The following is a 112,684-nucleotide window of genomic DNA, read 5'->3' as shown; positions in this document are numbered from 1 at the left end:
TGCGATATGACGCGCTTCTGGTGCCTGTGCATGCCATCCGCCAGCCCGATGGTCTAAGCTTTCAGGTCCACGTGGGCGATCCAATCCCGCACAGTGAACCACAGGAAATGATGCAGGCGCTGAACGACGATCTGGAAATGCTGGTCCGCCGCCACATGGGACAATGGTTCTGGGTCCACAGGCGGTGGAAGTAGATGACCCAATGAAAAAGGGCGGCGCGGGTTTCCCCGGCCGCCCTTTTCGCTATATCCGGCCCAATCAGATCGCGCGGGCGTTTTGAATCTGCGCAGTCGCTTCACGGCGATCACGCAGCTCCTCGGCCACCAGGAAGGCCAGTTCCAGCGACTGGCTTGCGTTCAGGCGAGGATCGCAGGCAGTGTGGTAACGGTCCGACAGATCCTCATCCGTCACGGCACGAACGCCGCCTGTGCATTCGGTCACGTCCTGACCGGTCATCTCGAAATGCACGCCGCCGGGGATGGTGCCTTCAGCGCGATGGATATCGAAGAATTCGCGCACTTCGCGCAGAACCGATTCGAACGGACGGGTTTTATAGCCGGAAGCCGCCTTGATCGTGTTGCCGTGCATCGGATCACAGGACCAGACGACATTCGCACCCTCTTCCTGAACCGCCTTGATCAGACGCGGCAGGTTGTCACCCACCTTGCCCGCGCCAAAGCGTGCGATCAGCGTCAGTCGGCCCGATTCATTTTCGGGGTTCAGCTTCTGCATCAAGACCTTCAGGTCGTCCGGTGTGGTCGATGGCCCTGTCTTCAGACCAATCGGGTTCTGCACGCCACGTGCAAATTCGACATGCGCGCCGTCAGGCTGACGGGTGCGGTCGCCGATCCAGATCATGTGACCCGAACCTGCAACCGGCAGACCACTGGTCGTATCGACACGGGCCAAAGCCTCTTCATATTCCAGCAACAAGGCTTCGTGGCTGGTGTAAAAATCGACCTTGGACAGTTGATGCGCGGTATCCGAATTCACCCCGGCGGCCTGCATGAATGCCATCGCGTCGCGAATGCGGTCGGCAATGTCGCGATACTTCGCCGCTTCCGGGCCGCCCACGAAATCGGCGATCCAGCTTTGCACGCGGTGCATGTCGGCATAGCCACCGGTCGAGAATGCGCGCAGCAGGTTCAGCGAGGCAGCCGACTGCGTGTAGGCCGACAGCATTCGCTGCGGATCGGGCACGCGGGCATCAGCCGTGAAATCAAACCCGTTGACAATGTCACCACGGTAGCTGGGCAGTTCGACCCCGCCGACCGTTTCCGTCGGGGCGCTGCGTGGCTTGGCGAATTGCCCGGCCATACGACCCACCTTGACCACGGGCAATTGCGCGCCCCAGGTCAGGACAACAGCCATCTGCAAGATCACCTTGAAGGTGTCGCGGATATTGTCGGCACTGAATTCGCTGAAGCTTTCGGCGCAATCGCCGCCCTGCAACAGGAATGCACGACCAGCCGCAACATCGGCCAGCTGTGCCTTCAGACGGCGTGCCTCACCCGCGAAAACCAGCGGCGGATAACGGCGCAGCTGTTCTTCAACCGCCTCCAGTGCCGCCTGATCGGTATAGTCGGGCATCTGGACGCGCGGATAGTTACGCCAACCGGCCTTGTCCCAGGTTGGGGTGGCGGTCTTGCGGATCTCCTGCGTCATGGCTTGCGCTCCTTTGAAAACTGAAACCCATATAGGCACAATGACAGACAAGCGAAAGTCCGCTTTGTCATACGTTATCAGCACGCCGCTATGACGATGGTTGCCCCTTGCGGCGGCGGAAAATCCCTGTTGATGTGTGAACACCACCGACTTGTGAAGACAGCACCAATGCCATCCACCAAGCCACGCCGATTTACGTTCCTGTTGCTGGATCGTTTCACGATGCTGCCCTTTACGGCGGCAATCGAGCCTTTGCGGCTGGCCAACAGGTCCGCCAATTGCAACCTGTTCAGCTGGCGGCTGGTCGGCCCGGGCGGCGAATCTGCCACATGCTCGAATGGGACACGGATCCTGCTGGACGGCGGACTGGATTCGGAAAGCCCGGTTGAGCATGGCGATGTGGTCATCGTATGTGGCGGGACCGATATTTCCAAAGAAGCCCACAAACCTGTTCTGAACTGGCTGCGCCGGCAGTCGCGTGGCGGCGCGATGATGGGCGCCGTCTGCACGGGTGCATGGATCCTGGCCGAAGCCGGGTTGCTGGACGGCCGCAAGGCGACGATACATTGGGAAAACCACGATGGCTTCGCCGAAGCCTTCAGTGAAATTGATCTTTATCGCTCTGTCTTCGTGCATGACGGCAACCGCCTGACGGCGGCGGGCGGCACATCGTCGATTGATCTGATGTTGCATCTGATCGCCGAAACGCATGGCGATGCCCTTGCCGCCGAGGTTGCCGATCAGATGTTGCACACGACGATCCGCACGGATCAGGATCGTCAGCGCCTGTCGATCCCGACGCGGATTGGTGTGCGCCACCCGCGTCTTGCCACCGTGATCGCGCGGATGGAGGCCAATCTGGAAGAGCCTATCAGCCCCGCACAACTTGCATCGGATGCGGGCATGTCGACCCGCCAGTTAGAGCGTTTGTTCCGCCGCTATCTGAACCGCAGCCCAAAGCGTTATTACATGGAAACCCGGCTTGCGCGCGCGCGCAATCTGCTGATGCAGACAGAAATGTCGATCATCGAGGTCGCGCTCGCCTCGGGCTTTTCCAGCCCATCGCATTTTTCAAAATGCTATCGTGCGCAATATGGCGGCACGCCCTATCGCGAGCGTGGAACAGGTGCCGCGGCTTCTGCCGGACGTTGAAGCACGATATTCTGGAATGCGGAACGCGATCAACTGGAATGACCGGCTGTCATTACGCCCCCGGACGCTCCGCCGAAATCGACGTTGTGAAACCGTCGCCAGACGGTTCGTGGGTGGCCGTCTTGATCGACCAGACGCCACTCACGCCGTCACCTCCTGACGCTTTACCGATCGTGCGTCCTGCCACGCTGCGGTCGCGGATTTATAGGCTTCACGGGTGGTCAGGGTCCAGCTGGTCGTGTCGCGCGACAGGATCAGACGCGGCGGGATGGGCAGGCCACTGACCGTGCGGCCCCGCCCCTTGCCCATGGATAGCAGCGCACCGCCCTTGACGCTGACCAATGCATCATTGTCGCGACCCACTCGGTCCAGAAAGCCAATGTCGTGTATCTGGGTTTATCGCTGGACAAATAAACAAATAGGGCCGCAATGCAGCGGCCCTTTTCCGATGTTGTCGCGCTTATTCAACGACAGTGATGCGCCCGTCCATTTCAGGTGCATAGCTGCCTTCATAGCTGGACAGATAATCCGCGAGGACCTCGGCAAGATCAGGCCCGAAATCATAGGCGTTCTGCGCATTGCTGGCAAAGATGGCATAGCCATCCCCGCCACCGCGCATGTAGTTATTTGAAACAACGCCATAGGTCGCCTCGGGGTCGATGGGCACCCATTCCTCACCGTTCTTGACCAGCACATCGCTGATCCGCGCCCCCGCTGGTGCAGCCGGGGTGACTGTGTATTTCAGACCAGCCACCTGCGAGAAACGACCAGCACCTTCCTCATACTGGCTTGCCCCGTTTTCAAGCGCAGTAACCACATCCGCGCCTTTCAACTGAAATGTCGCAAGCGTGTTCTGGAACGGCAGCACGGTATAAATCTCGCCCATCGTGACCGGGCCTGCGTCGATCGAGGCCCGCAGCCCCCCGCCATTCGCAATTGCAATCGTAACGCCCTGATCTGCCACGCGCTGCAGCATCGCGTCGGCAACCAGATCGCCCATCTCGCATTCACGGGCGCGACAGTTCACGCGGTCCCCGTCGATAGGCGCCGTTGTTTCCGCGACGACCTTATCCCGCAATTCATTGATGGGGGCCGCCATTTCCTTGACCCGGGCCACGATAGCTTCGTCTTCGGGGACCGAGCTATCCAGCAGGATCGGCTGTCCTTCAACTTTCGTCAGCTTTCCATCGTCATCAAAGGTCAGCGTCAGATGGCCAAGATATTTGGAATAGGCATAGGCCGTGGCCACAGGGATTTCGGCACCATCCACGCCCGCCACCATCGTGGGATAAGGCCCTTGCGCCCCCTCCATATCGCCTAGCAAGGTATGCGAATGCCCCCCGATAATCGCATCCAGGCCTGGAACAACCTTGGCATATTCCTGATCACGCAAGTATCCCACATGGGTCAGGGCGATGATCTTGTTTACGCCTGCATCGGTCAGTTCCTGAACGTCCGCTTTCAGGCTTTCCACGTCGTCGGTGAAAATCACATTCGGACCCGGCGATGCCGTTTCCGGCGTGTCCATCGCCAGGGTCGATACGATGCCGATTTTCTCACCTCCAACGTCCAACGTCAGCGTATCGCCAACCTTGTCTTTCAGCAGATTCGACTGCGACAGGTCCAGATTACCAGAGACTACCGGAAACTCGACGCCGTCCGTCAGAACGGCCAGACCTTCGGGACCGTCATCGAATTCATGGTTGCCGACCGCCATCGCGTCATAGCCGATGGCGGTCATGAATTCTGCCACGTCCTTACCCTTGTAGGTCGTATAGAACAACGAACCCTGATATTGGTCGCCCGCGTCCAGCACCAGCACGTTGCCACCATCCGCTGTGATCTGGTCACGCAGCTCTTTCACCTTTGCTGCAACACGCGCAACACCACCAAAGCATTCACCCGCAGCCAGTGTTTCTTCGTCGCAAGTGCTGTCATATTTGTTGATCGGCTCGATCCGGCTGTGCAGATCATTGGTATGCAGGATATGCAGCACCATCTCGGCCTGTGCCGAACCCGCGCAAAGCGCCGCGACAGAGGCTGCGGTCAAAAAGCGAAACGCCATCATGATTCCCTTCATGTGCGAATGAATTTCCACGATCAGGTTGGCCTGATGCATCGCATGCGTCAAACAGAACAGTAGCCTCTTGACCAAACGGAAGCGGACAAGGCAAATGCTGCCATGATGGCTTTCAAGATATTCCGCCCCGATGAATGGGCGCAAATGCAGCGCGACGGTCAAACCGATGGCGCACCGATCGACCTGATCGATGGCTATGTGCATTTATCAACCGCCGAGCAATTGGCAGGCACCCTGCACAAGCATTTCGCAGACGACCATGATTTGCATCTTCTGGCATGCGAACTGGATCGCATGAAGGATGACATTCGTTGGGAGACATCCCGTGGCGGGGCGCTGTTCCCCCATCTTTATCGTCCATTGCGCATGTCGGACATCAGCTGGACACGCCTTTTGACACGCGGCCCCAATGGGCACGAAACCGGACCCCTGGAATGAGCCTGCTGGAAAAAATTGGCTTGCGTGCCCTGCATTGTCTGGACCCGGAACACGCACATGATTTGTCGATCAAGGCACTGTCCTGTGGGGTGGTGCCGCTTCCCGGCTATCCGATGACATCGGACAGGTTGCGGACGAATATCGCAGGTCTCGACTTGCCCAATCCGGTTGGCCTCGCGGCGGGATACGACAAGAACGCGCGCGCCGTTGCACCGCTGATGCACGCTGGTTTTGGATTTATCGAGCTTGGCGCGGCAACCCCCAGACCTCAGCCTGGCAACCCCAAACCACGTCTGTTTCGGCTCAGCGCTGATCGCGCAATCATCAACCGCTTTGGCTTCAATAACGAAGGGGCCGCCGCCATAGCAGCCCGCCTGGCAAAGCGCCCACCGGGAATCCCGGTCGGTCTGAACATCGGTGCGAATAAAGACAGTGCTGATCGCGCTGCCGATTTCGCCGAGGTTGTCAGGATAGCGGGTGCATTTGCCGATTTCCTGACGGTCAACGTCTCATCCCCAAACACGGAAAAACTTCGCGACCTGCAAGGCGCAAACGCCCTTGCTGCGTTGCTGGACGGCGTCATGGACGCACGCGGCCGCCTCCCTCAAGCGCGACCGGTTTTCGTCAAGATTGCGCCCGATCTGGAAATCGCGGACATCGCGGATATCGCCGCAGTGGCGAGGGAGGCGAAAGTCGACGCGATCATCGCAACCAATACGACACTGTCGCGCGACGGCATTGCGGACGGCCAGGCCAGTCAGACGGGCGGTCTGTCCGGCGCACCACTGTTCAAACGCTCGACCCAAATTCTTGCGCGTCTGTATCGGGAAACAAATGGCGAAATTCCCTTGATCGGTGTCGGCGGCATATCATCGGCTGACGACGCATGGACAAAGCTACAAGCCGGAGCCAGCGCCGTTCAGCTATATTCGGCGCTGATCTATCAGGGGTTTTCGCTAGCAGCAAAGATCGCAACCGATCTGGATGCGCGGCTGCAAAACCAGAAGCTTAGCTTACAGGAATTGACCGGCAGCAAAAACGGCGACTGGCTTTAAACTTCGTCGTCCGTTTCCAGAAGTTGGTTCATGCTCAGCGATGGATCGGAACAACCCGCATCTCCCACGATACGCGCCGGAACACCAGCCACGGTCTTGCATGGCGGAACATCATGCAAGACGACCGAGCCTGACGCGATCCGTGAATGATGGCCAACGCGAATATTGCCCAAAACCTTCGCGCCCGCCCCGATCAGTACGCCTTCTTCGATCTTGGGATGCCGGTCTCCGTCGGCTTTGCCCGTGCCGCCCAGCGTTACGGAATGCAGCATGGACACATGATTGCCGACCTGAGCGGTCTCACCGATCACGATGGAATGTGCATGGTCGATCATAACACCAATGCCAATCGTCGCCGCCGGGTGGATATCGACGCCAAAGCATTCCGAACAGCGCATCTGCACGAAATATGCCATATCCCGCCGCCCCTGCTGCCACAGCCAATGCGCCATCCGGTAGGCCTGCAAGGCCTGAAATCCTTTGAAAAACAGCACCGGCTGTAACAGACGATGCGTCGCCGGGTCGCGCTGATAAACCGCCATCAGATCGGCACGCGCGGCATCGCCCAGTTCGGGCGTGGTGCGATAGGCCTGATCTGCGATCTCACGCAAAATCTGCTCGCTCATCTCACCACTCGCCAGTTTCAGCGAGAAGCGATAGGCTAACGCCGCTTCAAAATTGTGATGATGCAAAAGCCCGGCATGGATCAGCGAACCCAGCAAGGGCTCATCCTGAACGGCTTCTTTCGCTTCATCACACAACTGAGCCCAGATCGCGTCACGATCCATTGTCAGTATTTTTTCGTCGCCGATTTGCATGTTCATATTGGCTAACCCGCGCTTGCGTGAACCTTTGTCTTAACTGATATGTAGGTCCGGGGAAAGCGCAGGCCAGAGGTAAAGAGAAATTTACGGAACACGCAGTTCCAGCCAATGTACCGCCAGTCGCACCTTTCCACCCGAAAAGTTCCCGCCAACGCCGGTCATAATCAGGTTGGCAGACGCATAATATGTCATTGGCGAACCAAGCATACCGCGCGCATATGATCCGGCGGATTTCCCCAACCCTTTACCAAAGCGATCGATGGCCCCGGTCGTGCCCAAGGCCCAACTGCTCAGCGTGCCAGTCAAGTTGTTCAGAACCTTGGCGGTGGCGCCGATAACCATGGCATTTGCCGGGATCGTCACGCCGGTATCCATGTTCCCACCGGCAGTGACATTAACATCGGCCTCGACCATGCCGGTGGTCAGTGCTGATCCCAAGCGACCAAGGCTGAGCACCCCCTCAACCCAGACTGCGCCATCGTGAACTGCTTCGACACCGCGGTCGACGATAAAGCCCCGCATCCCCAACATCGCGGGGACGAATATCCAACCGCCGTTAGAACCGACCGCAATGGTGCCGGTCTTTCCGCTCCACGCACCAGCAGCGCCGGCCGGCACGCCCCAGCATTGCCCGTCCGTGACGGTCGCGGGCGGCGCAGTATTTGATACGCTTTGCAGCACCAGGTTGACGACGCCATCCAGACGCATCAACGCCTCGTTCACCGTTATATGCTTCTGCGCCTGTGCCGCCTGCAGCAGCGACAGTCCCAGACGTGTGGTTTCACTTGCCATTGAATTCTCTCCTGACGAATGGACCCGGACCGAACTGGTCCGAAAGTTGTGCGACGGCGACCGTGCAAGGCCCTGCATTGATGGCGCTGGCCCAAATCTCCGCCGGAACGCTGTATCGAGGGTGGTCGATATCGACCTGATGCAAGACCACGCCATTTTTAATGATGCGCAGGCGATAGCCTTCCCGGCTTTCGCCCAGCGGGACATCTGCCCCGTCCCAGCCATCACCATCGATACGTGTGCGCCGAACCCACGTGATCAGATTGCCGCTGGCCCGAAGATGGCATGGCGCATAGGGCCGCAGGCCTATCCCGCGTGCCTCGGTGGTTCGCGACCGATAGCTGCTGTCGTCCATGGACCGGCTTGCCGCGCCAATTCGCCAAAAACGCTCTTGCCCGCGTGCGGCGGGTGTAAGCTTGACCTGTTGGGGACCGCCATCCAGCAAAACGACGTATGATCCGGCTGGCCAGACGTCGGGCATGATGCCATCCGTTCCCGCCTGACCACGTAGCAAATCGCTGATCTGCCAGATATTTTTATCGACCGGTTCGGCTTTGGAAAACTGGATGATCTCCCAGTTCTCCAACGAACCGTCACCAATGGCCAAAGCATTGGCCCCCGCCAACAAAGCCCTCCACGTGACCGATTGCAGAGAGCCGCCCTTCAGACGGATACGAAGCGCATTCCCCCTGTCTACAATGTTTGGATCGGCCCGAGACAAGACCGATTCAGTTTTTCCGATGAAAGATCGCCGTGTCAGCAGCAGGTTCAGGTCATATCCGCCTTCCGCGTCAAGCGACGAATAGGCCGCCACAGATCCCGGCCATGGCTTCGCCGTAACGGCCAGATAGGGCGCATGAGGTCGCTCATCCCCCCGCAGCAACGGCAAGTCCATGAAAACCGGCATGACAGGCGCGGGCGGCAGATAGCGTCGCGCTGACCTTTCCTGCGGGGTGGTCAACACGGGGCTGTAGACACCTGGCTCAACCCGTATCGCATCAACAGTCATCACACCTGCCCGCTCCACCCGGTCGATCCGCCATCGTTTCGGCTGGGCAGAACCGTGCCGCATTCGGATCACGTCCCCCGGCCCCAAATCGTGCAACGAGGGCGGCAGGGCAAAGCGTGCCGTATCACGCGATACTGCAGCTTCGGCCAACCAGCGTTCGGCAATCGCGCGTCCTTCGGCGCGTGTCAGCGCCATTGCGAATTCACTGTCCGTAACCGTTTCTTGACCTGCGTCGGGCAAACTGGTTTCGGCGGTAGCAGCGGCATAATCACCACCGGCCTCGACATGCGTCAGGCGCAGATGACCCGTCATCTCGGGCTCGGCCGCGCGGGCTGTTGCAAAATCTGAAACCTCTTCCGCAATCGCCAGATGCTCTGATCCGAGTTCAGCTTTGACCCGTCCGGCACGAGGGATGAACTGCAGAACCCCGTCACGCTCGGCCGCGTCAAAACCATAGGCCAGCATCAGCGGTTGCAGGGCTGCACGCGCAGTATCGCCGCCACGGATATGATAGCCACGCACGACGCCAGAAAGGCGTGCGGTATCAAAGGCCACCACACCAGCTTCGCGGCAAATATCACTGACGACGGCCGACAGTCGCACAGCACCCGCGCGACCGTTCAGCCAATGTCCCCGCTCCCATGCCGGCCCGTCGGACCACAGATCACTGCGCCCCGGAAACGCAGGAAACGGTCGCGCGTCCCAACACCAAATATGGGCACGCGACATGTCAACCATGCGACCGCCCCCATCCATCGCTGGATTGTGCCCCGGATTTGCCCAATAGGACGTAACAGCGTGCACATAGGCTGACTGGATCGCATCATCGCGCTGTGCATTGGAATACCACGGCAAGGTGCTTTCCGAACTCATCGCGTCCAAAAACTTGTTCGGCTGGTTCGTCGCCTTATCAAGCGCGGCGCAGCCATATTCTGTGAACCAGAATGGCTTTGACCCCGGCACCCAATCAGTCGCCTGTGACGACCGCACGCCATTCGGACGATTGTAATGCAGATTTTCCCACCAGCTTTTCAGGTCTTTGTAACGCCAGACCCAAGCTTCGTCATAGGCACCATCCGTGATCGGGCTGCGTCGCTGGGCGTCACGATCGGCGCTGCCGGCGTAATACCAATCAAAGCCTTCGCCGCCGCAAACATTGGATTGAAGATACTCGGGATTCCCGATCCATCCCCAATGCGCGTCCTGATGATCCTCTCCCTCGCGCCAATCCGACAAGGGCATATAATTGTCGATACCAATGAAATTGATATCGTGATGGGCCCATAATGGATCCAGATGGAAAAACAGCTTCCCGTCACCGGGATGATGGCCAAAATATTCCGACCAGTCGGCGGCATAGCTGATTTTCACATCCGGTCCTAAAATCGCGCGAACGTCACGGGCCAGACGGATCAGCTCGGCAACCGCAGGATAGCTGTTATTCAGCCCACGGATCTGGGTCATGCCGATCATCTCGGACCCGATCAGAAACGCATCGACACCCCCTGCCGCCTTGCACAGATGCGCGTAATGCAGAATGAAACGACGATAAGACCATTCCTCCGGACCCTGATAACTGACGGTGTCGCCCTCTGTCGTAAAGTTGCCAATCTGCGCGCGCCCAAAAAAGGCAAGCACCTCATCGGCGGCGGCGGCTGTCTGATCAGGCGTTCCCGTCAGGCCTGGCGCGACAGATGTCGTAATCCGTCCACGCCAAGGCATGACCGGCTGGCCAATACCGCCATAGGGGTTGGGCAGATCATTCGCTGGCAACTGTTCCATCAGGATGAAGGGATAGAACACCGCTTTCTTGCCCGATGCCGCAATGGCCCGCACAGCCTCGATCACCGATTGATCCGATGGCGTGCCACCATAGACTGGACGATCATCCTTTTGCGCCACCCGATCCGCACCGGCACGGTCTATGCCACCTGCGCGCCAAGGCATTTCGTCGCCATCGCCATCACGATTCTCGACCTTCGGCTTCAGCGAGCAGTGGTTAATCCGCAGATCGTCTCCGAACCATGACACCACCAGCGATACCGATCCCACATTTGGCAATTCGCGGTCCAGCGTCGCCATCGAGGCTGTGAAATCCGTGCCTCCTATGGGCGTATTGACGTTGATCGAACGAACCTCTCCAAGGCCCAGATCCTGCGTCACCTGCGTCGTCGCAAGCGAATATTCCCCCGTTCCCGGAATCAGTGCCACTGCCTGAACTTCACGACAAAGGCCCGAGCCATCTTGCGCCGGCGACGTCACCTCGAATGTCAGCTGAGGCATCCGGTTGCCCCATGGTTCCAGGTTCAGATCCTCAAGCACGACATAGGCCAGCCCGCGATATGCAGGCGCATTCCCTTCTTCATGCGCGGCTATGGCGGGATCGGGCATTTGCTGTTCATCGCCGGAATAGACCCGCATGTTCAAATCAGATGCCGCAATCTCCTCGCCATCCGCCCAAACCCGTCCGACACCCAGAATGTGTCCCTCGCACAGCGCCAGCGCGACCGACAGACGATAGCTGATTTGGGTGACGCGTGTTTTGGGCGATCCTTTGCCACCGCCGGCATCCTCGGATCGTGCGATTTCCTCCAGCGGCGATGCCCAGATCACATGCCCGGGAACGCGCATCTGACCCCAGATGCGTGGAATGGCTGCCCCTTCACCAGCGGTCTGCAGACGAAGTCGGTCGATCCGCCCTGTCTCGACGGCCTTTGATCCGCCGCCCAACAACCGCTGGTCAATCGCACGACCGATTGTCGCGCCGACTGCGCGCCCGATGACGGCGCCCGACAGACCCAGAAACGCACCGCCGAAGCCGCCGCCGACGGAAGCCCCTACTGCGGACAGAACGATTGTGGCCATCGCAGCCTCCTTATTTCAACATGTCAGGGAAAGCAGAACCGGGCAGCAATCCGGTTCTGCCAGGGGATCGTCAGCGGACTGTCGATCACGCCATGTCCGTTATAGGCGTGGATGAACCGTGGCTGTTCGCCCGATTGCGACAGTATCCCTAGGTGCTTGGCAATCGCATCCTGTCGCATCCGGAACAGCAGCACCTGCCCCTCGCACAGATCGGTTTCGCGGTTGACGGGCAACAAATGCCGCAATGCTGCCTGCATCAGAACCTCGGTCCGCCCAACCTCGCCCCAATCGGCGGAATAGGCTGGCGCTGGTTCCGGCTCGGCACCATACAGCTCTTGCCAGATGCCACGGATCAATCCCAGACAGTCCGAGGCGACGCCCTTAGTGCTCGTCTGATGCTGATACGGCGTGCCAATCCAATCCTGTGCCAGTTCGACAACACGATCAGTCATTTCTTGAACCTACTTGCGGGGCCAGCAACCAATCTTCACTTGGCAAATGAGGGAATCCCCGAAAGTTCAGCAAGTTGGAAAATTTCTGGCTGCAGGTCGCGGCACGCTTGTCGCAGCCTGCGGTCAGCCGCACCCGATCGCCCGTCTGTGCGGTCAGCCCAAGCGATTGCCACAATTCGATTTCACGCCCACCGCCCGGCAGGCTGATATCATTCTTGATCGCTCCGTGAAGCCCGGCTGCCTCGCCGTCAAGAATACGCAAAACGCCACGCTCGAACCATCGCGCATTGAATGCCGGAAACTCAGAAAAACGGAAAATGCGCCCGTCGTCCAACCCCTCTATCTCTAACTCGGTTTGAAACGCCGTGCCTGAAAGAACCATTTTGCACCCGGCATCGCCAAGCCTTGCCGAACAGCGCGGATGAAACACCCGCCCACGCGCATTATTCAATGGCTCGGCAAGGCCGCGCAGCTCTGCCTTGAACTCTCCGTTTGATCGTGACACTTCGCCCATCGACCCGGCAAATGTCAGGCGACGTCGGCCTACATCCGACCAATCCACCTCCCACATCTTCAGCTCTGCCGCGTCCCATCGGCCCGCCAGAATATCGCGCTCGCTGATCGCGTCGTCTGACAGCGCCCCGGCAGCCTCTGAATTATCGACCGACAGACCCGATCCCTGAACCAAGGCACGCGCCGCCATTCCATGATCCGGGCGGAAACGAACACCGTCGAAACTGAGTGCGACGTCATGATCGGTGAATCCCAAAGTCAGCCCGTCCTTGCGCCGGATCATCCAGGCACGGGCGATTGTCGTGGTGGTCATAGGCGCACCTCAATCACAGGTATCTGAGGCACTTCTCCCGCCTGAAACGAAGCGACGGACACCGCGATCCTGTCCGTGTCAAACCGGACGGGAACGTCAAACTCGAAACCAACGGTGATTTCTGCTCCGACAGGAACCGGCCTGGTAAAGGTGATGATGCCCGTCCGGTTGTTCACCTCGAAATCGGTGCCAAGGAAAACCTCTACGCCACCAATGCCCGCACGCACCGAGTCCTTGACGATCTTCGCAATTGGTCGGGCATAGCTGAACGCACCGGACACATAATTCTTCACGATCTGAAACTGGGTCATTTGCCCGTCGCCCCTGGCAATTTCCTGATCGTGAAACGCAGGGGACTGGGATGGAACACAGCTTTTGTGGTCCGACCAATCCTTCCAACGAAACCCGTGCAACTGTCCTGCCCGAGCCTCGAAGAACGAAATCAGCGCCGATAGATCATTCAACGAACGCAGTCCCATGCCCGCGTCATAGCGACGCCGCGCATGCGCCCAGGGTGTGTTCCGTTCCTCATAGCCACTGGCCAGCGCCACGATCTCGGTGCGTCGTTCCGGGCCACCAATTGCGCCGAATGACAGATTTGTCGGAAATCGAACCTCATGAAATGCCATCTTCGCCTCCACTCAGCTATTTCTGTCGCCACGCGCCAGAACGCGACCCAACTGCGCCGCGATCTGTGATTGACTGCGCTGAAACCCCGCGACATCCGGGGTCGTGACATTCACCGTCACATTGACTGCGCGACCGCCGCCCCCGGCCGAGGCGACGCCCAGCCGACCATCCGCACCGCGCCGCAATGGCATGATCGCTTCTGGTCCTGCTTCCCCCATCAGGCCGGTCGCACCTCGCATCGGGAAATGCGTGGGCTGGCTGACAACGCCGCCCTTTGCAAAGGGCATCACGCGCCCCTGCACAAAGGCACCTCCGTTGGCAAAGGGCAAAGCGCCCGACAACATTCCCGCCAGCCCGTTTCCAATCGTGCCCGCCAGGGCATTTTCGACCGGCTTCATGGCAATCGAATAAACGGTGTCCGCGATGGATCGCCCGATTCCCTTCAGCGCGTCCGACAGTTTTGCGCCATCGAAGATCAAATCATCGAAGGCGCGCCGAAGCCCGGATTCAATACCCCGATTCAGCGTACCGACCTCGCGTGCGGTATTGGTCATCGACTGGCGCAGCCGAGCCAGCTCGGCCTCGAATTCCGCAGTCATCCGGCTGGTTTGGCCGAATCCTTCATCCAACTGGTCCAGCGTTCCGCCGAACCCGTCCTTGTTCGCCATAATGATAGCCCCTGTTCAGATAATCTCGTCGTTGTCCTGCGCGGCTCGGTCGGGAAAGCGGGCGGCCAGATCGGCCAGCCGACGGCGTGTCATCGCACCGGCCCCTCCCGCCTCGATCCCCAGCATCAGCGCCAGTTCGGCTGGCGTCAGCCCCCAGAACTGCTCTGGCGTCAGGCGAAGTCCGCGGATGCCAGCACGCATCAGACCGGGCCAATCCAGCCCGTCTGCCCTGTTCATGCGTCGATCCGAAAAGCACGGGCCAGCAATTCGGCGGCCAACCGCCCGGCGGCGACCGGACCGCCCCCGATCTCGACACTCAGCAGATCGCCGATCCGGCCACGCCAGCCGCCGCCGCGAAGTCCGGCAACCAAGACGGCCAGAACATCGCGGCTGCGAAAGCCACCTGCCTCGAACCGTTCGGCAAGTCCAATCAGGCTGTCAGCGCCCAGATCATGCTCCAATTCGGCCAGCGCGCCCAACGTCAACCGCGCGACATGGGCGGTGCCATCCAGCACAATCTCGACCTCGCCACGCATCGGGTTGATCATCACAATGCCACGAATGTCAGCGCCCCGGCCGAGGCCATGGTCATTTCATAGGTCGCCTCGCCGTTATAGCTGCCGGCATATTCCAGCGCTGTCACCAGAAACGATCCCTCAACCGTGCCAAAATCAGGGATGATCACCTGAAAGCGCGGCACCTCGGCATCAAAGAAAATCTGCCTTGCACGACTGTCGGTATCGGCGTCACGAAACACCCCCGAACCCGAGATCGAGGCACTGCGCACGCCCGCGCCGCCCAACAGCTCGCGCCAGCCGCCCTCACTTTCCAGATTGGTGACATCCACAGTCTCGGCATTGAAAGAAAGCCGTGTCGCGCGAAGTCCGGCGATGGTTTCAAATGCACCATCCCCGGTCATATCCATCTTGATCAGCAGATCACGCCCATTTTGTGCAGCCATTGCCTTTTACTCCTTAGCCCAGATCGACGCGTGCGCGGAATGTCAGATCAATCCGCCGCGCCGCCCCATTTTCCACCCGACGCGCCTTGGCGCGCAGGAACCACATTCCGCAAAGATGTCCTCGCAACAGGGTCAGATCGCGCCGTTCCAGCGCATCGGCAACGGCAACAGCCGCTGCCTTGACCGCAGCAAAACCAACGCTTTCATCCGTTCCCGACAGGACCGAGACGACAAAATCGTGCTGCGCACCCGCAGCGGTCATGTCACCCGCATCCCGAACCTCTTCCGGACCAAGCGAGACATAGACACCACTGGGCGCATCCACCGGCATGGCATCAAAAATCGCGTCGCCAACCAGCCCGGACAGCGCCGCATCTGCCCGCAATTGCTGATAAACAGCCCCTTGCAGTGCAAGACCTGCAGCATAGCTCATGCCATCTCCTCTTCTCTTGCGCGGCAGATCAGCCAGCGGCCATGCGGATCACACTCGGCAACCGCCTCAATTCGGAACAGACGTTCACCTAGCCGAAACCGTTGCCCAGCAGCCGGGCGTCGCGGATTGCCAGCCGGTGCCGCACGCACGGTGATTTGCCAGGACACGATGCTTTCTGCGCCCACCTCGCCAAAATTCTCGCGCCCCTGGCCTGCCTTCATCCCGGCCCAAAGCGCGCCAAGCGGACGCCAGACCACGCGATAACCGCCAACGCCATCGCCTTCACGCTGCGCCGCCTCAAGCGTCAACGAGACATTCAATCGTGGAACCGCCATCAGCGCGCCTCTCGATTGCCGCGCCCGGCCAATGTGCGCACCTGCCGCCAACGCTCGATCAGGGCGCTGACGCCAAAGGGCATCGCAGACCTGCTGCCCTCTAAGCTGCGATCCTCGTAATAGCGCGCGGCCAGCATCAAAACCGCCTGCGCCAAATCTGCTGGCACCTGATCCCAGCTTTCGCCAAACCCTGCGGTAAAGGTTATCGTCACCATCCCCCTGCGCGGCACATGCGGCAAGATGATCCCGGTCGGCAGAAGCATCGGCCGCTGGCCGTCCGGCAAAAGCCGCCAGCCTTCAGGCGACAGTGTCGTGACCGTCCCGCGCCCATCATCGATGCGAATATCATTCACCACCTGAACCGGCGCCAGCGGCAATGTCTGGCCCAGCCGGTCGCGCCAGTCGTCCAATTGCATCCGAAATCTGCGCGTCAACAGCACTTTGCCGGTGCGAGCCTCGATCGCAGCAATCGCGGCACGCAGAAAACCCGACAGCGCCATCGTTTCCGCACTGTCCTCGCCAATCTGAAACCCCGATCCAAGTTGCAAATGCTCTCGCAATAGCGCGACCGGCAGCGCCCCTGCTGCGGGCGCCGTTTCCTCTATCAGCATCATATTGCGGACCTCCCGTCCTGCCGTGCACATGATCACATCCAGGCAGACCCCGACCGGGGCCGCCCTTTGCCTGCAGTGAAAAGGATCGCGCCGCCGCGGGCCATCAGCGCGCGCGGACAGTTGCTAAAGCCAGAATGGCCAGCCAAGCGCGATCCTTTCCTTCGCCCTATCCCCGATGGATCAGGCGAATTTCAGCAGCTTGACCGCGCGGAAATCGGTGACGCCGCCGCCAACACGCTTGGTTGCATAGAACAGGACATGCGGCTTGGCGCTGAAGGGATCACGCAGCACACGCAGATCGGGACGCTCGACAATGGTATAGGCCGCGCGAAAATCACCGAACGCGACGGACAACGACTCGATGTCCATATCCGGCATGTCCTCGCTGATCAGCACCGGGTAGCCCAGCAACTGAGGCGTTTGCCCTGCTGCCAGCGCATCGGTCCACAGAAAGCGACCATCGGCATCCTTCATCTTGCGAATATTCGCCGCAGTTTTCGAGTTCATGACAAAGCTGGCATTCGCGCGATACTCCGCCGACAGCGCATAGATCAGATCAATCAGCGCATCCGCAGGGGTAGCCGCATCGAACTCGCCCAGTTCGCCGGTCATCACGCAGCCGATCTGCCCTTCGGTGGCCGTAGCGCTTGGCGCGACAGGATAGGACAGAATGCCACGCGGCTTCGACACGCCATCGCCCTTGATGAACGCGGCGGCTTCCGAACGAGCAAACTTGTCGGCGATCCGCTCGGCCAGCCAGGCCTCGACATCGAACGCCGCATCGTCCAGCAGCCGCTGGCTTGCCTTGGGCATCGCCGACAGCTCATGCACCGGGATCGAAATCCGCTCGATACCGCCCGGCGCAGTTTCAGCGGCACCGGCTTCATCCGCCCAGCCCGCGCCCATATCGCCTTTGTCGACCAGAACTTCGTAGGCCGAGGACTCGACGGCGACGACATTGGCCAGCTTGCGCAGCGATGCGCCCGTGCTCAGAACGGTCTGCACCGTCTCTGCCACCTGGGGCGCCGCCAGAAAGCCACCATCGCTGGCGACAGTCAGGCCCTTTTCCTCGATGACCAGACCACGCAGCCCGTCATCATCGCCGCTGCGCAGATAGGCGTTGAACGCCTTCTGATGCGGCACCTCGACCTCTGCAACGGTCGACAGCGGGGTGCGGCCACGAATGGCAGTTTTGCGATCAATCATGTTCATGCGCTCTTCCTGTGATTGCATTTTCTTCTGAATATCGTCCCGGAAACCTTTGAGCTCACTGACAAACCCCATCATGGCCCCCTTCAGGTCGGCAGGCATGTCGCCGCCGCCCGCGGCTTTTACCTCGGTCATGGTCTTCTCCTCATCGCGATGATCGGGGCCGACCCGCCCCAGCTTTTCAGATCACCCTGTTGGCGATCCGAACCCGTCGGGTGCGTGCCTGGACGCACCGAATGTCTTACTCGCCCCGCAGCGCCTGAGCCGCAGCGTTGAACACCGCCGCCATTTCACGCACATCGTCGGCGTCTTTTCGTCCCACCTTGGCCTCGGGCAGCATCGGAAATGTCACCAGCGACACCTCCCACAGCTCGACCTCGGTCAGGATACGACGCCCTGCCTGATCCTTCTCGGCGCGCAAAGTGCGGTACCCGATCGACAGCCCGTCAATCGCCCCCGCCTGAATCAGCGCGGCCGCCTCTCTGGCTTGCGCCACATCCGGCAGCAGGCGCCCCTTGACCCACAGGCCCTTCTCATCTTCGCGGATATCATCCCAAACGCCGATGGGCTTGGCCGCGTCGTGCTGCCACAGCATCCGCACCTTGTCGCCCTTGGCCGCCAGTCGCGCCAGACTTGCGGCGAAAGCCCCGGGCCTGACGGCATCGCCCCCCTGATCGGTCAGCCCGAACAGACTGGCATAACCCTCCATCACATGCCCGTCCGTCAGAAGCGGCGCCCCGCCTGCAAATTTCACTTCCAATCCCGGAACCATCTTGTCAGCCTCCCTTCGGCGCGAATTCCATAATTCCCTGCACCGCCTGCGTCAGGATGACGGCAACCACGCCGTAAACCGTCATCCACAACCGCCGCTCCAATCCTTCGATCAGCGTTTCGATCCGCTCCAACCGCTTCTCCATGGTGCCAAATTGCAGCGCCATGATCCGCTCCTGAGCTTCAAATCGCTGATCGTGCCAGCCAAAGCTATCCTTGACGAAGCGTGATCCCTCCATCCGCTCAGCCCTCATCCACAGGAGGCAGGCCCAACAACGCGCGTTTTTCAGCGTCGGTCAGGAACAGCGCCTCACCGATCCGCTTCCATTGCTGATCGCGCTCTTCCGCCAGCGCAGGAATACGGTCCGGATCGGGCCGCAGGTCGATCTCGGCCCCCAGATGCTCGGACAACCACCACGCGACCGAGGCCGCCACACGCGTCACCAACGGCAGCACCGTCAGGCGATAAAGGGCCCGGTGCGCCTCGGCATAGTTGGCATAGGTCGCATCACCCGGAATCCCCAACAACATCGGCGGCACCCCAAAGGCCAACGCAATCTCTCGGGCTGCGGCCATCTTGGTCTCATGGAACTCCATGTCCGAAGGGCTGAACCCCATCGGCTTCCAGTCAAGGCCGCCTTCCAGCAGCATCGGGCGCCCTGCGTTGCGTGCACCCTGATGGTTCATCTCGATCTCGCCGACCAGCCGATCATATTGATCCGGACTTAGCGTTCCGTGCCCGTCAACACCCTTGTAGACAATCGCTCCACTTGGCCGTGCAGCATTATCCAGCAATGCCTTGGACCAGGCAGAGGCGCTGTTATGCACATCCAGCGCCACGGCAGCCGCTTGCATCGGCGACAAACCGTAATGATCGTCCTGAGGATGAAAGCTCTTGATGTGGCAGATCGGATCAGGCGATCCCGTCATGTCAAAGCGATGCTTGCGCCCGCCCACCGCATATTCAAACGCCACCGGCCAGCCATCGGCACCGGGAACGATGCTCATCCGGTCCGAACGCAGCACATGCAATTCGTCCGGCAATCCCGATGGGTTCAACCCTGCGGCTTCAAGATAGCCATTTCCGGACAACAGCATCTGCCCGAACAGGGTCTCAAACAGCTCGGCCTTGCCCTGTCCCGGGTTGGGACGGCGCAGCAGATCCAACACCGGATGCAGGTCATAGCGCCGCTCCCGATCCTCGCAGATCAGGGGCACCGCCGCCGCCGCTTCCGCAATCAGCTTCACCGATCGAAACCCCACCGGGTTTGTCACAAACCCGCCACGGGTCAGCGACCCCGTATCCCGCGCCGACCAGACGACGCGCCCACCGCCATTGGCAAATGCCACGACCCGCCCTGTGGCGCTGGCCTTCTTTTCCGGCGCGGGAACCACTTTTTCTTCCCGCGTAAACAATCGAAACGCCATATCCGCCTCCTTGCCCAATACAGTAAAAAGGCCGCCCCCGGGACGACCCTTTCTTCTTTGTTCAAATACCCGATCAGCGCGTCACAGGCGCCGCATCTGCGGCCTGCGAAAGCCCGCTGCGGGCTCTATCATCAATTCGTGGATCGCCCAGACCAGGGCATCGACCCGATCCGGCGACCCGCGCCCCTCGAAACCGCGCACCGTCATCTGACACATTTGGTCCTCCAACGCGCCCAACGATCCGCGCCGCAAATGCCTGATACGTCCCTGCTCATACAGCGCCGCGACAGGTTCGGCCCGCAACCCTTTGCCACGACCTGCGCGCAGCGCCCGAAACGGCACCAGCGGATCAATCTGCCGGATCACGCTTTCAACCAGGTCACCGCCCTGATTGACCTCGGCCACCAGCTTCTCGGCGCCATGGCGGTCCATCGCGGCAATCGCCGCCCGCGCCCAGTCGCTTGGGCCGCCCTTGATGGTCGCGTCTTCCAACACATAGCCACGCCACTGACGCGGCTCACCCTCGGCCACGACACCTGCCACGACAATGCCGCATTCGTCGCTGTCTTTCCCGCTTGTGACCGCCGGGTCGACCGCCACGACCACACGGCTCAGCTTCGGCACCTGATCCACCCGCGCATCTTCCAGCATTGCAGTTGTCCACAATGCCCCTTCGACATCATCCAGCAATACACCGTCCAACTCCTGCCGGCCCAGCCGCGTCCCGCCATAGCGCGCCTGAACCTCGGCCAGAAAGCTTTCGGCCAGATAGGCGCGGTTCGCATCGGTTGGCGCATGCGTCGTCACGGTCGATGCGTTCTGCAATATCCGCTTCAACACCCCGACATTGCGTGGCGTCGTGGTGACGACCTGCTGCGGATGATCGCCCAGACGCAGCGCGAATTGCAGCATGTCCCAGACATCTTCACCCTTTTTCCACTTCGCCAGCTCATCGACCCAGGCTGCGTCGAATTGAGGCCCGCGCAAAGCTTCTGGTTCATGCGCCGAATAAACGGTCGCTGTTGCGCCATTGGCCCATACCAGCCTCCGCCGCCCCGCCTCCCAAACCGGACGGCGGTCGGGGGGTGAGCAGGCCAAAATCCCCGACTCTCCGAACACCATCACCTCGCGCGCCTGATCGAAAGTCTCGCCCACCAAGGCCACCCGGTGACAGCGCCCCGGTGCGGCGGCGGTCGACCCCTCAACCATCCGCCGCACCCATTCGGACCCGGCGCGGGTTTTTCCCGCACCACGCCCGCCCATGATCACCCAGCTTTTCCAGTCACCCTCGGGAGGCAACTGATGTGGCAGGGCCCAGAACTCGAACAGCCAGGGCAGAGCCATCAGGGCATTTTCCGACAGCCCGCCCAGAAATTCGTCAACCTCCTCCGGCTCGGCGGAGGCAAGCCAACCGGCGCCCGACTTCATCTCGTGCCGCATCAAGGTCGAGGCAGCCTCCTCCGATCCCGCCGGCGATATCCTTGCGAAGTTTGTCAACCCTGTTCCTTTCCGCCATCAGAAGATGCACCGCTTCGCGGATACCCTTCGCGGTTTGTATTGCCTGTTTCAGTTCCGCCGGATCGACGGTTCCGGAATTCTGCGCTTTCAGTGCGGCCTCATGGTCCTTCAGGTCTTTGATGTAGGACCAGAACAACCCCTCGGCGACGGCCAGCGCCTCCTCTGCGCTGACCGTCCCATCAGATGCGCCGCCCTGCACCGCGACCCGATCACCAGCCACAAATGGTCCTTCGGGATCACAGACCCCGCCCCATTCCATATCATTCATGCAAACTGTCCCGCCTCGTGTCCTGTCCGCACGAGCCCAGAAACGAAAAAACGGCCTGAAGGGTCATCCCCTTGGCCGCTTGCCCACCTCTTCCAGCATGTAATCGTTCTACTTTGAGGCGTTCGGAAAGTCAATTACTAAACCAGACGGAGAGCGCGTCAGGGAATTTTAAAGACATGAAATCAATATCATATCGCATGCAACACCCCCACAGAACGCATTGCGCAACACCTGTGAAACCGGCCTGAAATCCATGAAAAAGCCCGCCGCAGATGTGCGACGGGCAGCGTGCAGGATCAGACGATTCCCGACTCAGGCGGTCTTTGCCGCATCCGCCTTGGCGCGGGCTTCCGCAGCTGCGGCAACCGCGTTGCTGGCCTCATCCTGAACCTGCTGCGCATAGGATACCATGTTTGCGGCATAAGCTTCGTACCAGTCGGCGGTATCTTCGGCATTCATGGCCACGGCCTTCTTGCGCACGTCCTCGGCCTTCGTGCGCAACGTGGCGATCTGGCCATCCCATTCGGTTTTGGCCTGCTGCCACTGGGCTTTCACCTTCTCATCGGCATCGTCAAAATATTTCGTGATCTGGTCGTTCAGATCGGACTGCCGCTTTTCCGCATCCTCGCGCCATTTGCGCGCATTTTCGGCTAATTCATTGCCCTTCTTGCTCAGGTCAGCTTGCCACACGTCAATGCGTTTCTCAAAGTCCTGGGCGCTGCGGGAAAGGCTGGCGAACATATCGGAAAGTTTCATTGGTGGTCTCCTGGATCGAAGGCAAGAACTGCCATGATTGACGACAGAATAACAAACACCGCGCACAAAAAAATTGCGCGGTATTCGTCATTTATCCGTCCTCAAAACGACTTGCGCAAGCCCCGGCAGCCGATCCTTGGGGGCGGACGTCCAAACGCAGGGACACGGGAACCTGCCCATTTCACCGCGTCGAAAGGCCGTGTTCATCACCTCAAACACGGCCTCGGTAAAATCACCCGCCCGTTTGCACCGGACTGTTGGTCGGCTCGCCGCGCTGTGCCTCGATCTCGCGCCAGCGGGCGACATTGGCGTTATGTTCCTCCAATGTCCGGGCAAACGCGTGCCCGCCCGAGCCATCCGCCACAAAGAACAGATACTCGGTCTCGTCCGGGTTCAGCGCGGCATGGATCGCAGCCCGGCCCGGATTGGCAATCGGCGTCGGTGGCAAACCGTCGATCTGATAAGTGTTATAGGGTGTGCGCGACGCCAGCTCTGACCGCCGCAACCCGCGGTCCAGAATCCCTTCGCCCTTGGTGATCCATAGATCACGGTCGGGTCGGTTTGCAGGCGCATCCCCTCTTCCAGACGGTTCACAAAGACGCTGGCGACCTCGGGACGTTCTTCGGGAATCCCGGTTTCCTTCTCCACGATAGAGGCCATGACCAAGGCCTCTTCCGGCGACTCATAAGGCAGACCAAAGGGACGCGCTTCCCATTCCTCGGCAAGGATGGCCGATTGACGGCGTGCCATCTCGGTCAGCAAGGCCGCACGGTCCGACCCCTTTTCCACCTCATAGGTGTCAGGCGCCAAACTGCCTTCAGCGGGAACATCGCCGATCTCACCTGTCAGAAAGCCTGCGGCACGCAACGCTTCGACCACCTGCCAGCTTGTCACGCCTTCGGCCATGACCACGCGCAGCCGCGCGCCCTGCTGATCAGCAGCTTCGGCGATCTGGGCCGGCTGTTCTTCGCTGGCCGGGTTGAACCGCGCCATTTCCTCGAAGACCCCCGTTTCCGGGTTCATGTCACGCAGCAAAATCGTGTTTTCACGCACGCCGACCCGAACCGTGACCTCGGTGCCACAAGTCGAAGGTCCGCCCGACGTTATGACGCCAAGAATATCTTCCATGCTGGCATTCGGTTCTACCAGATAGCTGCCGAATTTCAGATCACCCGCCTTGCCCAGATAATCCGCGCCTGCGCGAAAGATATAGGCGTTGGACACTGCGCCCTGCGTCGCCAGTTTCTGACTGACCGGGTTCAGGGTCGCGTTACGTTCAACCTGCACACATTGCGCAACCGCGCTTGGGCCTGGTCCTGTGAACTGATGCCGTGCCCATGCCACGGCCGCCGCAGCCGCAATCAGCAAGACCACCAGCAGCGTCAGGAAATTCGAGGCGATATGGCGCCACATCAGTCAGCCACCTTGCCAAGGATCAGGCTGGCATTGGTGCCACCAAAGCCAAAGCTGTTGGACAGTGCGATATCAACCTTGCGCCGGACGGCGGCATTCGCAGCCAGATCCAGCTTAGGCTCGACCGCCGGGTGATCCAGATTGATCGTCGGCGGGCAAATCTGATCGCGGATCGCCAGAACGCAGAAGATCGCCTCGACCGCACCCGCCGCCCCCAGCAGATGCCCGATGCTGGACTTGGTCGATGACATCACGACATTCTTCGCGTGATCCCCCAGCAGACGTTCCACCGCCCCCAACTCGATTGTGTCGGCCATCGTGCTGGTGCCGTGGGCGTTGATATAATCGATGCGATCCGGCGTCAGATTGGCCGAACGCAACGCATTGGTCATCGCACGGAAACCGCCATCACCATCCTCGCTGGGCGCGGTGATGTGATAGGCATCGCCCGACAGGCCATAGCCCAGAACCTCGGCATAGATCTTGGCGCCCCGCGCTTTGGCATGTTCGTATTCTTCCAACACGACAACACCCGCGCCTTCGCCCATGACGAACCCGTCGCGATCCTCATCATAGGGGCGGCTGGCATGTTGCGGATCATCGCCGCGCTTGGTGGACAGCGCCTTGCAGGCATTGAAACCTGCAATGCCAATCTCACTGATGGGCGATTCCGCACCGCCGGCAACCATGACATCCGCATCGCCCAGCATGATCAACCGCGCCGCATCGCCAATCGCATGCGCACCCGTCGAACAGGCCGTTACAACCGCATGGTTTGGCCCCTTGAAGCCGTAGCGGATGCTGACCTGCCCGGAAATCAGGTTGATCAGCGCCCCCGGAATGAAGAATGGCGAAACCCGCTTCGGCCCACGTTCCTTGATCAGCACAGCCGTTTCCGCGATCGAGGTCAGCCCACCGATGCCAGACCCGATCATCACACCTGTGCGTTCATGGTCGATGGGGCTTTCCGGTTTCCAGCCCGAATCCTCAACCGCCTGCACGGCGGCAGCCATCCCATACAGAATGAAGTCATCGACCTTGCGCTGGTCCTTGGGTTCCATCCAGTCGTCAGGATTGAAGGTGCCGTCGCTACCGTCGCCCATCGGAATTTCACAGGCGTATTTGGTCACGACATCCTTGGCATCGAAGCGGGTGATAGGGCCCGCCCCCGACTTACCCGCCAGAATACGTTCCCACGTCGCCTCGACACCCGAAGCCAACGGAGTAACCATTCCCAAGCCGGTGACAACAACCCTGCGCATACGCTATCCTTCAAGCTGCTTTCTTGTTCCAGCCCTGATACACGCGGGGGCTGGGCCGCGCAACGGCGGGCTGATCCGGGCCTGGCAAACCCATGGCAAAGGCGCGTTCCCGCCGTCACCGACAAGATGGGCAAGATCATGGCAATAAAAAAGACCGCGTGAAACAATCGCGCGGCCCAAGGGGTTCTGCGTCGTCCGGTCGGATCACGCCGGCGGATTGTCCTACCAACATCCGACCTTCAGCTCCTCGATCCCGACCTCGCCGGCAGCAGTCTTGATGCGGCGCCGCGAAGAAAACATGTCACAACTTCAAACGTCGCCAAAGAGTTGTCGAACCTGATCGAAACGAGGTTTTGCCCGGCTCCGTTCAGCGTATCCATCAGCTTATCGCCGAAACCATCGACTGATATCTTGCGCCCTTTGACGGGTTGGTGCCGGTGAGAATAACGCCCACACCTGTAACGGTGTTGTAATCGTTCCACCCGCCATAGGTCGAATTTCCGCTCGAGGATGGATCGCTGACCATCGTGATCGGTGCCACGTTGGAATTGGTGACGTTCAGTCGTGCTCCAGGAATTGCAGCGTCATTACAGGTGGTCTGCCCCAAAGAACAACGAACCGGTGGCCGTTCTGCTGGCCATCACTCGCAAAGCAAAGCTTCTTCTTTGCAAAAATACCCGAAAAGCGACGGCTCAGATCAGCCCTTCGGCCCGAAAGTCGGCGCGCAGATCGCGTTCTGGTCGCGGCCCGACATGGCCGATCACCTCTGCCGCCGCGATACAGCCCATGCGCCCTGCCTCGGCCAGTCCCGCACCAGTCGCCAGTCCATAAATCAACCCGGCCGCAAACTGATCACCCGCCCCGGTCGCATCAACGGGCACGACCCGATGCACCGGCACGGTCACGCGTTCTCCCGCGCGGATCAGGATGGCATCATCGCCCGACCGCGTGCAGATCACCGTGCCGCAATCGGCGACGGCCAGCCGCAGGGCATCCTCCAGATCATCGACCTGATACAGAGACTGCCATTCATGGACATTGCCGATCACATAATCCATCGGCCCCGCGACCAGCTTGCGGAAATCATCGCGGTGACGGTCCACGCAGAACGGATCGGACAGCGCGATGCCCGCCTGCCCGCCTGCCGCGTGACAGTATTCCGTGGCCCTCAGAAACGCCTCTTTCCCCTTGGGCTTGTCGAACAAATAGCCTTCCAGGAACAACCAGCCCGCGCCATCGAAAACCGCAGGATCAACGTCATCCGGTCCCAGTTCGGCTGACACGCCCAGATAGGTGTTCATCGACCGCTCGCCATCCGGCGTCACAAAGATGATGCTGCGAGAGGTCGGAAGCTCTGCCCCCGCAATCGGCGCGTTGACAAAGGCCGTCCCCGCCGCTTCGGTCTGCCGGGCATAGGCGCGGCCAAGCTCATCATCCGCGACCCGCCCGATAAAGGCCGTCTTCAGCCCCAACATCCCGATGCCCGCCAAGGTATTGGCGACGGATCCGCCCGGCACCAATCGCGATTGCGCGCGGCCTTCGCTGTGATCATCCGCCTGCGCGGCCATCAGAAATTCGGACCGCTCGCGTTCGATCAACTGCATGATCCCTTTCTGGATATGCAGCGCCTCAAGGCGTTCGTTTTCTGTGGGCGAGATGATGTCCATCACCGCATTGCCAATGCCGATCACATAAGGGGTGGTCATTCGGTCTTCTCCTCATAGGGGCAAAGGTCACGGATCACGCATATCCCGCAACGCGGGCGCCGCGCCTGACAGATATAACGGCCATGCAGGATCAGCCAGTGATGGGCGTCCTGCTGGAATCGGACAGGAACGTTGTCTTCAATCGCACGCTCGACCTCATCGACATCGCGACCGGGTGCCACATGGGTGCGATTGCCGACGCGGAAAATATGCGTATCAACGGCCTGCGAAGGATATCGAAAGGCGCTGTTCAGCACGACATTGGCCGTCTTGCGCCCGACCCCCGGCAGCGACATCAGCGCCGCCCGACTGTCAGGCACCTCCGAGCCATAATTATCGACCAGGATCCGCGACAAGGCGATGACATTCTTGGCCTTCTGCCGGAACAAGCCGATGGTCTTGATATGCTCGGTCACGCCCTCAAGACCCAGATCCAGCATCTTCTGCGGCGTATCGGCCACCGCGAACAGCCCCTTGGTGGCCTTGTTTACGCCAACATCGGTTGCCTGCGCAGACAGCGCCACCGCCACGACCAACGTATAGGGATTGCTGAAATTCAGCTCGGTCACGGGGGCGGGATTGGACTCGGCCAGCCGCGAAAATATCGCGACCTGCTGATCAAAGGGCAAAGGTTGAGGTAAACGACGGGTTTGGGCCATGATGGGTCTGCTTTTCGCCCTCGCGGATCGGCAATGCAAGCCCATTGGCGCATCGCCAGAATGTGACGCGATTTCATAGACTCATCCGGGCGACCGACTTTCCTTTCGGCAGGAACTACGTCAGGTTAAGGGCGTTAAGCAAAGGTGCCGGATTCGGCGTCAACTGGAATTGAAGGGCGGCAAAGCGCCCGATGTGAGAATTGGAAAAGGTGATCCCATGAATTTCCGCGTCCCCACAATCCTCGCCGCCTCGGGCCTGATGGCTCTGGGCGCGTGCACCGATCCGTCGATGACCGGCACCGGCGCGACCGGCACCGGCACAGGCATGAGCCGGACCCAGCAGGGTGCGTTGGCCGGTGCCGCACTTGGTGCGCTATATGGCGTTGGCCGTGACAGCGACAGCAACAACGAAGGCAAGGATGCCGCCCGTGGTGCCGTCGTCGGTGCGATTGCCGGTGCTGTTGCAGGCAACATTCTGGACCGTCAGGCCCAGTCGCTGCAATCGTCGCTGTCGAACCCGAATATCAAGGTCGTCAACCACGGCTCTTACCTGCAGGTCATCATGCCGGAAGGCATCCTGTTCGCCACCGACTCGTCTGCGGTGTCGGGCGTCGCGCAACAAGACCTGTATGCCGTCGCGCGCAACCTGAACCAATATCCGAACAGCACGGTCGAAGTCGTCGGCCATACCGACAATACCGGCTCGGCCTCGCATAACCAGCAACTGTCGGTCCGCCGCGCACAATCGGTCGCCAATATCCTGGCAGCCGCCGGCGTGAACTCGGCCCGCCTGGCAGCGACTGGTCGCGGCTTCAGCCAGCCCGTTGCATCGAACGATACCGCTGCAGGCCGCGCACAAAACCGTCGCGTGGAAATCCTGATCCGTCCGACGCGCTGATCGGACGCAGGACGGAAAGGAAAAAGGGGCCGGGTCAAACCGGCCCCTTTGATTTCGAATACATTCCGCGATAATGAGCGGCGAAATACTCTCGGGATCACTCTATGCCATTCCAGAAGATCACGGCCGAAAAGCTGTCGCAGGCCGTCGTGCGTCAGATCGAAACCCTGATCCTGCAGGGCATCCTGCGCCCCGGTGACCGGCTTCCGGCCGAACGCGACCTGGCGGAAACGATGGGCGTCTCGCGCCCGTCATTGCGCGAAGCCCTGGCCGAGATGCAGGAAAGCGGCCTGCTGATCGCGCGTGCCGGATCGGGCGTCTATGTGGCCGATGTGCTTGGATCAGCCTTCTCGCCCGCATTGGTCCGCCTGATTTCGGAACATGACCGCGCCGCTGACGACTATCTTTCCTTCCGCCGAGAGTTGGAGGGGCTGACAGCCCAGCGTGTCGCGGCGGTTGCGGGTGACGACGATCTGGCCGTGATCGACCAAAGCTATCAGCGCATGGCCGCAGCCCATGGCAAGACCGACGCCGAAACCGAAGCCCGGCTGGATGCCGCCTTTCACATGGCCATTGTCGAGGCGGGGCACAACGTGGTTGCCTTGCACATGATGCGATCCATGCATGATCTGTTGCAGGAAGGTGTGCTGTATAACCGGACCCTGATGTTCACGGTGCCGGAAAATCGCGACCGCCTGTTGCAACAGCATAGCGCAATCAACGATGCCCTGCAAAAGCGCGACGGCCCCGAGGCACGACGGCTGGTCGAGGCGCATCTGGACTTCATCGCCGATTGCCTCCGCGCCCAGCGTCTGGCCGACGAACATAATGACCTGGCCCGCAGACGTCTGGACAAACGCAGCTGAGATGGAAAAAGCCCCCGACCTTTTCAGGCCGGGGGCACATTACTGTCCCGTCGTTCTTTGACGATACTGACTGAGTTTGCTCAGTTCAGGCGACGTGCCACATCTGCGATGGCATCGTCGAGGCCAGCAGAACGCTGCCCATCTTTGACTTGCTGTCCCAGCAACTCGGAAGCTGCCGCAACCGCCGTTTGAACGGCACGGTCGCGAACCGCGCGGACCGCATCGTTTTCGGCGCTGGAAATCTGCTCTTCAGCAGCCTTCAGGCGGCGCTGGATCGAGGCCTTCAGATCTTCCTTGGCCTTTGCGGCCTGGCCTTCTGCTTCACGCTTGGCGTTTGCCACGATCTGTTCAGCCTGACCGGCAACCTCACGTTGGCGACGCTCATAGCTGGAATAGATTTCCTGCGCTTCTTCACGCAGACGGCGGGCCTCGTCCAGATCCTTGCGGATCCCCTCGGCGCGTTGATCCAGCAAGGCGCCGATCTTGGCGGGCACCTTGAAGTAGATCAGCACTGCGATAAAGCAGATGAAAGAGATCGTGACGATGAAGTCTGTGTTCTTCAGCGAAAAGAACGGACCCGATGCGGCGGCAGCCGGACCCGCGCCAAGCGCGGCAAGCATCGCAATGGTGCTCAGCTTTTTCATTGCATGGCCCCTTTCATGCGATTGTCCACCGCACGGTCGACGGCAGCGTCATCAACATTGCCACCAAAGGTGCGAACCAGTTCGGCAGTCACGTCGCGGGCAACTTCGCGCGCATTCGTGGCGGCGGATTCGCGGATCTCATTGATGCGCTTTTCCGATTCCGCAGTGCGGGCGGCGATTTCCGCGTCAGCATGGGCGATCGCCTGGTCCAGCTCTTTCTGGATCTCGGCGCGGTTCGCGGCGACGATCTTCTGAGCTTCGGAACGCGCATCGGCCAGCGCCTTGTCATAGGCGGCTTCGGCTTCTTTCGCTTTTTGTTTGAATTCCTCGGCAGCCATCAGGTCGCCGGTCACAGCCCCCTGACGATCCGAAATAACGGCAGCGATACGGGGCAGCGCAACCTTGGCCAGCACCCAGTAAAGCACCAGAAGGCACAGAACCAGCCAGAAGATCTGGTTGGCAAACGTGCTGAGGTCCAACTGCGGCAAGCCCGTCGACTGGGCTGCATGAGCCGCATCGGCGGCATCGCCATGCGCAACCGCAGCAGCGGCAGCGTCTTCAGAATGTTCGACCGCGTGGGTGGCGGCCTCTTGCAACAGGCTGATCATTTCCTACCCCTTGGCCTTTCAGGTCACGAAGGGGCGAAGGCTTACCTTCACCCCGCCGCAAGGATGGCTTGGGATCAGACTGCGAACATCAGCAGAAGCGCGACGAGGAACGAGAAGATCCCCAGTGCTTCGGCGAAAGCCATGCCGATGAACAGCGTAGCGGTCTGGCCGGCTGCTGCCGACGGATTGCGCAGAGCGCCTGCCAGGAAGTTGCCGGCAACGTTGCCCACACCGATGGCTGCGCCGCCCATGCCGATTGCGGTCAGGCCGACGCCGATGTACTGGCCCAGTTCTCCGATATTGCCTTCCATGATGATACTCCTTGCGGTTGGAAGTTTTCGTATTCGGGTTGATTCATGCGCGGCGCAGGTTGCGCCGCCGGGGCTACGGCCCGTCTTAGTGCGACGGGTGCAGCGCATCCTTGAGGTAAACGCAGGTCAGGATGGCGAACACATAGGCCTGAATAAAGGCGACAAGCGCCTCAAAGGCATACATGCCGACGACTGCGAGGATCGAAACCGGAGCGACCGCTGCGATACCAGCGAAAGCCGCGAAAACCTTGATGACAGCGTGACCGGCGATCATGTTGCCGGCAAGTCGGATCGAGTGGCTGACCGGACGCACGAAGTAGCTGATCACCTCGATCACGGCCAGAACCGGGCGGATTGCCAGCGGCGCCGAACGCACCCAGAACAGGTCCAGGAAATGTGCGCCATGCTTGATGAAGCCGATCGCCGTCACGGTAAAGAAGACCGAAAACGCCAGAACGCCAGTCACGGCGATATGCGACGTGACGGTGAACGCCTTGGGCAGCAGGCCCAGGAAGTTGGCGAACAACACGAACATGAACAGCGTCATAATATAAGGGAAGTATTTCAGGCCATCCTTGCCCGAAATATCCTCGACCATTTTGTGCACCATGCCATAGGTCAGTTCGGCCATCGACTGCGAACGGTTCGGAACCATCGACCGGCCCCGCGTGCCCCAGATCAGCAGCGCTGCGGTCGCAACGATGATCAGAAACAGCCACAGCGTGACGTTGGTGGGCGTATACCATTCGACCGGCCCGGTGCCAAACAACCGTTTGACCTCGAACTGGGACAGAACTGAATCGAAATGAAGACCGCCATCGCCTGCTTCCGTCGCCACGTTCAATCCCTCTTATCAGTCTCCGGCGGGTTGCCGGAATTGTTGCCAAGCTCGGCCGCGGTGCGCATCATCGTCTTGATACCGGCCGCAAAGCCAAGAAATATAAACAGGATCATCAGGAACGGCGTCGTGCCGAACATCCAATCCAATCCGTATCCGATCCCGCAGCCCAGCAAGATGCCCGCCACGATTTCGATGACCATGCGCCAGGCCAGATGTGCCTTGTCATAGCCTGCCATTGGCCCGCTGGCCTCTGGCGCTTTGGTTAGCTTGGACAGCCGGTCCTCCAGATCGCGCAACCGGGCGGCGTCTTGCTGCCTGTCGCTGTCGTTCTGGGGCTCCTCGGCCATCTTTCACGCCCCCGTTATCGCTCGACGGGGTATCTAGGGGGGAAACCGGCCCGAGTCAAGCAACCAGAATTAAAGCATAAATATCTGATTTTGCAGTATTATCGAAATATCAAGATTTCGCCATAACGCTTGCAATCCGGCTTTGGCGCCGACATTATTCAACCGCCTGGTTGACCTTTAGCCGCACCCAATCCCAACTTTCATCCCCCTGGACAGATGAACACACCCCCTCCTGACCGGCTTGACCTGATCTTCGCCGCACTGGCCGACCCGACCCGGCGGCGGGTGTTGTCGATGCTGCTGGAAGATGACATGGCAGTCAGCGACGTGGCGCAGCCGTTCGAAATGAGCCTTGCCGCCGTGTCGAAGCATCTTTCGGTGCTTGCGGCGGCCGGTCTGATCCGGCAGGAACGCCGGGGCCGGATCACGTGGTGCATGCTGGACCCCGAAGGGATGCGCACCGCCTCGATCTGGATGCAAGGTTTCGGGCAGTTCGACCCGGTGGACCTGGACGATTTCGAACGCTTTCTGGAAAACCAGATCAGGGAATGGAACGAGGAATGACAGCGCAGCCCGACATTCTGTGTATTGGTGCGATGCTTTGGGATGTCATTGGTCGTGCGCCACGCCGGATGGCGGCGGGGGCCGATGTGCCGGGTCGCATTCGTCATATTCCCGGCGGAGTCGCCCTGAATGTCGCGGTCGCGTTGGCCCGTTGGGGGCTGAAGCCCGCTGTCCTGTCTGCGGTCGGTTGTGACCCGGAAGGCGAAGCACTGGCCCGCGAGGCAGAGCGTCTGGGCGTGATGACCGGATGGCTGGCCCGCGCAACCGACCTGCCAACCGACTGTTATATGGCCGTGGAAGACAGCGAAGGGCTGATTGCCGCCATCGCCGACGCCCACAGCCTTGAGGCAGCGGGCGACAAGATCCTGTTGCCCTTGGATTCCGATCTGGCGGGTTGGCGCGCGCCCGTTGTGCTGGACGGCAATCTGACCGAACAACTTCTGGCCCAGGTCGCCAAGGACCCGCGCCTTGCCCATGCCGATCTGCGCGTCGTTCCCGCCAGCCCCGGCAAGGCCGAACGGTTAGAGCCACTGATCGCCGCGCGTCGTGGCTGTTTCTATCTGAACCGGTTGGAAGCCGAAATCCTTGCCGGTCACGCCTGCCCTGATGCCGCAAGCGCCGCACAGGCCGTGGTGCGTCGGGGCGCCGCCCGCGTGCTGGTGACGGACGGCCCCAATGCCGTGGCCGAAGCGATTGCCAACGGCCCGACCCTGATCTTCACCCCGCCCAAAGTGACCGTGGCCCGTGTTACCGGCGCGGGCGATTGCTTTCTGGCCGCACATCTTGCGGCCGAACTGAACAACCAGCCTCGCGAGGCCGCGCTGAAACAAGCGGTGGAAGCCTCGTCGGCCCATGTCTCTGGAAAGGACGTTCCATGACCGATGCCCCCCTGCACTATTCGCCCGAAGTTACGGATGCCCTGGCATCGGGCACACCGGTCGTCGCGCTGGAAAGCACGATCATTACGCATGGCATGCCCTATCCGCAGAACCTTGAAATGGCGCGAAAGGTCGAAAGCGTCATCCGCGACAACAATGCCGTGCCGGCGACCATCGCCGTGATGGGCGGGGAAATTCATATCGGCCTGACCGACGATACGCTGGAAACTTTGGCACAAACCCCGCCCGATCAGGCGATGAAGCTGTCCCGCGCCGATCTGGCTGTCTGCCTGACCAATGGCCGCACGGGTGCCACCACGGTGGCCGCGACGATGATCTGCGCCCATCTGGCCGGCATCAAGGTTTTCGCGACAGGCGGCATCGGTGGTGTTCATCGCGGTGCGGAACACAGCTTCGACATTTCCGCCGACCTGCAGGAACTGGCGCAAACGCCCGTCACCGTCGTCGCCGCGGGGGCCAAGGCCATTCTGGACCTTCCCAAAACATGGGAGGTTCTGGAAACCCTGGGCGTCCCCGTCATCGCCTATGGTCAGGACGAACTTCCCGCCTTCTGGTCGCGCAACAGCGGCATCGCCGCGCCGTTGCGGATGGACAGCGCGTCCCAGATTGCCGCCGCCGCCGCGATGCGCGCGCGACTGGGCCTGAAGGGCGGTCAACTGGTCGCCAACCCGATCCCGGTCGCAGCCGAAATTACCCGTGACAAGATCATGCCCGTGATCGAACAAGCCCTGGCAGAGGCAGAGCAACAGAAAATTGCCGCCAAGTCGGTGACGCCGTTCCTGTTGCAACGCATTTTTGAATTGACCGACGGACGTTCGCTTGACTCCAACATTGCGCTGGTTCTCAACAATGCCAAGCTGGCAGCCGAAATCGCTGCCGAGATGACGCAGGCCAGATAGGGCGAATCATAGGGCGCCTGTCGGGCGAACACGCTTCCCAAACGTAAACTTCCGTATATTCGTCAGCGGAGCGCCCGGCGGCGATCCGCTGACGTAAATCGCACTTGTCGCAGATCCCTGCCGACAGCTAAACTTCAAGGTTGTATTGAGATCGGTTCCACCTCTCGACCTCAACCCCAGGTGGAGCCAATTAATATTTTGTTACCAGGTATTAAAAGCAAACTCTTCAAGTTATAATCAACTCATCTCGGCAGGGTTCGGGGGACGTTATCTGTCCTGTGTATCGGCGAATTCTGCAGTCTTGTGATTAGTTCGGAGTGTTACCGCTATGAAAAAGTCTCTGTCGGCCTCTTTGGCCGCGTTTGCTGTTGTATTCGCCGCCGTGTCGGCCAATGCATCGACCCTCACATTGACAAACGTGGCTGGAAACTGGTCGTCCTGGACAGGCGGCGTAAGTGTTACCCCGTCAACCCGCGATGAGGTTTCCGAACTCCGGTGGGGGACCCCGCGTTTTGTCGGCAAGCAAAGCGGCTACGACTTTAAACCCGCCGAAGCATCCTCGACCCATCAAGAGGATGAAACCTTTGCCTTGGGGTTGTTCACCCATCACAATTTTCCGATCGACGTCGGCATTACCAGCGCCACGCTGGATGTGACCTTTTCGTTCTATCTTGGCGAGGACACCGACAACATCTACACCCGCACGTCTCAATTCGTGTTCAGCCATATCGAGACCCCCAACATGGTTCGGGTTTGCTCAAACGGCAAACGATCCAGGGTCAATGGTGTGCAGGTCGGTTGTGAAGATCGGGTAACGCCTGTGACCAATCCAAGCAAAAGCGAGGTCTTTACCGTCGTCGAAGGCAATAAAACGCACAAATACATGTTTGATGTGACCGGCTTTGACATCGGCGACGGCTTCTGGACGGTCGAGAATCAAAAGAATACGGCAACCCTGCAAGGCCGCTTTACCTACGAAGAAAACGTCGCCCCAATTCCGCTTCCTGCGGCTGGTTGGATGCTGCTGGCAGGTCTTGGCGGCATCGGAGCTGTTGCGCGCCGTCGCCGCAACAGCTGATCGACCTTCACATTCGCACAATGAGGCCAAGCATCGCTTGGCCCATTTCGTTGGCGATCATCACGGTCCAACACGAACCGGTGATTCGCCTGTCCGCGTCATTAAGTGCATATGAATGGCGGTTTGTTCATCGTAATTTTCATCGAATTGGGCGAACTGTCATCCGCTATCAGACCGTATACACTACCCTTGGTTGTTTTATCCGGCGATCCATAAAATAATAAACCAAATCGTTTGCCTATGGGTTAGCATGAACCTGTCTTTGACGGTGTGCGTTTTCCCAACTTCTGGCATGTTCAATCCTCGCGCGCTGTCTTCGCATCAACATCGGAGGTAAAGATCATGCGAAGAAGTCTAAGAATTCTGTCCGCCGCATCTGCCCTGACATTGATCGCCGCTGCCGCACAGGCCGCGACGCTTAATGTCACCAACGTCAGCGCGGTGTGGAGCAACCCGATTGGCGGCGCGGCCGTCACCACCGGGATGAATGGCGATGTTGCCGAACTTCGGTGGGGGACAGGCGCGAAAAAGAGCGGATATGACTTTGATCCGTTGTCACCATCGGGTCCGCATAGCCAGGACACAGTGTTCAACATTGGAACCTTTACGCACCACAACTTTCCAATTGGTGACGGAACCGGAATCAGCGGCGCCACATTGGATGTCGAATTTACGTTCTACCTAGGCTCGGATTCGAGCACGACGTATACCCGGATGTCGCAATTTGTCTTTGACCATAACGAGACACCCAATTCAGCCAATCCGTGTGCAAACGGGCTGCCAAATGGCGATCCCAGCAATGCCGGCGGGTGCGCCGACCTTGTAACGGCATCGACCAACCCGGCGACCAGCGAAACCTTCACGATTACCGAAGGCGGCATTACCCGCACCTATGTGTTTGATGTGACAGGATTCAACATTGGTGAGGACTTCTGGACCAAGGAAAACATGTCGAACAGTGCGACCCTTCAGGCCCAGTACACCTATGAAGAAAATATCGCTCCGGTTCCGCTGCCTGCAGCCGCATGGCTGCTGATGGCCGGTGTGGGCGGCTTTGCTGCAGTCGGTCGTCGACGCCGCCGCAGTTGAGCTTTCCACTTAACGCGTGATGATCGGGCCGTTGTGTGCCAGCGGCCCGTCTTAAATTTCAGACATCCACGCGATCGATGATCCCGGCCCCGGTAAACAGCGCGGCAAGATCCACCGTATCCTTTTCATTCAGCGCATCGGCATGCTTTTCAATGAACGCATCAGCCGATACCTGACCTGCTGTTTTCATCCGATGCAGCAGGCCGGGACCCGGCAGCACCTTTGATCGCGCAGTCAGATCATTCATCAGGGTGTCGTCCAAAATCATATGGATCAGCGGATTTTTCATCGTCCGGTTATGCAAACGCTCTTCCGCGAACAGCCGCTTTACAAAGTTGATGGACCGCAGTTCGGCCATCAGTGAACTGTTAAAGCTGACTTCATTCACCCGGTCCGAAATTTCGCCGGGTGTTTTGGGCAATCCGTCACGGATCAGCGGATTGATGTTCACGATGACGATATCGCGCGGAAATTCCGGCTTATACAGCGGGAACAAAGCCGGATTCCCGGTAAAGCCGCCATCCCAAAACGATTCAACGCGGTCGGTGTCAGGGTCATAGATCTCGACCGCGCGAAACAGGTTCGGCAGACATGCCGATGCCATCACCGCATCCGGCGTTGCCGCCTGTCCGGTAAAAATGCGAATGCGCCCCGTGCGCACATTGGTCGCGGAGACGAACAGAGACGGGCCGATTTCGTTATTGAAATCCGGATAGGGCAGATCGCGCAAAACCGATTTCAGCGGGTTCACATAAAACGGCCCGTAATCATAAGGACTGAAAATGCGGGTGAAATTGTCCAGCCAGGCTGCAGGCGAAAACATCTCGGTCAGTCGCCCCAAGCTGGGAGGAACCGGCAAAAGCGAATGCATCCATTGCACCACGCGATTGTCGCTGACCTGCCCGACATTGGTCCACAAGGCATCAAGATTTTCACGCGCCGCCTGTCTGCCCCGTGCGGCTTTGTAGCGCGACAGCCCGGCCTTCAGCGCAGCGCCATTCAGCGCCCCGGCCGAAGTCCCGCTGATGGCCGCGATGTTCAGCCAGTTTTCTTGCAACAGCCGGTCCAACACGCCCCATGCAAAGGCACCGTGCGAACCGCCACCTTGCAGCGCAAGATTGATACTTTTTTCTTTCATGACTGTCCCTCTGCTCGAAGCATGACCGCACTTTAAACGGTTACTTGCCGTCGTGCAGATATTCGACTGATATAGGGTCGGAAACTCTGACTTGCTGTAAAAGTTTCGGCCTGATGCGCCTCTGGCCCTGAAGGCGGCGGTTCCGTCGCGTCATCAGCAATAGACCTCGGGTCCGCGCGACATGTTTTCACCGTATCGCGGGCCATGCGCCCAACCCGGCGGCAGGATTGCGTCAATCTCATCCAACTGGGCTTGCGTCAGGGTCAGTTCGGCGCCGCGCAGGTTTTCGCGCATATGTTCGATGCGGCGTGAACCGGGCAATGCGATGATGTGGCGCGCACGGGCCAGCACCCATGCAATCGCGAACGATGCAGGGCTTTCGTCATGATCCTGCGCCATCTGCGCAAAACGCTGCAGCCGGATCAGATTGCGCGGCCAGTTATCGGCATCAAACCGCGGCATTCCCGCACGCAGATCGCCCGCGCCAAACCGGGCCGGATCGGGCATCCGTCGGGCAAAAACGCCACGACCGACAGGCGAAAAGGCCACCAGCGCCGCACCATTGGCCTGACAAGCCTGCATCACGCCCAATTCGGGTTGACGGCTCCACAGTGAATATTCCGACTGGACGGCGGCGACAGGACCAACCGCAACCGCGCGTTCCAACGTGGCGGGGGCAATCTCGGACAAACCGATGGCCCCGATCTTGCCTTCGTCCTTGAAGCGCAGAAGCGTTTGCATGACTTCTTCGATGGGACGTTCGGCTTCGTGGCGGTGCAGATAATACAGGTCGATATGGTCAACGCCCATCCGCGTCAGTGACGCTTCCAACGCGTCACGCATATGCCGGGCCGAGTTATCGAAGGGATGATCAGGGTTGCGGGTTATCCCGCATTTACTGGCCAACACGATCCGGTCACGATGGGTTTTCAGGAACGAGGCCAGCAACTCTTCTGCCTTGCCCATGCCATAGACATTCGAGGTGTCGAAATGGTTCACGCCCATCTCAAGACACTCGGCCATGCAGCGCAGGCTTTCATCACGATCCGCAGGGCCATAGGCGCCAACGAAATTCATCGTGCCAAGCGCCACCGCGCCGACCATCGGGCCACCCTGCCCCAAATGTCGCTGCAACATTGCCGATCCCTTTCAGCCAGTCGCCAGATAGTGCAGCAGCGCGGCAGGGATGGAAACCCGATCCCCGTCGCGTTGGCCAGACAGCCGTCTGACGAAAATCAGGCGTGGATCAATCCTCGCCCCGCGCCTCGGCCCGGCTTTTGCCAGCGACGTCCAGGGCCAGCGTCGCGGCCATGAAGGCATCCAGATCGCCGTCCAGCACACCTTGGGTGTCGCTGGTTTCCTCGCCCGTGCGCAGGTCTTTGACCATCTGATAGGGGTGCAGGACATAGGACCGGATCTGGTTGCCCCAGCCAGCCTCGCCCTTGGCGGCATGCTGTGCGTTGATCTCGGCGTTCCGCTTGTCCAGCTCCATCTGATACAGGCGGGATTTCAGCGCGGCCATGGCATTGGCGCGGTTCTGGTGCTGCGACTTTTCGGAACTGGTCACGACAATCCCGGTCGGCAAGTGGGTGATCCGCACGGCCGAGTCGGTGGTGTTGACGTGCTGACCACCCGCCCCCGAGGAACGATAGGTGTCGATGCGGATTTCGTTATCCGGCACGGTGATTTCGATATTGTCGTCGACCACCGGATAGACCCAAACCGAACTGAAGGACGTATGGCGACGCGCCGCGCTGTCATAGGGGCTGATGCGAACCAGACGATGCACACCGGATTCCGATTTCAGCCAGCCATAGGCGTTGTGCCCGCTGATCTTGTAGGCGGCGCTGCGGATACCGGCTTCGTCGCCTGCTGTCTCGGACAGCAATTCGACGTCATAGCCTTTCTTCTCGGCCCAGCGGACATACATCCGAGCCAGCATGCTGGCCCAGTCGCAGCTTTCAGTGCCGCCCGCGCCCGCGTTGATTTCAAGGAATGTATCGTTCGCGTCAGCCTCGCCGTTCAGCAAGGCTTCCAGTTCCTTTTGCGCGGCCATCTGGGCCAGCGATTTCAGGTTCGCCTCGGCCTCGGCCACCAATTCGGTATCGCCCTCATCCTCGGCCAATTCAACCATCTCGGCATTGGCGGTCAGATCGGTGTCGATGCGGCGATACGTCTCGATTGCGTCCGACAGCGCCTGTCGTTCGCGCATCAGCTTTTGCGCGCGGGCCGGATCGGACCACAGATCGCCCGCCTCGATCATCGCGTTCATCTCTTCCAGACGATGCGGCGCGGTCTGCCAGTCCATCCGCTGACCCAGCAGGGTCAGCGATTTGCGGATGGATTCGATTGTGGACTGCGTCTCGGCGCGCATTGGCTGATCCTCATGCTTTATCAGGCAGGACAGATAGCGTTTGCGGGCGCAAGGAACAAGAGCGGGACCACTTTCACGCTGTCATAACGATACGGGCGTAGATTGCCCCAGTAGGATCAGGCGAATCGTGATGATAGTATTCTTTTAAAAGTAATATTTTGCGCAAAGGCTCTGTGATGATGTCAAAGTCAGACGGAAGCATCAGACAGCGGAAAAAACCCCGCAGCGCGCCATCGTTCAGTGAAGAGTTCGGCAATGCCCTTGAATATGCGTGGGGACCATTGCTTGTTTCAGTTCTGTTCTCGTTAGCCATCGCGACGCTTGATCCTGCACATGAGGCGCTGCTGGGCGTGGTCGAAAACGTCTGGCGAGACGCCGCGGGCATGTTTGCGGGGCTGGCCACGGTGCTGGCCTTCATCTTCCTGCCCCCGACCCTGCATCAGGCCACCCGATACGCCCTGAATACAGAACGTTATTTCAGCGATCACAATACCCAGATCGAGCATCTCCTGCTGACATGGGTGGGGCGCCTGCCCCTGCTGGGCGCAGCAATCGGCTGCCTGGCCATTCTGATGGGCGAAGATCGGGTCAGCGATTTCGCACGGATCGCCCTGATCGCCTTCATGGCTCTTTTGCTGCTGTTCGTGGCAACAGGGATCGGTGTTTTCCTGCCCCGAAACCGTGTCCGAGAGGCGCTGTATCTGACTGCCGGCGACAACATCATGACCAGCACGACCATGTCCAGCACGCGATCGAGCCTCTGGCGGCATCTGGTCACATTCCTTGTGCGCGCCTATCGCGTGGTCGTCGACTTTTGTGGCGACCATCGCCAGGCCGCGACCGTCATTTCCGCCATGGTGCTGGCCTTGATCGGAATATTCCCCTCGATCGCGATCTGGTTTGGGCCGATAGCCGTGACATTGCTGGCGATATCCATTCTGGCTTTCGCGCTGGCCGCACTGACGCGGCTGTCCACCACGCTTTGTTATGGGCAGATCCCGCTGATCTTTGCGATCATCGGCCTGATCATGGCGGCGTCCGGGCGCATGGGCAGCATCCTTTTTCTGACAGGTGCTGCGACCTACTGCTTTGCCGTCTTCTTCTACCCCGGAAAAACGTCCCGACGGGAACGGGTGGCGGCTTCGATCCTGCTGTTGATGGCGGCCACGATCCTGGGCTGGACCAGCGTGAGGGGCAAAGAATGCTTGGCGCTTAGCGGCTGCAACCTGATCGCCGGGCTGAAACCTGCCCACGCGCCACAAGAGATGACGGCAGCCTTTGCTGTCTGGCAAGCTGCCCGCCCGTCAGATGAAAAAGACGGACCGATCCGTCTGATCGCTGCCGAAGGGGGCGGGCTGTTCGCGGCGTATTACACGGCCATGTATCTGGCCAAGCAGACCGATTTGCAGGGACCGGAATTCGCCCGTTCGATCTTTGCGATCAGCGGCGTTTCGGGTGGATCAATTGGCGCCACGACCTTTTGGGCGATACGCAAATCCGGTTGGTGCGACAGCCCAAGGGCCGAACCCGATTGCCACCAGCAAGCGGTGCGACGGATTCTGGGCCGCGATTATCTAAGCCCCGTTCTGGCCCGGATGTTTACCTGGGACGCCGTTGATACGGTCCTGCCGGTATCGTCCCTTGACCCGTCCTGGCGGTTAGAGCGCGGCCAGCAACTTGAAAATGCCCTGGTCCATAATGCGGCATTCCTGTCGCAGGATAGCACCGCTTTGTCCGATACATTGTCCGACAGCTGGTCTGCAGATGCGCAGGTGCCCGCCCTGATGCTGAATGCAACCCATGTGGCCACGGGCGACCGGATCATCCTGTCGCCGTTTTCACATGCCGCAAGCGACGGCCAGCTGTCCCTGCCGATGCGTCTTGATCTTGCGGGGGGACGCGATTTTCCGGTGGTCAGTGCGGCCTTTATTTCGGCGCGGTTTCCAATGGTCACCGCCCCTGCACGGGTGCAGATCGGCCCGTATATCAGACAATATGTCGATGGCGGCTATTTCGACAATTCGGGCATTGAAACGATCCATGATCTGCTGCGTCATTTACCGGCCGAGGCGGTGGCCCGAACCCGCGTGATCGCATTGACAACGGCGCAGCCGGGTGAAGCTTCGGCAAATGACCTCTGCAAACCGTCAACCGGGCGGGAAACGGACGTGGAGGAAGCTGCCCGAGGGCTGTTTGGTGCGCCGCTGGCCTCGCTGTTCGGCGCAAGGCGTTCGCATCAGAAGCTGTCATGGGACCGGGCGCGAAACTATTGGGACAATATCCCTGTCCAACAGGCCGAACACAAAGCCCGCTTCACCCAGCTTCCGTTGGAACTTTACGATCTGAATTACACCGTCAGCTGGTATCTGGATCAGAACAGTTTTTGCGGAATCGAGGATAACCTGAACCGCAAGTTAAGCTGCGATTTTCGCAACGACGCCCAGATCCGACCAAGGTTATCGCGACTAAGTTCCTGCATGACAGCCGCGGAACCGCCGGTGACGGCGTCGCTGCAGTAAAAAGGGGGCAGACCGCCCCCTTTGCCCCCGATCAGACCAGATCGCGTGTCAGTAAAGCCCGCCCGACGACATGGTGCCGAAATCCGTCCGGCTTGGGATCACTTTGCGTTCTCCGGTCGATGTGGTGACAGCCGTGCCGCCACCCGCGCCACCACCCGCGTTCCATGGCAGAACGACCTCTCCGTCACCAAAGCCTGACACGATCAGCGGCGACATCCAGTCGGGATCGGTGCCGTCGCGGAAATATTCTGCGATGACGTTATCGCCGCTGGCATCATCAGACAGGCGCTGCCCGGTAATGCGGTCGATCTTGACCCAGTAACCGCCCGGAGGAACCGCAAAGTCGGTGCCACCGAAACGCGACACAGCCTGACGCATGAATTCGTTGAACACCGGCACGCACAAGGTGCCGCCATAGGCATGCTGGCCCAGCGAACGCGGCTGGTCATAGCCCAGATAGCAACCCGCCACGATGTTTGATGAATAGCCGATGAACCACACGTCTTTCGCGTCATTCGTGGTGCCGGTCTTGCCCGCAATCGGAACGGGCAGGTTCACGCCCTTGCCCGAGCCGCGCTTGACCACACCCTCCATCATCGAGGTCAACTGATAGGCCGTCACCGCATCCATCACCCGTTCGCGGTTATTGTCGATGACCGGGCCCGCGCCCGCAGGCAAGGCCTGCATGCCGCAGGTTTCGCACACGCGCTGGTCGTGGCGATAGATCGTGCGGCCGCGCCGATCCTGCACGCGGTCAACCAGCGTCGGTGCGACCCGCTCGCCGCCATTGGCGAACATGGCATAGGCGGCAACCATGCGAAACAGCGTGGTTTCCTGTGCGCCCAGTGCGTTGGCAAGGAACGGCTTCAGATCATCATAAACGCCGAAGCGTTCGGCGTAATCGGCAACCGTCTCCATCCCGATATCGTCTGCGATCCGAATGGTCATCAGGTTGCGCGACTGTTCAATGCCCGTGCGCAACGGCGAGGGGCCATAATGGCGCCCGCTGGAGTTTTTCGGCTCCCACAAGCCATAGGGCGTGTTGATGCGGATCGGCTCGTCCACGACGATGGTGGCGGGGGTGTAATTGTTGTCCAGTGCCGCGGCATAAACGAACGGCTTGAAGCTTGAGCCGGGCTGACGCATCGCCTGCGTCGCACGGTTGAACACCGAGGATTCATAGCTGAACCCGCCCTGCATCGCCAGAACGCGGCCGGTATTCACGTCCATCGCCATGAAGCCACCCTGAACCTGTGGCACCTGACGCAAGGTCCAGCGGATGAATTTGCCGTCGCCGTCGCTGGTCATCGGACGGACCAGCACGACGTCGCCCACCTCGACCAGATCGCCGGCCACCTGCGCACGGCGGCCAAGTGACCCATCGGCGTTGCGCTTGCGCGCCCATTGCACATCGGCTGCGGGAATCCAGTGGCCGTCGCTGTCCTCTTCGATGCCTTCAATGCCGATGCGCGCATCGGACGCGCCAACCTCCAGCACGACGGCGGGCGACCAGTCGGGAATGTCACGCGGCAATTGCAGTTCCCACAACGCGCCCCGCCAAGCCGCCTCATTCGTCAACTTGTCGGCGGGGATGGTCTGCCCGGTGCCGCGCCAGACGCCAAGGCCACGATCATACTGTTCCAAAGCTTTTTGCAGGGCGTGGGCGGCGGTCGATTGCAGCCCAGGGTCAACAGTCGCACGAATCGTCAGACCGCCACCAAAAAATTCCTCCTGCCCGAACTCTCGGCTGAGCTGGCGGCGAATTTCATCGGTGAAATAATCGCGTGGAGGAAGCTGACCACGGAAAGACGGATAATCGCCGTTCTGCACCGATCTTAGCGGCAGCTTGGCTTCGCTTTCATAGGTGGCTTCGTCGATATAACCGTTCTGCCACATTTCGCGCAGCACATAGTTGCGCCGTTCCGTCACCCGGTCTTTCGCCTCGACCGGATGATAGCGACCGGGGGCCTGTGGCATGGCGGCCAGCATGGCGGCCTCGCTGGGCGACAGCTCGGCAAGCGATTTGTTGAAATAGGTCTGCGCCGCCGCCGCAACGCCATAGCTGTTCTGACCCAGATAAATCTCGTTCAGATACAGTTCCAGAATTTCATCCTTGGTCAGTGACCGTTCCAGGCGCGAGGCCAGAATGATTTCCTTGACCTTGCGTTCGATGCTGCGGTCGCTGGACAGCAGGAAGTTCTTGGTCACCTGCTGCGTGATCGTCGATGCCCCGCGCACGCTGGAGCCGCCCGATGCCGCAGCCTCATAGGCGGCGCTCAGGATACCGCGAATGTCATAGCCCGGATGAGAGTAGAAATTCTTGTCCTCGGCGCTGACAAAGGCTTCCTTGACCAGTTCGGGAATTTCTTCGGTCGGCACGAAGATACGGCGTTCCTCGGCGAATTCGTCGATCAGGCGCCCTTCACCCGAATAGATCCGGCTGATGGTCTTGGGGGCGTATTGGGCCAAAGCTTCGTGACTGGGCAAGTCCCGGGAGTAAACCCAGAAAATACCGCCCACCGTCAGCGCAGCGAAAAACAGCGCGGTGACGACCCACGAGAAAATGGAACCAAAGAACGAAAGGAGACTGCGCAGCAAAAGAGGATCGCCTTTATGTGATGTATCGCCGTCTATAACGATAGCGCAAGCAGCGGTCAAAACAACAAAACCCGGTCACGCAAGCGTGCAGCAAGTTAGCGCCGCACCAATGCGCTGCGGGCCACTTCATCCTGCTTCCAGCCGATGATTGCTTCGCACAGCACCGCAACCATGCGCTGACGCCACAGCGGATTCAGCAGGTTCGCCCGGTCATTGTCGTCCGACAGGAAGCCCAGCTCAAGCAGGACCGAGGGCATGTCGGGCGATTTCAGGACTGAAAAACTAGCCCCCTGAACCGGCCGCCCATGCAGACCGATTCCCATCAGCGCCATGCGCGATGTCAGCCATTTGGCAAAGTTTTCGGATCTTGGCTGGGTGTCGGTGCGGGTAAAATCCATCAGGGCGGCCGTCAGCGCATCGTCGTAGCCGGCCAGATCAAGACCGCTGATCAGATCGTCACGATCGTGGCGGGACACCAGTTGCTGCGACGCCTGCTGATCGGCCTTCGGGTTCCAGATATAGACCGTGGCCCCCGCCGCCTGACCTTCGGGCAACGCGTCGGCATGCAGCGACATGAACAGATCGGCCTTGGCCTCGCGCGCCGCGGTCATCCGGTTTTCCAGCCGCACAAAGCTGTCATCATCACGGGTCATGACCACGCTGATGCCCCGGTCCTGCAACGCTTTGCGCAGTTCCAGCGCAAAGGTAAGGACCAGATTGGCCTCGGTCTGGCCATCCACCTGCGTGCCGGGGTCAAAGCCGCCATGGCCGGGGTCCAGCACGACGACAAATTCGTCATCCGGGGCGGCGGTTTCAACGGCTGCCGGGTCCGGCAGGTCGCGCAACGCGGCCGTGGCGCTTGGCGGCGGCGCGAAATCCTTGTCGGATACCGGCTTCAGGGCGACACGCAGTTCAGGCTGCGGCGCGGTGGTTCGCATGGCCGAGGTTTCGATACGGTAAGGGCCGGGCAATTCGATCACCACCCGCGACCAGCCGCGACGATGGCGGCCCCAACGGATACCGGGCACCTTGTCAGCGCCAAACAGGTCTTGTGGACTGACCCCGTTCAGATCGACGCCACGCATATCGACGATCAGCCGGGCCGGATCACCCACGACATAAGTGCGAAACGGCACCGCCTTATCCAGCGTCAGGCGCAATTCCAGCGGCGGGTTGCGCCACCAGCCCCGCCCCGTCTGCACCAATGCCGACGCGCCCATGTCGATCCGCGCAGTTTCCTGCGCCGCCACGGGTGACAACATGGTCAGACATGCAAGGATCAGCGCCAGAAGCTTCATCGGGACGCCATGAACTCCGCCAGACGCCGCAGACCTTCGACGATGTCTGCGGTCGCGCGGGCATAGCTGAAGCGCAATGTCTGCGCGCCGCGTTCCGGGTCGAAATCCAGCCCAGGCGTCACCGCCACACCGGCGCGATCCAGAATTTCGGCCGCAAATTCCAGCGAATTGTCGGTCAGATGCGACACATCGGCATAAATATAAAACGCCCCTTCCGGCGGCGCGATGCGATCGAAGCCCGCCTTGGGCAGACCTTCCAGCATCAGGCGGCGGTTTTCGGCATAAACGGCAAGGTTCGCATCAGCCTCGTCCGTGCAATCCAGCGCGGCAAGGGCTGCGACCTGACTGGCATGGGGCGGGCAGATGAACATGTTCTGTGCCAGCCGTTCGACCGTGCGCAGATGGGTTTCGGGCACCACCATCCAGCCTACGCGCCAGCCGGTCATGCTGAAATATTTGCTGAAGGAATTGATGACGAACACGTCATCGGTCACTTCCAGCGCGGAATGACAACGATCGCCATAGCCAAGGCCGTGATAAATCTCGTCCGAGACGACCGCCATGCCCTTGGCCGCCGCCGCATCGGTCAGCCCGCGCAACTCGTCCAGACGCAACACCGTGCCCGATGGATTGCCGGGCGAGGCAAGGATCAGCCCCGCACAATCATCGGGCAAATCCTGTGGGCGCGGCTGATAACGGTCCTCGGGCCGGGTCAGAATGCCCACCGGTTCCAGCGACATGGCCCGCAATATCTGGCGATAGCTGGGATAGCCGGGATAGCCCATGGCCACCTTGTCCCCCGCATCGAACAGCGCGGCAAAGGTCAGCAGGAACGCCCCGCTGCTGCCTGATGTCACGACAACACGGGTCGGGTTCAGATCGACGCCATACCAGCGCCGATACAGGTCCGCGATGCCCTGCCGCAATGCAGGCAGACCAAGTGCGACCGTATAACCCAAGGGCTGCGACAGCGCGTCAGCCAGCGCCTGCCGCGCACCTGCGGGTGCGGGCGTGCCGGGCTGCCCCACCTCCATATGCACGATATGGCGACCGGATGCCTCTGCGCGGGTGGCCGCTTCCATCACATCCATCACGATGAACGGGTCCACCTGTCCACGGGCGGAATGTCGCATGCTCTGACCTCGGGTTTCTTCTTTTGGCGGTGTCATAGCGCGTCTGGCAGCCTCACTCCAAGCCTTAATCACTGCTTCTTTCACGTATCCGTGTGGCAGAGTTTCTTGCCATCACCCGCGCGAAGGGCCAAGTTGCCGCCAACCCTGAACACTGAGGAAACCCATGAAACGCCTGATCGCCGCTTTGCTGCTTGGATCGACACTTGCAAGCCCGGCCCTGTCCTTTGACATTTCATCCATGACCGAGGACGAAAAAGAGGCTTTTGGCACCGCCGTTCGCGACTATCTGATGGCCAACCCGGAAGTGCTGGTGGAATCCATCAACGTGCTGGAATCGCGCCGTCAGGAACAGTCGGTTGAAAATGACCGCCTGCTGGTCGCGTCGAACAGGGATGCAATCTTTGACGATGGTCACAGCTGGGTCGGCGGCAACCCCAAAGGCGACGTGACCGTGGTCGAATTTCTGGACTATCGCTGCGGCTATTGCCGTCGCTTCAACGATCAGGTGCATGCGCTGATCGAAAAAGACCCGAATGTGCGCCTGATCCTGAAGGAATACCCGATCCTTGGCGAAGACAGCGATATGTCCGCCCGCTTTGCCGTCGCGGTCAAGCAGATCGCCGGGGATGAGGCTTACATGAAAGCCCATGACGCCCTGATCGAGCTTCGCGGCCCGGCATCTCTGGACGCGCTTGGCAAGATTGCCGAAGATATCGGCGTGGACCGGGACGAGGTCATCAACCTGATGAACACCGAATCCGTCACCGCCGTGCTGCGCGCGAACCGTCAATTGGGCGAAACCATGGCCATCATGGGCACGCCCACCTTCATCATCGGCGATGAAATGCTGCGCGGTGTGCCGCAGGACGGGCTTGAAAGCTATGTTCAGGCGGAACGCGAAAAGCAGGGCTGATGCGACATTCGGCATCGACATGAACATCGACATGAACGGGGGTCGGCATCGCGCCGGCCCCCGTTGTCGTTCAGGCCAGTGCGGCCTTGACGCTGTCAGCCAGTGGCGTGCTTGGGCGCCCGATCAAATTGGCCAGGGTCGCGCCATCCCCATCCAGCGCACCTTGCGCCGCACCGGCGTCAAAACCGGCATAGATCGCGGCCACCGGCGCGGGCAAACCCGCCCCCTCCAACGCCTTGGCATAGTCTGCTTCGGACAGGTTCACATAGGGGATGTCCTTGCCGGTCTGCCGCGAAATTTCGGCAGCAAGGTCAGCCAGCGTAAAGGCAGGGCTGCCCGCCAGTTCGTAGACCTCGTCATCATGTCCCTGCCCTGTCAGCACAGCGACGGCTGCCCGCGCATAGTCAGCCCGCGCGGCCGCAGCAATTTTCCCTTCGCCCGCGGCCCCGTAGAAGGCGCCATTGGCAACGGCGGGCCGGACCGAGGCAGTGTAGTTTTCCGTATACCAACCATTGCGCAGGATCGTCGTGACAAGGCCGGACGCTTTCAACATTGCCTCGGTCTTGACATGCTCGGCCGCCAGATCAACCAAAGGCGAGGTATCGGCATGCAGCAGACTGGTATAGACAATGCGCCGAACGCCCGCGGACTTGGCCGCGTCAATGATGTTCTTGTGCTGCACCGCGCGTTTACCAACTTCGCTGCCCGATACCAGCATCAGCGTATCGACACCCGCCAAAGCCGGGGCCAGGGTTTCGGGGGCGTCATAATCGGCCTTACGCGCTTCGACCCCGGTATTTTCGATCTTTTCCGGGCTGCGCGCCAAGGCGACAATCTCGTCCTGCCCGGCCTTTTTCAGGCCTTCGATAATCAACTGGCCCAATTGGCCGGTGGCGCCCGTTACTGCAATGGTCATCATATTCTCCTTCAGGAACTGGATATGTGATGACTTAGACCCTATACTCACTAATAGTAAGAACCAACAAAAACGTAAGTATAAAAAATGTCGCACCAACCCGAACCGCTTTCCACCAAACTGCAACGCGGCAACCTGATGGCCGCCGCCTGCCCATCCCGAGAGGTTCTGCGCAGCATGACCAGTCAATGGGGCGTGCTGGTCCTGATGAGTTTGCAGCAAGGCACACACCGGTTCAGCGAATTACGCCGACGCATTGGCGGCGTGTCCGAACGGATGCTGTCCGAAACGCTGAAGCGGTTAGAGAGGCACGGGCTGATCCTGCGCGTTGCCTATCCTGTCGTGCCGCCGCAGACGGAATATAGCCTGACACCCCTGGGCGTCGAAGCTGCCCGGCATGTCGCCGGAATGGCCGACTGGATCGAGGTCAATCTGCCCGAAATTCTGCAACACCGGCCACAGCAGGCATGATCGCGGGCCGCTGATGTCACGCATCATTGGCCCGTCATCTTAGTCAACGATCAGGCTGTTGTCCCATCCGGTATTGCACCGGAACCGGCCCAGAATGTGATCTGCCGCCTTTTCCCCGGTCATGATGGACGGCGCGTTCAGGTTTCCATTGGTGATACGCGGAAAGATAGAGCTGTCGGCAACCCGCAGACCCTGAGTACCGATCACGCAGAGTTCCGGATTGACCACGGCCAGCGGATCGTCTTCGGCCCCGACACGGGCAGTGCCGCAGGGATGGAACGCGGATTCAGCATGCTGACGGATGAAGGTGTCGATATCATCGTCTGATTGAACATCCGCGCCCGGCTGAATTTCATCGCCCCGATATTCCGCCATCGCGGGCTGATCAAAGATTTCGCGAGTCAGTCGGACACAGGCACGAAATTCTTTCCAATCATCAGGATGCGACATATAGTTGAAGTGAATTTCAGGCGCCGCATTCGGATCATTCGACACAAGCCGCACCGTGCCGCGTGATTTGGATCGCATCGGCCCGACATGCACCTGAAAGCCGTGACCGCTGACCGCCGCCTTGCCGTCATAACGCACAGCCAAGGGCAGGAAATGATACTGGATATCGGGATAATCCACCGCGTCCGAGGAACGGATGAAGCCGCAGCTTTCAAACTGGTTCGAGGCGCCAAGCCCGGTTTTCTGCAGCAGCCACTCCACCCCGACCCGGCCTTTGCCCAGAAGATTGTAATAGGTATAAAGAGTCACTTTTTTCAGAGACTTATACTGCATATATATTTCAAGATGATCCTGAAGGTTTGCCCCCACACCCGGACGGTCCGCGATCACCGGAATACCATGTTGCACCAGATGATCGGCAGGCCCGATCCCCGACAGCATCAGCAGCTTTGGTGTATTGATTGAACTGGCCGACAGGATGATTTCTCTCTCTGCCTCGACACATTCGATTATGCCTTTTCTTTCGATTTCAACGGCATAAGCACGGTTATCTTGAAACAAGACACGCCGTGCGAAGCCATGCACGATGGTCAGCAGACCCGATTTCATTGCCGGACGCAGATAGGCCGCTGCAGCTGACCAGCGACGACCGCCCCAGATGGTTGCCTCCATCGGGCCGAAGCCTTCCTGATTTTCACCATTGTAATCAGGGGTATGCGGCCAACCCGCCTGCTCTCCGGCCTCGGTAAATGCGTTGAACAGGGGATTTCGGCGGCTGCCACGCGTGACATGCAACGGGCCATTTGTGCCACGCCATGGGGACGCGCCACCATGCCATGCCTCCATCCGCTTGAAATAGGGCAGAACATCCTTATACCCCCACCCGTCAGCGCCGGATTCCTGCCAGTGATCAAAGTCTTTGCGGTTCCCCCGGACAAAAACCATGCCATTGATCGAAGATGACCCGCCCAGCACCTTGCCGCGCGGCGTCACCAGACTGCGCCCGCCCAGATGCTCTTCGGATCGGGTGTGAAAGCCCCAGTCAAAGCGTGGCATATTCATGGGATAGGACAGCGCACCGGGCATCTGGATATAGATGCTGCGGTCGCTGCCACCGAATTCGATCAATGTCACACGGTGCCCGGCCTCGGTCAGGCGATAGGCCAGCGCACACCCCGCCGAACCGGCACCGACGATGACATATTCAGCCTTCATTGCCCAAACCCTTTCGTCACATCAGTAGGGCGCATCTACGCCGCCCATGCCGACATAGACCGTCTTCAACTGCGAATAATGTTCGATGGCCGCGGCCGAGTTTTCACGCCCGATCCCCGACAGCTTGACCCCGCCAAAGGGCATTTCGACCGGCGTCAGATTATAGGCGTTGATCCAGCAGGTGCCTGCCTCCAGCCTTGCGATCATGCGATGGGCGCGGGTCAGATCTTGCGTGAAAACGCCCGCGGCAAGGCCGAAACCGGTGGCATTGGCGCGGCGGATCACCTCTTCCTCGGTGTCAAAGGCAAGCGTGGTCATCACCGGGCCGAAGATTTCATCGGTTGCCAGTGTCATCTGATCGGTCGCGTCAGCGAAAACCGTCGGCGGGATAAAGGCCCCCTCGCCCACGCCACCGGCAACCAGCCGCGCGCCTTCCTGCTCACCCGCGGTAATTGCGGCGCGGATTCTGGCCGCCTGCGCGGGGCTGACAATCGGTCCGTGCTGCGTGTCGGGGTCCAGCGGATCGCCAATCCTGATCGCCGCAAGCCGTGCGGTCAGCTTTTCCAAAAAGGCGTCGCGAATGCCGCTTTGCACGAACACCCGCGTGCCGTTGGAACAGATCTGCCCCGAAGAATAGAAATTCGCCAGAATCGCGGCGCCCACGGCATCATCCAGATTGGCGTCGTCAAAGATGATCAGCGGGGATTTGCCGCCCAGCTCCATCGTCACATGACGCATCCCTGCGGCGGCAGCGGCATAGACCTTTTGCCCGGTCGGCACCGAACCCGTCAGCGACACTTTGGCGACATGCGGATCGGTGACCAGCGCCGCACCCACGGCACCACGTCCCTGCACGACATTGAAGACACCGGCGGGCAAGCCGGCTTCGATCAGAATTTCGGCCAGTTTCAAGGCACCTAGCGGCGTTTCCTCGGAAGGTTTGAAGACCATCGCATTGCCCATGGCCAGTGCAGGCGCGGCCTTCCAGCAGGCAATCTGGCTGGGATAGTTCCACGCGCCGATGCCCACACAAACGCCCAGCGGCTCGCGAATGGTATAGGCCCAGTCGCGGCCCAGCGGGATCATCTGACCTGTTACGGTCGCAGCCAAACCGCCGAAATATTCCAGCGCAGCCGCACCCGATTCCCAATCGGCAACCAGGGTTTCCTGAATCGGCTTGCCGGTATCCAGCGTTTCCAGGCGCGACAGTTCTTCGTTCCGTTCGCGAATGATCGCGGCGGCGCGGGACAGCACGCGGCCACGTTCCACCGGCGCCATCGCCGCCCATTCGACCTGCGCCTCTGCCGCGACCTTGCAGGCTTCGGCCACCTGTGCGCCGCTGGCCTCGCGGAGGCTGGCGATTTCCTGGCCGGTATAGGGATAGAACACCGGCAAGGCATCGCCCTGCCCTTCGACGGGTTGGCCATTGATGAACAGACTTGCTGCGGGTTGGGCGTTCAGGCTCATTTCACGGCCTCCTGTAGATATTCCATGATCATGTTGCGGGCGCCGTCGCCATCGGTCGGTCCGGGCGTCAGAACGGCGCGCAAATAGACGCCGTCGATCAGCGCCCCAAGGGTTTCGGCTATGGATTCGGGGTGATCCGTCAACGGACGCAGCGCGACGATCAGATTCGAGCGCAGGCGGTGATGGTAAACCCGCAAAAGCCTGCGGGCTTCATCATTGGTCAGGGCAAGCGCATAAAAATTCAGCCATGCACTAACGCTTTCCCGCTGAAAGTTTTCGGGCGCAAAACTGGCCTCCACGATTGCGTTGATCCGCCCGTGGGGGCCATGCCCCGGCAAGACCTCGCGCACCATATTGCCGTAAATCCGCAGAATATAGCGCATCGCCTGCAAGAAAATCTGTTCTTTCGTGCCAAAATAGTGATGCGCCAAGGCCGGCGACATCCCTGCCCGCCGTGCGATTTGCGCAACCGTCACGTCCAGCGAGCCGGCGCGACCAACTTCGTATATCGCGGCGTTGATTAACGCGGCTTTTCGGATAGGCTCTGCACCAATCTTGGGCATCACTGCACCTGCGCATGTGTTTCTGGTTGCAATATGGGGCCTTTGTATCTTTAATTGACTGATCAATCAAGAACAGGGAGCCTATCACAGCATGACTTTGTCCAAACTAATCTGTGCATCTGCGCTGAGCGTGGCGGCAACGCTTGGAACTGCAGCCCATGCCCAAGAACCGGATCAGTGCCACAAGGTCAGGCTGGCCGATGTGGGCTGGACTGATATCACCGCAACCACCGCACTGACGTCGACCGTGTTGCAGGCGCTTGGCTATCAGACGGAAACCAAGCTGCTTTCGCTGCCCGTGACCTTCTCGGCGCTGGCCACCGATGATCTGGATGTTTTCCTGGGCAACTGGATGCCGACGATGGAAGCCGACATCGGCCCCTATACCGAGGCGGGCACGATCGACACCGTGCGCACCAACCTGACGGGCGCGAAATACACGCTGGCCACGAACAAGGCGGGCGCCGATCTGGGCATCACCAGCTATCAGGATCTGGCCGAACACAAAGATGCGTTGGACGGCAAGATTTATGGGATCGAGCCGGGGAATGACGGCAACCGTGTCGTTCTGGAAATGATCGGCGAGGACAAATTCGGCACCGGCACCTTTGAAGTCGTCGAAAGCAGCGAACAGGGCATGCTGGCACAGGTCGCGCGCGCCGATGGCGCGGGCGACCCGATCGTCTTTCTTGGCTGGGAGCCTCATCCTATGAACTCGCAGTTCCAGTTGACCTATCTGGAAGGTGGCGACGATGTCTTCGGCCCCAATCTGGGCGGAGCGGAAGTCAGAACCAATACTCGTGCGGGATATGTCAACGAATGTGCGAATATTGGCAAATTCCTGCAGAACCTGGAATTTACGCTGGCCATGGAAAACGAAGTCATGGGGAAAATCCTGAATGACGGCGCTGATCCGATGGATGCCGCGAAAGAATGGCTGCAAGCCAATCCCGATGCCACGACGCCGTGGCTGGATGGGGTGACGACCGTCGACGGAAATGACGCGCAGGCGGCGGTTGCTGCCGCACTGGGCGGTTAGGACTGTAACCACCGCCCTGCCTGCTGTGTCGGGCACGGCGGTATCCGCCAAAGACGTAAAGGAAACAGGGCGTTCCGCCTGAAAGGCGTTGCGACCACAACCCGAGGGGCAACCCACCTATGGAGCAGTTGACCAGTCTGGTAACGGATAACAAGATCCCGGTAGGTCGAACGGCAAAAACCTTTTTTGACTGGCTGAATGCCCATGCGGCAGGCCTGTTCAACGCCATTTCCAACGCGATGAATTGGCTGATCGACGGTATTCTGACCGTATTAGAAACGCCACATCCCTTTATTTTCATCATTCTGGCCGTCGCGCTGACATGGTTTCTGCAGCGCCGTTGGCAGCCCTGCGTGTTGATGGCGCTTGGCCTGCTATTCGTGCTTAATCAGGGCTATTGGGAAGAAACCCTGCAATCGCTGACGCTGGTGCTGGCCGCCTGTATCGTGTGCATGGCGATTGGTGTGCCCGTCGGTATTGCCGCCGCCCACCGCCCCCGCCTGTATGCGTGGATGCGCCCGGTGCTGGACCTGATGCAGACGCTGCCGACCTTCGTCTATCTGATCCCGGCCATCGTCTTTTTTGGCATCGGCATGGTGCCGGGCCTGCTGGCGACCGTGATTTTCGTGCTGCCGGCGCCTATCCGCCTGACGCAGCTTGGCATTTCCTCGACCCCGCCCTCGCTGATAGAGGCCGCGACCGCCTTTGGCGCCACACCGCGCCAATTGCTGTGGAAGGTCGAATTGCCAAGCGCCCTGCCCCAGATCATGACCGGCCTGAACCAGACGATCATGCTGTCCCTGTCGATGGTGGTGATCGCAGCACTGGTCGGCGCCTCGGGGCTTGGCGTGCCGGTTGTCCGCGCGTTGAACAGCGTCAACACTGCCCTTGGCTTTGAATCGGGTTTCGTCATCGTCGTGGTGGCCATCCTGCTTGACAGGATGCTGCGAATGGAGGGCCGGAAATGAGCGATATGGCCAGTGATACCGCCGCCAACGCGGTCGAGTTCGACAATGTGACCATCGTCTTTGGCGACAAACCGGAAAATGCTCTTCCCCTGATGGATCAGGGCGTTCAGCGGGCCGAGGTCAAGAACAAGACCGGTCAGGTTCTGGGCGTCATAATTGCAGCCTGAATGTCGCTCAGGGTGAAATCCTTGTGCTGATGGGCCTGTCGGGATCGGGGAAATCCACGCTTTTACGGGCTGTCAATGCGCTGAATGACGTCGTGCGCGGTGATGTGCGGGTGCGTTGCGGCGATCAGATGGTCTCGGTCACGGGCGCGGGCCGTCGCCAACTGCGCGACATTCGGCTGCGCACGGTCGCGATGGTGTTTCAAAGCTTCGGGCTGCTGCCATGGCGGACGGTGCGCGAAAATGTCGGGCTTGGGCTGGAACTGGCTGGGCTGTCGGCTGCCGAACGCAAGGACATGGTCGATAGCCAACTGGCCACCGTTGGCCTGACCGATTGGGCCGAACGCAAGGTGGGTGAGCTTTCGGGCGGCATGCAACAGCGCGTCGGTCTTGCCCGCGCCTTTGCGACCGAAGCGCCGATCCTGCTGATGGATGAACCGTTCAGCGCATTGGACCCGCTGATCCGGTCACGGCTTCAGGATGAGCTGCTGGAATTGCAGGCCAAGACCAAGCGGACAATCATCTTCGTCAGCCACGATCTGGACGAGGCTTTCAAGCTGGGCAACCGCATCGCGTTGATGGAGGGGGGGCGCATCGTTCAGATTGGCACCGCCCGCGAAATCATCGCCAATCCGATCAACGAATATGTCGCGGATTTCGTGGCGCATATGAACCCGTTGGGCGTGCTGACCGCCGCCGACTTTGCCGAAAGCGGCGATGCCTTTGGCCAGCCTGTGTCCCGCGACATGCCGGTGCGCGAGGTGATGCGTCGCCTGACCGAGGTGGATTCCGTTCCCATCGAAGGGGGTGGGCGCGTCACACGCGAAGCGGTGTTGTCGCGACTGATCAAACCCAGCCAATAAAAAAGGGCCGCATGAAGCGGCCTTTTTTTATTGGCGTATTTTCATTGGCTTAGCTGTTCAGCAAATCGCGATGATAACGAAACAGCATCGCAAGACCGATCGCAATCAGGATCAGGCTGACAGCAAAGACGTAAAGCGGGCTGACATAATCGCCGATATATGACGGATAGAACGATTTCCGCATCTGCCCGATCACATGCACCACAGGATTGAACCACAGATATTGCCGCATGACTTCTGGCGTTTCGTCAAAGATGAAAAACACGCAGGACAGCAGGAACAGCGGACGGGTCAGGATCGACCAGATCTTCTCCCACACCGGGAAGGCGGCGAACAGGAAGCAGTTCATCACCCCCACACCAATCCCCAATGCAAAGGCCATCAGGATCGCCAGCGTAATACCTTCGATCTGTGGATCGGTGCGGGTTTCCATGAAGGCATAGATGCCGACGAAGACGATATAGGCGACCAGAACCTGCGTCACGCCGTTGAAAATCACCCGTGCGATCAGCGCATCCATGAACGTCACCGCCGGATAGGCCAAAAGTGACTTTGATTGCGTGATTGCGCGGGAAATCCGACTGGACATGGCCAAGAACATGGTGAACGGCACAACGCCCGTCGCATAGAAGATCGCAAAGTTCTGACCAATCGGCGGGGTGCGAAACCCAAGCGAGAAGATCAGCGTCAGAAGGACGATGCCGCCGACCGGCTCGGCGATAGCCCATAGATAGCCACCTGCGACGCGCCCGTTATTGGTCGACATCTCGCGTAAAATCAGTGCGCCAATGGACCGCAGACTGGCAAATGAGCGATGCTGATGCACAGGACGCAGCTTGCCATCCGAAGTGCCGATCGAGCGGCGGACAGGAAGGGGAGCATTGGCCATAGAACAAACCTTACAGGTTTTGCGGGTCACGATACCGTAACTTATCCGCGCTGGAACTGTATTCGCGGTTTATGTATGACACCTGCAAGCAGATTAACAGCAGGCAAGAGTCCCTGGGCATGTCAGATACCAAAGACGTTACGGGCAAGGGGCAGAACGCCCCCCTGAAATCCGACGACTCGGCCAATGACGCGCCCCGCCGTCCCAACTTCAGCACCCCCCTGACCAAGAAAGACGACATTCAGGATGAGGGCGCCAAACCTGCGGTCGCGGAAAAGGCGCAACCCGCTTCCGAGGGTGCGGCCAAAGGTCCGGCCGGACCCGGGCCGGGCGCCAAAGCCGCCCTTACACCCGCGCAACGCAGACAACAGCGTCAACAGCGCAGGGCGATCCTTGAAGGGGCCGAGGAAGAAGACACTGACGAGGCCATGGTCCAGCGTCAGGTGAACAGGCGTCGCCAAAAGGCGATCGCTGCGGCGACACGCCCCGCCCCTGCCCAGCAAGGTCCGGTTCGCAAGCCCGCCTCGCGCGCTCGTTTATCGCGTCGGCATATCTTTCTTGCCGGCAGCTTTTGCATCGCGGTCCTTTTCCCCGTTATTGTCAGCGCATGGTATTTGTATGCGCGGGCGGCGGATCAATACGCATCCTATGTGGGCTTTTCCGTCCGCAGCGAATCCGGTGCGACATCGACGGAATTGCTGGGTGGTCTGACCTCGCTCGTGGGGGGGTCCAGCGGCACGACGACGGACTCGGACGTGCTGTATAAGTTCATCCAAAGCCATGATCTGGTGGAAAAGGTCGATGCGCGCCTGAACCTGCGCGAGATCTGGTCAAAGGCCCCGAACGACCCGATTTTCGGGTTTAACGGCGGCAATGCGCTGGAAGATTTGCGAAGCGAATGGTCCAGCAAGGTCCGCATCTATTACGACAATGGCATGATCGATCTGCGCGTTCTTGCCTTCAATGCTCAGGATGCGCAGGCCATCGGACAGGCGGTGATGGACGAAAGCACCATTCTGATCAACCAGCTGAACGATGTCGCCCGTGAAGACGGTCTGCGCTATGCCCGCGATGAGCTTGAGCGCGCAGGTGAGCGTGTGAAAGAGGCGCGGCAGGCGCTGACCGCGTTCCGCAATCGCCATCAATTGGTTGATCCAACCGCCGATGTGCAAGGTCAGGTTGGCGTGGTCAGCACATTGCAGTCGCAACTGGCCGAACAGCTTGTGCAATTGGGCCTGTTGCGGGCCAACGCACAGCCCAACGATCCGCGTATCGAGCAAAGCGAGCTGCGCATTCAGGTCATCCGCGAACAGATCGCGGCAGAACGTCTGAAATTCGGCTCGGAAACGGGCGAGGCTTTGTCCGAGATTGTCGGCCAATATGAAGGGCTGGCGGTTGACCGCGAATTTGCCGAGCAAAGCTATGTCGCGGCGCGTGCCACCTATGACAATGCGCGGGCGGAAGCGGCGCGACAGTCGCGCTATCTGGCGGCCTATGTAAAGCCCACACTGGCACAAGAGCCGGAATTCCCGCAGCGAGGCAAGCTGCTGTTCATCATCACAGGCTTCCTGATGGTGATCTGGATTGTCGGCATTCTGATCTTCTACAGCCTGCGCGACCGTCGATGATCCGTCTGCAGAACCTGAACAAAAGCTACAAGCTGAATGGCCGCACCAAGGTCGTGGCGCGAAACATCAATGCGGTCTTTCCGACCGGCATTTCCGTCGCCCTTCTGGGGCGCAACGGCGCGGGCAAATCGTCCATGCTGCGGATGATTTCGGGCGCAATGCTGCCGACTTCGGGGCGTATCCTGTCAACCGGCACGATCAGTTGGCCGGTCGGTTTTTCCGGTTCCTTCAATGGCCAATTGACGGGCGAGCAAAACTGCCGCTTTGTCGCCCGCGTCTATGGCGTGGATACCGATGAAATGCGCGATTTCGTCGAGGATTTCGCCGAATTGGGTCAGCATTTCTACCTCCCCTTTCGCACCTATTCATCGGGAATGAAGGCGCGTCTGGCCTTTGGCGTTTCGATGGCCGTGCCCTTTGACACCTATCTGGTGGATGAGGTTTCCGCCGTCGGCGATGCGGCGTTCAAGGAAAAATCCAACCGCGTCTTTGCCGAACGGATGTCCGCCGCTGGCGCGATCGTGGTGTCGCATTCGATGGTGATGCTGCGGCGAACCTGCCAGGCGGGTGCAGTGCTGGAAAACGGAACACTGTCCTATTTCCACGATATCGAAGACGCCATCGATGCGCATCTCAGCAATATGGAACGGGCTTTGGCGCGCGGTTAAGCGAGCCTTTGCGACAGGAATATGTCACTTTCGCGGCAAGGCTGGCGTCGGACAGATCCACAGATTACAAGACGCCCAAATTTTGACCAGCAAAGGCAAACGCATGAAAATCATCGTTCTGGGTGGAGACGGTTTCTGCGGCTGGCCGACGGCGCTGCACCTGTCAGCGCGTGGCCATGACATCATCATCGTGGACAATCTGTCGCGCCGGAAAATCGACGTCGAGCTGGAGGTCACCTCACTGACACCGATCCGGCCCCTGGGCGAACGCGTCGCCGCGTGGAAAGAGGTCAGCGGCCATACGATCCGGGTCGAAAACTTTACCGTTGGCGAACATTACCACCGCCTGCTGACTCTGTTTCAGCAGGAAAAGCCTGATGTGGTGATCCATTTCGCCGAACAACGCGCCGCGCCCTATTCGATGAAATCCAGTTGGCACAAGCGTTACACGGTCAACAACAACCTGAACGCCACCAATGACGTGCTGGCCGCCATTGTGGAAAGCGGGCAGGACATCCATCTGGTCCATCTGGGCACGATGGGCGTCTATGGGTATGGCACGGCAGGGATGAAAATTCCTGAAGGTTATCTTGATGTTGTGATCGAAACCGAAAATGGTCCGCATCGGCAGGAAATCCTTTATCCCGCCAACCCCGGCAGCATCTATCACATGACCAAGACGCAGGATCAGCTGTTCTTCTTTTACTACAACAAGAACGACGGCGTGCGGATCACCGACCTGCATCAGGGCATCGTCTGGGGCACCCAGACCGAAGAGACCCGGATGGATGAACGGCTGATCAACCGTTTCGACTATGACGGCGATTACGGCACGGTGCTGAACCGCTTTCTGATGCAGGCGGCCATCGGCTATCCGCTGACCGTTCACGGGACAGGCGGGCAAACCCGGGCGTTCATCCATATTCAGGACACCTGCCGCTGTGTCGAACTTGCGCTGGCCAATCCGCCACAAAAGGGCGATCGGGTCAGCATCCTGAATCAGATGACCGAAACGCATCGCGTCCGCGATCTGGCGCAGATGATCGCGGATCAGACCGGGGCCGAGGTCGCGTTCCTGACAAACCCGCGCAACGAGGCCGAGGAAAACGATCTGCATGTTGCCAATGATCGTTTCCTTGGCTTGGGGCTGGACCCCATCAAGCTGCAGGATGGCTTGCTGGCCGAGGTGCAAGAGGTCGCCAAACGCTATGCCGACCGCTGCGACCGCGCCAAAATCCCCTGTGTGTCACAATGGCGCAGGGCCTGACAAACTGACTGGTCAGAATCACATCGATCATTCAAATGGTCGTCATGATTGCTGGCAGGCTTGGATATGATGGATTGAAAAGCGCCGCCCTTGGGCTGCTGATCGCGCTGGCCATTATCCTGCGTCTGTTCGGCCCTGCCGGAACTGTGACCACCCTGAAAGATGGCTATGTCGCCATCTGTCTGGGGGCCGAAATTGTCTATATCAAAGCCTCGGAACTGGGCGTTCAGACGGTTGACGGGCAAGAGGCACCCGATCAGGACAGCCACAAGGCCGAGCCATGTCTGTGGTTCGGCGGCTTTCACCCGCTGACCTTGGCTTTTTCAGCCCTGGCTGCGACGCAATCGACGGATCACGCGGTCCGTTTTCCATCGCCCAAAGATCAGCATGTCAATCGGCCAACCCGTCTTTCGGTTCATGCCCGTGCCCCGCCCCATCTGTCTCAACTCAAGCTCAGTTGACTGCTGCGCCCCGACCGGCGCGGCACAAAGTATTATGGGGACAGAAAAACATGGAAACGACGACAAGGCGGACTGGCAATGCCACCGCACTTTATCGCGCCGTCTGGCGCTGGCACTTTTATGCGGGACTGTTGGTCCTGCCCTTTGTGATCCTGCTGGCCACGACTGGCGGGATATACCTGTTCAAGGATGAAATCGCCAATATCTCGCATCGCAACGAACGTCTGGTCGAGGTGACAGGACAGGCGCCCAGACCGCCATCCGCACTGGTCGCCAGCGCGTTGCAAATGCATCCCGGAACGCTTTACGCCTATGAACCGGCAGCTGCGCCCAACCGCTCGGCGATTGTAAAGGTCGCAGGTCAGGACGGGACGAAAAACACGGTCTATGTGAACCCCTATTCGGCGCAGGTGCTGGGCAGCCACCCGGATTCGGGCGCATCGGGGACGCCGGTCATGAAGCTTGTGCGGGATCTGCACAGCCTTGCCTATGTTGGCTGGCTGGGCAATCGGGTGATCGAAGCGGTTGCGGGCTGGATGATCCTTTTGGTCATCACCGGGATCTATCTGTGGTGGCCACGCGGCCAGAAAGGCGGCGTGGTGACCATCCGCAACCGCCCCGCCCGTCGGGTCTTCTGGCGGGATACGCATGCTGTAACGGGTATTTTTGCATCGGGTTTTATCGTTTTTCTGGCCATGACCGGTCTGCCATGGTCGGGGGTCTGGGGCGCAAAATTCTATGACCTCTCTTATAAGGCAGGTCTTGGGATGCCTGATGGCTATTGGAGCAAGCTGCCTGTTTCCACGCAACCGGTCGGGGATGCCATCGACCGGGCACCGTGGATCATGGAACAGCAACCGATGCCGGTATCGGGCACGGCGAATGGCGTTCCGGTGAAGTTGGATGACATCGTCGCAACGGTCGAAGACTTGGGTATCGCGGCGGGCTATGCGCTGCGGATTCCCGGCAGGGCCGACGGCGTCTTTACCGCCTCGGTTTATCCTGACGACATCACGCAGGAACGCGTCATTCATCTGGACCAGTATACGGGTGAAGTCTTGTTCGATATGCGGCTGAATGAACTGGGGGCGCTTGGACAAGCCGCCGAATGGGGCATCAGCATCCATATGGGACAGGCTTTCGGGCTGCTCAATCAGGTCGTGCTGTTGCTGGTTTGCGTGGCCATGATCGCGATGTCGATCGCGGCCGGGGTCATGTGGTGGAAACGCCGTCCCGCAGGATCGCTGGGCGCACCACAAATGCCCCTCGACTGGCGCATCCCGCGAAACGTCCTGCTGATCGCAATCGCGGCGGGGGTATTCTTTCCGCTGGTCGGACTGACGCTGCTTGTCGCTGCGGCACTGGAGATCGGCGCAACAAGCTGGTCGCGGTTGCGAACTGCCCGAACGTGAACGCCTATCCAAATGGCAAAGGACGGGAATTCCCGTCCTTTCTTCGTGAGTGCTGACGTCAGAAGCCGTTACTGAATTTTCGCCCAGGTCTGGCTTTTGCAGATCAAGCCACCTGCGACGCAGCCAGACAGGCTCATCCGGTCGCCTGAAACGCTGGCCTTGCCGTTGTAAATCTTGTCGTTGGCCGGGCGCCAAACCTGTCCGCTATATTCGCCGTTGCCCTGCGGCGCCATGTTGCGAACGATTTGTTTGCCGATATTGGGCGACTGAGTTTCTGCCCCGTCCTTGAACGTGCGGCTGATCGTGCCGCAGAATGCACCGCCACAGGGGGCAATCGTGACATAGGCGAAAGACCCCTCATCGGGTTGGGTTTGCCAAACGCCCTCAATCGGGTCGGCGGCAGCAGCGGTGCCTGCAACGGCCAAAGCTGCGGCGATAATGAATTTGCGCATGGATCCTCCTCCTCAGGATATCGACGATGCTGCGCATCAGTTTTTCTTCTGGCAAGTGTGACGTAGGGTCGAACCCTTCCGTTTCCTGATTTCACATGGCAAAGGGGGCGCAGAACCCATCCAGCCAATGAGCTTGCCATGATCCTCTATCCTGCCATCGACCTGAAAGACGGCAACTGCGTGCGCCTTTTGCGCGGAGAGATGGAGGCCGCGACCGTGTTCGGCACCGATCCCGCGGCGCAAGCCCGTGCGTTTCAGGATGCAGGGGCGGAATGGCTGCATCTGGTCGATCTGAACGGGGCCTTTGCGGGTCATCCGGTCAATGCCGAAGCGGTCGAGGCAATCCTGGCGGCCATCACCGTGCCCGCGCAGCTGGGTGGCGGCATCCGCGACATGGCGACCATCGAAAGCTGGATCAACCGGGGGCTTAGCCGTGTGATCCTTGGCACCGTTGCGGTCGAAAATCCCGGTCTGGTGCATCAGGCCGCCAAGGCGTTTCCGGGCAAGATCGCGGTCGGCATCGATGCGCGCGGCGGCAAGGTTGCAACCCGTGGCTGGGCAACCGAAACCGACGTGATGGCGACCGATCTGGCCCGTCAGTTCGAGGATGCGGGCGTTGCCGCCATCATCTACACTGACATTGATCGTGACGGCGCGATGCAAGGCCCCAATATTCCGGCGACCGAGGCACTGGCCCGCGCGGTCAATATCCCGGTCATCGCATCGGGTGGCGTCTCGTCCATGGACGATCTGCGGGCGCTGGATGCAACGGGCGTGATCGCAGGTGCGATTTCGGGCCGGGCGCTTTATGATGGCGCGATTGATCTGGCCCAGGCTTTGGCGCTGTTGAAGTAAACCAAAGCCAGCTTGCCGGTCATCGGCAGGCGGCTTAAATTCAGATCAGCCCGCGTGAAGCCAGCCAACACCCTGTGGCTACAAAGGGATTGCAGATGCCTCCGTCACGCCGAGATATCGTTGCCGGGTTGACCATGGCCGCCACCAGCGGTCTGGCCACGAAGGCCAGAACCCAACCGGCACCGAAACTGGCGCGGATCATCGACGATCCGCGTGCCAGCAGCTTTGACATCGGCCCTGACGGCAACGCATGGCGCGTGCTGGTGGGGCTGCCGGACGTCCCTGCCCCGCCCGAAGGGTATTCGGCCATCATCGCCACCGACGGCAATGCCAGCTTTCCCGGCCTGTGGGACGGGCTTCAGGCGCTTGCCCCCGATGCGCCTGTCGTGCTGATCGGCGTCGGCTATCCGACCGACTACACGATCGACACCGAACGCCGATGGTTCGATCTGACCTCTCCCGGCCAACCGCCGCAATCCATGACAGAGCGGATGATGAACAAGGGACAGGATCGCAAGACGGGCGGACGCCGTGCGTTTCTGGACATGATCGCAGACAGCATCCTGCCCGCAGTCAATCAGCGCGTCCGCCTGAACATGCGCGACCTGACCCTTTATGGGCATTCGCTGGGCGGTCTGTTCACCCTGCATGCACTGTTTACCCGGCCCGAGGTTTTCGCCCGCTATGTCGCATCGGACCCGTCCGTGTGGTGGAACAATGGCGAGGCGCTACGCGAAGCTGCCGCCTTTGCAGGTGGAACCAGGGCGGCGGGCGGCAGTCTATCCCCGCCCCTCCGCCTGTTGATCGCACGGTCTGCCGCGCTGTCGCCCGACAACCGACTGCAATCGGTGCCTGCGCTGGTGGAAATCCTGCGCGACATCGACGGGTTGGAGGTGATTTATCAGCCCTATCCCGACGAAACCCATGGCTCGCTGGCCGGGGTCATGCGCGATCAGGTGCTGTTACTGCATCTGGGAAGGTTAGCAGGCTGAACGCGGCCAATCAGATCTGGCGTTCGGGCATCTGCACGACCAGACCGTCCAGCGCATCCGTGACCTGCAACTGACAGGTCAGGCGCGAACGCTCGGGGTCGGGTTCATAGGCGAAGTCCAGCATGTCTTCTTCCATCGGATCTTTCGCAGGCAGCTTTTCGATCCATTCCGGGGCGACATAAACGTGGCAGGTCGAACAGGCGCATGCCCCCCCGCAATCGGCGTCGATGCCGGGAATGCCGTTGTCGCGCGCACCCTCCATCACCGTCATGCCGGGCTTGACGTCAACCTCGTGCCGGGTTCCGTTATGCTCGATATAGGTGATTTTCGCCATGGCTCGTTTCCTTTGCTGCGCAAGGCGAAATAGGCCATTGCGCCCGGATTGAAAAGGGGCGGCCCGTGCTGGACCGCCCCGTTAACGCATCAGCAAAGCGTAATTACTTCTCGCCCACGGGCAGCGCGACAAAGCGCGGCTCGCCGTTGCGGCGGATCAGCACCAGCAAGGATTTGCGACCGGCGTCACGGGCCTGCGCGATGCGATCATTCAGGTCCGACAGCGAGGCGACCGGCTGCTGCCCTGCTTCGGTGAGGATATCACCGGGCATCAGACCCTTTTCCGCCGCTTCGCTTTCCGCGTTCACTTCCTGAACGACCAGACCGGTGGTGTCACGCGGCAAGCCCATATCCGCCACGATTTCAGGCGTGATCGGCACAAGGGTCATGCCCAGAACCTCTCCGCCGCTTTGCTGCCCATCTGCATCAGGTCCGGAATTTTCATCGCCGGTGCCTTCGGCCGTCTCGCGACGGCCCAGCGTCACGTTGAGTGTTTCAGGGCCACCTTCGCGCTGAACCACGACGTCCACGGCCTCACCCGCAGGGGCCTCGGCGACACGGCGCACCAATGAGCGGGTGTCCGCGACATCCTGACCGTCAAAGCTGATGATGATGTCACCCGACCGCATGCCTGCGTCCCGGGCTGGGCCCTCCGGCACATCGGTGACCATCGCTCCGCTCTCGGCGGTCAACCCAAGCGCCTCGGCCATATCGGGCGTCACATCCTGAATTTTGACGCCCAGCCAGCCGCGACGGGTTTCACCGAACTGTTTCAGCTGATTGACCACGCTGGAAACGACATTCGACGTCATCGAGAAACCGATCCCGATCGAGCCGCCATTTGGGGACAGGATCGCGGTATTCACGCCAATCACTTCGCCGTTCAGATTGAACAGCGGACCGCCCGAGTTGCCCCGGTTGATCGCCGCGTCGGTTTGCAAATAGTCATCATAGGTGCCCGACAATTCACGGTTCCGCGCCGAGACGATCCCCGAACTGGCCGAGAAGCCCTGCCCCAACGGGTTGCCAAGCGCCAGCACCCAATCCCCCACGCGGGCGTCATTGGAGTTGCCGAACTTCACGAAAGGCAGCGCATCTTCGCTTTCAACCTTCAGCAACGCGACATCGGTATTGGGGTCTGTGCCAACCACTTTGGCAGGCAGGGTTTCCCCCGAATAGAACTCGATCTCGATTTCATCCGCGCCTTCGATGACGTGGTTGTTGGTGACGATATAACCATCGGCCGAGATCACGAAGCCCGAACCAAGCGCGTTCGAGCGCTGCGGCATTCCGGGGCCGCCCTCGCCGGGCATGCCGGGGAAGCCGAAGTCGCGGAACAGGTCCGAGAACGGGCTGCCTTCGGGGAAGGTCGGCCCTTGGCCATTGGTCGGCTGCGCCACGACAGCGGTTGTGGTGATATTCACCACTGCGGGGGCGACCTGTTCAACCAGATTGGCAAAGCTGTCGGGCATCACCTGCCCCGGGATGGCCGGCGCGGTCGCGCTAAGCGGTTCGTTGTTATTGGCGGCTTCTTGTGCCCGCTGGCTGGCTTCGGGCGAGACATCTTCTTGCGGCTGTGCTTCTTGCACCTGCTGCGCACCTGCGATGCCAAGTCCGACGGTCACAGCCAATGCCGAGGCGGTCAGCAAATACCGAGGAGAAAGCGACTTCATGCTGGGATTCCTCATCTTTCTTATTTTTCCCCGGCCTTAACCAAGCCGGGAATGGATTTGATCTGAATTGAAAATAGGCACGAGTTGCAAATAAACCACGCTCTCGCCGGGTGAACTGATCGTGACTTTTGTTACGACAAGGGGCGAATGTTGCCATTCGCCCCTTTTATCAATCAGTTCGCTGCAGGTGCATTTTCTTGCGGCTGCTCATCTGGTGCTGCTTCCGCGTCGGTCGCCGGGGCCTCTGCAGGTGCCTCTGCTGGCGTTTCTGCGGGCGTTTCTGCGCCTTCAGACGGCATCACATCGGATTCCTGCTGCGGCGGCGTGACAAGACTTTCCGGCACGGGCGTCAACTTGACACCTGCGGATTCGCCAAGCGGGTTCCCCTCGCGGTCGGTAACTTCTGGCGTCACCAGCTCCTCAGCATCCGCATCTCTCGCCGACGCGGACGGCGTCGATGTTGATGCCGAATTACCAGCCGGAACCGGTGTCGAGGGCGGGTTGGCCTGATCGGACCCGTCATTGCGCAGATAACTGAAGAATTCGCCATCCGGGCGCATCACCATCGAACTGTTCTGCCCTTGCAACGCACGTTCATAGGACTGCATCGAGCGGGTGAAGGCGAAAAATTCGGGATCGCGGCCAAAGGCGTCGGCATAGATCGCGTTCCGTTGGGCATCCGCTTCACCGCGCACGATTTCAGCGCGCTTCTGCGCCTCGGACGTCAGTTCGACCACGGTTCGGTCGGCGGCGGCGCGAACGCGCTGTGCAGCCTCGCCACCACGGGCGATTTCATCCGCAGCTTCCCGTTCGCGTTCGGCCCGCATCCGGGCATAGGTCGCCTCGAGGTTCTGCTGTGGCAAGTCGGTGCGGGTCAAACGGACGTCGATGACTTCCACACCAAGGCCTGCTGCGTTGCGACGCGCCTCATCCCGGATCTGGTTCATCAGCGAGGTCCGGTCGTCAGACAGCACCGCCGTCGACGGCACCGTGCCAAGCGTATCGCGAATGGCGTTGCTGACAATCGGCTCCAAACGGCTTTGCGCGACTTCGATACCGCCCGATCCGACGGCCTGACGGAACGCCCGCAGGTTACTGATCCGCCACCGGGCAAAGGCATCCACGACCAGGCGACGATCATCGGCCGGGGTGACTTCCAGCGGCGTGGTTGGCAGGCCCAAAATGCGGCCGTCGAATTTTTCGACATTCTCGATCAGCGGCAACTTGAAGCCGATGCCCGGGTCTTCCTTTTCGGTGACGATTTCACCGAACCGCATGACAAGCGCCTTTTCGCGTTCGTCCACGATAAAGACGGACAAGGCGACCAAGACACCGACGACGACAACCACGGCAAGGGCGAGGGTTGAACGAATGCTACTGCTACTGGCGGCCATCAGTTATTCCCTCCGGTCGAATTCGTGTTGGCTCCGCCCTGGCGACGCAATTGGTCCAATGGCAGATAGGGCACGACGCCGCTTCCCTGCCCGTCCACACTGCCATCAAGGATGACCTTGTCGATACCGCCCAGAACATTCTCCATTGTTTCCAGATACATCCGGCGACGTGTCACATCCGGCGCCTTGACATATTCTTCGTAGATCGAATTGAAGCGTGCAGCCTCACCTTCGGCCGTGTTGACGGCTTCGGCGCGATAACCTTCGGCCTGTTCGACCGCCGCCGCAGCATCACCGCGTGCCTGTGCCAGAACGCGGTTGGCATAGGCATCGGCTTCTTTCTCAAGCCGGTCACGTTCCTGTTGTGCGGCCTGAACCTCGCGGAAGCTGTCGATCACCTGACTTGGCGGGTCCGCGCGGGCAAGGTTCACACGGATGACGTTGATGCCTGATTCATACGCATCCAGCGTTTGCTGAACCGATGTTTGCAGATCATTGCCGATCGCGCCCCGGTCCCGGTTCAGGATCGGGCCCAGTTCGCTGCGGGCAATAATGTCGCGCATCGAGGATTCGGCCACGGCACGCACGGTGTCACCGGGATCGGCCAGATTGAACAGGTATTTTTCCGGATCGCTGATGTTCCAGACAACCTGATATTCCATTTCCACGATATTCTGGTCGCCGGTCAGCATCAGACCGCTGTCATCTGACCCTTCACCGCCCGTCCCGATCTCGGTCACACGTTCGTTGGTGGTCGGGATGACTTCGGCGGTTATGACGGGCCAAGGGGCAAAGTTCAGACCTTCGCCACGAACCGCGATTGATCTGCCGAACAGAAATTCGACAGCCTGTTCGTTGGTCTGCACGCGGTAAAAGCTGGAAAAGGCCCACAGGCCGATCAGCACCAAACCACCGATCATCACGGTCGAACGGGTCACCTTGAACCCGCCACCGGACCCGCCAGGTCTGCCGCCGCCATTGCCATTCCCGCCGCCGCGACCGCCCATCAGAACGCGCAGACGATCCTGCCCCTTCTTCATCAGCTCTTCGATCTCGGGCAGTTGCTGCTGGCCGCCATTTCCGGGCCGACGTTGTCCCTTTGGTGGCTGCTGATCCCCCCAAGGACGGTTGGACGGTCGCTTATCGCGATCCTCGTCGTCTCCTCCGCCGCTTCCGCCGCCGCCCCAAGGGCCCTGATTTGCCATATGTTCGACCTTCTTTCCGTCGTTAGAATATCTTGTCTGAAACTGGGGCCGGGATGAAAAATGTCAACCCATCCACGGTGTTGTCAGAGGTGTTGCCCTGCGACATGTAGCCGCCCGGACCGATCCGCCTATTCGCCATCCTTGGGCTTGCGATACCGCAGCGTCGGCTGCCGCATGGTGACCAATTCTTCCGCTGCCGTGGGATGGACCGCCATTGTGGCATCGAATTGCGCCTTTGTCGCGCCCATCGTGATGGGAATCGCGGCAAGCTGGATCATCTCACCCGCTTCGGGACCAAAGATGTGGCAGCCCAGAACCTTGTCGGTGTCAGGATCGACCAGTAGCTTCATCATCATCCGCGCATCCGAGCCGGCGAACATCGACCGCATGGGCCGGAACACCGTCGCATAGACATCGACATCACCGCGTTCCTTGGCCTGCTCCTCGGTCAGGCCGACGCTGCCCAATTCATGCGGTCGCATGTAGACCGCGCTGGCCACGTTTTCGTGGCTGACCTTGCGGGGCTTGCTGCCAAAGATGGTATCGGCAAAGGAATGCCCTTCGCGGATCGCAACCGGGGTCAGATTGATGCGGTCGGTGACATCACCCACGGCAAAAATCGACGGGACCGAGGTCTGGGACCATTCGTCCACCTCGATCGCGCCATTGCCTTTCAGCCGGACGCCCGTGTTTTCCAGCCCAAGCCCCTTGGTATAAGGCGCCCGACCGGTGGCAAAAAACACCGCATCAAAATGGTCCGTGACACCGTCGTCAAAGGTGACGGCAATCCTGTCGCCGTCCTTTTCCAGCTTGGCCGGCGAGACGCCAAGGCGCAGATCGACACCCATGTCGGTCAACTGCTGACTGGCCATGTCACGGGCCTGACGGTCAAACCCGCGCAGCACGGCATCGCCACGATAGGCCAGCACCGTTTCTACGCCCATCCCGTTCATGATGGTTGCAAATTCGCAGGCGATGAAGCCGCCGCCGATCAGCAGAATTCGACGCGGCAACTTGTCCAGCAGGAAGATCTGGTCCGAGATCAGGCCAAGCTCTTTGCCGGGAATATCGGGAACCGAGGGACGACCACCCGCCGCGATCAGGATATATTTCGCCGTCTTGCGCGTGCCATCGGCCAATTCGACCGTATGGTGATCGACTAACGTGGCGCGTTGGAAATACAGATCGACCCCTGCCTTTTCCTGACCCGATTTATAGACCTGTTCCAGCCGGTTCAGTTCCGCGTCCAGCTTTTCGCGGAAGATGTCCCAGCTGAAATGGCCCGTATCGGCCTGTGTCCAGCCATAGCCGCGCATTTCCTCGGCCATCAGCGGCGCGTTCGAGGCAAAGACCATCAGCTTTTTCGGCACACAGCCGCGAATGACGCAGGTGCCGCCCAGACGGCTTTCCTCGGCCAGACCCACCCTGGCGCCATATTCGCCCGAGGCGATCCGCGCGGCGCGAACACCGCCCGAGCCGCCACCGATCACGAACAGATCATAGTCGAAAGTCACGAGATCACTTCCCTTCGCCGATCAGCATATCGGCATCAATATCGGCTTCGCGGTCCAGTTCGACAACCGTGCCATCAGGTTTCCCGATGATCGCCTTGCTGCACATGCCCAGAAACAGACCATGTTCGACAACACCCGGAATCGCCGACAGGGCACGCGCCAATGCAACCGGATCGGGGATGATCCCCATATGCAGATCAAGGATCCAGTTGCCTTCGTCCGTCACCCAAGGGTCGCTGCCCTTCAGACGCTGAAGCACGTCGATCTGCCCCAGATCAAGACGATCCAGCGCCCGGCGGATCAGTTTGCGCGTGGTTTCAAAACCGAATTGCAAAACTTCGACCGGCAAGGGAAAGGCGCCAAGCTGATCGACGACCTTGTTCGGGTCGGCAATAACCACCATGCGATCGCTGGCTGCTGCGACGATCTTCTCGCGCAGATGCGCGCCGCCACCGCCCTTGATCAGGTGCAGATCGGGGTCAATTTCGTCGGCGCCATCAATGGTCAGATCCAGCCAGCCGATTTCGTCCAGCGTTTCAATCTTGATGCCAAGGCTTTCGGCCAGATCGGCGGTTGCCTGTGATGTTGCGGCACAGCGCAGCTTCAAGCCTTCGGCCTGAATGCGCCTGGCCAGTTCCTGCACCATCACATTCGCGGTCGAGCCGGTGCCAAGGCCCAGCCTCATGCCGTCCTCGACCAAGGCCACAGCGGCTTTCGATGCGGCAAGTTTGGCGGGATCTGGTTGTGTCGTTTGCGACATCTGCGGCTCCTGAGAGATGGGTCAGCAGGTGTATATTGGATGGCTGCCAAAAGGGCGAGACAGAACTGCCCCCAAATGCGGCCCTGATAGCGCCAGCACGCGGGATTAGTCGGCGCGTGATAACGACAATGCAATCAGGCCGGCAGAAAACAGGCCAACCAGCACAAGAATACCGGCACCGATCAGGTCCAGCCAGCCCTTGGCCGCCAACGCCATGCCGATTGCCACAGCGGCGTAGGTGATCAGCGGCGCGACCAGCCAGAAATGCAGGTTGCGCCACCTGCCAGTCACAAGGCCGAAGCCGAGTTGAAACGCGGCCAGCCCCGCCAGCGGACTTAGCCAATTCAGGACGATTGCGATATTTGCGTCACCATCCGGACCGAACAGGTTCTGAACCGACAGTGTCAGGACAAGATAGGCTACGCCCGCACCGATCACAAAGGTAGCCGCGTAGGCAATCAGTTCAGAAATCCTTACTTTCCCAGACATTTTTCCATGTATCCTGTTCAGACCTGACTTGCGACACTCTCGGGCAGGATCACCGTGAAGGTGCTGCCCTTGCCCTTTGCGCTGTCAATCCGCAACCGTCCGCGGTGCCGGTTGATGATATGCTTGACGATCGCCAAACCCAGACCAGTCCCGCCCTGCGCGCGTGCACGATGCGTATCGACACGATAGAACCGTTCAGTCAAACGTGGCAGGTGCATCCCGTCGATGCCGTCGCCGCGATCCAGGATATCAACCGCCCAGGCGGGGCCGCGCAACAGCGGCTCGTAATCGATCCGGCGCATCCGCACGCCAAGATAGCCGCCCGATGATCCATATTTCAGCGCGTTTTCGATCAAGTTCTGGAAAACCTGAACAAGCTGGTCCGGATCGCCCAGCAGTCGCTGACTATCCGATATGCCCTCGACCTCGATCACCACCTGCGCCGCTTCGGCGGTCGGGGCCATTGTCGCCACCACACCGCGCAACAGCTTTGGCAGATCAACCTCGGTCGTGGGGCGGCGGCGTTCTTCGGATTGCACGCGGGTCAGCGACAACAGTTCACTGACAAGACGGTTCATCCGGGCCGCCTCTCGCTCCATGATGTCCAGAAAGCGGTCGCGGGCCTTTTCGTCATGCCGCGCGGGACCGCGCAAGGTTTCGATAAATCCGATCATCGCGGTCAGCGGCGTTTTCAGTTCATGGCTGACATTGGCGACGAAATCGCGGCGCATCTGTTCGGCCTCTTCCGCGATCGACAGGTCAAGAACCGCAATGGTTGCGCCCTTGCCGATTGCAACAGGCAGGGGTGCCACGGTAATTTCGGCGACAACTTCGCGACCATCCGCACCGATCTGCGCCCGCATCGTCGCGATACCCTCGGGTGGGGTGCGCATCGCCGGATCAGGCAGGGGTGCGCTATGCTTGTCGGCGTCCAGAACCCAATCCACAGCCTCGACCACGGCGGGATGGCGCAGGATTGTGACAAAGGGACGATTCAGCAGATCGCGGCCAAACAGCGCCTCGGCCGCCGCATTCGCGGCGATGGTCCGGGCCGACGCGTCAACCGCCAGCATCGCCACCGGCACACCATCCAGCATCCCGGCGATCCGACGCTGCAGGTCGCGTGTCATTCCGCCACCATGCGCAACCCCGAACGAAAGCGGGCGGCATTGTCGCGGTAATTCTGGGCCGATTTCAGCAGGCCGTCGCGGGCGCTGTCGTCCAACATGCGGACAACCTTGCCCGGTGCGCCCATAACCAAGGCGCCTGCGGGAATTTCCTTGCCTTCAGCGATCAGGGCGCCTGCGCCAATCAGGGCACCCGCGCCAATTTTCGCGCCGTTCAGGATCGTCGCGCCCATTCCGATCAGGGCGCCATCGCCAATCTGGCAGCCATGCAGGATTGCCCTATGGCCAATCGTGCAATTCGCACCGACGGTCAGCGGATAGCCGATATCTGTGTGAAAGACACAATGATCCTGAACATTGCTGCCACGACCGATGCGGATTTCTTCGTTATCCCCCCGCAGCACCGCCGCCCACCAGACCGAGGTTTCGGCTTCCAGCACAACGCGCCCCATCAGTTGCGCATCCGGTGCAACCCATGCGTCGGCGGCGATTTCGGGGCGGATACCGTCAAGTTCCCAGATCATTGCTTCTGCTCCTCGGCCATCAGGTTTTTCACAAAGGCGCCCAGACCTGCGCGGCGGTCACGACGCAGGCGTTCGCCCGTCAGAATCGCACGCAACTGGCCCTCGGTTTCATCCAGATCTTCGTTTATCAGAACATAATCATATTCGGCCCAGTGACTGATTTCAGCGCGGCTTTTCGCCATCCGGCCCGCGATCACCTCTTCGCTGTCCTGGCCCCGCGTGCGCAGACGCCGCTCCAACTCTGGCAGCGATGGCGGCAGCACGAAAATCGACACCACATGCCCGCCAAGGGCCGAGGCGCGAATCTGTTGCCCCCCCTGCCAATCCACGTCGAAAATCGTATCGCGCCCTTCCCGCATCGCCTGTTCCACCGGTCTGCGCGGGCTGCCATAGAAATTGCCGAACACCTCGGCATGTTCCAGCATCTGATCGTCATCAACCAATGCCCTGAATTCGTCTGGTGTGGTAAAATGATAGTGTTCGCCATCGATTTCGCCCGGCCGGGGGGGGCGCGTCGTCGCAGATATGGAAAATCTGAGCGAAGAATCCCAATCCATCAGCCGTCGTGCCAGTGTCGACTTACCCGCCCCCGATGGCGAGGACAGGATGACCAGCAACCCGGTGTGATCCATTGGTTTTCCCTTTTTCTTGCGATGTTTTGACAGGGGATGGACCAGCGGAACCAAGCGGTCAAGACCAAGCTGCAGCGACCCAGACCTTGCATTTAAGTGACGGTGACCAAGTTTCTTAACCATTCATTAGGAAACGACTCGGCTTGCGTACCTAAAACATCGTATGGTGAAGTATGTTTTAACGTTGAGATGGCGACCTGCTGTTTTGCAGAGCCGCTTGGTTTGATTGGGTGAGGGTTTGCCTTTTGTCTGACAACTATTTCGAAGACGACTCCATTACCCAAGCGCAGTTCCGCTCGGCTGATGTATTGCGTCTTTCCGATTTTGATCCGCATGCCCCGTCGAAAATCATCGCCGAGCTGAAAGGCTATTGGCAGACGTTGTGCCGTGGCCGGGCGATCCCGCACCGCGCCGATATAGAGCCGCGCAACATCAATATTGCGCTGGATTATTCCTTTATTCTTGAACGGATGGCCCCCGGTGCCGCACGCTTTCGTCTTGCGGGCCGCCATCTGATCGACCTGATGGGGATGGAGGTTCGCGGCATGCCGCTGTGCGCCGTGCTGAACCCCAATTCCCGCGGCCGTCTGTCGGACGTATTGGAAGCCGTTTTCAAAGCCCCGCAAATCGCCGAGATGGACCTGTTTGCCAAGGCCGAATACGGCCGCCCCGAGATGCGGGCGCGCCTGTTGCTGATGCCGCTGAAATCTGATCTGGGCGATGTGACCCGCGCCCTTGGCTGTCTGGTCTCGGAAGGCCGTGTTGGCATGGCGCCGCGTCGGTTCGACCTGGTCAGCGACAAGATGTTGCCGATTATCGAGGGCGGCAAGACGCTGGCGCCCTCGCCCTCTGCCGAAAACAGCTTTCTGACCAAACGCCCGACGCGCAACGCAACCTCGATCTATTCCCAAATTGGGGATGTTGCGAAAGTGCCTGTAATTTCGCAGGCGCATGCAGTCGAGATGCAGCCCGACTCGCCCGAAGGGCGTCGCGCCCTGTTCAAGGTTGTCGCGATTCAGGATCGCATGACCACGCCTGACAAGTCGCGCTAAACGGCATCCCGTTGCCAGCGATACATCAGGCCGGGCGCCGGACTTTGCCGCGCTTTCGAGGAAATCATCTCCCTGGCTATGGGCTGAAACCCGATCCTCTCCAGAATTTTCTGTGATGCGATATTTTCGGCGAACACGTCCGCCACCATTTCCTGGGGATCAAAGCGCGCCTTGATTTCCTGCATGAAGGCCTGTGCCATTTCCTGCGCCAGCCCCTGTCCAGCCGCCGCCGGGTCCAGAAAGTAAAAGATTGCAGGCGGCTGGCCATCACTGATTCCGATTGAACCGACGACCTTGCCTTGATGGCGGGCGACCAGTCGAATAGGCGGCAGCAAGGCATCGGTGGCCAGAATGTTTTCCGCCTCGGCCAGTGGCATGCCGGGATAGAATCGCAACAACATTTGCGCGACCTGCGGCAGCGTCACGATGCGGTAGAGGTCTGGCAAATCCGCGCGTTGATAGGCGTCAATGACAAGCCGGGGCGTTGTCAGGCGAATGCCGTGCAGACGCGCGAAATCGGTGCGCGTCAATTCCATCGATACAATGTCGACTTCGGTTCCGCGCGCCTCGGCCCGGATTCTGGACTGACCCACTGGCTGAAAACCCAGGCTGGACAACAAGGCCGCGGATCGTTTGTTCCCAATCATGTAGCGTGCATGACAAATCGACGTGCCAGCCCGGAACTTGCGTGTCAGCGCCAGAACGGATGCGCGGCAGGCGATGTCTTGGCCTTGATATTTCGGCGCAACCCAAATCCCGAAACTGCCATTTGCACGAACGGTGCCCGCAAACATGCCATCAACCCTGATCGCGTATTCCGCGTCGGATACCCCGGCAACATAGTCGCGGGCATGTTGTTCCAGATAGGGCCATGGCGGCGCGCTCAACCACTGCGCCACCTGCCAATCCGACATCGCGGCAGTGATCGCCTGCACGTCAAAGCTGCGGGGGCGATCCAGAAGAACCCGCGCCGCTGTCATGCCCTACTCGGTCGGAACGACGCGGACCGCGCCGCCCTTGGCGGAGAGTGCAATCTTGCCATCTGCCAGACGCAAGGCATCATTGCCAAAAACCTCGGCCCGCCAGCCTTTCAGTGCCGGCAGATCGCGTTCGCCGGTCGCAATCGCGTCCAGATCCGAGGAGGACGCAATCAGCTTGGGCGCAACACCCGTCGCATCCGCCTTGGCTTTCAACAGCACGCGCAACAGATCCGACAGCGCGGCATTCCCTGGCTTGCCCGGCTCATCATCCTTGGGCTGCGGCAGATCCTTTGTGTCCAGCCCGGTTTTCACCGCAGCCAGAATACCTTGGGCGATATCGCCCTTGCGTGCTTCGCGCAGCAGCAGGCGTGACCGGCCCAGATCATCTTCCGAAGCGGGCTTGGTGGACGCCACCTCGATCATCGCGTCGTCTTTGAACACACGCGAACGGGGAATATCGCGTTGCTGGGCGTAGGCTTCGCGGAATTTGGCCAATTCGCGAAGAATGGCCAGAAAGCGCGGCGAGTTGGTGCGGGTGCGCACTTTCAGCCACGCCTCTTCCGGGCGATTGGTATAGGTCTCTGGGTTTTCCAGAACGCGAACCTCTTCGGTCAACCAATCTTCGCGGTCGTTCTTTTTCAGTTCGGCCGACAGATATTCGTAAATCTGGCGCAGATGGGTCACATCGGCCAGCGCATAGGCCTTTTGCGCATCCGACAAGGGACGGCGGGACCAATCCGTGAAGCGTGAGGATTTATCCAGATTGGCACGCGCGATCTTGCGCACCAGCGTTTCATAGCCAACCTGCTCGCCAAAGCCGCAGACCATCGCCGCCACTTGCGTATCAAACAGCGGCGTCGGGAACAGGCCCGCATCGTGGAAGAAAATTTCCAGATCCTGCCGGGCCGCATGAAACACCTTCACCGTGCCCTCGTGGCGGAACAGATCATAAAGCGGTTCCAGCGACAGACCTTCGGCCAGCGGATCAACCAGAACCGCTTCGCCACCATCAGATTTCCCACTGGAGGCCGGAGGAACGGCAAGCTGAACCAGGCATAATTTAGACCAATAGGTCCGCTCGCGCAGGAATTCGGTATCGACAGTGACATACGGCTTGGATTTGGCAGCTTCGCAAAATCGCGCAAGATCTTCCGTACGGGTAATGGTGATGACGTCGTTGCTCATACAAATCTTTCTTCGGGCGGTTCGTCCGCCAGCCTGTCAGGCATAGGCCCAAGCGTTGATGTTGAAAACATGTATGTTCGTATAAATATCAGGAAAGACTCGGATCAGCGCAGGAATGCCACAGAAAAGGTGATGATCTGACCTGCGCATGTCGATCCGGCGCGTCACCGGACTCATCCACCCTGACATGACGATACGCACCGCACGGGCGCGGTCAGACTGAAATTTCTGCCCGGCGCGCGCTGAAAGGACGGCACCCTTCAGCGCCGCCCTTGTTTGCCTGACCAATTCATCTGAAAAATCACGGGCCGGAATCTGGCCGGATTTTTCGACGGCAGGGGTCGTCTAAACCGGCTCGATATCGCCTTCGGCGCGCCTGGCGTGAAAATTGCTGACAAACTGATCCAGTTGCCCTTCGGCAATCGCGCCGCGCAGACCAGCCATCAGATCCTGATAGTAGTGCAGGTTGTGCCATGTCAGCAGCATGCCGGAGATCATCTCACCCGCGCGGAAGACGTGGTGCAGATAGGCGCGGGAATAGCCGCGGCAGGCGGGACAGGTGCAGCTTTCGTCCAGCGGGCGCGGATCATCGGCGTGACGGGCGTTCTTGATGTTGACCTGTCCTCGGTGGGTCCAGGCCTGTCCGGTGCGGCCTGATCGCGAGGGAAGCACGCAATCCATCATGTCGATGCCGCGCTGAACCGCGCCCACGATATCGTCGGGCTTGCCCACGCCCATCAGATAGCGCGGCTTGTCCTGTGGCAGGAAGCCGGGGGCATAATCCAGCACGTCGAACATCGCCTCTTGCCCCTCGCCCACGGCCAGACCGCCGACCGCGTAGCCGTCAAAGCCGATGGATTTCAGGGCCTCGGCCGATTCTTCGCGCAGATCGCGGGTGACGCCGCCCTGCATGATGCCAAACAGCGCGTGGCCCGGACGGTCGCCAAATGCGTCCCGCGACCGCTGTGCCCACCGCATCGACAGGCGCATGGAGTCCGCCACCGTCTTTTCATCGGCAGGCAGCGCCGGACATTCGTCGAAGCACATGACGATATCCGACCCCAACAGGCGCTGAATTTCCATGCTGGTTTCGGGCGACAGGATGTGTTTCGACCCGTCGATATGGCTGGAAAAGGTCACGCCTTCCTCGGTCAGCTTGCGCAGGCTGGCCAGGCTCATCACTTGAAACCCGCCCGAGTCGGTCAGGATCGGGCGTTCCCAGTTCATGAATTTGTGCAACCCGCCCAGACGCGCAACACGTTCCGCGCCCGGACGCAGCATCAGGTGATAGGTATTGCCCAGCAGAATATCGGCGCCGGTTTCACGCACCGATTCCGGCAACATCGCCTTGACCGTGGCAGCGGTGCCCACGGGCATGAAGGCGGGCGTGCGGATATCGCCGCGTGGCGTGTTGATCACCCCGGTGCGGGCCTTGCCATCGGTTGCATTGACGGTGAACTGAAAACGGTCGGTCATGATTTGGGGGCCTGTCGCTGGAACCGGCTGTATGTAACCGCTGTTCCCGCGCGCTGCAACGTAGCTGACGCTCTGGACCCACGAGGCATGGCACCCTATATAAACAGTCAGAATTTACAGGAACCCGCCATGACCGATCTGCAGGAAGGCGCCCCGCTTATTGCGCCATCAACCACCGAACACGATCTTTACGATCCCATCGTAGAGGCGTGCAAGACGGTTTATGACCCTGAAATCCCGGTCAATATCTATGATCTGGGGCTGATCTACACCATCGACATCAACCCCCAGAACGAAGTCCGGGTCGTCATGACCTTGACCGCGCCGGGCTGTCCGGTGGCGGGCGAGATGCCAGGCTGGGTGGCAGACGCGGTCGAAGCGATCCCCGGCGTCAAGCAAGTTGACGTGGAAATGACCTTTCAGCCGCAATGGGGCATGGACATGATGTCCGATGAAGCCCGGCTGGAACTGGGCTTCATGTAATTGCATTCCATCCGGCCAGCGGCAGACAGCCCCCGGCCGGGTCTGACCGGGATGATTCCGGTCATAACTGCAGATTGTCCAATCTGCCCTGCGCGATACCGGCGGCAAACCGGCCTGCGACATCGGGCCGGAAATACAGTCTGACTGCAGCATCGGGCAGCACCTTCGCACTGAGCAACCCGGCAGCCGCAGGAATATCGGCCACCGAGATTGGCGCGGAAAATCCGCTCTCCACGGCGTTGCGTATCCCCTCGACCGTCTCACGGGTGCCGATCCCGGCAAAATTAGAGGCGTGGATTCGTGCAGACCCGTTTCGCCGCACCTGCAACCGAACATCGGTTGCGGCATTCGGGGCCGGGATCGCCTCGATCAGGATGGGCATTTCCAGCCACCAGTCCGGATCGGGAATAAACCAATGCCCCGAGGAGACCTCACCCGCCAACCGGAAGGTGATCGTGCGGTTCCTGCTGCGCATGAAGTCGCCACCGGTCGAGGACACCCCAACGATCGAGACAGATTGGATATCGACGCGGGCGTCGGTTATCCGGTTGCGAAACGCGGCCTCGAACGCGGCCAGAACACCCGATCGCGACAGGGTCGCCACTGCGGGATCGATCCCCGCATTGTCTTGCCAAAACAGGACACCGTTCTGGAAATCACTGAACCATTGCGCCGGTGACTGCCCGATCATCATCTCATCGCTGGTTGGATAGCCAAGACCGCCCCGTTCCCATCCCTGCCCGGCCCATGTGGCACGAATACCGCCCCGCACTTCCATCGGGCCGGTATCGGGATGCCAATAGATGCTGCCATTGCCGCTGAAGTGATTGTAGCGGCCAATCCGATCCGGGGTGGCCGTCTCATCGGTCACGGGCAGGAACAGATCACTGTTCGGGCCGCCCTTGAAATCGTATTTGCGGCGGATATCGCCATGAACCTCGTGCGCGCCGGTCGATGCCGAGTAATAGATATCGCAATGCTGGAACCGCTTGCGCTGACCCCCACGGACGTTTTCGCAGCCCGATACGGCATTGCCGGTGAACGCAATTCCCAAGGCTGCGGCCTTGGCATCGATATGGGCGCACGGGTCACGCGCGTCTAAAGCGTCATTGTTGGCCTGCAGGGTCACATCGGCCCAGTCCCCGCCTTCATCGGTGTTGGCCACGCGTTGAGTTAACGTCACACCACTATCCGCGGCGACCGATCCGTTCATGCCGGCCGTGCCGTCAAGGTCGCTGCTGTTCGTAGATGTGCCTTCATAAAGCCGCAAATCGCCACTGACCCGGACTGCGCCGCCGCCAGAACGGCTAAAGGTGATCCGGGCTTCCACCCTGACCTCTCCGCCGCAACGCCCGATATCAAATATCTGCCGTTCCGGCGTGGTATCATCCAGCAGCAAGGTGCCCGAGACGCTGCGATTTGCGTATTCATCGCTAAACGGCCAGCTTTCATCATCCTTGATCCTCATGGACAGCGTGTAATTGATCAAATTCGTCATGATAAAGGGTCCTTTCAAAAGCCATTCGTCATCTTTTTCGACATTCGGGCAGCATGGCGGATCGGGCGTGATCGCGACGTGACCCTCACGTTAACGAATGCGAAAAACGCAGCCGCCAGCACTGATCTTGAGTTGTCGGCGATGAACCCCTATTTTGAAGGCCATAGCGACCAGATGCCCCGGACCGTCGCGCCGGAACAAAGGTTCGACCATGTTTTCAATTCCCGGCACCTCGCCCGTGACCATCACCCCCGCCGCCGAGCGTCAGATTGCAAAGCTGATGGCGGGCAAAAATGCCTTTGGCCTGCGGATCGGGCTGAAAAAGGGTGGCTGTGCAGGTATGGAATACACCATGGAAATGGCCACAGAACCCGCTGCGAATGAAGAAGTCATTCAACAGGGCGAGGCTCGTGTGATGATTGCGCCAATGGCGCAGATGTATCTGTTCGGCACCCAGATCGACTATAAGACCGACCTGCTGGAATCCGGCTTCAAGTTCACCAATCCAAATGTGACCGAGGCTTGCGGATGTGGCGAGTCCGTGCGCTTTGAACCGCTGGAAGGCAGCCGCACGGCGAACTGACGCCCAGACGCAGGACATGACGCCATGTCAGGCGCTACCATGATTGCGCCGCGCCTCTGATCCTCCTAAGCCACTGACAACATGACAGGAGGAATACGGATGGCACCGCGTAAGCTGGCCGCAGGCAATTGGAAAATGAACGGCATATTGGCGTCGCTGGACGAAATTGACGCCTTGGCTTTGGCGCATGAAAATGCGGGCTGCGATATTCTGATCTGTCCGCCCGCCCTGTTGGTGCAACCCGCTGCCTGGCACGGAAAACAGATTGTCGCCATCGGCGGGCAGGACTGCCATGCCAATGCATCGGGCGCACATACAGGCGACATTTCAGCCGCTCAGCTAAAGGATGCGGGCGCGGAATATGTGATCCTCGGCCATTCCGAACGCCGCGCCGATCACAACGAAACCGACGCCCAGATCGCGGCCAAGGCCGCCGCCGCCCATGCCGCTGACCTTATCGCCATCATTTGCGTTGGCGAAACCGAGGCACAGCGTGACGCCGGAGAAACGCTGGATATCATTGCAAGGCAGCTTGCCGGGTCAATCCCTGCGGGTTCGACCGCTGCCAACACCGTGATCGCCTATGAGCCGGTCTGGGCCATCGGCACAGGCCGCACCCCCACCAATGACCAAATCGCCGAGGTTCACGCCCTGATGCGCGACAGGCTGGAAAGTCTGGTTGGAAGCGCGGGTGATGTCACCCTGCTGTATGGTGGCAGCGTAAAGCCCGGCAATGCCGCGGAAATTTTTGCCCTGCCCAACGTCAACGGTGCATTGGTCGGCGGCGCCAGCCTGACGGCCTCTGACTTTGGCGCGATCATCACTGCGCTGGACGCGGCCTGATCAGGCGGGCTTGCGCCACTCCATCATATGAAACCACGGCACGCGGCTGTAGCGTGCCGTTTTATCCGGGTCACCTTCGCCATCCGGCATCGGTTCGTCATAATGGGTCAGGTGCAGGCCGGTTTGCAGCAAAAGCTGCATATACAAGCTCATCGGGCGGTGCCAGTTGCGAATATAGATGCCCTGCCAGCCAACCCATTCAGCATGGGGCCGCATGTAATTGTCGATGACAAAGCGTTGCTGCCCCTTGTTGCTGCCAAGCCAGCTTCCAGCAGTTGCAAAGCTGTTCAGATTGACGATCAACAACGCGCCACCGGGCACCAGAACGCGGGCCGCCTCGGCAATGGCGTCTTCGATGCCATCCACATCCACCAAGGTCAGGCAACACAACACCAGATCGAATGAGGCATCGGGGAACGGCAACTGCTCGGCCCGGGCATCGATATAGCTGCCCGAAGGGTCACGTTCGATCGCGACTTCACGCAGGGCTTTGGTTGGTTCGACCCCGACGGTTGCGATCCCCATGGCCTGAATGGCGCGACACATCCGCCCCTCGCCGCAGCCAATGTCCAAGCCGCGCTTGAAATCGCCCCGCTGGATACGCTGCAACAAGGGGGCGTCGATCACATGTTCCCGCGCAAAGTCACCCCGATCACCAAGTGTCGCGATCCACGCCTGCGCCGAGGCTTCCCAGCCGTTGTCGTCCGTCATACTGCCCCCACATCACTGTCCGATGGGTCTAGTAACCCAAAGTCACAACGTCCAGCCCGCATCCGGACAAAAGAAAAACGCGGCCCCGCAAGGAGCCGCGTTTTCCAATTCAGATCGTATCGAACTTAGAAGCGATACGAACCGCGAATCGAAACCAGATCGGTGTCCAGATCGACATCGCCGTTCGAACCGTCGATCACGTCCGAGAAGTCGCTGCGGGTGTATTCCAGACCAACCGAGAACTTCTGGGTGACCAGGTATTCGACGCCAACGCCATAGGTCCAGCCGGTTTCCGAAACGTCGCCTGCATCTTCATCGGTCGAGATGTGCGCAACACCAGCGGTCAGGTAGGGCTGGAACTGGCCCATGTTGTAGCCAGCGCGGCCACGCAGACGCCACAGGTCGGCATCGCCTTCATAATCGTCGAAGTCGACTTTGTTATAGTCCAGTTCGCCGCCCAGGATCCAGTTGCCGACGCCACGGGTATAACCACCGTGGATACCCCATGCTTCCGTATCGCCCAGGTCCAGGTCGTCGCCTTCACCGTCCAGTTCTGCGCTGCCCTGACCGTACTGCAGACCAGCGTAGAAGCCGTCCCAGTTGTAAGCAGGTGCTTCAGCAACGACCGGAGCCACAACAACGGGTGCCGGTTCGATGGGTGCGGTATAACCACCGGCATAAGCGCCAGTAGCGGTGATGGCTGCAACCGATGCGAGGATCAGTTTTTTCATGGATCAAACTCCTTGTTCTATGCCGATTGAGGTAGGCCGGTGGTCTTGGTGTTTAAACCCGACAGCACCGGCACACCGGTCTTTGCGTTGCCCAAAAAACACAGAGGCAGAAAGGGGCCGACAAGAAGGCGTCACGCAAATGAGAGAATATTATAATTACTTTACAATAAACTATACAAAACATGACAGAGAAACAATTCTTCTCCTAGCGGGCAGGAACAAGAATGTGAGTGAGAATTGCACACCATGCAACGAACTTGATCTTGCCATGTTTTGGTCATTTTTCGCCCCGACTCAATTCAAAAAGGCATAGCAGCCCTGCAACAGCGTCAAACCAGCGGCAATCAGGACTTTAAAAAGGGGATTCGCAGCGTCACTGGACCTGGCCGTCTTTACCCGTGACAGTTCGTCCTGTCAGTTTGGCAATCCGACCCCCGCGTGCGTCGACAGCTGCCTGACCGAATTGGATCCATGCACTGCAACGCCACCCCGGGATTTTGCACGAACATTCCACAATACGGAATGAGCTTCCCCAAATTTATCTGCGATCTCCAACAAGTTTCCTATGGCGATAAATTTTCCCTTGCTTTCAGCAGAAATATTATCTCAAAAACGAACAGAATACGCGGCAGCCATGTCCACATCGTGGATAGGCAGGGTTGGGGAGAGCCCGCCGCATCAGGGAGGGACGTATGCAGCTCAGCGAAACTGAGGCAGGGGCCGAACTGGCGCTTGGCGGAATCGAGGCGATGGCCCAGCCCAAACGCGCCGAACGCTGGATGCGGCCCGTCGAAATTCTGGCGGCGGCCTTGCTGATTACGATGATGGTGACAGTTCTTGCCAACGTCTTCTTTCGCTATGTGCTGGCCAAACCGCTGATCTGGGGGGATGAGGTCGCCTCGATCAGCTTCATCTGGATGGCGATGCTGGGCGCGGCGCTGGCTGTCGACCGGCACGAGCATATGAAGCTGACGGTTTTTCTGCCGTTGCTGCCGGATCGGATTGCCCGCATGGCCGAGGTTGCAGGTCAGGTTCTGGTCTGCGTTCTGTTGCTGCGCCTGCTGCCGGTCGCGATCGAATACGCATACGAGGAAAGCTACGTCACCTCGCCCGCGCTTGGCATTCCAATGTCGTGGCGGGCGTCAGCCATTCCCGCCGGCATCGGCCTGATGGCCTTGCTGGCCGTGCTGTCGGTGATCCGCACGAAGGAATGGAAAACCATTATCGGCACCTTGATTGTGACCAGCGCATTGGTTGCGCTGTTATGGGTCATCAAGCCTGCAATGCTGACGCTGGGCAATTGGAACCTGCCGATCTTTCTGGGCTTTTTTGCCGCGGTCCTGCTGTGCATCGGTGTGCCTATCGCCTTTTGCTTTGCCCTTGGAACGCTGGCCTATCTGACCTTTGCCAGCCATTCGCCAGTCTTCGTCATGATGGGCAGGATTGACGAGGGCATGTCGTCGCTGATCCTGCTGTCGGTGCCGGTCTTCGTGCTGCTGGGATGCATTCTGGACGCAACCGGCATGGGCAAGGCGATCGTCAACTTTCTTGCCTCGCTGCTGGGCCATGTGAAGGCGGGGATGAGCTATGTCCTTTTGGGGTCGATGTTCCTTGTCTCGGGCATTTCCGGGTCCAAGGTATCGGACATGGCAACGGTCGCCCCTGCCCTGTTTCCCGAAATGCGCCGCCGAGGACATTCGGGGCCGGAAATGACGGCGCTGCTGGCCACTGGCGCCGCGATGGCCGACACGGTGCCGCCATCCATCGTCCTGATCGTTCTGGGATCCGTCGCCGGCGTATCGATTGCGGGGCTGTTCACATCAGGCTTTGCCATCGCCATGGTGTTGCTGATCGTGCTGGCCCTGCTGGCCCGCTGGAAAGCGCGGGACGAGGATATGAGTGGCGTCAAGCGCGCCACCCTGCCCCTGATCGGCAAGGCTGCCCTGATCTCGGCCCCGGCACTGGTCTTGCCCTTCATGATCCGCAGCCTGGTCGGCGGCGGCGTCGCCACCGCGACCGAGGTGTCGGCCATTGCCGTCCTTTATGCCTTTATCATCGGCATCGTTCTGTATGGCGGGATTCCCGTTCGCAAGATCGGCACGATGCTGATCGATACCGCCGCCATGTCGGGGGCGATCCTGCTGATCCTTGGCGCGGCGTCGTCCATGGCATGGGCGTTGACGCAATCGGGCTTTGCCCGCGATCTGATGACGCTGGTGACCGGCCTGCCCGGTGGCTGGATCGTGTTCATGCTGGCATCCATCGTCATCTTTCTGGTGCTGGGCTGCGTGCTGGAGGGCTTGCCCGCCATCGTGCTGCTGGCCCCGATCATGTTCCCGATTGCACGTGGCCTTGGCATCCATGATGTGCATTACGCCATGGTCATCGTCACCGCGATGAATATCGGGCTGATGGCCCCGCCCATCGGCATCGGCTTCTATATCGCCTGCAAGATCGCGAACGTCCCTGCCGAACAGGTGATGCGCCGCATCTGGCCCTATCTGAGCGCGCTGCTGGTCGGCCTTTTGCTGATCGCTGCCGTTCCGTGGTTTTCAATCGCACTGCTTTGACCAGAACCAACAACATCCTTTGGGAGGAGGACCCCATGACCATCAACCGCCGTAACGTCCTGATGACTGCTGCTGCCGGTGCGCTTGCCGCGCCCTTCATCCGGCCCGGCATGGCCCGCGCCGCCGATTTCAGCTATAAGATCGCGAATAACCAACCGCTGGAACACCCCAGCAACGTCCGCCTGCAAGAGGCGGTGGCCGCGATTCTTGAGCAGACCAGCGGCAGCGTGGACATCCAGATTTTCCCGTCGAACCAGCTTGGCGCGGATACCGACGTTCTGGGGCAGCTGCGTTCCGGCGGGGTCGAGTTCTTCCAGCTGTCGCCGATCATCCTGTCGACGCTGGTACCCAATTCCTCGATCAACGGTGTCGGCTTTGCCTTCCCCGATTACGACACCGTCTGGAAGGCGATGGACGGCGAGCTGGGCGCCTATGAGCGCGGGCAGATCGAAAACGCCGGTCTGGTGGTGATGGACAAGATCTGGGACAACGGGTTCCGCCAGACGACATCCTCGACCAAGCCGATCACCACGCCCGCCGATCTGGAAGGCTTCAAGATCCGGGTGCCGGTCAGCCCGCTATGGACCTCGATGTATACGGCATTCGGCGCGGCCCCGGCCTCGATCAATTTTGCCGAGGTTTATACCGCGCTGCAAACCGGCATCGTGGATGGGCAGGAAAACCCGCTGGCGATCATGAAGGTCGCCAAGATGTGGGAGGTTCAGAAATACCTGTCCATGACCAACCACATGTGGGACGGCTTCTGGCTGCTGGGCAACCGCCGTGCATGGGGCGCCCTGCCCGAAGAGGCGCAGCAGATTGTCGCCGACAATTTCAACGCCGCCGCCGACAAGCAGCGTGCCGATGTGATGGCGTTGAACGCCAGCCTGCGCGGCGAACTTGAGGCCGAGGGCTTTACCTTCAACGAGGTCGATCCCAAACCCTTCGAGGACAAGCTGCGCGAGGCGGGCTTCTATGCCGAATGGAAGAAAACCTATGGCGACGAAGCCTGGGCCATTCTGGAAACAGCCATCGGCCGCACGCTGGTCTGATCCTGATGACGCAAGCCCCCGCCACCGCAACAGGTGAACCCGCCGCTGGCGGGGCGCAGGCGGTGGTGCGGGCGCTGTCGCTTCTGTCGCTGGTCGGCAGGGGCGGCAGCGACGGTGTGGGGCTTGCACAGCTTTCCCAGTCAACCGGCCTGCCGCGCCCGACAGTGCGGCGTCTGTTGCTGGCGCTTGGCACGGCGCGGATGGTGGAACAGGACCGGCAAACGCGGCGCTATCATCTTGGCCCCGAAGCCTATCTGCTGGGCAGCTTTGCCGCCGATCGTCACGGCATTCTGACACATGCGCGGCCCTCGATGCAGCGGTTGGCCATGGAAAGTGGCGATACGGTTCTGCTAACGATCCCGCAGGACGATCACACCCTGTGCCTTGAGCGGGTCGAGGGTGATTTCCAGATCCGCACCCACGCCCTGATGCGCGGTGATCGCAACCGGCCGGCGTCGGCGCGGGCGCCATGGCAATCCTTGCCGCCTTGCCACAGACCGAGGCCGATGCCCTGCAACGCCGCGTGGCCCATCTGACCGGCGATCTGGCCGAGACCCTGGCACTGGATCAGGCCGCGACCCGGCGACAGGGCTATGCGGTGAACCCCGGTCGCATCGTGCCGGGATCGTGGGGATTGGGCGTTGCGATCCTGTGGCCTGACGGACGGCCCGCAGGTGCGCTGTCCATCGCCGCGATCGAGGATCGGATGCGTCCGGAACGACGGTCGGACCTGATTGCCGCGTTGCAACGCGAAGCCCGCCTTGTCGAAGAACATCTGGCCGCGCTTGGCGGCATCCCTAAATCCGAACGCAAAAGGAATACCGCATGAGCGATCCGTTGATTGTCGGCTGGGCGCATACGAAATTCGGCAAATCCGACGCACCCGACACGCTGTCCCTGATGCAGCAGGTCGCCCTGCCCGCGCTGGAACATGCCGGTATCGGGGCGGATGCCGTCGATGGCATCTTTGTGGGTGTCTATAATAACGGCTTTTCGCGTCAGGATTTTCAGGGTGCCCTGGTCGCAATGGGGACACCTGAACTGGCGGGCGTTCCCTTCATGCGCACGGAAAACGCCTGCGCCACGGGGTCGGCCGCGCTGTATGCGGCAGCCGATTTCATCGCTTCGGGCCAGGGCAAGGTTGCGCTGGTGATGGGCGCGGAAAAGATGACTGCCACGCCGGGCCCAGAGGTTGGCGATATCCTTTTGTCAGCCAGCTATGTCCCTGAAGAGGGCCAGATCGATGGCGGCTTTGCGGGCGTCTTTGGCCGCATCACCAGCACCTATTTCCAGCGCCACGGCGACCGGTCCGAGGAGTTGGCCATGATCGCCGCCAAGAACCACGAAAACGGCATGCGCAATCCGCTGGCCCATATGCAGAAGTCCTTTGATGTGGCGTTCTGCAATACACCCTCTGACAAGAACCCGATGGTGGCGGGGCCGTTGAGGCGCACCGATTGTTCGTTGGTGTCGGATGGCGCGGCCGCGCTGGTTCTGGCCGCGCCCGACGTGGCCGCCGATCTGCAACGCGCCGTCGCATTTCGCGCACGGGCGCAGGCGGGCGATCTGCTGGCGCTGTCGCGGCGCGATCCGATTGCGTTCGACGGCCCGCACCGGGCATGGCGTGATGCGCTGGATCGGGCGGGCTTGGGCATCATGGATCTTGATCTGGTCGAAACTCATGACTGCTTCACCACCGCCGAGATGATCGAATATGAGGCGATGGGCCTTGCCCCGCGAGGACAGGGCTGGCGCGCGATCCGCGACGGGGTGACGCGCTTTGACGGTGCCTTGCCGGTCAACCCATCAGGCGGGTTGAAATCGCGCGGCCATCCCATTGGTGCAACGGGCGTATCGCAGCATGTCATGGTGGCAATGCAACTGGCAGGGGATGCGGGCGCAATGCAATTGCCCGGCGCGGCCTTGGGCGGCGTCTTCAATATGGGCGGCGCGGCAGTCGCCAGCTATTGTTCGATATTGGAGCGCGTGAAATGAGCGGTCCTGTCGGTGGCATTTCCCCGGTTTCCACGCGGGTGATGAACCTTGCCACCTTTCTGACACAGGCGGCGCGACGCGACCCGGATGGTATTGCGCTGGTCATGGGCGACAGTCGCTGGACCTGGTCCGACTTCGAGGCTCGCACCGACGCATTGGCCCATGCGCTGCAAACCCGCTTTGGGCTGCGCAAGGGCGATCGGGTGATGTGTCAGTCGCAAAACTGTCTGGAAATGATGCAGGCCATGTTCGCGGTCTGGCGCGCGGGCGGGGTATGGGTTCCCGCCAATTTCCGCCAGACCCCGGATGAGGTCGTCTATCTGACCCAGTCATCGGGCGCGACGCTGATGATCTGCAACGCAGCCTTCCCCGAACATGCCGCCGCCTGCCGCGCGGAATGCCCCATGCTGACCGACATACTGTCCTTCGGTGCGGCTGATTTCGGGCCATCGGTTCAGGACATCACTGCCGACGCGATGGGCAGCCGCCCGCAAATCGCGGCGGTGGATCGCGATGACCCCTGCTGGTTCTTCTTCACATCCGGCACGACCGGACGGCCCAAGGCCTCTGTTCTGACGCATGGTCAGATGGCGTTCGTCGTCACCAACCATCTGGCCGATCTGATGCCAGGGCTGACCGGCGACGATGCCTCACTGGTGGTGGCGCCGCTGTCGCACGGCGCGGGCGTGCATCAACTGACCCAGGTTGCGCGCGGCGTGAAGACCGTGCTGATGCCGTCCGAAAAATTCGATGTGGCGACGGTCTGGGAATTGGTTCGGGAATGGCGCGTCTCGACCATGTTTACGGTGCCGACGATCCTGAAGATGATCGTCGAACATCCCGCGACCGCTGCGGCTGATACATCATCCTTGCGCTATATCATCTATGCCGGGGCGCCGATGTATCGGGTGGATCAGCAAAAGGCGCTGACCACGCTGGGCAAAGTGCTGGTGCAATATTTCGGTCTGGGTGAATGCACCGGCAATATCACCGTGCTGCCGACATTTCTGCACGATGCCGATGACCTGCCCGGCACCCGCATCGGCACCTGCGGCTATGCCCGCACCGGGATCGAGGTGCAGATACAGGACGATCAGGGTAATGAACTGCCCCCCGGCCAGACCGGTGAAATCTGCTGCATCGGGCCTGCGGTCTTTGCTGGCTATTATCAGAACCCCTCCGCTAACGCGAAGTCGTTCCGCGATGGCTGGTTCCGCACCGGCGATCTGGGCTATATGGACGAGGCAGGCTTTCTGTTCATCACGGGCCGCGAATCCGACATGTTCATCTCGGGCGGATCGAACGTCTACCCCCGAGAGATCGAGGAGAAGATCCTGACCCATCCGGCGATCTCCGAGGTTGCCGTGCTGGGCGTGCCCGACCCCTTGTGGGGTGAAATCGGCTGGGCGGTCTGCGTGCCATCTGCCTCGATCCAGGAAGCCGAACTGGCCGCGTTCCTTGATGGCAAACTGTCGCGCTACAAGATGCCCAAACGGTTCCTGTTCTGGGATGCGCTGCCAAAATCGGCCTATGGCAAGATCACCAAAAAGCTCATCCGCGAAGAATTGGAAGCACGCGGTCTTATCGGCGACGAAAAGGCGCGCGCGTGAGGCGTGGGATGATCCATCCCGGCCCGCGTGCTGATCAGCGGGTGCAGGCGCGACGGGCGACGTTGGTCCCGATAAAAGGCATCCTTCCCGCCGGAGTCAGTGTCATGCAGGCGGTGGGCGATCTGTTCGCGGCCCATGGCTGCCGGGGCGGCATGCTTTGGCTGGACGGCGTGACCTGTGATCCGATGCGTTATGTGCTGCCCGCGCTGTCAACCGATGGCCTGCACGCGGCGTGGTATTCAGAGACCTATGCCCCTGACGGGCCGTGGGTCATCGAAAGTGCGACAGCCAGCGTGGGACAAAAAAACGGTGAACCCTTTCTGCACTGTCATGGCATCTGGACCAATGACCGCACGCGGGACATGGGCCACCTGCTGCCCTTTGACAGCATTCTGACGGCGCAGGCGCAGGTCAGTGGGCTTGGCGCGGCTGATACATGGTTTGAATCGCTGCCGGACAGTGAGACCGCATTTACCCTGTTCACCCCGGTGAATGGCGATAGGGGTCGATCTGTTCTTGCGCGTCTTCTGCCCGGTGAAGACGTCATCACCGCCATCGAGGCTTTGGCCGCCGAACACGGTATTCTGCACGCCAATCTGCATGCGGTGGGCAGCATCGACCATATCCGGTTCACCGATGGCCGCAGGGTCGATTGCCTTGCGACCGAACTGCATTTCACCGGCGCCACGCTGGCCGACGGCAGCGCAGATATCCCCATAGAGGTGGTGGACATCACCGGCGAAATTCACCGTGGAACGCTGACACGGGGCCATAACCCGGTGGGCGTCACAGTTGAACTGATTATCGAAACCAAAGGACAGAAAGCATGAGCAAAGTTGCCATTGTCACCGGCGGGTGCCGGGGAATCGGTCTGGCCGCAACCGAGATTTTCCTGGAACAGGGCTGGCGCGTCGCGATCGTAGACCGCGACACAGAAGAACTGCATGCCGCCGCAGCAAACCTGCCCGGCGTGCTGGCGGTCGAGGCTGATATTTCCGATCCGGTGCAGGTGGATCGGATGATCGCGGAAACGGTCACGGCCTTTGGTCAGGTCGATGCGCTGGTCAACAACGCCGGTGTGGCGCTGTTCGCCCGCGTCGGCAAGACCGGTTTCGACGAATGGCGAGAGGTGATGGGAACGAATCTGGATGGCGTTTTCCTGTGCACGCAAGCCGCCGTCCCCGAACTGGTCAAGACCAAGGGGGCCATCGTCAACATCGCCTCGATCTCTGGTCTGCGGGCATCGACGCTGCGCGTGGCCTATGGCACGTCCAAGGCGGCGGTGATCCATCTGACCAAACAATTCGCGGCAGAACTGGGCGAAGCGGGCATTCGCGTCAATTGCGTGGCGCCCGGCCCCGTGCGCACCAAACTGGCCATGGCGGTCCACGCGCCCGAAATCATCGCGGCCTATTACGACGCCATTCCCCTGAACCGCTATGGAGAGGCGCGAGAAATCGCCGAGGCGATTGTCTTCCTCGCCTCGGACAAGGCCAGCTTTATCAGCGGGCAGACGCTGGCGGTGGATGGCGGCTTTGCCGCAACAGGTGTCGGCCTGCCTGCCCTGCGGCGGGAAAACGAAGCGGTCTAAGGCGGCGTTGCGGAACTGCCGAAAATGCCAGCGACCTCGATGTGGCCGCTGGCATTTTCCATGCCGATGCCATTAAACCTTGGCGCATCATCAAGATCCGAGGGACCACATGGCCTATTTCCCCACCTGGCGCCGCGCGACGGGCAATACCGTCCTGCCAGATGAAAAACTGCCGCCGGCAGCCGCAGTTCCGATGAGCCTGCAACATTTGCTGGCAATGTCGGGATCGACCATTCTGGCGCCGCTGCTGATGGGGTTTGATCCGAATGTCGCCGTCTTCTTTTCGGGCATCGGCACGCTGCTGTTCTTCTTCATCACCGGCGGCCGAGTGCCCAGCTATCTGGGATCGTCATTCGCCTTTATCGCCGTGGTGATCGCCGCCACAGGCTTTTCCGGCAGCGGGGCAAATCCAAATATCGGCGTGGCCCTTGGCGGCATCATCGCGGCGGGCGCGGTCTATGCATTGATCGGCCTGATCGTCATGGCTGCCGGCGCTGGCTGGGTGGAAAAGCTGATGCCCCCCGCGGTGACAGGCGCGATTGGCGTGGCGATCGGCCTGAACCTTGCGCCCGTCGCCGTTGGACAGCTAAAGGGCAGCGGCGCCCATATGGCCATCGCCTTTGCCACCGTGCTGTGCATGGCAATGGTATCGGCCTATGGGCCACAGGCGATCCGCCGGGTCGCCGTTCTGCTGGCGCTGGTCTTTGGTTATGCGCTGGTCCTGATCCTTGGCAATGGGGCGGGGCTGCTGCCCGGCATCGATTTCAGCAGCGTTGCGGCGGCACCGTGGTTCGGACTGCCCAATTTTGTGAAGCCGGAATTCAACTGGCAGGCGATCAGCCTGATTGCCCCCGTAGCCGTCGTTCTGGTGGCCGAAAATCTGGGCCATATCAAGGCCCTTGGCTCGATCACCGGGCAGAACATGGACCGCTATATCGGGCGCGGTTTTCTGGGCGACGGCATTGCCACCATGATCGCGGGATCGGGCGGCGGCACAGGTGTGACCACCTATGCCGAAAATATCGGCGTCATGGCGATGACCAAGGTCTATTCGACGCTGATTTTTCCAATCGCTGCAATGATCGCGATTTTCCTTGGCCTGTCGCCCAAATTCGGCGCGGTCCTGCAAACCATTCCAGCCCCGGTTCTGGCCGGTCTGGCGGTGTCTGTCTTTGGGCTGATCGCCTCGGCAATGGCGCGGATCTGGGTCGATAACAAAGTCGACTTTTCCGATTCGCGGAACCTGTTCACCGTGGGGGTCGCGCTGATTCTTGGCGCTGGCGATTTCACGGTGAATATCGGTGGCTTTGCACTGGGTGGCATCGGCACCTCCACGCTGGCTGCGCTGATGCTGTATCAATTGCTCAGCATCGGCCGTCGTTAACCGACCATCGCCCTGACATCTTTGTTGAAAGGAAGATGGTCGGGGCGAGAGGATTCGAACCTCCGACCTACGGTACCCAAAACCGTCGCGCTACCAGGCTGCGCTACGCCCCGACTTGGCGGCTTCTAGCGGATCAAAACGCCGAGGGAAAGACCTAGTCGCAGGGCCAAGCCGCACGATTTGGATTTAATCGTGGATGGGCCATGGGTTGCCCGATCTTCAGCCCATGCGCATCCGCCTGTCCGGCCGCGATTTCCAAAATCATCAGGCGTTCCGGCTGCGGATCACCAATCGCCGCCCCGGGGATCGAGGTTTCGTCCATCGGACGGGCATTTCGGTGGATATGCCGAATCACCCCGGCAGCGTCCATGAAGATCAGATCCAGCGGGATATAGGTGTTACGCATCCAGAAACTGGTTCTTCGCGGGCTGTCATAGATGAACAGCATCCCGGAATCCGCGGCCAATTCACGGCGATACATCAACCCTTGGGCGCGTTCGGAGTCATCATCGGCGATTTCGACGCGAAAGGACGTCACGCCCTGCGCGGTATTGAAATGCACGACATCGCCCGCGCAAACCGGCGTCTGGGCAAAAAGTGGCGGGGAAAATGTCAGGCCAGCAATAAGAAAGGCCGCCGAAGCGACCTTATTCTGCAACATGAGCAAGGAAATCATCGTCTCGTTCGTGTTCGTCATCGGAAGCACCGAACAGGCTGTCGCTTTGCGGCACGCCGCTGTCCCAGCTGCTGATTTGCGCAGCCATCAGGCCACGCGGCCCTTCTACGACACGAATGCCGATAGCCTCACCGATGGCCAAATCGGCAAAACCCGAATGGCGCAGCACTTCGACATGCAGGAACACATCATCCGGAAGGCCGAAAATATTCGCGAATCCAAAGCCTTTTGCCTTGTCGAACCATTTCACCCGTGCCGGACGCAGCGGCAGGCTGTCCAATTGTTCGATGACGCCATTTTCCAGATCGGCGATCGGTGCACTGCCGTCAGTGACCGGCGGCTCGATCGAGACGACTTCGGTGGCTTGCAGACCGCGCTTGGTCGGTTGCATCCAGACCGTCACGCGCGATTGATCAGCAACCGAACTGCGACCGAAGTTACGCAGCACGTTTGCATGCAAGAGGATGTCTGCCCCACCCTCTGAATTCAAGATGAAACCATACCCTTTCGCAGGGTCAAACCATTTGACCACACCAAAGACCAGTTTCAGTCCATTTTCGTCCGTCATCGTCATATCACCGCATCGCACATTATCGTGCTGTTCTTTAGTTCGCCGCCTGCATCCGCCTGCACTGGCTCTTCGCGTGACTCAATTTTCCGAACCCACGAATGTAACTTGCTGCCGACGAACGAAATATCGTCAGCCATCTTGCCACGAAGGTCAAGCTGTCTATGGATACAATCTTTGAACAGCCCAACTCTCGTAATTTTGTATGTCCCATACAAAGCGATCATGCAAGCGAAACGCACCTTCAGCCCAAAACTCTATGGATACAGGATGTATCCTCAGTCCTCCCCAAGATGGGGGGCGTGTCGGGGAATTTCCATACCGGATCGTATATTTTGCGACATCCGCTAAAAGTTGCCCACGGCTTGCCAATGGGCGCGATTGTTTCGACGCCCACGCGCCGATCCTGCTTTGCAAGGCCCGGCTTGCGTAATATTCGTCCGCCTGCGGCCCTTCCTCGCGGGTAACGGTGCCGCGCACGCGTATCTGGCGGCGCAATGATTTCCAGTGCATGACGAAAGCCGCCTTGCCGGTGGCAGCAATTTGCCGACCCTTGGCGCTTTCGTAATTCGTATAGAAAACAAATGAGCCGTCGGTGCCGCTGCCTTCGATCGCTTTCAGCAGGACCATGCGAGCATCGGGCATTCCCTCCGGATCGACCGTGGACAACGCAATGGCGTTCGGATCATTCGGCTCGGTCTTTTCGGCTTCCGCCAACCAACGCCGCGCGATTTCAAAGGGATCATCTCCTGCGAACAGGCCATCTCTGTCAGCCATTCAATCATTCCTTGCGCTTGATGCTGCCTGACCTTTGCCATAAGCAAATTTCATAATTGGTTGAAAGCGCGAGAGTCAGAACATGTCAAGCGAGCAAAAAAACGGTTTGATGGCAGGTAAACGCGGTCTGATCATGGGCTTGGCGAATGATAAGTCCATCGCCTGGGGTATCGCGCAGGCACTGGCATCCGAAGGCGCAGAACTGGCGTTTTCCTATCAGGGCGACGCACTGAAGAAACGGGTTGATCCGCTGGCGGCGCAACTTGGCTCTGACATGGTGCTTCCCTGCGATGTCAGCGATGTCGCGTCGATCGACGCGCTTTTTGATACACTTCAGGAAAAATGGGGCAAGATCGACTTTCTGGTCCATGCCATCGGCTTTTCCGACAAGGACCAACTGCGCGGCCGTTACGCCGACACCACGCGCGAAAACTTTCTGATGACCATGGATATCTCGGTCTTTTCCTTCACCGCTGTCGCCAAACGTGCGGCTGCAATGATGCCTGATGGCGGCAGTTTGCTGACCCTGACCTATTACGGGGCCGAACGGGTGATGCCACATTACAACGTGATGGGCGTAGCCAAGGCGGCCCTGGAAGCCAGTGTCCGCTATCTGGCCGAGGATCTGGGCAAGGACGGTATTCGCGTCAATGCGATCAGCGCCGGCCCGATCAAGACGCTGGCCGCGTCAGGCATCGGCGATTTCCGTTACATCATGAAGTGGAACGAACTGAACTCGCCCCTTCGCCGCAATGTGACACAGGAAGACGTCGGAAATTCGGCGCTGTATCTGCTGTCGCGGCTTGGCGCGGGTGTGACCGGCGAAACGCATCACGTCGATTCGGGCTATCACGTCGTCGGGATGAAGGCGGTTGATGCGCCCGATATTGCCGTGGTGAAGAAAGACTGACCGGGGCCATATAAAGCAGCATGATCACGGTCACCGCGCAGCAGTTGCAGATCTTCGCCGGAATTCTGGTCCCGGCGATCCTGTCCCCTGGTCCTGCGGTGATCGCGGCCAGTCAAAGCGCCTTTGCGCTTGGGCGGGCGCGCACGCTGCCCTATGCATGGGGACTGGCCTTTGGCGCGTCGCTGTGGTGTGCCGTGTCTCTATTGGGTCTGACCATCATCTTTCAAACGCTTCCCTGGACCTATACGGCCCTGACGGTGCTGGGCGGGCTGTATCTGTTATGGATCGCATGGAAGATGTGGCGGCACGCGCCCGATCCCTTGCCGGACCCTGCCGAAGGCACGGGGGGAATCAGCTTTTGGGGCGGGGTGACATTGAACCTGTCGAACCCGAAACCTGCGCTGTTTTATTCATCAGTCCTTCTGTCCGTGTTCCCTCTGTCTTTGACCGTTCTGGATAAAGTTGCAATTTACACTACGGCAGTTAGCGTCGAGATGATATTTTATACCGCCGTTGCCTGCTTGATGGCTTTGCCTTGGCCGCGACGTCGTTATTATGCATCAAAATTCTGGATAGACCGTGGTGCCGGGCTGTTGATCGGACTTTTGGGCCTGACGCTGATTTTGCGCCACTGACGCGACTGACTAGGGAGCCGATAGATGATGGACCGCCTGCCCCACGAAAAGGGTTTTCACGTAAGCTGGGATCAATTGCACCGCGACGCACGGGCCCTGTCCTGGCGCCTGGACGGCAATGACTGGCGGGCGGTTGTCGCGGTGACGCGCGGCGGTCTGGTTCCGGCAATGATCGTGGCGCGGGAACTGGACATCCGCACCATCGATACGATCTCGATCCGGTCCTATAAGGGCGTGGGCACGGAAGCCGGCCAAGGCCAGCTGGAAGTGCTGAAAAGACCCGATGATCAGTTGATGCGCGATGGCGACGGCATTCTGGTCATCGACGATCTGGTCGATTCGGGCCGGACGCTGGAGCTGATCCGCGAAATGTATCCGAAAGCGCATTTCGGCACCGTCTATGCCAAGCCCAAGGGCAAGCCGATGGTGCAGACCTATGTCACCGAAGTGAGTCAGGATACATGGATCTTTTTCCCCTGGGATATGGCGCTGCAATATGTGCAGCCTTATCGCGGCACGGATTAAACCGATAATTTCAAATAATTGTGTGAAATTTCAGTTCATCTGGAACCTATCCGGGGGCCAATGACTTGTCTTTTCAATCGCGCCATACACGCACGGCGCGGCCTATTTAGGAGGAAAAGACATGCGCAAGTTCATGCTGACAACCGCCCTTGTTCTGCCCCTGTCCATGGGTGCAGCTTTCGCGCAGGATGCAACCACACCTGCCACAGATAGCCCTGCGGCCACGACCGAGGCTCCGGCAGATCCTGCTGCGGCACCCGAGGCTGGCAGTACTATGGACGCAGCACCGGAGGGTGCAACGGATGATCCCGCTGCGGCCGAAGTTGATGCCGCCGCAGAAGAGGCAGCCGCCGCAGCCGCAGCCGCAGAAGTCGCCGCAAGTGGGAAGGTCGTCCAAGAGCAAGCCGCGACGGAGCTTCGTCTTGACTGGGTCACCGGCGCATCTGTCGTCACGGCTGACGCAACCCCAATTGGTAATATCAACGACATCATCGTGGACAGCGAGACCGGCCAGATGATCGCTGCGGTGATCGGCGTAGGCGGCTTCCTGGGCATCGGCCAGAAGCAGATTGCCGTTCCGTGGGATCAGCTGGTCATCAACTACGACGCGCAGGAAATCACCAGCGACCTGACCAAGGAAGAGGCTGAAGCCGCGCCGGAATATGTCTTCCGTCAACAGGAAGCGGCGCCGGGCGCTGTCCCCGCCGATGCAACGGCACCGGTTGATCCGGCGGCGCCTGCCGACCCTGCAGCCGCACCTGCCGACCCGGCAGCAATGCCGACTGATCCGGCAGCCGCACCCGCAGACCCGGCCGCAATGCCGACCGATCCGGCAGCAGTGCCGGCCGAGGGTGAAACCGCACCGGCCAACTGATCTGTCTTATTGTTTATCGAGTATTGGGTGGCCCTTGGGCCGCCCTTTTCGATTCCGGTCATGCCCGGAAAGCGCCCGGAAACTGTCGCTACCGGATTGACGCAGCAGCTTGCTGCATCATCCCTGCGTCAGCTATTATCACCGCGCACAAAACGGGCAGCACCTTCGGCGGCGCGTCGAAGTGCGCTGCTTTTGTTCACCGTTTCTTCGAACTCGCTTTCGGGATTGCTGTCAAAGACAACACCGCCTCCGGCCTGAATGAACAACCCACCATCCTTGATGACGCCCGTGCGCAGCGCAATACACATGTCCATTTCACCATTTGCGGCGAAATAACCGACCGCGCCGCCATAGACGCCGCGCTTTTCAGGTTCCAATTCGTCTATGATTTCCATGGCACGAACCTTGGGCGCACCTGATACGGTGCCAGCCGGCAGCCCCGCCAGCAAGGCCGACAGGGCATCTTCGCCGTCACGCAACTCGCCCACCACGTTCGAGACGATATGCATGACGTGGCTATAACGTTCGATCACGAATTGCTCGGTCGGGTGAACCGTGCCCGGCTTTGCCACGCGCCCCACATCATTTCGGCCAAGATCCAGCAGCATCAGATGCTCGGCCAACTCTTTCTGGTCGCCCAGCAGGTCGGCTTCCAATGCGCGATCCTGGGCTTCGTCGGCACCGCGCGGACGGGTGCCCGCGATCGGACGAATGGTCACCTCTCCGTCCCGCAGACGGACAAGAATTTCCGGGCTGGCGCCGACGATCTGGAAGCCCTCCATGTTCAGAAAGAACATGAACGGCGACGGGTTCGTGCGGCGCAGGCTGCGATACAGCGCAAAGGGTGGCAGCGGGAAATCCATCCGCCAGCGCTGCGATGGAACCACCTGAAAGATGTCGCCAGCACGGATATAATCACGGGCCTTTTCGACAGCCGCCAGATATTCATCCTTGGCAAAGTTCGAAATCGGCTCTCCGATCTGGGCATCATGGCCCAGGGCGCGCGGCTCGGTTGGTTGGCGGTCCAGCGAACGCAGCGCGTCCATCACCCGTTCAGCCGCGCGGGCATAGGCGGCGCGGGCATTGTCACTGCCATCATGCCACGCAGGCGCGCACAACGTCACCTCGCCCTTCACACCATCCAGAACGGCAACCACCGAAGGACGCATCAGCATCGCGTCCGGCAGGTCCAGCGGGTCCGGGTTCACATCCGGCAAATGCTCGACCAGACGGATCATGTCATAGCCCAGATAGCCAAACAGCCCTGCGGCGGCTGGCGGCACACCATCGGGCATCGCCTCGATCCGGCTTTCTTCGATCAGCGCCCGCAAACTGTCCAGCGCAGGACGGTCATCCGTTTCGAATTGCCGGGAAAACCGAGCCTGCCGGTTGATCCGCGCCTTGCCGTCACGACAATCCCAGATCAGATCAGGCTTCATGCCGACGATGGAATAGCGTCCGCGAACCTCTCCTCCCGTCACCGATTCCAGCATAAAGCTCATCGGGGTGGCGTCGGTCAGTTTCAGCATCAGGCTGACCGGGGTATCCAGATCGGCCGCCAGACGGATGGTGACAAGCTGATTTTGCCCGGCCTTCCACGCGGTCTCAAATTCCGCAAAATCAGGCGTCAGATCCATTACTGAACCTGCGTGTTCACGGCATTGATGGCCGACTGGTTGATTTCCAGACCACCGCTGCGCTGCGCTGCACGGGCATAGTAGTCAAAAATATCCATGCTGAGGGATTCACCAATCCGCGAACGGACGGCTTCATCGACGCGCTGCGCATCCTCGCCTTCCAGATCGGCTTCGTTGATCGCATCCAAACGCAACAGGATCACGCGATCCTGAGCATCGACCACCTCGACTTCGCCCGGCGCGTCCATCTCGAATGCGCGGGCCACGACATCGGGCGGAACACCCTCGACCCAGCCGTCGCGGGTCAGTTCGGGGACTTCGACCCATGCCGATGCAGAGGCGGCCGGTTCAGCAACAGGGGCTGCATCGGGCGTTACCGCAGGGTTTTCGACCACGCCACCCGCACCGGTCGATGCGGCGGGTTCAGGTTGTGGCGCGGCGGCAGCGGTATCCTGCAACCGCTCTTCCTCGGCCAGGGCCAGCAGTTGGCGATGCGCCTCGCCCCGACGCCAATCTTCCAACACGTCTTCACGAACATCTTCAAAGGGTTTCAGCATGGGGGGAACGATCTCATCCAGACGAACGGCAAACACGCCGCCATCATCCAATTGGGTGATCGTCGGAAAATCGGTCTGGGTCAGGGCGTTCGCCAGATCGCGGAATGCCTGATATCCGGCGATGCTGCCGCCCTCGGACGCGCTGTCAGCAGACCATTCGATCTGGCCCAGTTCCAGTTCGGTCTGATCGGCAACCTCCTCCAGCGTCGCGCCGCCCACCAACAGGTCTTCGTAATCATGCGAACGGTCTTCGATCATGCGGACCGCACGGTCCATCGCTGCGTCGCTGCGAAGCTCCTCCTCTGCGTCCTCGAACGAGACATCCACCGGGTCAAGGATCGCGTGCATCGCGAACAGGGTCGGGCCAAGATTGGTCTGGATCGGCCCGACAACGCCCGGCTGTTCCAATTCAAAGATCGGCTCGCCAGCGTCGCCAAGACTGTCTTTGCTGGCTTCGCCCAGATCCACATCCTCCAGCGTCAGACCGCGTTGCGTCACCAGATCCTCGAATGAGATTTCGCCAGCATCGATACGCGCCTTGGCCGCCAATGCCTCATCTTGCGACGGCATCACAAGACGGCTGACCATGCGGCGTTCGGGCTGCTGATATTCGGCGGCTTTGGCGTCATAGGCCGCGCGCAAGGCCGCCTCGTCCAGCTGAACTTCGGGGGCCAGCATTTCCGGCGTCAGCCAGACATAGCTGATCTTGCGAATTTCCGGCGCGGTGAAACGGTCGGCATTGGCGCTGTGCCACGCTTTCAAGGTTTCCTCATCCGGGTCGGCAATCGGTGCCTGCAGCTGATCCGCAGTCAATTCGCGCCATGCGATATCGCGGCGTTCCAGCAACCAATGCACCGTCGTGTCCACAAGCGGCTGAGGCGCAACGACGCCACCCACGATGGCGCGTTGCAGCAACATGCGGGATTCATCGACGCGGATGGCGCTTTCAAACTCGGCTTCGGTCATCCGTTCACGACGCAATACTTCGCCGTATGCGGTGCGGTCAAACCTGCCGTTCGGACCACGAAACGCCGGGGCCTCCAGAATGCTTTGACGCACCTTTTCATCACCGACGGAAATGCCGATCTTGCGGGTCTGCTCTTCCAACGCGGCGGCGGTGAACAGTTGCGATTGCACGGCTTGCGGCAGACCGATGGCCTGCGCCTGCGCCATGCTCAGCGGCTGACCCGTCTGCTGCTGATAGCTTTGCATCTGATTGCGCAACGCCCGCAAATACTGATCCGCCGTCACCGGGGTTTCGCCCACCGATCCGACGGAACTTGAGCCGCCGGAAAAGCTGGTCACGCCGAATCCGCCAAGGCCAAGCACCATCAGGCCCAACAAAAGCCAAACGATGGTCGATTTTCCATGCGTGCGCAGGTTCTTCATGGCCCGGACTTCCCTCGTATTCTTTTCGCATTCGTCTTTAGGGCCGGGAAGGCGCGGCGACAAGCCTGTCAGGGCTGGAAGTTGACAAGCCTCTCGGCCAGTTGAGCGATATCGGCGCCGTCAACATTGGCAAATGCGATCCGGAAATGTTTCGCACCGGTCGGATCGTCGTCCGGCGTGAACATCGTCCCCGGCAGCGCCAGAACGCCTGCGTTTCTGACCAATAGCCGGGCCAGATCATTGCTGGGCAAATCGAACGGGTGTTCGATCCACGCAAAAAAGGCGCCGACGCTTTTCAACCGCCACCCCGGCAGTTCGGCAAACGCTGCCATCGTCGCATCTTTCCGCGCAAGGATTTCGAGGCGTTCACCGGCGACCCATTGCCGCAGGTTCTGCATCCCCCACAATGCGCCAATCTGGCCCAGTTGTGACGGAGAGATCGCGACAGTGTCCAGAAACTTTTCGACCTGATCCATCCGCTCGACCGAGGTGATGATCGCGCCCACGCGATGCCCCGTCAGCCTGTAGGCTTTCGAAAAGCTGTAAAGCTGGATCAGGGTCTGATCCCAGTCAGGCCGGGTCAGCAGATCATGCGGCGCATCGGGGCGGCTGTCAAAATCGCGATAGGTTTCGTCCAGAATCAGCGCGATTCCCGTTTCCTGCGCCAGATCGTAGAACTGCCCGACCAGCTCGGCCGGATATTCCGCACCTGACGGGTTGTTCGGCGTGACCAGCACAATCGCCTTCGTGCGCGGTCCTATCAGCGATTTGGCCTGTTCGGGGGATGGCAGCATGCCCTGGCCACAGGGCAACGGCACAGCGCGGATATCCTGCATATCCAGCCACATCTTATGGTTGAAATACCAAGGCGTCGGCAGGATCACCTCGTCCCCTGCCGAGGCAAGGGTCTGGATCACCGCACAGAAGGCCTGATTGCACCCCTGCGTGATCGCGACCTGCGCGGGCTGAACCTTGCCACCATAGGCGTCGCTGAATTCCTCGGCGACGGCTTCGCGCAGATCGGAATTTCCCAGAACGGGTCCGTAAAGATGCGCCTCGGGCCGGTTCAGGGCGGCATCCGCGATGGCCTGACGCAGCCCTTCGGGCGGCGGATCAACGGGGGCTGCCTGACTGACATTGATCAGCGGGCGTTCCGGTGGAAAACTGATACCCGCAAGCCAGCGGCGCGCCTCCATCACGGGGGGAGAGAAGGTCGCGGCAAGGGCCGGATTGACGGGTTTCATGATCAGTCGCGCTCCATGTTGCGCAATTCAGTGATATCTGGCGGCAAAGACAGGTCCAGCGAGGTGGACGCCACGGGAGGCGATACAGGCCCATCTGCATCCGGGGCGTGGTCTTGCGATTGCTGGACAGGAACCGTGGCTTCAGGTTCGGACGACACTTCCGACATGGGCACCCGCTCTGGTTCGGGCGCAGTGCCGGGCAAAGTCATAGCCTCGCCCTGTTCAGTTTCGCGAGCGGCCGCCGGTTCGATCGGTTCAATCACGTGCACGGTCACGTTCGGATCATCTTCGATCACGGCCGAAAATGTTTCGGAAACGCCAGAAAATGCTGACATATCAGGCACACTGTCCGGCTGCGCTGCGCGTGACAACTCTGGTGCGGAAGGCGCGGCAGGCGCGGCCAAAACCTTGGGCTGGTCAAATTCAGGTGCCGCTTCGGCATCGTTGGTGGTCAGTGCCGATGGCGCGGCATTCGCGGCGTCCGGACGAGCATCGTTCACGGCGATGGTCACGGGCGCCGGTTCGGCGGCGGGTGCAATCACGCCGGGCGCTTCGGTTTGACCCATGCTGCCCTGCGGCACATCCAACGGCGTGGGCAGGTTTGGCAGACGATCACCGCCGCGACCGAATTCCGACCCCACGGGCAGATCGACCGCACTGGCAACGGGGGCTTCCCCTGGCCGCCCGGCAACATCGTCGTCAGGCGCCGCCAAAGGCTCAGGATCGACAGGTGGCACGTCGACCAGAGCGGGCGCAGCTGGCTCGGGCGCGGTTGCGATCTCATCACCTGACCCGGATTCCAATGCGCCGTTCATCTTTTCAGGCCCATCCGCTGCGCCCTGATCCGCAGGCCGGGACTGTTCCGCCAACCCGGTGGTGCCAGTTTCGGCTGACCCAACCGGTTCGACTGGCTGATCGACAGGTGCGTCGGCCGGCTGCGGCATGGGCGACACAAGCGACAAAACCGCCAGCGCCCCGGCACTTATCAGCCCGCCATGCAAAAGACCTTTCCAGAAACCGCTTGTCATGTGCCTCTTCTTGTCCCTGCCGTCTTGACCCTTCGGCGCAGTATGCCCCATCTATAGCGAACCCGTTTCAAAGGGGAAACCGCCCCCAAATCAAGGCGCCAAAGATGATCCTTCTGATCGACAACTACGACAGCTTTACCTGGAACCTCGTGCATTACATGGGCGAAGCAGGCGCCGACGTGGCTGTTTGGCGTAATGACGCGCTGACGGTGGAACAGGCTTTGGCGATGAACCCTGACGGGATCGTGATCTCACCGGGGCCAAAGGCACCGGCGCAAGCGGGAATCTGCCTTGATCTGATCCGGGCCGCTGCCGAAAACGAAATTCCGCTGCTTGGCGTCTGCCTTGGCCATCAGGCGATTGGAGAGGCGTTCGGCGGCAAGGTTGTGCGTGCCGTGCGGATCATGCATGGCAAGACCGACCAGATCAGCCACGATGGCACCGGCGTTTTCACCGATTTGCCCTCGCCTTTGACGGCGACGCGCTATCATTCACTGACGGTTGAGCCTGAAAGCCTGCCCAACAGCCTGCGCGTGACCGCAACTTCGGATGACGGCACCATCATGGGCCTGATGCACGAGGCGCTGCCCATCGAGGGGGTGCAGTTCCACCCCGAATCCATCGCATCGGAATATGGTCACGAGATGATCCGCAACTTCCTTGCCCGCTGCACCCGAACAGAGGCAGCAGCATGAACCAGCGAGATATCCGCCCGCTGATCGGGATTGCTGCCGACCGCCCCTTGACCGGGTCCGAGGCTGAAGAGGCCTTCTCGATCCTTTTCGACGGCGCGGCCACCCCTGCCCAGATCGGCGGCCTGCTGATGGCGCTCCGCGTGCGCGGCGAAACAGTCGACGAAATCGCGGCGGCGGCGCGCGCCATGCGTGCCCGCATGAACCGAATCGACGGCTCCGCCGATGCCATCGACATTGTCGGCACCGGAGGCGATGGCAAAGGCACGCTGAATATCTCGACCGCGACGGCCTTCGTGGTGGCGGGTGCCGGGGTGCCGGTGGCCAAGCATGGCAATCGCAACCTGTCGTCGAAATCCGGCTCTGCCGATGCATTGACCCAAATGGGCATCAATGTGATGGGCGGCCCCGCAATCGCGGAACAGGCGCTGGCAAAGGTCGGCATCTGCTTCATGATGGCCACGATGCATCATCCGGCCATGCGCCATGTCGGACCGCCCCGCGCTGAACTTGGCACCCGGACCGTGTTCAATCTGCTGGGTCCGCTGACAAATCCGGCTTCGGCGAAACGGCAATTGACCGGCGCGTTCAGCACCGACTGGATACGCCCGATGGCCGAAGTTCTGCGCGACCTTGGTTCGGAAGCGGCTTGGTTGGTCCACGGCAGCGACGGCACCGACGAAATCAGCATCGCCGGGGAGACTGCCGTCGCGGCGCTGAAAAATGGCGAGGTGACTGAATTTACCGTAACGCCGGAAGATGCGGGTCTGCGCCGCCATCCGTTTGAAGCGATTATCGGGGGGGATCCTTCATACAACGCCGCCGCATTCCGCCGTCTGCTGGATGGCGAATCGGGCGCCTATCGCGACGCCGTCGTGCTGAACGCGGCTGCCGCACTTCTGGTCGCAGACAAGGTCGGCGATCTGCGCGACGGTGCAAAAATGGCAGCCGAGGCCATCGACAGCGGTGCGGCCAAGGCCAAACTGATCGCCCTGGCCGAAATCACCGGCCCCCCGGAAGCATGAGGCCGCCCGCAGCCTGGGCGCATCTGCCCTTTTTCAGCAGCAAATGGCCACAGCTGGAACAACAGCTTGCGGCCACGCCTGACTGGTTGCCCGGCCCTGATCGCATCTTTGCAGCACTACAGGCCACGACGCCGGAACAAACCCGCGTCGTGATCTTGGGTCAGGATCCCTACCCCACCCCGGGCCATGCCAACGGCCTGGCCTTTTCAGTCAATCCGGAAGTCGCCTTGCCGCGCTCGCTGAAAAACATCTTTACCGAACTGCGGGACGATATCGGCAACACCCCGGCCACTGGCGACCTCTCTCATTGGGCCAGTCAGGGCGTGCTGCTGCTGAACACCTCATTGTCCGTTCCGCCGGGCAAGGCCAACGCCCATGCCAAATGGGGCTGGTCCGAACTGGCGCGTCAGGCCGTGGCACAGGCGCAAAAGCATGGCCCTGTCGCCTTTCTTCTCTGGGGGGGTCACGCCCAGAAGGCACTGGCAGGGCTTCCCCGCACACAGGATCTGACCATCGCCACCGCCCATCCCTCACCACTATCGGCCCGTCGCGGCTTCTTTGGCAGCCGCCCCTTCAGCCGCATCAATCACTGGCTGACGGCCCAGAATCGCACGTCAATAGATTGGGCAGGATAGCCGCCCACCATTCTTCTTTGTCAAAATACCCTGGGGGAGGCCCGCAGGGACGGGGGCAAAGCCCCTTTCTTCCCCCCGATCAGCAGAGTAAAAAACCACCATGGATATTCTCGACAAGATCAAGACCTACAAGCTGGAAGAGATCGCCACGGCCAAGCGCGCCCGCCCGCTGGCTGAACTGGAGCGCGCCGCCAAGGCTGCCTCGGCCCCCCGTGGCTTTGCCCGCGCCTTGACCGAAAAAGCCCGAACCGGACCCGCGTTGATCGCCGAAATCAAAAAGGCCAGCCCATCCAAGGGTCTGATCCGCCCCGATTTCGATCCGCCCGTGCTGGCCCGCGCCTATGAACAGGGCGGCGCAGCATGCCTGTCGGTCCTGACCGACGGCCCCAGCTTTCAGGGCGCACCGGAATTTCTGACCACGGCCCGTGACGCGGTCAGCCTGCCTGCGCTGCGCAAGGATTTCCTTTACGACACCTATCAGGTCGCAGAAGCGCGGGCATGGGGCGCGGATTGCATCCTGATCATCATGGCCTCGGTCGATGATGCCTTGGCCGCCGAGCTCGAGGATGCCGCCACCCATTGGGGCATGGACGCCCTGATCGAAGTGCATAACGCCGAAGAGCTTGATCGCGCCCTTCTGCTGAAATCCTCGATGATCGGGATAAACAACCGCAATCTCAAGACGTTCGAGGTGACACTTGATGTGACCCGCGATCTGGCGCCATTCATTCCGGCCGACCGTGATGTGGTCTGCGAAAGCGGCTTGTTCACGCCCGAGGATCTGGCCGCGATGATGCAGGTCGGTGCGCGTCGCTTCCTGATCGGCGAAAGCCTGATGCGTCAGGATGACGTGGCAACTGCTACCCGCGCTTTGCTGACCCTGCCTGCCGGGGCGGGCGCGGCATGAGCCTGACCCATTTCGACAGCGCCGGTCAGGCGCATATGGTCGATGTATCGGGCAAGGCCGAAACAGCGCGGGAAGCCATTGCCGAAGGGTGTGTGGTGATGTCCGTTGATACGCTGGCGCTGGTGCAGGGCGGCGCGGCCAAGGGCGACGTGCTGGGCGTGGCGCGTCTGGCCGGGATCATGGGGGCCAAGCGCACCTCGGACCTGATCCCGCTCTGTCATCCTCTGCCGATCGCCAAGGTCGCATTGGATCTGGCCCCCGACCCCGATCTGCCCGGCATCCGCGTGACGGCCACTGTCCGCACCACAGGCCGCACCGGGGTCGAGATGGAGGCCTTGACGGCCGTGACGACAGCATGCCTGACCATCTATGACATGCTGAAAGCGGCCGAGAAATCCATGCATATCGAAGGCATCCGCCTGCTGCGCAAAGAAGGCGGAAAATCAGGTCTTTACGAGGCAAATCCGTGATTACGGTCGATGATGCCCTCGGCCGCGTGCTGGCACTTGCCCCATCTGCCGTGGGCGAAATTGTTCCCTTGGACCAAGCCGCCGGTCGCGCCCTGTTGGAACCCGCCTCGGCGCGCCTGACGCAGCCACCTTTCAATTCGGCTGCGATGGACGGCTATGCGTTGCGGCAACAGGATCTGGGTCAGCCCCTGCGGATCATCGGTGAAGCTGCGGCCGGCTATCCCTGGACCGGTCAGCCACAACCGGGCACTGCCATCCGCATCTTCACCGGTGCCGCCGTTCCAGCGGGCTATGACCAGGTCGTCATGCAGGAAATGACGATGCGCGATGGCGATATCCTGACGATCACCGACACACCTCGCGGCGATCATATCCGCGCACGTGGCAGTGATTTTGCGCTTGGCCAATCCCTGCCCGCCGGACGGGTCCTGACCGCCGCTGATATCGGCCTGCTGGCGGCAATGAATATCCCCGAAGTGACCGTCGCCCGCCGCCCCACCGTTGCGATCCTTGCAGGCGGGGATGAGCTGGTTCGCCCCGGCGAAACCCCGCAAGCCGGGCAGATCATCAGTTCAAACGATCTGGCGATCGCGGCTCTTGCCGGTCAGGCCGGGGCCGTTGCGAACATCTTGCCGATCGCCCGCGATACCATCGAGGATCTCAAGCACAGCTTTCAACTTGCCGCCGGGGCCGACCTGATCGTCACGATTGGCGGAGCCTCGGTTGGCGACCACGATCTGATCGCACAGGTCTCTGCGGACCTTGGGATGGAGCGTGCATTCTACAAATTGGCGATGCGTCCGGGAAAACCATTGATGGCCGGAAAAATTGCCCAATCGGCCATGCTCGGACTTCCAGGAAATCCAGTATCGGCAATTGTTTGTGGGATATTATTCATGCAACCTCTGATCCGCGCGATGCAGGGGTTGCCGGCTGGCAATGACCTGCGCCGAGCCCGACTTGCCGTGGATTTACCCACCGAAGGGGACCGGCAGCATTATCAGCGCGCCACATTGCGTGACGGTGATGATTTCCCCCTGATCACCCCTTTCAAGGACCAGGATTCGGCCAAACTGTCGCTGCTGTCCCAAGCCGACGCCCTGCTGGTCCGCCGGGCCGATGATGCTGCACTGACTGCGGGAGAGATCGTCGAATATCTGCCCTTGCGAGGGTAAGCATTAACCGATTTTTCATCACACCCTGTTCTGTTCATTGACGCGATTCGCTCTTTGGGTTAGAACATTTATGGAACATGATGACGCAGGGATGGGGCAGATGCTGACCAAAAAGCAAATCCAGTTGCTGGAATTCATCCAGAAGCGGATGGCCCGTGATGGCGTGCCGCCTTCTTTCGACGAAATGAAGGACGCGCTTGATCTGCGGTCCAAATCCGGCATTCACCGACTTGTAACCGCGTTGGAAGAACGTGGCTTCATCCGGCGCCTGCCGCACCGGGCCCGTGCATTGGAAATTGTGCGCCTGCCCGACACCTTGGCCGATCTTGGTGCAGCACGGGATAAAGCTGTTGCCAGCTTCACTCCTCGGGTCGTGGCAAGTGGTCAGCCAACCCGTCCACGTGCGGCAATGAACGTCCTGGATACGGGCGCGGTTGAACTGCCCTTGATGGGGCGCATTGCTGCAGGCGTCCCGATTGAGGCGATTTCCGAGGTGTCTCATCATATCGCAGTTCCCGGCACCATGCTGTCTGGGCGCGACCATCACTACGCGCTTGAGGTGAAAGGCGATTCGATGATCGAAGCGGGGATCAATGATGGCGATGTCGTCGTGATCCGGGAACAGAACTCTGCGGATAATGGCGATATCATCGTGGCGCTGGTCGATGGCAGCGAAGCCACGCTGAAGCGTTATCGCCGCCGCGGCGACATGATCGCTTTGGAAGCGGCAAACCCTGCTTATGAAACACGAATCCTGCCGGAAGAAAGCGTTCGGGTTCAGGGACGTCTTGTGGGGCTGATCCGCAGCTATTGATCCTGTGGCTGGCTGTCCGCAGCCAGCCCTTCAGTCGTGAGCATGGTTTGTTGCGTCATTGCGCCCACGCGATTTTTGGCGACATTTCGTTATTGGCCGGCAAGGAACCCTGGCCCCGCCCGCGACAGCAATTCCTCTGCCAGATCAACACCAAGTTCCACACCATCGGATATGTCACCTTCCCGTCGCCCTCTGACCGCTTCGGATCCATCCGGGCGCAAAATCTCTCCCTGCAAAATCAGATGCCCGTCATAAATCTCGGCCAGCCCGGCAATTGGCGTCTGACATGATCCATCCAAACGCGCCAGAAATGCACGCTCGGCAATGATGCGCTGTCCGGTTTCGATATCATGGATCGGACGCAGAAGCTGGGCGATATCGGCATTCCCCTCGCACCGCTCAACGCCGATCGCACCTTGGGCGACGGCGGGCAGCATGTCTTGCGGGTCAATCGGCCCGCGTGCGACATGCAGCAAATCCAGTCGGGCCAGTCCCGCCATCGCCAGAAATGTCGCCACAGCCACGCCATCCTCCAGCTTTTGCAGCCGTGTTTGAACATTGCCGCGAAACTCGACGAGTTTCAGGTCGGGACGACGATAGGCAAGTTGCGCCCGGCGCCGCAGGCTGGAACTGCCGATCACCGCGCCCTGTGGCAGATCCGCAATTGAGCCGTGATGCGGGCTGACAAAGGCATCGCGCACATCCTCTCGGGGCAGCAGACAGTCGATGATCAGGCCGTCCGGCTGCACCGTCGGCATGTCCTTCATCGAATGCACCGCGATATCAATCTGACCGGCGCCAAGCGCATCTTCGATCTCGCGCGTGAACAGCCCTTTGCCGCCGATATCTTTCAGCGGGCGATCCGTTATCCGGTCGCCGGTCGTCTTGATGACGATAATGTCGAAGGCCTCGGCGGGCAAATCATGTGCCGCCATCAGGCGCCTGCGCGTCTCATGCGCCTGCGCCAAAGCAAGCGCCGAACCGCGGGTGCCAATCTTCAACGGACGGGAGGGTGTGGGCATCATAGTCATGCGACGGACCCTAGTCGCAGGCGCGATGCTTGACAACGGCTCGCCCCTATCCTTGAAGGGGCGGAAGGAGAAATCATGACCAAAATCTTGCTGCGTGCGCTGGCCGGAGAGGCCCTGCCGACCCCGCCGATCTGGATGATGCGACAGGCCGGACGCTACCTGCCTGAATATCGC

Annotated in this window: 116 protein-coding genes, 1 tRNA gene and 2 pseudogenes (2 of these 119 only partly in view); 49 read left to right on the top strand and 70 right to left on the bottom strand. The window is 60.3% G+C overall.

Features of this window, described 5'->3' with window-relative positions; translation table 11 throughout:
• Positions 1-194: the end of a lysophospholipid acyltransferase family protein gene (locus H4P12_RS02350; RefSeq protein WP_187791987.1), read on the top strand. Its footprint begins 679 nt before the window's first position; the window shows 194 of its 873 coding nt (coding positions 680-873); its start codon lies off the left edge, out of view; it ends in the stop codon at positions 192-194.
• A gap of 64 nt (positions 195-258) precedes the next feature.
• Here H4P12_RS02350 and H4P12_RS02345 read toward each other — a convergent pair whose 3' ends face one another.
• The gene (locus H4P12_RS02345; protein ID WP_187791986.1) at positions 259-1,665 is read right to left on the bottom strand and encodes a class II 3-deoxy-7-phosphoheptulonate synthase; all 1,407 of its coding nucleotides are present in this window, start codon (positions 1,663-1,665) and stop codon (positions 259-261) included.
• Positions 1,666-1,833: 168 nt separating this feature from the next.
• Here H4P12_RS02345 and H4P12_RS02340 point away from each other — a divergent pair, with 168 nt between their 5' ends.
• Positions 1,834-2,817: a GlxA family transcriptional regulator gene (locus tag H4P12_RS02340; protein WP_343069749.1), complete on the top strand. Its 984-nt coding sequence runs from the start codon at positions 1,834-1,836 to the stop codon at positions 2,815-2,817.
• Positions 2,818-2,958: 141 nt separating this feature from the next.
• Here the strand turns inward: H4P12_RS02340 and H4P12_RS02335 are convergent, their stop codons facing one another.
• Both H4P12_RS02335 and H4P12_RS02330 read right to left on the bottom strand, forming a co-directional pair.
• Positions 2,959-3,180: a hypothetical protein gene (locus H4P12_RS02335; protein ID WP_187791984.1), complete on the bottom strand. Its 222-nt coding sequence runs from the start codon at positions 3,178-3,180 to the stop codon at positions 2,959-2,961.
• Positions 3,181-3,277: 97 nt separating this feature from the next.
• Complete coding sequence (locus H4P12_RS02330; protein ID WP_187791983.1) at positions 3,278-4,882, bottom strand: bifunctional metallophosphatase/5'-nucleotidase; 1,605 nt, start codon at positions 4,880-4,882, stop codon at positions 3,278-3,280.
• A gap of 117 nt (positions 4,883-4,999) precedes the next feature.
• Here H4P12_RS02330 and H4P12_RS02325 point away from each other — a divergent pair, with 117 nt between their 5' ends.
• The gene (locus tag H4P12_RS02325; protein ID WP_187791982.1) at positions 5,000-5,335 is read left to right on the top strand and encodes a DUF952 domain-containing protein; all 336 of its coding nucleotides are present in this window, start codon (positions 5,000-5,002) and stop codon (positions 5,333-5,335) included.
• Positions 5,332-6,390: a quinone-dependent dihydroorotate dehydrogenase gene (locus tag H4P12_RS02320; RefSeq protein ID WP_187791981.1), complete on the top strand. Its 1,059-nt coding sequence runs from the start codon at positions 5,332-5,334 to the stop codon at positions 6,388-6,390. Before H4P12_RS02325 ends, H4P12_RS02320 begins: the two co-directional genes overlap by 4 nt.
• On the opposite strand, the gene cysE is transcribed toward H4P12_RS02320, so the two are convergent.
• The 25 genes and pseudogenes from cysE to nth all read right to left on the bottom strand — a co-directional run bounded on the left by cysE (position 6,387) and on the right by nth (position 27,789).
• Positions 6,387-7,178 carry a serine O-acetyltransferase gene (cysE, locus tag H4P12_RS02315; protein WP_425498201.1) on the bottom strand — a complete coding sequence of 264 codons (792 nt, stop codon included), beginning with the start codon at positions 7,176-7,178 and terminating at the stop codon, positions 6,387-6,389. The genes H4P12_RS02320 and cysE overlap by 4 nt on opposite strands.
• A gap of 120 nt (positions 7,179-7,298) precedes the next feature.
• Positions 7,299-8,006, bottom strand: a complete 708-nt coding sequence (locus tag H4P12_RS02310; RefSeq protein ID WP_187791979.1) for a DUF2793 domain-containing protein — start codon at positions 8,004-8,006, stop codon at positions 7,299-7,301.
• A complete protein-coding gene (locus tag H4P12_RS02305) occupies positions 7,996-11,880 on the bottom strand; it encodes a baseplate multidomain protein megatron (protein ID WP_187791978.1) in 3,885 nt (1,294 codons plus the stop codon). Before H4P12_RS02305 ends, H4P12_RS02310 begins: the two co-directional genes overlap by 11 nt.
• 23 nt (positions 11,881-11,903) lie before the next feature.
• Positions 11,904-12,332, bottom strand: coding sequence for a C40 family peptidase (locus H4P12_RS02300; protein ID WP_187791977.1), 429 nt, complete (start codon positions 12,330-12,332; stop codon positions 11,904-11,906).
• Entirely contained in the window at positions 12,325-13,158 is an 834-nt protein-coding gene (locus H4P12_RS02295; protein ID WP_187791976.1) for a DUF2163 domain-containing protein, read from the bottom strand. The genes H4P12_RS02300 and H4P12_RS02295 overlap by 8 nt, the downstream gene beginning before the upstream one ends.
• A complete protein-coding gene (locus H4P12_RS02290; protein ID WP_187791975.1) occupies positions 13,155-13,787 on the bottom strand; it encodes a DUF2460 domain-containing protein in 633 nt (210 codons plus the stop codon). Before H4P12_RS02290 ends, H4P12_RS02295 begins: the two co-directional genes overlap by 4 nt.
• Before the next feature lie 12 nt (positions 13,788-13,799).
• Complete coding sequence (locus tag H4P12_RS02285) at positions 13,800-14,456, bottom strand: phage tail tape measure protein (protein WP_187791974.1); 657 nt, start codon at positions 14,454-14,456, stop codon at positions 13,800-13,802.
• Positions 14,457-14,471: 15 nt separating this feature from the next.
• Positions 14,472-14,693 carry a rcc01693 family protein gene (locus H4P12_RS02280; RefSeq protein ID WP_187791973.1) on the bottom strand — a complete coding sequence of 74 codons (222 nt, stop codon included), beginning with the start codon at positions 14,691-14,693 and terminating at the stop codon, positions 14,472-14,474.
• Positions 14,690-15,004, bottom strand: a complete 315-nt coding sequence (locus H4P12_RS02275; RefSeq protein WP_187791972.1) for a gene transfer agent family protein — start codon at positions 15,002-15,004, stop codon at positions 14,690-14,692. The genes H4P12_RS02280 and H4P12_RS02275 overlap by 4 nt, the downstream gene beginning before the upstream one ends.
• The gene (locus tag H4P12_RS02270) at positions 15,004-15,417 is read right to left on the bottom strand and encodes a phage major tail protein, TP901-1 family (RefSeq protein ID WP_187791971.1); all 414 of its coding nucleotides are present in this window, start codon (positions 15,415-15,417) and stop codon (positions 15,004-15,006) included. Before H4P12_RS02270 ends, H4P12_RS02275 begins: the two co-directional genes overlap by 1 nt.
• Positions 15,418-15,430: 13 nt before the next feature.
• Positions 15,431-15,850, bottom strand: coding sequence for a DUF3168 domain-containing protein (locus H4P12_RS02265; protein WP_187791970.1), 420 nt, complete (start codon positions 15,848-15,850; stop codon positions 15,431-15,433).
• Positions 15,847-16,185, bottom strand: a complete 339-nt coding sequence (locus H4P12_RS02260) for a head-tail adaptor protein (RefSeq protein WP_187791969.1) — start codon at positions 16,183-16,185, stop codon at positions 15,847-15,849. The genes H4P12_RS02265 and H4P12_RS02260 overlap by 4 nt, the downstream gene beginning before the upstream one ends.
• Positions 16,185-16,799 carry a head-tail connector protein gene (locus tag H4P12_RS02255; RefSeq protein ID WP_187791968.1) on the bottom strand — a complete coding sequence of 205 codons (615 nt, stop codon included), beginning with the start codon at positions 16,797-16,799 and terminating at the stop codon, positions 16,185-16,187. The genes H4P12_RS02260 and H4P12_RS02255 overlap by 1 nt, the downstream gene beginning before the upstream one ends.
• Before the next feature lie 180 nt (positions 16,800-16,979).
• Positions 16,980-18,143 carry a phage major capsid protein gene (locus tag H4P12_RS02250; RefSeq protein WP_187791967.1) on the bottom strand — a complete coding sequence of 388 codons (1,164 nt, stop codon included), beginning with the start codon at positions 18,141-18,143 and terminating at the stop codon, positions 16,980-16,982.
• Between the two features lie 106 nt (positions 18,144-18,249).
• Entirely contained in the window at positions 18,250-18,780 is a 531-nt protein-coding gene (locus H4P12_RS02245) for an HK97 family phage prohead protease (RefSeq protein ID WP_187791966.1), read from the bottom strand.
• Positions 18,781-18,784: 4 nt separating this feature from the next.
• Positions 18,785-19,018: a GTA head formation protein, RCAP_rcc01685 family gene (locus tag H4P12_RS02240; RefSeq protein WP_187792455.1), complete on the bottom strand. Its 234-nt coding sequence runs from the start codon at positions 19,016-19,018 to the stop codon at positions 18,785-18,787.
• A gap of 4 nt (positions 19,019-19,022) precedes the next feature.
• On the bottom strand, positions 19,023-20,207 hold the full coding sequence (locus H4P12_RS02235; protein ID WP_187791965.1) for a phage portal protein: 1,185 nt from the start codon (positions 20,205-20,207) through the stop codon (positions 19,023-19,025).
• An 81-nt stretch (positions 20,208-20,288) separates the two neighbouring features.
• A complete protein-coding gene (locus H4P12_RS02230) occupies positions 20,289-21,635 on the bottom strand; it encodes a DNA-packaging protein (protein ID WP_187792454.1) in 1,347 nt (448 codons plus the stop codon).
• Complete coding sequence (locus H4P12_RS02225) at positions 21,586-21,993, bottom strand: penta-EF hand family protein (RefSeq protein WP_187791964.1); 408 nt, start codon at positions 21,991-21,993, stop codon at positions 21,586-21,588. Before H4P12_RS02225 ends, H4P12_RS02230 begins: the two co-directional genes overlap by 50 nt.
• Positions 21,994-22,305: 312 nt before the next feature.
• A complete protein-coding gene (locus tag H4P12_RS02220) occupies positions 22,306-22,749 on the bottom strand; it encodes a hypothetical protein (RefSeq protein WP_187791963.1) in 444 nt (147 codons plus the stop codon).
• Positions 22,750-22,981: 232 nt separating this feature from the next.
• Positions 22,982-24,162, bottom strand: a pseudogene (gene mltG / locus H4P12_RS02215) (endolytic transglycosylase MltG).
• Positions 24,162-25,424, bottom strand: a complete 1,263-nt coding sequence (gene fabF, locus H4P12_RS02210; protein WP_187791962.1) for a beta-ketoacyl-ACP synthase II — start codon at positions 25,422-25,424, stop codon at positions 24,162-24,164. Before fabF ends, mltG begins: the two are co-directional and overlap by 1 nt.
• Positions 25,425-25,803: 379 nt before the next feature.
• Positions 25,804-25,965, bottom strand: coding sequence for a hypothetical protein (locus H4P12_RS02205; protein WP_187791961.1), 162 nt, complete (start codon positions 25,963-25,965; stop codon positions 25,804-25,806).
• Between the two features lie 151 nt (positions 25,966-26,116).
• On the bottom strand, positions 26,117-27,130 hold the full coding sequence (locus tag H4P12_RS02200; RefSeq protein WP_187791960.1) for an adenosine kinase: 1,014 nt from the start codon (positions 27,128-27,130) through the stop codon (positions 26,117-26,119).
• Positions 27,127-27,789 carry an endonuclease III gene (gene nth, locus H4P12_RS02195; protein WP_187791959.1) on the bottom strand — a complete coding sequence of 221 codons (663 nt, stop codon included), beginning with the start codon at positions 27,787-27,789 and terminating at the stop codon, positions 27,127-27,129. Before nth ends, H4P12_RS02200 begins: the two co-directional genes overlap by 4 nt.
• 217 nt (positions 27,790-28,006) lie before the next feature.
• Between nth and H4P12_RS02190 the strand changes: the two genes are divergently transcribed.
• Together H4P12_RS02190 and H4P12_RS02185 are read left to right on the top strand one after the other, a co-directional pair.
• Positions 28,007-28,687 carry a YiaD family glycine zipper/OmpA-like lipoprotein gene (locus H4P12_RS02190; RefSeq protein WP_187791958.1) on the top strand — a complete coding sequence of 227 codons (681 nt, stop codon included), beginning with the start codon at positions 28,007-28,009 and terminating at the stop codon, positions 28,685-28,687.
• 104 nt (positions 28,688-28,791) lie between these two features.
• The gene (locus H4P12_RS02185) at positions 28,792-29,553 is read left to right on the top strand and encodes a FadR/GntR family transcriptional regulator (protein ID WP_187791957.1); all 762 of its coding nucleotides are present in this window, start codon (positions 28,792-28,794) and stop codon (positions 29,551-29,553) included.
• A gap of 80 nt (positions 29,554-29,633) precedes the next feature.
• Here the strand turns inward: H4P12_RS02185 and H4P12_RS02180 are convergent, their stop codons facing one another.
• The 5 genes from H4P12_RS02180 to H4P12_RS02160 all read right to left on the bottom strand — a co-directional run bounded on the left by H4P12_RS02180 (position 29,634) and on the right by H4P12_RS02160 (position 32,304).
• On the bottom strand, positions 29,634-30,197 hold the full coding sequence (locus H4P12_RS02180; RefSeq protein WP_187791956.1) for a F0F1 ATP synthase subunit B: 564 nt from the start codon (positions 30,195-30,197) through the stop codon (positions 29,634-29,636).
• Positions 30,194-30,805 carry a F0F1 ATP synthase subunit B' gene (locus H4P12_RS02175; protein WP_187791955.1) on the bottom strand — a complete coding sequence of 204 codons (612 nt, stop codon included), beginning with the start codon at positions 30,803-30,805 and terminating at the stop codon, positions 30,194-30,196. Before H4P12_RS02175 ends, H4P12_RS02180 begins: the two co-directional genes overlap by 4 nt.
• A gap of 74 nt (positions 30,806-30,879) precedes the next feature.
• Complete coding sequence (locus tag H4P12_RS02170) at positions 30,880-31,116, bottom strand: F0F1 ATP synthase subunit C (protein ID WP_090611015.1); 237 nt, start codon at positions 31,114-31,116, stop codon at positions 30,880-30,882.
• An 85-nt stretch (positions 31,117-31,201) separates the two neighbouring features.
• Positions 31,202-31,954 (bottom strand): F0F1 ATP synthase subunit A, encoded by a 753-nt coding sequence (locus H4P12_RS02165; protein WP_187791954.1) that lies wholly within the window; start codon positions 31,952-31,954, stop codon positions 31,202-31,204.
• Positions 31,955-31,956: 2 nt separating this feature from the next.
• A complete protein-coding gene (locus tag H4P12_RS02160) occupies positions 31,957-32,304 on the bottom strand; it encodes an AtpZ/AtpI family protein (RefSeq protein WP_187791953.1) in 348 nt (115 codons plus the stop codon).
• A 216-nt stretch (positions 32,305-32,520) separates the two neighbouring features.
• Between H4P12_RS02160 and H4P12_RS02155 the strand changes: the two genes are divergently transcribed.
• The 5 genes from H4P12_RS02155 (at position 32,521) to H4P12_RS02135 (ending at position 36,833) form a co-directional block, all read left to right on the top strand.
• Positions 32,521-32,868 (top strand): ArsR/SmtB family transcription factor, encoded by a 348-nt coding sequence (locus H4P12_RS02155; RefSeq protein WP_187791952.1) that lies wholly within the window; start codon positions 32,521-32,523, stop codon positions 32,866-32,868.
• A complete protein-coding gene (locus H4P12_RS02150; RefSeq protein ID WP_187791951.1) occupies positions 32,865-33,746 on the top strand; it encodes a PfkB family carbohydrate kinase in 882 nt (293 codons plus the stop codon). Before H4P12_RS02155 ends, H4P12_RS02150 begins: the two co-directional genes overlap by 4 nt.
• Positions 33,743-34,666 carry a pseudouridine-5'-phosphate glycosidase gene (locus H4P12_RS02145; protein WP_187791950.1) on the top strand — a complete coding sequence of 308 codons (924 nt, stop codon included), beginning with the start codon at positions 33,743-33,745 and terminating at the stop codon, positions 34,664-34,666. The genes H4P12_RS02150 and H4P12_RS02145 overlap by 4 nt, the downstream gene beginning before the upstream one ends.
• A gap of 328 nt (positions 34,667-34,994) precedes the next feature.
• A complete protein-coding gene (locus tag H4P12_RS02140) occupies positions 34,995-35,744 on the top strand; it encodes a THxN family PEP-CTERM protein (protein ID WP_187791949.1) in 750 nt (249 codons plus the stop codon).
• 342 nt (positions 35,745-36,086) lie between these two features.
• On the top strand, positions 36,087-36,833 hold the full coding sequence (locus H4P12_RS02135; RefSeq protein WP_187791948.1) for a THxN family PEP-CTERM protein: 747 nt from the start codon (positions 36,087-36,089) through the stop codon (positions 36,831-36,833).
• A gap of 58 nt (positions 36,834-36,891) precedes the next feature.
• Here the strand turns inward: H4P12_RS02135 and H4P12_RS02130 are convergent, their stop codons facing one another.
• The 3 genes from H4P12_RS02130 to prfB all read right to left on the bottom strand — a co-directional run bounded on the left by H4P12_RS02130 (position 36,892) and on the right by prfB (position 40,345).
• The gene (locus H4P12_RS02130) at positions 36,892-37,971 is read right to left on the bottom strand and encodes a patatin-like phospholipase family protein (RefSeq protein WP_187791947.1); all 1,080 of its coding nucleotides are present in this window, start codon (positions 37,969-37,971) and stop codon (positions 36,892-36,894) included.
• A 153-nt stretch (positions 37,972-38,124) separates the two neighbouring features.
• Positions 38,125-39,108, bottom strand: a complete 984-nt coding sequence (locus tag H4P12_RS02125) for an aldo/keto reductase (protein ID WP_187791946.1) — start codon at positions 39,106-39,108, stop codon at positions 38,125-38,127.
• Positions 39,109-39,217: 109 nt separating this feature from the next.
• On the bottom strand, positions 39,218-40,345 hold the full coding sequence (gene prfB, locus H4P12_RS02120) for a peptide chain release factor 2 (RefSeq protein WP_187791945.1): 1,128 nt from the start codon (positions 40,343-40,345) through the stop codon (positions 39,218-39,220).
• A 281-nt stretch (positions 40,346-40,626) separates the two neighbouring features.
• Here prfB and H4P12_RS02115 point away from each other — a divergent pair, with 281 nt between their 5' ends.
• Positions 40,627-42,864 (top strand): hypothetical protein, encoded by a 2,238-nt coding sequence (locus tag H4P12_RS02115; RefSeq protein WP_187791944.1) that lies wholly within the window; start codon positions 40,627-40,629, stop codon positions 42,862-42,864.
• Between the two features lie 48 nt (positions 42,865-42,912).
• On the opposite strand, the gene H4P12_RS02110 is transcribed toward H4P12_RS02115, so the two are convergent.
• From H4P12_RS02110 to H4P12_RS02100, 3 genes are all read right to left on the bottom strand, one after another.
• Positions 42,913-45,462, bottom strand: coding sequence for a penicillin-binding protein 1A (locus H4P12_RS02110; protein WP_187791943.1), 2,550 nt, complete (start codon positions 45,460-45,462; stop codon positions 42,913-42,915).
• Between the two features lie 95 nt (positions 45,463-45,557).
• Positions 45,558-46,760 (bottom strand): N-acetylmuramoyl-L-alanine amidase, encoded by a 1,203-nt coding sequence (locus tag H4P12_RS02105; RefSeq protein WP_187791942.1) that lies wholly within the window; start codon positions 46,758-46,760, stop codon positions 45,558-45,560.
• Entirely contained in the window at positions 46,757-47,893 is a 1,137-nt protein-coding gene (locus H4P12_RS02100; protein WP_187791941.1) for a pyridoxal phosphate-dependent aminotransferase, read from the bottom strand. Before H4P12_RS02100 ends, H4P12_RS02105 begins: the two co-directional genes overlap by 4 nt.
• Before the next feature lie 163 nt (positions 47,894-48,056).
• Here H4P12_RS02100 and H4P12_RS02095 point away from each other — a divergent pair, with 163 nt between their 5' ends.
• Complete coding sequence (locus tag H4P12_RS02095; protein WP_187791940.1) at positions 48,057-48,806, top strand: DsbA family protein; 750 nt, start codon at positions 48,057-48,059, stop codon at positions 48,804-48,806.
• 70 nt (positions 48,807-48,876) lie between these two features.
• Here H4P12_RS02095 and H4P12_RS02090 read toward each other — a convergent pair whose 3' ends face one another.
• Entirely contained in the window at positions 48,877-49,722 is an 846-nt protein-coding gene (locus H4P12_RS02090) for an SDR family oxidoreductase (protein WP_187791939.1), read from the bottom strand.
• Positions 49,723-49,809: 87 nt separating this feature from the next.
• Between H4P12_RS02090 and H4P12_RS02085 the strand changes: the two genes are divergently transcribed.
• Positions 49,810-50,193, top strand: a complete 384-nt coding sequence (locus H4P12_RS02085; protein ID WP_187791937.1) for a winged helix-turn-helix transcriptional regulator — start codon at positions 49,810-49,812, stop codon at positions 50,191-50,193.
• 39 nt (positions 50,194-50,232) lie between these two features.
• On the opposite strand, the gene betA is transcribed toward H4P12_RS02085, so the two are convergent.
• The 3 genes from betA to betI are packed head-to-tail and all read right to left on the bottom strand — an operon-like array spanning position 50,233 to position 53,888.
• Positions 50,233-51,858 carry a choline dehydrogenase gene (betA, locus tag H4P12_RS02080; RefSeq protein ID WP_187791935.1) on the bottom strand — a complete coding sequence of 542 codons (1,626 nt, stop codon included), beginning with the start codon at positions 51,856-51,858 and terminating at the stop codon, positions 50,233-50,235.
• A 21-nt stretch (positions 51,859-51,879) separates the two neighbouring features.
• Entirely contained in the window at positions 51,880-53,319 is a 1,440-nt protein-coding gene (betB, locus tag H4P12_RS02075) for a betaine-aldehyde dehydrogenase (RefSeq protein WP_187792453.1), read from the bottom strand.
• Between the two features lie 2 nt (positions 53,320-53,321).
• Positions 53,322-53,888: a transcriptional regulator BetI gene (gene betI, locus H4P12_RS02070; RefSeq protein ID WP_187791929.1), complete on the bottom strand. Its 567-nt coding sequence runs from the start codon at positions 53,886-53,888 to the stop codon at positions 53,322-53,324.
• 91 nt (positions 53,889-53,979) lie between these two features.
• Here betI and choX point away from each other — a divergent pair, with 91 nt between their 5' ends.
• The 3 genes and pseudogenes from choX to choV all read left to right on the top strand — a co-directional run bounded on the left by choX (position 53,980) and on the right by choV (position 56,922).
• On the top strand, positions 53,980-54,927 hold the full coding sequence (choX, locus tag H4P12_RS02065) for a choline ABC transporter substrate-binding protein (RefSeq protein ID WP_187791927.1): 948 nt from the start codon (positions 53,980-53,982) through the stop codon (positions 54,925-54,927).
• 119 nt (positions 54,928-55,046) lie between these two features.
• Positions 55,047-55,895 carry a choline ABC transporter permease subunit gene (gene choW / locus H4P12_RS02060; RefSeq protein ID WP_187791923.1) on the top strand — a complete coding sequence of 283 codons (849 nt, stop codon included), beginning with the start codon at positions 55,047-55,049 and terminating at the stop codon, positions 55,893-55,895.
• A 5-nt stretch (positions 55,896-55,900) separates the two neighbouring features.
• Positions 55,901-56,922, top strand: a pseudogene (gene choV / locus H4P12_RS02055) (choline ABC transporter ATP-binding protein).
• A 49-nt stretch (positions 56,923-56,971) separates the two neighbouring features.
• Here choV and H4P12_RS02050 read toward each other — a convergent pair.
• Positions 56,972-57,811, bottom strand: coding sequence for an ABC transporter permease (locus H4P12_RS02050; protein ID WP_187791921.1), 840 nt, complete (start codon positions 57,809-57,811; stop codon positions 56,972-56,974).
• 119 nt (positions 57,812-57,930) lie between these two features.
• Between H4P12_RS02050 and H4P12_RS02045 the strand changes: the two genes are divergently transcribed.
• The 5 genes from H4P12_RS02045 to H4P12_RS02025 all read left to right on the top strand — a co-directional run bounded on the left by H4P12_RS02045 (position 57,931) and on the right by H4P12_RS02025 (position 63,247).
• Positions 57,931-59,439: a KpsE/RkpR family capsule polysaccharide export protein gene (locus H4P12_RS02045; protein ID WP_187791919.1), complete on the top strand. Its 1,509-nt coding sequence runs from the start codon at positions 57,931-57,933 to the stop codon at positions 59,437-59,439.
• On the top strand, positions 59,436-60,107 hold the full coding sequence (locus tag H4P12_RS02040) for an ABC transporter ATP-binding protein (protein ID WP_187791917.1): 672 nt from the start codon (positions 59,436-59,438) through the stop codon (positions 60,105-60,107). The genes H4P12_RS02045 and H4P12_RS02040 overlap by 4 nt, the downstream gene beginning before the upstream one ends.
• Positions 60,108-60,210: 103 nt before the next feature.
• On the top strand, positions 60,211-61,374 hold the full coding sequence (locus H4P12_RS02035) for an NAD-dependent epimerase/dehydratase family protein (protein WP_187791915.1): 1,164 nt from the start codon (positions 60,211-60,213) through the stop codon (positions 61,372-61,374).
• Positions 61,375-61,448: 74 nt separating this feature from the next.
• Positions 61,449-61,835 (top strand): hypothetical protein, encoded by a 387-nt coding sequence (locus H4P12_RS02030; protein ID WP_187791913.1) that lies wholly within the window; start codon positions 61,449-61,451, stop codon positions 61,833-61,835.
• A gap of 50 nt (positions 61,836-61,885) precedes the next feature.
• Entirely contained in the window at positions 61,886-63,247 is a 1,362-nt protein-coding gene (locus H4P12_RS02025) for a PepSY-associated TM helix domain-containing protein (RefSeq protein ID WP_187791911.1), read from the top strand.
• A 68-nt stretch (positions 63,248-63,315) separates the two neighbouring features.
• Here H4P12_RS02025 and H4P12_RS02020 read toward each other — a convergent pair whose 3' ends face one another.
• The gene (locus H4P12_RS02020; RefSeq protein ID WP_187791910.1) at positions 63,316-63,699 is read right to left on the bottom strand and encodes a DUF2147 domain-containing protein; all 384 of its coding nucleotides are present in this window, start codon (positions 63,697-63,699) and stop codon (positions 63,316-63,318) included.
• A 138-nt stretch (positions 63,700-63,837) separates the two neighbouring features.
• On the opposite strand from H4P12_RS02020, the gene hisA reads away from it, so the two are divergent.
• Positions 63,838-64,554 (top strand): 1-(5-phosphoribosyl)-5-[(5-phosphoribosylamino)methylideneamino]imidazole-4-carboxamide isomerase, encoded by a 717-nt coding sequence (hisA, locus tag H4P12_RS02015; RefSeq protein WP_187791909.1) that lies wholly within the window; start codon positions 63,838-63,840, stop codon positions 64,552-64,554.
• Between the two features lie 95 nt (positions 64,555-64,649).
• On the top strand, positions 64,650-65,546 hold the full coding sequence (locus H4P12_RS02010) for an alpha/beta hydrolase (protein ID WP_187791908.1): 897 nt from the start codon (positions 64,650-64,652) through the stop codon (positions 65,544-65,546).
• A 10-nt stretch (positions 65,547-65,556) separates the two neighbouring features.
• Here the strand turns inward: H4P12_RS02010 and H4P12_RS02005 are convergent, their stop codons facing one another.
• The 10 genes from H4P12_RS02005 to gmk form a co-directional block, all read right to left on the bottom strand.
• Positions 65,557-65,880, bottom strand: a complete 324-nt coding sequence (locus tag H4P12_RS02005) for a 2Fe-2S iron-sulfur cluster-binding protein (RefSeq protein ID WP_187791906.1) — start codon at positions 65,878-65,880, stop codon at positions 65,557-65,559.
• A 103-nt stretch (positions 65,881-65,983) separates the two neighbouring features.
• Entirely contained in the window at positions 65,984-67,552 is a 1,569-nt protein-coding gene (locus H4P12_RS02000) for a Do family serine endopeptidase (RefSeq protein WP_187791905.1), read from the bottom strand.
• Positions 67,553-67,725: 173 nt separating this feature from the next.
• A complete protein-coding gene (gene hflC, locus H4P12_RS01995) occupies positions 67,726-68,946 on the bottom strand; it encodes a protease modulator HflC (RefSeq protein ID WP_187791903.1) in 1,221 nt (406 codons plus the stop codon).
• Positions 68,946-70,151 (bottom strand): FtsH protease activity modulator HflK, encoded by a 1,206-nt coding sequence (gene hflK, locus H4P12_RS01990; RefSeq protein ID WP_187791902.1) that lies wholly within the window; start codon positions 70,149-70,151, stop codon positions 68,946-68,948. Before hflK ends, hflC begins: the two co-directional genes overlap by 1 nt.
• A 128-nt stretch (positions 70,152-70,279) precedes the next feature.
• Positions 70,280-71,665 carry a glutathione-disulfide reductase gene (gene gorA / locus H4P12_RS01985; RefSeq protein ID WP_187791901.1) on the bottom strand — a complete coding sequence of 462 codons (1,386 nt, stop codon included), beginning with the start codon at positions 71,663-71,665 and terminating at the stop codon, positions 70,280-70,282.
• A 4-nt stretch (positions 71,666-71,669) separates the two neighbouring features.
• Positions 71,670-72,425: a ribose-5-phosphate isomerase RpiA gene (rpiA, locus tag H4P12_RS01980; protein WP_187791900.1), complete on the bottom strand. Its 756-nt coding sequence runs from the start codon at positions 72,423-72,425 to the stop codon at positions 71,670-71,672.
• A 105-nt stretch (positions 72,426-72,530) separates the two neighbouring features.
• Complete coding sequence (locus H4P12_RS01975) at positions 72,531-72,914, bottom strand: hypothetical protein (protein ID WP_187791899.1); 384 nt, start codon at positions 72,912-72,914, stop codon at positions 72,531-72,533.
• Positions 72,915-72,931: 17 nt separating this feature from the next.
• Positions 72,932-74,044: a sensor histidine kinase gene (locus tag H4P12_RS01970; RefSeq protein WP_187791898.1), complete on the bottom strand. Its 1,113-nt coding sequence runs from the start codon at positions 74,042-74,044 to the stop codon at positions 72,932-72,934.
• Positions 74,041-74,565 (bottom strand): gamma carbonic anhydrase family protein, encoded by a 525-nt coding sequence (locus H4P12_RS01965; protein ID WP_187791897.1) that lies wholly within the window; start codon positions 74,563-74,565, stop codon positions 74,041-74,043. The genes H4P12_RS01970 and H4P12_RS01965 overlap by 4 nt, the downstream gene beginning before the upstream one ends.
• Positions 74,562-75,197, bottom strand: coding sequence for a guanylate kinase (gene gmk, locus H4P12_RS01960; RefSeq protein ID WP_187791896.1), 636 nt, complete (start codon positions 75,195-75,197; stop codon positions 74,562-74,564). Before gmk ends, H4P12_RS01965 begins: the two co-directional genes overlap by 4 nt.
• A gap of 245 nt (positions 75,198-75,442) precedes the next feature.
• Between gmk and H4P12_RS01955 the strand changes: the two genes are divergently transcribed.
• Entirely contained in the window at positions 75,443-76,249 is an 807-nt protein-coding gene (locus H4P12_RS01955; RefSeq protein WP_187791895.1) for a PAS domain-containing protein, read from the top strand.
• Here H4P12_RS01955 and H4P12_RS01950 read toward each other — a convergent pair.
• From H4P12_RS01950 to tgt, 3 genes are all read right to left on the bottom strand, one after another.
• The gene (locus H4P12_RS01950; protein ID WP_187791894.1) at positions 76,246-77,229 is read right to left on the bottom strand and encodes a GNAT family N-acetyltransferase; all 984 of its coding nucleotides are present in this window, start codon (positions 77,227-77,229) and stop codon (positions 76,246-76,248) included. The two genes, H4P12_RS01955 and H4P12_RS01950, sit on opposite strands and share 4 nt — an antisense overlap.
• Before the next feature lie 3 nt (positions 77,230-77,232).
• Positions 77,233-78,414, bottom strand: coding sequence for a ribonuclease D (gene rnd, locus H4P12_RS01945; RefSeq protein ID WP_187791893.1), 1,182 nt, complete (start codon positions 78,412-78,414; stop codon positions 77,233-77,235).
• 345 nt (positions 78,415-78,759) lie between these two features.
• Positions 78,760-79,890, bottom strand: coding sequence for a tRNA guanosine(34) transglycosylase Tgt (tgt, locus tag H4P12_RS01940; RefSeq protein ID WP_187791892.1), 1,131 nt, complete (start codon positions 79,888-79,890; stop codon positions 78,760-78,762).
• A 129-nt stretch (positions 79,891-80,019) separates the two neighbouring features.
• Between tgt and H4P12_RS01935 the strand changes: the two genes are divergently transcribed.
• A complete protein-coding gene (locus H4P12_RS01935) occupies positions 80,020-80,373 on the top strand; it encodes an SUF system Fe-S cluster assembly protein (RefSeq protein WP_187791891.1) in 354 nt (117 codons plus the stop codon).
• A gap of 61 nt (positions 80,374-80,434) precedes the next feature.
• Here H4P12_RS01935 and H4P12_RS01930 read toward each other — a convergent pair whose 3' ends face one another.
• Positions 80,435-81,871, bottom strand: coding sequence for an LGFP repeat-containing protein (locus tag H4P12_RS01930; protein WP_223115666.1), 1,437 nt, complete (start codon positions 81,869-81,871; stop codon positions 80,435-80,437).
• Positions 81,872-82,082: 211 nt separating this feature from the next.
• Here H4P12_RS01930 and H4P12_RS01925 point away from each other — a divergent pair, with 211 nt between their 5' ends.
• A complete protein-coding gene (locus tag H4P12_RS01925; protein WP_187791890.1) occupies positions 82,083-82,454 on the top strand; it encodes a HesB/IscA family protein in 372 nt (123 codons plus the stop codon).
• Positions 82,455-82,553: 99 nt separating this feature from the next.
• Positions 82,554-83,297 (top strand): triose-phosphate isomerase, encoded by a 744-nt coding sequence (gene tpiA, locus H4P12_RS01920; RefSeq protein WP_187791889.1) that lies wholly within the window; start codon positions 82,554-82,556, stop codon positions 83,295-83,297.
• Here tpiA and H4P12_RS01915 read toward each other — a convergent pair whose 3' ends face one another.
• The gene (locus tag H4P12_RS01915) at positions 83,298-84,008 is read right to left on the bottom strand and encodes a class I SAM-dependent methyltransferase (RefSeq protein ID WP_187791888.1); all 711 of its coding nucleotides are present in this window, start codon (positions 84,006-84,008) and stop codon (positions 83,298-83,300) included.
• A 125-nt stretch (positions 84,009-84,133) separates the two neighbouring features.
• Positions 84,134-84,739: an outer membrane protein gene (locus H4P12_RS01910; protein ID WP_187791887.1), complete on the bottom strand. Its 606-nt coding sequence runs from the start codon at positions 84,737-84,739 to the stop codon at positions 84,134-84,136.
• 692 nt (positions 84,740-85,431) lie between these two features.
• On the opposite strand from H4P12_RS01910, the gene H4P12_RS01905 reads away from it, so the two are divergent.
• The 9 genes from H4P12_RS01905 (at position 85,432) to H4P12_RS01870 (ending at position 94,941) form a co-directional block, all read left to right on the top strand.
• Positions 85,432-87,309 carry a TRAP transporter large permease gene (locus H4P12_RS01905; protein WP_187791886.1) on the top strand — a complete coding sequence of 626 codons (1,878 nt, stop codon included), beginning with the start codon at positions 85,432-85,434 and terminating at the stop codon, positions 87,307-87,309.
• 35 nt (positions 87,310-87,344) lie between these two features.
• Positions 87,345-88,361, top strand: a complete 1,017-nt coding sequence (locus H4P12_RS01900; RefSeq protein WP_187791885.1) for a TRAP transporter substrate-binding protein — start codon at positions 87,345-87,347, stop codon at positions 88,359-88,361.
• Between the two features lie 5 nt (positions 88,362-88,366).
• Positions 88,367-88,897: an IclR family transcriptional regulator gene (locus H4P12_RS18650; RefSeq protein WP_246448794.1), complete on the top strand. Its 531-nt coding sequence runs from the start codon at positions 88,367-88,369 to the stop codon at positions 88,895-88,897.
• Positions 88,849-89,190 (top strand): IclR family transcriptional regulator, encoded by a 342-nt coding sequence (locus H4P12_RS18645; RefSeq protein ID WP_246448788.1) that lies wholly within the window; start codon positions 88,849-88,851, stop codon positions 89,188-89,190. The genes H4P12_RS18650 and H4P12_RS18645 overlap by 49 nt, the downstream gene beginning before the upstream one ends.
• On the top strand, positions 89,187-90,356 hold the full coding sequence (locus H4P12_RS01890; RefSeq protein WP_187791884.1) for an acetyl-CoA acetyltransferase: 1,170 nt from the start codon (positions 89,187-89,189) through the stop codon (positions 90,354-90,356). The genes H4P12_RS18645 and H4P12_RS01890 overlap by 4 nt, the downstream gene beginning before the upstream one ends.
• Positions 90,353-91,966, top strand: a complete 1,614-nt coding sequence (locus H4P12_RS01885; RefSeq protein WP_187791883.1) for an acyl-CoA synthetase — start codon at positions 90,353-90,355, stop codon at positions 91,964-91,966. The genes H4P12_RS01890 and H4P12_RS01885 overlap by 4 nt, the downstream gene beginning before the upstream one ends.
• A complete protein-coding gene (locus tag H4P12_RS01880) occupies positions 91,963-92,796 on the top strand; it encodes a PCC domain-containing protein (RefSeq protein WP_343069748.1) in 834 nt (277 codons plus the stop codon). Before H4P12_RS01885 ends, H4P12_RS01880 begins: the two co-directional genes overlap by 4 nt.
• The gene (locus H4P12_RS01875) at positions 92,793-93,557 is read left to right on the top strand and encodes an SDR family NAD(P)-dependent oxidoreductase (protein WP_187791882.1); all 765 of its coding nucleotides are present in this window, start codon (positions 92,793-92,795) and stop codon (positions 93,555-93,557) included. Before H4P12_RS01880 ends, H4P12_RS01875 begins: the two co-directional genes overlap by 4 nt.
• A gap of 109 nt (positions 93,558-93,666) precedes the next feature.
• Positions 93,667-94,941 (top strand): solute carrier family 23 protein, encoded by a 1,275-nt coding sequence (locus H4P12_RS01870; protein WP_187791881.1) that lies wholly within the window; start codon positions 93,667-93,669, stop codon positions 94,939-94,941.
• Positions 94,942-94,977: 36 nt separating this feature from the next.
• On the opposite strand, the gene H4P12_RS01865 is transcribed toward H4P12_RS01870, so the two are convergent.
• From H4P12_RS01865 to pdxH, 4 genes are all read right to left on the bottom strand, one after another.
• A tRNA-Pro gene (locus H4P12_RS01865) sits at positions 94,978-95,054 on the bottom strand.
• A 41-nt stretch (positions 95,055-95,095) separates the two neighbouring features.
• Positions 95,096-95,602, bottom strand: coding sequence for a DUF192 domain-containing protein (locus H4P12_RS01860; protein WP_187791880.1), 507 nt, complete (start codon positions 95,600-95,602; stop codon positions 95,096-95,098).
• Positions 95,589-96,191 (bottom strand): cold-shock protein, encoded by a 603-nt coding sequence (locus H4P12_RS01855; protein WP_425498194.1) that lies wholly within the window; start codon positions 96,189-96,191, stop codon positions 95,589-95,591. The genes H4P12_RS01860 and H4P12_RS01855 overlap by 14 nt, the downstream gene beginning before the upstream one ends.
• 156 nt (positions 96,192-96,347) lie before the next feature.
• Positions 96,348-96,962, bottom strand: a complete 615-nt coding sequence (gene pdxH, locus H4P12_RS01850; RefSeq protein WP_187791878.1) for a pyridoxamine 5'-phosphate oxidase — start codon at positions 96,960-96,962, stop codon at positions 96,348-96,350.
• Between the two features lie 82 nt (positions 96,963-97,044).
• On the opposite strand from pdxH, the gene fabI reads away from it, so the two are divergent.
• From fabI to H4P12_RS01830, 4 genes are all read left to right on the top strand, one after another.
• Positions 97,045-97,872 (top strand): enoyl-ACP reductase FabI, encoded by an 828-nt coding sequence (gene fabI, locus H4P12_RS01845; RefSeq protein ID WP_187791877.1) that lies wholly within the window; start codon positions 97,045-97,047, stop codon positions 97,870-97,872.
• 20 nt (positions 97,873-97,892) lie between these two features.
• Positions 97,893-98,507: a LysE family translocator gene (locus tag H4P12_RS01840; protein ID WP_187791876.1), complete on the top strand. Its 615-nt coding sequence runs from the start codon at positions 97,893-97,895 to the stop codon at positions 98,505-98,507.
• A gap of 24 nt (positions 98,508-98,531) precedes the next feature.
• The gene (gene gpt, locus H4P12_RS01835) at positions 98,532-99,032 is read left to right on the top strand and encodes a xanthine phosphoribosyltransferase (RefSeq protein WP_187791875.1); all 501 of its coding nucleotides are present in this window, start codon (positions 98,532-98,534) and stop codon (positions 99,030-99,032) included.
• 121 nt (positions 99,033-99,153) lie between these two features.
• A complete protein-coding gene (locus H4P12_RS01830; RefSeq protein WP_187791874.1) occupies positions 99,154-99,906 on the top strand; it encodes a PRC-barrel domain-containing protein in 753 nt (250 codons plus the stop codon).
• 128 nt (positions 99,907-100,034) lie between these two features.
• Here H4P12_RS01830 and trpE read toward each other — a convergent pair whose 3' ends face one another.
• The 4 genes from trpE to H4P12_RS01810 all read right to left on the bottom strand — a co-directional run bounded on the left by trpE (position 100,035) and on the right by H4P12_RS01810 (position 105,761).
• A complete protein-coding gene (gene trpE / locus H4P12_RS01825; RefSeq protein ID WP_187791873.1) occupies positions 100,035-101,543 on the bottom strand; it encodes an anthranilate synthase component I in 1,509 nt (502 codons plus the stop codon).
• The gene (locus H4P12_RS01820; protein WP_246448787.1) at positions 101,543-103,489 is read right to left on the bottom strand and encodes a peptidylprolyl isomerase; all 1,947 of its coding nucleotides are present in this window, start codon (positions 103,487-103,489) and stop codon (positions 101,543-101,545) included. The genes trpE and H4P12_RS01820 overlap by 1 nt, the downstream gene beginning before the upstream one ends.
• A gap of 68 nt (positions 103,490-103,557) precedes the next feature.
• Positions 103,558-104,733 carry an aminotransferase gene (locus H4P12_RS01815; protein ID WP_223115665.1) on the bottom strand — a complete coding sequence of 392 codons (1,176 nt, stop codon included), beginning with the start codon at positions 104,731-104,733 and terminating at the stop codon, positions 103,558-103,560.
• 2 nt (positions 104,734-104,735) lie between these two features.
• The gene (locus tag H4P12_RS01810) at positions 104,736-105,761 is read right to left on the bottom strand and encodes a hypothetical protein (RefSeq protein WP_187791872.1); all 1,026 of its coding nucleotides are present in this window, start codon (positions 105,759-105,761) and stop codon (positions 104,736-104,738) included.
• A 104-nt stretch (positions 105,762-105,865) separates the two neighbouring features.
• Between H4P12_RS01810 and H4P12_RS01805 the strand changes: the two genes are divergently transcribed.
• From H4P12_RS01805 to lexA, 7 genes are all read left to right on the top strand, one after another.
• Positions 105,866-106,456 carry an anthranilate synthase component II gene (locus H4P12_RS01805; protein ID WP_187791871.1) on the top strand — a complete coding sequence of 197 codons (591 nt, stop codon included), beginning with the start codon at positions 105,866-105,868 and terminating at the stop codon, positions 106,454-106,456.
• The gene (trpD, locus tag H4P12_RS01800) at positions 106,453-107,478 is read left to right on the top strand and encodes an anthranilate phosphoribosyltransferase (protein WP_187791870.1); all 1,026 of its coding nucleotides are present in this window, start codon (positions 106,453-106,455) and stop codon (positions 107,476-107,478) included. Before H4P12_RS01805 ends, trpD begins: the two co-directional genes overlap by 4 nt.
• The gene (locus H4P12_RS01795; protein ID WP_187791869.1) at positions 107,475-108,113 is read left to right on the top strand and encodes a uracil-DNA glycosylase; all 639 of its coding nucleotides are present in this window, start codon (positions 107,475-107,477) and stop codon (positions 108,111-108,113) included. Before trpD ends, H4P12_RS01795 begins: the two co-directional genes overlap by 4 nt.
• Before the next feature lie 100 nt (positions 108,114-108,213).
• Positions 108,214-109,020 carry an indole-3-glycerol phosphate synthase TrpC gene (trpC, locus tag H4P12_RS01790; RefSeq protein WP_187791868.1) on the top strand — a complete coding sequence of 269 codons (807 nt, stop codon included), beginning with the start codon at positions 108,214-108,216 and terminating at the stop codon, positions 109,018-109,020.
• Entirely contained in the window at positions 109,017-109,490 is a 474-nt protein-coding gene (moaC, locus tag H4P12_RS01785; protein WP_187791867.1) for a cyclic pyranopterin monophosphate synthase MoaC, read from the top strand. The genes trpC and moaC overlap by 4 nt, the downstream gene beginning before the upstream one ends.
• Positions 109,487-110,665, top strand: coding sequence for a molybdopterin-binding protein (locus H4P12_RS01780; protein ID WP_187791866.1), 1,179 nt, complete (start codon positions 109,487-109,489; stop codon positions 110,663-110,665). The genes moaC and H4P12_RS01780 overlap by 4 nt, the downstream gene beginning before the upstream one ends.
• A 100-nt stretch (positions 110,666-110,765) precedes the next feature.
• Complete coding sequence (gene lexA / locus H4P12_RS01775; protein ID WP_187791865.1) at positions 110,766-111,479, top strand: transcriptional repressor LexA; 714 nt, start codon at positions 110,766-110,768, stop codon at positions 111,477-111,479.
• Positions 111,480-111,568: 89 nt separating this feature from the next.
• On the opposite strand, the gene hemC is transcribed toward lexA, so the two are convergent.
• Complete coding sequence (gene hemC, locus H4P12_RS01770) at positions 111,569-112,510, bottom strand: hydroxymethylbilane synthase (RefSeq protein ID WP_187791864.1); 942 nt, start codon at positions 112,508-112,510, stop codon at positions 111,569-111,571.
• A gap of 75 nt (positions 112,511-112,585) precedes the next feature.
• On the opposite strand from hemC, the gene hemE reads away from it, so the two are divergent.
• A protein-coding gene (gene hemE, locus H4P12_RS01765; RefSeq protein ID WP_223115664.1) for a uroporphyrinogen decarboxylase crosses the window boundary here: on the top strand, positions 112,586-112,684 show its start. 930 nt of this gene lie beyond the right edge of the window; only the first 99 of its 1,029 coding nucleotides appear in the window; it begins with the start codon at positions 112,586-112,588; its stop codon lies off the right edge, out of view.

Source organism: Paracoccus amoyensis (genome assembly GCF_014490725.1).
Taxonomy (GTDB): Bacteria; Pseudomonadota; Alphaproteobacteria; order Rhodobacterales; family Rhodobacteraceae; genus Paracoccus; species Paracoccus amoyensis.
The sequence above is the reverse complement of the archived record's forward strand: the minus strand, read 5'-3'. Positions and strand labels throughout refer to the sequence as shown.

Bases quoted from the DNA above. Each gene is read 5' to 3' on its own strand.
- trpE (WP_187791873.1), bottom strand. From the start codon at position 101,543: ATGGATCTGACGCCTGATTTTGCGGAATTTGAGACCGCGTGGAAGGCC.
- rnd (WP_187791893.1), bottom strand. From the start codon at position 78,414: ATGAGCAACGACGTCATCACCATTACCCGTACGGAAGATCTTGCGCGA.
- H4P12_RS02105 (WP_187791942.1), bottom strand. From the start codon at position 46,760: ATGAAGCTTCTGGCGCTGATCCTTGCATGTCTGACCATGTTGTCACCC.
- H4P12_RS02340 (WP_343069749.1), top strand. From the start codon at position 1,834: ATGCCATCCACCAAGCCACGCCGATTTACGTTCCTGTTGCTGGATCGT.
- H4P12_RS01805 (WP_187791871.1), top strand. From the start codon at position 105,866: ATGATCCTTCTGATCGACAACTACGACAGCTTTACCTGGAACCTCGTG.
- H4P12_RS02185 (WP_187791957.1), top strand. From the start codon at position 28,792: ATGCCATTCCAGAAGATCACGGCCGAAAAGCTGTCGCAGGCCGTCGTG.
- H4P12_RS01935 (WP_187791891.1), top strand. From the start codon at position 80,020: ATGACCGATCTGCAGGAAGGCGCCCCGCTTATTGCGCCATCAACCACC.
- gpt (WP_187791875.1), top strand. From the start codon at position 98,532: ATGATGGACCGCCTGCCCCACGAAAAGGGTTTTCACGTAAGCTGGGAT.
- H4P12_RS02290 (WP_187791975.1), bottom strand. From the start codon at position 13,787: ATGGCATTTCATGAGGTTCGATTTCCGACAAATCTGTCATTCGGCGCA.
- H4P12_RS01820 (WP_246448787.1), bottom strand. From the start codon at position 103,489: ATGAAGAACCTGCGCACGCATGGAAAATCGACCATCGTTTGGCTTTTG.
- H4P12_RS02190 (WP_187791958.1), top strand. From the start codon at position 28,007: ATGAATTTCCGCGTCCCCACAATCCTCGCCGCCTCGGGCCTGATGGCT.
- H4P12_RS02200 (WP_187791960.1), bottom strand. From the start codon at position 27,130: ATGACCACCCCTTATGTGATCGGCATTGGCAATGCGGTGATGGACATC.
- H4P12_RS02345 (WP_187791986.1), bottom strand. From the start codon at position 1,665: ATGACGCAGGAGATCCGCAAGACCGCCACCCCAACCTGGGACAAGGCC.
- H4P12_RS02000 (WP_187791905.1), bottom strand. From the start codon at position 67,552: ATGAAGTCGCTTTCTCCTCGGTATTTGCTGACCGCCTCGGCATTGGCT.
- nth (WP_187791959.1), bottom strand. From the start codon at position 27,789: ATGGCCCAAACCCGTCGTTTACCTCAACCTTTGCCCTTTGATCAGCAG.
- lexA (WP_187791865.1), top strand. From the start codon at position 110,766: ATGCTGACCAAAAAGCAAATCCAGTTGCTGGAATTCATCCAGAAGCGG.
- H4P12_RS02285 (WP_187791974.1), bottom strand. From the start codon at position 14,456: ATGGCGAACAAGGACGGGTTCGGCGGAACGCTGGACCAGTTGGATGAA.
- H4P12_RS02260 (WP_187791969.1), bottom strand. From the start codon at position 16,185: ATGGCGGTTCCACGATTGAATGTCTCGTTGACGCTTGAGGCGGCGCAG.
- H4P12_RS02270 (WP_187791971.1), bottom strand. From the start codon at position 15,417: ATGGCTGCACAAAATGGGCGTGATCTGCTGATCAAGATGGATATGACC.
- H4P12_RS02125 (WP_187791946.1), bottom strand. From the start codon at position 39,108: ATGTTGCAGCGACATTTGGGGCAGGGTGGCCCGATGGTCGGCGCGGTG.
- H4P12_RS02150 (WP_187791951.1), top strand. From the start codon at position 32,865: ATGACAGCGCAGCCCGACATTCTGTGTATTGGTGCGATGCTTTGGGAT.
- H4P12_RS02280 (WP_187791973.1), bottom strand. From the start codon at position 14,693: ATGAACAGGGCAGACGGGCTGGATTGGCCCGGTCTGATGCGTGCTGGC.
- H4P12_RS01890 (WP_187791884.1), top strand. From the start codon at position 89,187: ATGAGCGATCCGTTGATTGTCGGCTGGGCGCATACGAAATTCGGCAAA.
- rpiA (WP_187791900.1), bottom strand. From the start codon at position 72,425: ATGTCGCAAACGACACAACCAGATCCCGCCAAACTTGCCGCATCGAAA.
- choW (WP_187791923.1), top strand. From the start codon at position 55,047: ATGGAGCAGTTGACCAGTCTGGTAACGGATAACAAGATCCCGGTAGGT.
- H4P12_RS01860 (WP_187791880.1), bottom strand. From the start codon at position 95,602: ATGTTGCAGAATAAGGTCGCTTCGGCGGCCTTTCTTATTGCTGGCCTG.
- H4P12_RS02250 (WP_187791967.1), bottom strand. From the start codon at position 18,143: ATGACCGAGGTAAAAGCCGCGGGCGGCGGCGACATGCCTGCCGACCTG.
- betI (WP_187791929.1), bottom strand. From the start codon at position 53,888: ATGCCCAAGATTGGTGCAGAGCCTATCCGAAAAGCCGCGTTAATCAAC.
- H4P12_RS01840 (WP_187791876.1), top strand. From the start codon at position 97,893: ATGATCACGGTCACCGCGCAGCAGTTGCAGATCTTCGCCGGAATTCTG.
- hflC (WP_187791903.1), bottom strand. From the start codon at position 68,946: ATGGCCGCCAGTAGCAGTAGCATTCGTTCAACCCTCGCCCTTGCCGTG.
- fabI (WP_187791877.1), top strand. From the start codon at position 97,045: ATGTCAAGCGAGCAAAAAAACGGTTTGATGGCAGGTAAACGCGGTCTG.
- H4P12_RS02275 (WP_187791972.1), bottom strand. From the start codon at position 15,004: ATGATCAACCCGATGCGTGGCGAGGTCGAGATTGTGCTGGATGGCACC.
- moaC (WP_187791867.1), top strand. From the start codon at position 109,017: ATGAGCCTGACCCATTTCGACAGCGCCGGTCAGGCGCATATGGTCGAT.
- H4P12_RS02145 (WP_187791950.1), top strand. From the start codon at position 33,743: ATGACCGATGCCCCCCTGCACTATTCGCCCGAAGTTACGGATGCCCTG.
- H4P12_RS02170 (WP_090611015.1), bottom strand. From the start codon at position 31,116: ATGGAAGGCAATATCGGAGAACTGGGCCAGTACATCGGCGTCGGCCTG.
- H4P12_RS01930 (WP_223115666.1), bottom strand. From the start codon at position 81,871: ATGACGAATTTGATCAATTACACGCTGTCCATGAGGATCAAGGATGAT.
- H4P12_RS02255 (WP_187791968.1), bottom strand. From the start codon at position 16,799: ATGATGCTGATAGAGGAAACGGCGCCCGCAGCAGGGGCGCTGCCGGTC.
- H4P12_RS01855 (WP_425498194.1), bottom strand. From the start codon at position 96,191: ATGACGATGACGGACGAAAATGGACTGAAACTGGTCTTTGGTGTGGTC.
- prfB (WP_187791945.1), bottom strand. From the start codon at position 40,345: ATGCGCGCCGAGACGCAGTCCACAATCGAATCCATCCGCAAATCGCTG.
- hemC (WP_187791864.1), bottom strand. From the start codon at position 112,510: ATGACTATGATGCCCACACCCTCCCGTCCGTTGAAGATTGGCACCCGC.
- H4P12_RS02310 (WP_187791979.1), bottom strand. From the start codon at position 8,006: ATGGCAAGTGAAACCACACGTCTGGGACTGTCGCTGCTGCAGGCGGCA.
- H4P12_RS02090 (WP_187791939.1), bottom strand. From the start codon at position 49,722: ATGACCATTGCAGTAACGGGCGCCACCGGCCAATTGGGCCAGTTGATT.
- betA (WP_187791935.1), bottom strand. From the start codon at position 51,858: ATGAAGGCTGAATATGTCATCGTCGGTGCCGGTTCGGCGGGGTGTGCG.
- tpiA (WP_187791889.1), top strand. From the start codon at position 82,554: ATGGCACCGCGTAAGCTGGCCGCAGGCAATTGGAAAATGAACGGCATA.
- hflK (WP_187791902.1), bottom strand. From the start codon at position 70,151: ATGGCAAATCAGGGCCCTTGGGGCGGCGGCGGAAGCGGCGGAGGAGAC.
- H4P12_RS02240 (WP_187792455.1), bottom strand. From the start codon at position 19,018: ATGGAGGGATCACGCTTCGTCAAGGATAGCTTTGGCTGGCACGATCAG.
- H4P12_RS02245 (WP_187791966.1), bottom strand. From the start codon at position 18,780: ATGGTTCCGGGATTGGAAGTGAAATTTGCAGGCGGGGCGCCGCTTCTG.
- H4P12_RS01970 (WP_187791898.1), bottom strand. From the start codon at position 74,044: ATGACACGCGACCTGCAGCGTCGGATCGCCGGGATGCTGGATGGTGTG.
- H4P12_RS02020 (WP_187791910.1), bottom strand. From the start codon at position 63,699: ATGCGCAAATTCATTATCGCCGCAGCTTTGGCCGTTGCAGGCACCGCT.
- H4P12_RS02050 (WP_187791921.1), bottom strand. From the start codon at position 57,811: ATGGCCAATGCTCCCCTTCCTGTCCGCCGCTCGATCGGCACTTCGGAT.
- H4P12_RS02305 (WP_187791978.1), bottom strand. From the start codon at position 11,880: ATGGCCACAATCGTTCTGTCCGCAGTAGGGGCTTCCGTCGGCGGCGGC.
- H4P12_RS02130 (WP_187791947.1), bottom strand. From the start codon at position 37,971: ATGAAAGAAAAAAGTATCAATCTTGCGCTGCAAGGTGGCGGTTCGCAC.
- H4P12_RS02235 (WP_187791965.1), bottom strand. From the start codon at position 20,207: ATGGCGTTTCGATTGTTTACGCGGGAAGAAAAAGTGGTTCCCGCGCCG.
- H4P12_RS02325 (WP_187791982.1), top strand. From the start codon at position 5,000: ATGATGGCTTTCAAGATATTCCGCCCCGATGAATGGGCGCAAATGCAG.
- H4P12_RS02040 (WP_187791917.1), top strand. From the start codon at position 59,436: ATGATCCGTCTGCAGAACCTGAACAAAAGCTACAAGCTGAATGGCCGC.
- H4P12_RS18650 (WP_246448794.1), top strand. From the start codon at position 88,367: ATGACGCAAGCCCCCGCCACCGCAACAGGTGAACCCGCCGCTGGCGGG.
- H4P12_RS02160 (WP_187791953.1), bottom strand. From the start codon at position 32,304: ATGGCCGAGGAGCCCCAGAACGACAGCGACAGGCAGCAAGACGCCGCC.
- H4P12_RS02230 (WP_187792454.1), bottom strand. From the start codon at position 21,635: ATGAAGTCGGGCGCCGGTTGGCTTGCCTCCGCCGAGCCGGAGGAGGTT.
- H4P12_RS02100 (WP_187791941.1), bottom strand. From the start codon at position 47,893: ATGCGACATTCCGCCCGTGGACAGGTGGACCCGTTCATCGTGATGGAT.
- H4P12_RS02095 (WP_187791940.1), top strand. From the start codon at position 48,057: ATGAAACGCCTGATCGCCGCTTTGCTGCTTGGATCGACACTTGCAAGC.
- H4P12_RS02180 (WP_187791956.1), bottom strand. From the start codon at position 30,197: ATGAAAAAGCTGAGCACCATTGCGATGCTTGCCGCGCTTGGCGCGGGT.
- H4P12_RS01815 (WP_223115665.1), bottom strand. From the start codon at position 104,733: ATGAAACCCGTCAATCCGGCCCTTGCCGCGACCTTCTCTCCCCCCGTG.
- H4P12_RS02135 (WP_187791948.1), top strand. From the start codon at position 36,087: ATGCGAAGAAGTCTAAGAATTCTGTCCGCCGCATCTGCCCTGACATTG.
- H4P12_RS01810 (WP_187791872.1), bottom strand. From the start codon at position 105,761: ATGACAAGCGGTTTCTGGAAAGGTCTTTTGCATGGCGGGCTGATAAGT.
- H4P12_RS01975 (WP_187791899.1), bottom strand. From the start codon at position 72,914: ATGTCTGGGAAAGTAAGGATTTCTGAACTGATTGCCTACGCGGCTACC.
- pdxH (WP_187791878.1), bottom strand. From the start codon at position 96,962: ATGGCTGACAGAGATGGCCTGTTCGCAGGAGATGATCCCTTTGAAATC.
- H4P12_RS01795 (WP_187791869.1), top strand. From the start codon at position 107,475: ATGAGGCCGCCCGCAGCCTGGGCGCATCTGCCCTTTTTCAGCAGCAAA.
- H4P12_RS02220 (WP_187791963.1), bottom strand. From the start codon at position 22,749: ATGAAACTTTCCGATATGTTCGCCAGCCTTTCCCGCAGCGCCCAGGAC.
- cysE (WP_425498201.1), bottom strand. From the start codon at position 7,178: ATGGATCGTGACGCGATCTGGGCTCAGTTGTGTGATGAAGCGAAAGAA.
- H4P12_RS02010 (WP_187791908.1), top strand. From the start codon at position 64,650: ATGCCTCCGTCACGCCGAGATATCGTTGCCGGGTTGACCATGGCCGCC.
- choX (WP_187791927.1), top strand. From the start codon at position 53,980: ATGACTTTGTCCAAACTAATCTGTGCATCTGCGCTGAGCGTGGCGGCA.
- H4P12_RS01900 (WP_187791885.1), top strand. From the start codon at position 87,345: ATGACCATCAACCGCCGTAACGTCCTGATGACTGCTGCTGCCGGTGCG.
- H4P12_RS02295 (WP_187791976.1), bottom strand. From the start codon at position 13,158: ATGACCACCACGACAATCGCCCGTGCCTGGATGATCCGGCGCAAGGAC.
- H4P12_RS01950 (WP_187791894.1), bottom strand. From the start codon at position 77,229: ATGACAGCGGCGCGGGTTCTTCTGGATCGCCCCCGCAGCTTTGACGTG.
- tgt (WP_187791892.1), bottom strand. From the start codon at position 79,890: ATGACCGACCGTTTTCAGTTCACCGTCAATGCAACCGATGGCAAGGCC.
- H4P12_RS02155 (WP_187791952.1), top strand. From the start codon at position 32,521: ATGAACACACCCCCTCCTGACCGGCTTGACCTGATCTTCGCCGCACTG.
- H4P12_RS01875 (WP_187791882.1), top strand. From the start codon at position 92,793: ATGAGCAAAGTTGCCATTGTCACCGGCGGGTGCCGGGGAATCGGTCTG.
- H4P12_RS02045 (WP_187791919.1), top strand. From the start codon at position 57,931: ATGTCAGATACCAAAGACGTTACGGGCAAGGGGCAGAACGCCCCCCTG.
- H4P12_RS02300 (WP_187791977.1), bottom strand. From the start codon at position 12,332: ATGACTGATCGTGTTGTCGAACTGGCACAGGATTGGATTGGCACGCCG.
- H4P12_RS02005 (WP_187791906.1), bottom strand. From the start codon at position 65,880: ATGGCGAAAATCACCTATATCGAGCATAACGGAACCCGGCACGAGGTT.
- H4P12_RS02330 (WP_187791983.1), bottom strand. From the start codon at position 4,882: ATGGCGTTTCGCTTTTTGACCGCAGCCTCTGTCGCGGCGCTTTGCGCG.
- H4P12_RS01965 (WP_187791897.1), bottom strand. From the start codon at position 74,565: ATGATCTGGGAACTTGACGGTATCCGCCCCGAAATCGCCGCCGACGCA.
- H4P12_RS02085 (WP_187791937.1), top strand. From the start codon at position 49,810: ATGTCGCACCAACCCGAACCGCTTTCCACCAAACTGCAACGCGGCAAC.
- H4P12_RS02035 (WP_187791915.1), top strand. From the start codon at position 60,211: ATGAAAATCATCGTTCTGGGTGGAGACGGTTTCTGCGGCTGGCCGACG.
- H4P12_RS02225 (WP_187791964.1), bottom strand. From the start codon at position 21,993: ATGAATGATATGGAATGGGGCGGGGTCTGTGATCCCGAAGGACCATTT.
- H4P12_RS02175 (WP_187791955.1), bottom strand. From the start codon at position 30,805: ATGATCAGCCTGTTGCAAGAGGCCGCCACCCACGCGGTCGAACATTCT.
- H4P12_RS01905 (WP_187791886.1), top strand. From the start codon at position 85,432: ATGCAGCTCAGCGAAACTGAGGCAGGGGCCGAACTGGCGCTTGGCGGA.
- trpC (WP_187791868.1), top strand. From the start codon at position 108,214: ATGGATATTCTCGACAAGATCAAGACCTACAAGCTGGAAGAGATCGCC.
- trpD (WP_187791870.1), top strand. From the start codon at position 106,453: ATGAACCAGCGAGATATCCGCCCGCTGATCGGGATTGCTGCCGACCGC.
- H4P12_RS02265 (WP_187791970.1), bottom strand. From the start codon at position 15,850: ATGAGCTATGCTGCAGGTCTTGCACTGCAAGGGGCTGTTTATCAGCAA.
- H4P12_RS01910 (WP_187791887.1), bottom strand. From the start codon at position 84,739: ATGAAAAAACTGATCCTCGCATCGGTTGCAGCCATCACCGCTACTGGC.
- H4P12_RS01870 (WP_187791881.1), top strand. From the start codon at position 93,667: ATGGCCTATTTCCCCACCTGGCGCCGCGCGACGGGCAATACCGTCCTG.
- H4P12_RS01925 (WP_187791890.1), top strand. From the start codon at position 82,083: ATGTTTTCAATTCCCGGCACCTCGCCCGTGACCATCACCCCCGCCGCC.
- H4P12_RS01830 (WP_187791874.1), top strand. From the start codon at position 99,154: ATGCGCAAGTTCATGCTGACAACCGCCCTTGTTCTGCCCCTGTCCATG.
- H4P12_RS02320 (WP_187791981.1), top strand. From the start codon at position 5,332: ATGAGCCTGCTGGAAAAAATTGGCTTGCGTGCCCTGCATTGTCTGGAC.
- gmk (WP_187791896.1), bottom strand. From the start codon at position 75,197: ATGGATCACACCGGGTTGCTGGTCATCCTGTCCTCGCCATCGGGGGCG.
- fabF (WP_187791962.1), bottom strand. From the start codon at position 25,424: ATGCGCAGGGTTGTTGTCACCGGCTTGGGAATGGTTACTCCGTTGGCT.
- H4P12_RS01885 (WP_187791883.1), top strand. From the start codon at position 90,353: ATGAGCGGTCCTGTCGGTGGCATTTCCCCGGTTTCCACGCGGGTGATG.
- H4P12_RS02025 (WP_187791911.1), top strand. From the start codon at position 61,886: ATGGAAACGACGACAAGGCGGACTGGCAATGCCACCGCACTTTATCGC.
- H4P12_RS01915 (WP_187791888.1), bottom strand. From the start codon at position 84,008: ATGACGGACGACAACGGCTGGGAAGCCTCGGCGCAGGCGTGGATCGCG.
- H4P12_RS02140 (WP_187791949.1), top strand. From the start codon at position 34,995: ATGAAAAAGTCTCTGTCGGCCTCTTTGGCCGCGTTTGCTGTTGTATTC.
- hisA (WP_187791909.1), top strand. From the start codon at position 63,838: ATGATCCTCTATCCTGCCATCGACCTGAAAGACGGCAACTGCGTGCGC.